Raw genomic sequence first — 115,343 nt, 5'->3', positions numbered from 1 at the left:
GGAATTTTTATTTGTTCTTAAAGAAAGTTGAATTTTGTCATAAATTAATCCTATAAACTCATCCTTATCAGAATTAAAAAACTTTATAAACTCTTTTTTTTCCATAAATGTACCTAATAAATAAATAAAATTGATCTAATTATTCTTATAATAACAAGAGCTAATATTGGTGAAAGATCTATAGGTGTATTAGGTATAAGTCTATCTTGAATTTTCCTTCCTGGTTCTAAAAATGGTGCGCTTATTTTATGAATTAAATCTGTAAAAGCATTTTCATTTATAGGAATCCAAGATAATACTACATCTATAAGAACACATATTTCCACTATATATAAAACATTACTTATAAAACCAATTAAACTTCTCATTTACTTTGCCTCTTTCATTATTTCATAAAACCAAAGACACCCTTATTTTGTAATTCATACTTTAATGAACTATTAACCTCTACATTAGAAGGTATTAAAAGATATACCCCTTTTTCAACTTCTTGAATTTGGCCTCCTACTATGTAACTAGCTCCTCCAATAAAATCTAAAAGTCTTTGGCCAATTTTGTTCTCTAAAGCTGTTGTGTTTATAACCACAATTTTTCTACTTTTTAAGTGATCACAAATTGTAGCTGCCTCTTCAAAGTCAAAAGGCTTAACTATAACAATTTTAGCAACAGAAGCAGTTGGTAATGTAACTACCTTTGAGCCCCTATTATTAGATGGTGAGTTGTACGTAGGAGTTTCCACCTCTTCTATTTCCTCATTTTCAACATCATAGTTTTCATCCATATCATCTATTTCTTCATCAAAAGATAAGAAATCCATTAATTTGTTAAATACTTTTCCTGCCATAAAATATTCCTCCTATTTAAATTTTTAATAGTGTCTTTCTCCAAAAATTCCTTGCCCCACTCTTATCATATTTGAACCCTCTTCCAAAGCCCAAATATAGTCATTACTCATACCCATAGATAACCACTTCATAGAAATATTCTTATAGGACTTAGTTTTTAAGTTCTCAAATATTTCTTTTGTTTTTTTAAAATAAAATTTACAACTTTCCTCATTACCTTTGGGTATTATAACCATTAAACCTTTAATTTTAACGAATTTTGTTTTTTCACAAGCTTCTATTAATTCATCTAAGTCCTCTTCTAGAATACCAAATTTACTTTCTTCTCTTCCAATGTTAATTTGTATCAATGCATCTAGATTACATCTATTCTTTTCACATTGTTTTTCTATCTCTTTTAAAAGAGCAGTACTCTCTAAAGAATGCAGTAAGGATATTTTGTCAATTATATATTTCACCTTATTTTTTTGAAGATGACCAATTAGATGCCAATTTATATCCTTAGGTAAAGCATCATATTTTTCTATTAGTTCTTGAACTTTATTTTCTCCAAAATTTCTCTCACCTAAGTTGTATGCTTCTATTATAGTCTCTATGGGCTTAGTTTTAGATACACAAATCAAAGTTGCATCTTTAGGAATTTCTGATCTTATTTTAAGTAAGTTTTCCTTAACATCCAATTTTGTGCCTCCTAAAAAATATTTTTAAAAAGCCTTTAATAAAATATTCTTCATTTATTTTAAAATTCCTTTATTTATTTAAATAAAAATTGCTATTTAATTACTTCTTTCATCAGCATATTTAAATTTTAACTTTCCTTCATAAGCTGGAACTTCAACCTTATCCCATTCCTCAATATTTAACTGTATTTTTCTAATATCAGTTAAACTTTTAATATGAAAACTTTCTGTAAGTAAATACTCTTTTATAGTGTTTTTGTTGCCAATTACATCTATATAAAAAGGTGCAACAATCTTATTCCCTTTTATCTCTATAAAAGTTCCTGAACAATAGCTATATGTATTTCCTACTATCCTTTGTCCATTAATGGCTATAGCCTCTGCCCCTGCAACCCTAAGATCATTTATAAGAAACCATATGTCTACATCATGGACTAAATTCATAGCAGAATAATATTCGCCAAAATCAGCTTGAGAAGCATCATTTAAAGTTACTTTAATTCCTTCTCCTACCATAGAAGTCATCCCTATGTATTCTTTATTTTTTTTCATTTCCTTAGCAATTTCTTCTCTAATTACCGTGTTATTATTTTTTTCTCTGTCATATTTATTTAATTTCTTATTGTAATTATTTAAATCCTGTCTTAAATTAGATATATCTTTATAGAGTTTATTTCGTTTATTGTAAGCTTCATTATACTGATCTATATTTAAGAAAACTTTATTCTTTTCTCCAAAGTTGATATTCATAGAAATTAATATTCCTATAATAACTGAAGCAATAAAAACAAAGACTGTAGCTTCACTTTTTTTCATAAGAGCACCTCTTTAACCTAATGATCGCGCTTTGATTTATCAAGTAAAATTCTTCTTATTATAGCAAAGTTATTTAAAATTCTACCTCCGAATAATATTACCGCTGCAAGATATATAGGAAGTCCTAACTTATCTCCTAAATAAACTAAAAGTACAGCTATAATTGCATTTCCAAAAAAACCAGATATAAATATGTCACTTCTAAAATTATTAGAAATTCTTGCTCTCAGTCCACCAAACACCGAATCTATACATGCGAAAATAGCAACTGAGATATAAGGTGCAAACTTTATGGGTATATTAACCTTCCAAATAAGTCCAATTAAAATTCCAAGTAATAATCCGACAAATGCAATCATTCTTCTCTACTCCTTCTGCATAGGTTTAGCATATTTGAATTCCATATTTTGACTACTATCTTTTTCTATAGTTATACTATCTTTTAGTTCCCATTTAACATCACAGTTTCTTTCTAACACCTCTGGTATATTCCCTGGAAAGCTTAGTGCAGACTCTAATAACTTCTTATTACCAATAGCTTTTATAACAACTTGCTTGTTAAAAGATATTCTATCATTATTTATCTTAATTGCGTTAGAAGCCGTCCTAATTCCGCTTCTTATATTTAACCTAATATCATTTATGGATATAACTTCTGCATCAACAGCATAAAGTTCATTTACAATTCTTAAAAGATCTAAGTCAGTAATTGGCTGACTTGAATTACCACTTGAAAATAAATTAGACTTAGGGGTTATATAGACTATTATACCCTCTCCTTGTAAATCAACAAGCCCATTCATTTTCTTTAAATCTTCCAACTGTTCTAACATGATTTTACTATATTCATTTCTTCCTGATGCAACTTTCTCATATTCATCAACCTTTTTTTGAAGTTCCTTTAAATTCTTTTCATAATCTTTTTTTTGTTTTTCTAAACTCTCATTTTCCTTTAAAATTTCAGCATTTTGGTTATTTATATCAAGATTTTTACTCTCGTCATAGCTAATTCTTAACTGATAAGTTATTAAAAATCCTAAAATAGCAAATACAAATGCAATGGCTACTTTTGACCAAATTTTCTTCATATATTCCCTCCATCATTTCACATTAACTACTGGATTCCCATCATGTCTAATATCTATATATCCTTTATTATTTTTAATCTTATGTAATCTCATAATATTTAAAGCCTTATTTAACTTATCTTTCAATTTATAATCTGTACCAATTTTTACATTAATATTATTAATCCTAACACTGATTGAAGTTATATTGGAGATATCTATACCTGTAAATTTAAATTCCGAGGTGTTTTTTTCTGATAACCTTAGTATGTCTTTTAATAATTGCTTTTGTCTATGTTCTTGAAAATTTATGGAACTTTGCTTAATATCTTTTTGTGAAAACCCTAAGATTTCAATAAGTTCCATATTTTTAATCTCCTTTTTCTTATCTAGAAGATTACCATTGCTATCTAAAATCCAATATTCCTTATCTACTTTCATGTAAAGTTTTGAATCATTTTCTTCTATATTTATAGTTATTTTATTTGGGAATTTTCTTTTTATATTTACATTTTTAACATACTTATTTTGCTTTATTTCTTCTTCTAATGCTCTAGTATTTAGGAGAAATAGGTTTTGCCCTTTAGCTTTATTGCCTACAGTTTCAACAAAATTCACATCCACATTTTTGGTATCATTTATTTGTACATTTTTTATTAAAAATTGAGGTAGTTTTAAACACATAGTAGCAAGTATACTAATCAAGAAGAAAAATACTAATATTAGATTCTTTCGTCTTTTTCTCTTTCTTCTTTTTCTTAAAACTTCATCCTTATTTTTTATTATTTTTTCAACTTTATTTTTTTTTCTTTGTGTAATTTTTCTATTAAGTTTCTGTGCTTTCATTATCAATCACCATAAAACCTTATATTTATTATTAATACTAAAGTTCATATATATATAATACCACTTAACTTAGCTTATTTCACTAATTAATCATATTAAATTTTAAATTAATTGTTACATTTTTTTCAGTAATCTTGTAAAAAATAAGTAAAGACGTGTAGAAACACGTCTTATATTGTCTATTTACCTTTTTCTTCTATCTGCCTTGTTATATTTAAAAGTATCCCCATGGAAATCATGTTAAACACAAGTGAAGAGCCTCCATAACTTATAAAAGGAAGAGGAACCCCTGTAACAGGCATAGATCCTGAAACAACAGCAATGTTAATTATTGCTTGAACTGCTACAACAGAAGTTATTCCTATGGCTAAAACGGAACCATAAACATCTTTAGCTTTCAAAGAGGCTCTTATTCCTCTCCATATAAGAATCAAGTAAAGCGAAATAATGAAAACGCAGCCTATTAATCCAAGTTCCTCACCAATAACAGCAAATATAAAATCATTGTGAGGTTCGGGAATATAGAAACACTTTTGCCTTGATTTACCTAATCCTACTCCAAAGACTCCACCAGAACCTAGTGCAAGTAAAGATTGTATAAGTTGATATCCTGTGTCCATAGGATCTGCCCAAGGATTTCTAAAACTCATTAATCTTTTCATTCTGTATGGTTCTAATATAGTAGCTGCAACACCACCTGCAACTAAAAAAGATCCTATAAATACAAGGTGAGACATCTTAGCTCCTGATGAAAATAATATAATTACTGTAACAATCATTATTACAGATGCTATACTTAAATTCTTTTCAAGTAGTACCATACCAGCAAAAAAGCCAGAAAAACAAAGGAAAAATACTATTCCACCCCAAAAACTTTTAATCTTTTCTCCTCTTTCTTCTATTAGTTTAGCAAGGGCAACTACTACGGCATACTTTGCAATTTCAGAAGGCTGAATACTTGCAAATCCTAAGTTTATCCATCTTCTAGCTCCTTTTACTGGAGTTGAAAATAACACAACAATAAGTAAAATTGTTGTTACAATAAGTATAAGTGGTGTTAATTTTTTTAACTTATGATAGTCTGTTTTAATTGTAAATATCATAGCAAAAGTTCCAAGAATACTCCACATTAACTGCTTCTTTAAAAAAAACATAGAATCATAATTGTATGTTTTAGAAAAGAAAGAGGAATAAGAACTTGCACTATATACCATTATTACTCCAATAGATACAAGAAGCATTATAGTTATAAACATAATAAAATCAACTTGACCCATTTTTGATTTGGGTTTTTTCATATAATTACCTCCTCAATATTTATAAGGAAAGAGATAAAAATCCAATTAGACACAATATAACAGTTATAATTGAAAATATAACAACTACTTTTGTTTCATGCCATCCACTTAGTTCGAAGTGATGATGCAATGGTGCCATTTTAAACACTCTTTTTTTAGTTAGCTTATATGATGTAACTTGGATAATTACTGATAGAGTTTCTGCAACTGGAATTCCAGCGACTATTACTACTAATATTGGTAGTTTAAGCATCATAGCAACTGCGGCAATAACTCCACCTAAAGCAAGTGATCCTGTATCACCCATAAATATCTTAGCAGGATAAGAATTATTTCTTAAAAATCCTAAAAGTGATCCTGCTACAATAGCACAAAAACTAGTTAGAGCATAGTGATTAAAAGCAAAGGATACTAGACCAAAGAAAGTTATTATAAGCAAACTTACAGAGGTTGCAAGACCATCTAAGCCATCTGTTAAATTAACCGCATTGGTAGTAGCTGCAAAGAAAACCACCATAAAAGGAATATATAGTCCTCCAAGTTCATAGGTCTTATTTATAAAAGGCATATAAATATCTGTACCTATATATTTTGCTCCATAAACTCCTAAGAGCCCTGCAACTAATATAATTAGTCCCATCTTTTGATAAGGCTTTAATCCTTCATTATGCTTATGAATAATCTTTAGCATATCATCTAAAAATCCTATAAAACCAAAAGCAATAAATGCTAGTAGGCATACTATAGCTTCATAATTATAACTTCTTTCAAAAATCAAAAGAGTAATAGCTGTAGCTAATATAAATATTATTCCACCCATGGTAGGAGTCCCTGACTTTTTCTGATGACTTTTAGGACCTTCGTCCCTAATATTTTGACCAAACTTTAGTCTTCTCAAAAGAGGTATTAATATTGGTCCCTGAATTAAAGATATAAAAAAAGCTAATATAACATAATAAATAATCTTACTCATTCTAATCCCTCACTTTAGCTATGTAACTTATCAATGTAGTTTACTATATCCTCAAACTGCATAGACCTAGATGCTTTTACTAGTACTATATCCCCTTTTTCCCTAAGATTGTTATAGTACTTTCCTAGTTCTTCTTTATTAGAAAATTCCAGAGCACCATCTCCAAATCCTTCTATATAGGCTTTAGAAAATTCTCCTATGCATAGTATATCATGTATCCCTTTTTCTTTTGCAAACTTAGCTACATCCCTATGTAACTCATAAGAATCTTCTCCAAGTTCTTTCATAGTTCCTAAAATTGCAACTTTTCTCTTTCCATTTAAAGTTCTTAAATACTCTATAGCGGCCTTCATAGAATCAGGGCTTGCATTATATGAATCATTAATAATTTTTATGTCCTCATTATTAATAATCTGCAATCTCATAGAAGTATTTTTAATGTTTTTAAATCCATTTCTGATTTCATCAAAGTTAAGCCCTAAGACTCTTGCTGTAGCAATAGCTAATTGTGAATTTAAGACACTATGCATTCCTAATGCATTTATTTCAAATACTTCCTCTACATCCTGATTATTCTCACTAATGGAAAATTTTATACCATCTTCCTTAATAATTATATGGTGAGCTTTGTAATTTAATCCATGTTTTGAAGAATTAATACCTATTCTTATTAATTTATAATCATTTTTATCATCTACTGTACTTAAAATATCATTATCATGGTTCAAAATAAGAATATTATCTTTATTAAAGAAATCTGTTATTTCCATCTTAGCCTTAAGTATATTTTCTCTTGTTTTAAGGTTTTCCAAATGTGATACCCCAATGTTAGTAATAATACCAATATGAGGTTTAGCTACAGAAGCTAAATTATGAATTTCCCCAAAATTACTCATTCCCATTTCTAGTACCGCCACTTCATAGGTACTATCCATAGAAAGAATTGTTAAAGGTAATCCAATTTCATTATTAAAATTTCCTTCTGTTTTAAAAACCTTATACTTTCCACTTAAGGCTGCAGCAGTTAGATCCTTAGTGGAGGTCTTTCCTGTAGAACCAGTAATACCTATAACCTTTACATTTAATTTCTTTAAATAATATGCTGCCATGTCCATTAATCCATGCTTCGTATCTTTTACTTTAATTATTCCTGCATTAAAAGACTTAAGTTCATCTTCATTTAATACGACTTCATCTACAATACATAAGGATGCTCCTTTTAACTCAGCTTCCTTTATATACATATTTCCATTAAATCTTTCACCTTTTAATGCTACAAAAATACTCTTTTCTTTAATGGTTCTTGTATCAGTGCTTAAGTTTGAAAACTTTTCTATGTTAGGTGATTTAATAAGCTCACCTTTTGTTGCTTCAAGTATCTCCTTAAGAGTCAATGTTTCCACCTAGAACACCTCCTTTAGTATTTCATCCACTACTTCTCTTTCGTCAAAATGTATTTTGCCTTCTTTTAAGATTTGATAATCCTCGTGGCCTTTACCTGCAATAACTATAACATCCCCAGATTTTGCTTCTAAAATAGCTTTCTTAATAGCTTCTCTTCTATTTTCTACAACTATATAATTTTCACTATCTAAACCCTTTAAAATATCTTCTATTATACTCATAGGTTCTTCAGTTCTTGGATTATCAGAAGTTATTACTGCAATATCACTTAAGTGACATCCAATCTTGCCCATGATTGGTCTCTTAGTCCTATCTCTATCCCCGCCACAGCCAAAAACACTTATTAACTTTCCTCTAGTAAATTCTCTTGCAGTACTCAATATATTTTGGAGTCCATCTGGAGTATGAGCATAGTCTACTATAATATCAAAGTCTAAATTTTTATTTTTAGTAACTATTTCACATCTTCCTGGAACCATTACATTTTCTAAAGAACTTTTTATATCCTCTAGCTTAATTCCTTCTTCTAAGCTTACTATTATGGAACCTAAAGAATTATATATATTGTACCTTCCGGGAAGAGCACAGTATAAATTTTCAGTTGAACCTTCATGGGAAACTTTAAACTCTACTCCTCTTGAGAAAATCTTCTCATCATAAGCTCTATAATCAGATTCCTTATCTATAGCATAAGTTATTATTTTCTTAGTTTCATCTTCTCTTAGTAATTCTACTATTTTTTCTCCATACTCATCATCTATATTAACCACAACTTTTTTACTCATTTCAAAAAGCTTAAATTTTGCTTCAAAATAATTTTCGAAAGTCTTATGAAAATCCAAATGATCTCTTGTTAAGTTTGTAAAGATTCCATATTCAAAATTAACACCGTATACTCTATTTAGACTCAAGGAATGAGAAGATACTTCCATTACACAATACTCCATACCTTCATCTACCATTTCCTTAAAAAGCTTATGTAATTCTAATGACTCTGGTGTTGTATGACTTGAATTTATTTTTTTTCTACCTATATAATTTGCAATAGTTCCAATTAATCCAACTTTATAACCTTCACTTTCCAATATAGATTTTACCATGAAAGTTGAAGTAGTTTTACCATTTGTCCCTGTTATTCCTATTAACTTAAGCTTAGAGCTAGGGTTTCCATAATAATTTGAAGATATTATAGCAAGTGTCTTTCTTCCATCTTGCACCTTAATAACAGTAGTTTCTTCGCACTTAATATTTATATCTTCAGTTATAATAACTGCCCTAGCTCCATTTTTTATAGCTTCTTCTACAAATTTATGTCCATCTACATTTGTTCCTACTATGGCTATAAATAGATCATCTTTTTCTATTTTTCTATGATCATAACAAATTTTATTAATTTCCATATCTACAGTGCCTTGCAATAATTTAAATTCTATATTACCTAGTATACTATTTAATTTCAAAGTACCATCTCCTTAATTTATTTTGCTTAGATTATTTTACTGAAAAATTCGGCAGAACATAAGATGCTCCTGCCGAATTAAAATTTCTTTTAAAATATATCACACTTTAGAGCTTCTTACTAGTCTCCAATAATCTCTAAATTTAAGGTGATGGTTGTACCTTTTTTAACTCTTTGACCTTCTTCAATACTTTGAGTTGCTATCATACCATCCCCTGTAAATCTAACCTTTAAGCCTAAATTTCCTAGGGTATCTTTAGCTTGTTCTACTCCCAAGCCTTTTAAATTAGGAACCACAACAGTATCATCTGGAGAATTTTTATTATCAAGATAAATTATAATCTCAGTTCCTTCCTTTACGCTAGAGCCAGGTTTTGGATTAATATCTTTTATATATTTCCCACTTCCCTCTATTCTAGCTTTTAAGTTTGTATCTTTTAATACCTTTAATCCTTCATCTTTTTCTTTTCCTCTAACTTCAGGTATTACTACATCTTTTAAAAGACTCTTAGCTTTTTCATCAGAGGTAGCATCTACTTTAAAGGATAGATAATTAAAGATATCATTAAATACTTGCTTTGCAACTGGAGCTGCTATTTGTCCTGCATAATAATTAGATGGATCAGGCTCATCAATAGATACAAGCAAACTTACTTGGGGATTATCAGCAGGTGCCATACCAGCAAAAGATGCTATATACTTTTGATTTGCGTACCCTTTTCCACCCTCTGCAATTTTTTGGGCTGTACCAGTTTTTCCGCCTATATGATATCCTTGTATAAAAGCCTTTTTTCCTCCACCTTCTGAAATTACCTTTTCTAAATAACCTCTTAATTCTCTTGCCTTATCTTCATTTATTATTTTCTTTTGTTTTTTATCTTTAAATTCTAAATCAACAACCATATTATTGTCATCATCATAGTGAGTTATTTCTTTCATTACGTGTGGCGTTATAAGATTTCCTCCATTTGCAATAGCATTGAAACCTGTTAAAAACTGAACGCAGGATACTGTATTAGTTTGTCCAAAAGCTATAGTTGCTAAGTCAGTATCTGTAATATTTTTAGCATTTTTAACAATACCAGAGGCTTCACCATTTAAGTCTACCCCTGTTTTTTGTCCAAAGCCGAAAAGTTTTATATATTTAGTTAGGGTTTCCCCACCTAATCTTCTCCCTAATTCCATAAATCCAACGTTACAAGAATTCTCTAAAATCTGAGTAAAATCTTGAGAACCGTGTCCTGTTCTCTTCCAACAGTGAATAGTTCGCTTTCCTATTTTACTACTTCCGCCACATACGAACCTATCATTTTTAGTTACTTTTCCCTCTGAAAGTGCAGCTGTAGCTGTCACTACCTTAAAAATAGATCCTGGTTCAAAGGTATCACTTACAGCCCTATTTCTCCATATCCTTTGATTTTCTTCCAGTGATTTTTCATTGTCATATGGAGTGTTAGGATTATAGTCAGGCTTATTTGCCATAGCTAAAATGTCACCATTATTAGGATTCATAACTAAAATACTTACAGCCTTTGCCTTATTGTCTTTTAAAGCTTGTTCTGCAGCTTTTTCTGCAAAATATTGTATATTCTCATCTATAGTAAGTACAACATTTTTTCCATCAACCGGCTTTATATAATCAGATATAACATAAGGCATATCTTCTCTATTCTTGTCTAACTCAGATATCTTTATACCAGGTATACCAGCAAGATATCTATCGTAAATTTGCTCAACCCCCATAAGTCCTTCTCCATCTGCATTAGTGTTTCCGAGAACATGGGATAGAAAATTGTTATTGGGATAATATCTTTTTGTATCTGGAGATATTATAAATCCGTAATAATCCTTTTCTTTTAAATATTGTTTTACTTTTTCCGTCTCTTCACTTTCCATTCTTCTTTTAATCATGGCAGCACCCTTAGGCTTTCCATTTGGAAGAGGATCTATCATCTTTTTCTTTAAAGCCTTTTCATCTATATCTAGCAATTTTGAAAGATCAGGAAGTAATGCCTCCATATTAACACTCTTTTTTGTAAGATCTGACCTTAATGCATTTAAATCCACATCTACCCTGTATACATTGGCACTAACAGCAAGCTCATGTCCATTTCTATCTAATATTTTACCTCTTTTAGGTGAGATCTTAACTTCACTAGTCCACTGGTCTATAGCCTTCTCTTTTAGATCTACTCCCTTAAAAGTCATGATATATGCAATCCTAATAGTTAGTAATGATATGAGAAAAAAAAGGATCAAAAAGGTAAATAATCCTCTCCTTTTAAGGGTAACTTTGTCCCTGTACTTTTTGTTCACCTAAATCCCCCCATTAAAAAAGGATATTTTTAATCTTTTCAAATATATTATTTATTCCTTTGCTATCTTCTTTTTCATCCTTAAAATTATCTTTGCTAAGATCATAGTAATATGTATCTGTTATACTAGGTTCTACCATTTTAAATTTATTTCTAGCTATACTATCTACTTTTTTAATATCATGGTATTGCATAAGATACACTTTTATATCATCATTCTTATGTTTTATAGTGCTTATTTCTTGTTTCATATTTCTTATCTGTTTTTGATTTGCATATATTACGGAATATCTTACCATAATCACCATACCTATTACAAATATAACCATTACGCTTTTTAAAGCACTTAATTTTATTTTTTTATTTTCTAATCTTTGGTTTTTTAAATTTTCCTTTTTAAATTCTTTAAATTCTTTGTAAGTTTCATCAGTCTTTAAGGGAGTAGTGTTTTTTACATATTCTTCATTATATATCTTTTCTTTTTCGGCTACTAACAATTTATTCACATCCTTTTTAATTTAGAACTTTTTTATATTTTCTCCGCAACCCTTAACTTTGCACTTCTACTTCTTGGATTCTCTAAAACTTCTGCCTCCGTAGGCTCTTGTGGTTTTCTTGTTATTATCTTTACTTTAGGCTCCTTTCCACAGACACAAATTGGAAAAGCACTTGGACATGTACATGGTTTTTCTAGTTCCTTAAACTTATTTTTAACTATTCTATCTTCTAAAGAGTGGAAAGTAATAATTGCAATTCTCCCACCTTTTTTAAGTTTATCCACACTGTCCTCTATAGCCTTATTTAATATATCTAATTCTGAATTAACCTCTATTCTAATTGCCTGAAAAGTCCTTTTTGCTGGATGTGGTCCCTCACGTCTAAACTTTGCAGGAATAGATTTTTTTATGATTTCTACCAATTCAAAAGTACTTTCTATAGGCTTAAGATTCCTTTCGTTAACTATATTGGAGGCTATTCTTTTTGCAAATCTCTCCTCACCATAATCCTTTATAATTCTAAATAATTTTTCTTCCTCATATGAATTTACAACATCATAAGCTGAAAATTCATCACTCCTATTCATTCTCATATCTAGTGGTGCATCTTGCATATAACTAAAACCCCTATCTTTATTATCAAGTTGATAAGAAGATACCCCTAAATCCATCATTATACCATCTATTTCTTCAATTCCTAACTCTTCTAAAACATCTTTTATATTATGAAAATTATTGTGAACATAGGTTACATTTTTGTATGCTTTTAACCTCTCCTTCGCAGCATTTAATGCATCTGTATCTTGGTCTATACCTATTAAATGTCCTTTTTCACTAAGGCACTTTAAAATTTCACTAGAATGTCCAGCTCCACCTAAGGTTCCATCCACATAAATACCATCTTCTTTTATACTTAATCCATTTAAAGTCTCTTCTAATAATACTGATACATGTTTAAATTTCATATATATTCTCCTTTATAAAATACCAAGTTCGTTCATTCTCTCTGCTATTTCATTAAAATCTATATTTTCATCATTGTATTCAATCCATTTCTCAAGACTCCATATCTCAATCCTTGAAGCAACCCCAATACTTACTATGTCTTTTTTTATGCATGAATATTGAATTAAGTTTTGAGGAATAAGAACTCTACCTTGTTTATCCATGTCAACCTCATGAGCACCTGAAAAAAAGAATCTTGAAAATACTCTTGCATCTTTATTGGTAAGTGGTAATGATTTTAATTTTTGTTCAAACTCTTTCCATTCATCTTTAGGATAGACATAAAGACATCCATCCAATCCTTTTGTTATAAAGAAAGAACTCCCTAGGTTCTCTCTAAATTTAGAGGGGATAATAATTCTATTTTTACTATCTAATGCATGATTATACTCACCTATGAACATATTTCCACCTCTGTTAACTATTTCAAACCACAACTAACCACTTTAAACCACAATTAATTAATTCTATATATAAATCAGATTTCCTTCATGATTATAAATAATTATTTAAAAACTTATAGATATTTTTCAATAATTATACCTATTTTATGTTGTTCTTCGACAAAATAACCTAAGTTTTTTATTTAATCATTTAAAAGTCTCTTTTATATGTTTGTTGAAATAATTTTCCTTCTAGAGTATAATCTATAGGTATTAATTAAATAAATATAACTAAGAAAGGGTTGTTAATATATATGAAACTTGGAATCGTAGGTCTACCTAATGTAGGTAAAAGTACACTATTTAACGCCATAACAAAAGCTGGTGCAGAATCTGCTAACTATCCCTTTTGTACCATAGATCCAAATGTAGGCGTAGTTAGTGTTCCCGATGAAAGATTAGATATGCTTTTTAAAATGTATAACTCTAGAAAAAAAGTACATACTGCCATTGAATTTTATGATATTGCAGGTCTTGTTAAAGGAGCTAGTAAAGGAGAAGGTCTTGGCAATAAATTTCTATCTCATATACGCGAAGTTGAAGCTATAGTACATGTTGTTAGATGTTTTGAAGACGAGAACATTGTTCACGTTGAAGGTTCTGTTGATCCTATTCGTGATATTGAGACTATAAATTTAGAACTTATTTTATCAGACCTTGAAATTTTAGAAAGAAGAATAGACAAAACAGAAAAACTTGCTCGTTCTGGAGATAAGGTAGCTAAAGAACAACTTGAAATTTTAAAAACTATAAAGGATACTTTAGAAAATAATAAACCTGTAAGAAGTATAGAATTTAATGATGATGAAATGGAGTTTGTTAAAAGCTTGTTTCTATTAAGTTCAAAACCTGTATTATATGGGGCTAATATTTCAGAAGAAGACCTAGCTGCAGGTAACTTAGAAAATGAAATGGTTAAAAAAGTTAAAGAATATGCAAAAGAAGAAAATTCTGAAGTGATTGTGGTTTGTGCAAAACTTGAAGAAGAGCTTTCTACATTAGAAGACGAAGAAAAGTTTGAAATGTTGAGTGAATATGGTCTTAAAGAATCAGGACTTGATAAATTAATTAAGTCAAGTTACAAACTTTTAGGTCTAATGAGTTTCTTAACTGCTGGAGAACAAGAAGTAAGAGCTTGGACTATAAAAATAGGCACAAAAGCACCTAAAGCTGCTGGTAAAATTCACTCTGATATTGAAAGAGGATTTATAAGAGCTGAAATTGTATCCTATGATAAGTTAGTTGAATGTGGCTCAGAAGCTGCTGCTAAGGATAAAGGTCATTATAGACTTGAAGGAAAAGAGTACATAATGCAAGATGGAGATGTAGTTAACTTTAGGTTTAATGTATAAAAAGATTCAATGTAAAAAAATAGTCCCACTATGGGACTATTTTTTATCTTTTTTTCCATTATACTTTTTAAGTTCTCTTCCAATCTCCTCAATAATATTCCTATTCCTAAAGTTTACCTCATAGAACATGACTTCCATAGCATCAAAGAAATTTTCCATAGTATAAATAGAAAACTTTCCTTCGCCAATAGCATCCTCCACTTCTTTTCTTAATACTATATTATCTTTATTTCTAGAGGGTATTAAGACTCCCTTATTCTCCATAGTATTTATGGCCTTGCAAGTATCATAGAAACCTTCAATCTTATGATTTATACCTCCTACAGGCTGAATGTCTCCAAATTGATTTATAGATCCTGTTACAGCTATATTCTGTCTTATGGGAGTTCTTAAAAGGGAGGATATCATAACTAAGGCTTCGGCTACTGATGCACTGTCTCCTTCTACAAAACCATATACCTGCTCAAAACTTATATTAAAGTCTACAGGAATTTCATTATAGCCACCCATAAGATTATTTAAGAGCCCCTTTAGTATACTTACAGATTTATTATGAACTTTTCCACTCAAATTATTCTCTTTTTGTGAATCAATTATATCTCCATTACCTTTTGAACATGTACAAGTTATTCTCATTGGACGACCAATCTTTAAATCATTGCCTTGTATTACGGAAAGTCCATTTATCTCTCCAATTCTCTCCCCTTCTACATTTAAGATTATTTTACCATTTTTATATTCTTCCTTAATATACTTTTCAATTAAGCTTTCTTTATTATAGATATTCATTATGTCCTCATATACAACACCTCGTTTTCCTTCTTCTACAGCATAAGCAGAGGTTAAAATCATAATATCTTTTAATTTTTCATAATTGAAATCTATCTTATCTCTATCCTCGGCTTCCCTTGAAAAAAGTCGCCCCACCTCTTTTATCGCCTTATTAGTAAGAGGTTTACATTTGTATTTTTTACATATCTGTAGCATGTTTTTAAGTATTGTTTTTTTACTATAATCATCTATTTTAATTATAGAATCGCTCTCTAAGCGAATTTTAAATAAATTTTTAAAATCTTCATCATAATTGTATAGTGCATTAAAATATTTGTAATTACCTATTAAAATAACCTTAACATCAATAGGTATTTCTTCTAAATTTAATTTTTCCACTGCAAGGAATTCAAGCATACCTCTATTTTCTTCAAATTTTAATTTTTTTCCTTTTAACACCTTTTTAAGTTCATTGTAAGCATAAACATCCTCTAGCAAATTCTTAGCTTCTAAAATTAAGTATCCACAGTTAGCCTTTAAAAGACTCCCACCCTTAATACCGTCTATACTTGATTTATAAGAACCTTTTTTATTTTTGTATTCCATATTTCCAAAAATATTTTTATAAGTAGGAAACTTTTCATATACTACTGGAACCTCGGAAGGTTTATTTTCTACTAATAATTTAAACTTATATTTTGCTATATTAGATATAATAATTCCTTCATTCTCATCAATACTTTTAACTGCATTATTTGATAAATTTTCTTCTATGTCATTGCATATTTCAAGTAATAAATTTTGTCCCTCTACATCCTCCATAAATTCATTTTTAATATCTTCCTTATTTTTTTTACTTTTTCCTTGCAAAAATTCTCCTAAAGATCCTTTTATTTCTTCTAAATAATTATCTTCTATACTCTTTAATTCCTTTATTATACTTTTTGTATAATTTTTTATTCCCTTTAAAGACTCCATTATCTTATTTTTTTCTGTTAAGTCTAAAGAATCAAATTCTTCTTCTGTAATGGTATCCTCATTAATTATAGGTATAAAGGAAAAACCTGTATCACCATAAACTATTTTAAACCCTTTTTCAAGTCCTATCTCTATAAGCCCTTGCAGTATAATATCTCTTTTCTCTAAGCTCTTTGATAGTATGTTGTTATTTTCTTCTAACATATAAGAATTATAGAATTCAAATATTAAATCTAAATAAAACTTTTTTATATGTTCTAAATAAGTTCCTACTTTTCTACCATTACCTGCTTTAAAAGTTTTTAATTTTATTTTTTCTGAATCTCCATAACAAACATATGCAAAATCTTTTATCTCTAGATTTTCTTCTTTTTCTTTAATTATATGAATTAATTGCTCTATTTTATCTTCAGAACAGTCATCTACTAAGAATATATTGAAAGATGGTTCTTTAATATTTATAGCCATTTTAAATCTAGAATAAATATCTTTATATTCCATAAACTCTTTTGAATCTATATCATCTACATGTATCCCATCGATATTAAAATCAAAAAATATCTCATCATAACTTAGTCTACTTATCATAAAATTCCTCCTCTCTTCACATAGTATATAAGTATTCAAAAAATACTTTTTCGCTACATAAAAAAAGGATGAATTGAATTCATCCTAAGAAATTTCTATTTCATTCCCTCTATAATTTTTACAGAAGCAGAAGCACCAATTCTTGTGGCTCCAGCTTCTATCATATCTAAAGCTATAACCGTATCTCTAATACCCCCTGAAGCTTTAACTCCCATATGGTCTCCTACTGTGTTTCTCATAAGTTTAATATCTTCTACTGTAGCACCAGACTTAGAAAATCCTGTAGAAGTCTTTACAAAATCTGCACCTGCTTCTTTTGATAATCTACATGCCATAAGCTTTTCTTCTTCTGACAGTAAACAAGTTTCAATAATTACTTTTAGTGAAGCATGATTTTTACAAACCTGAGCTAAAGACTTTATTTCTTCTCTAATATAATCATAATCCTTATCCTTTAACTTACTTATATTAATTACCATATCTAATTCTGTAGCGCCATTATCTATAGCATTTTTTGCCTCAAAAACCTTAACCTCAATAGTTGTAGCTCCTAGTGGAAAACCTATAACAGTGCAAACCTTAACTCCACTTTCTTTAAGTTTTTCAGAACAAAGGGATACAAAAGAAGGGTTTACACATACTGAAGCAAAGTTATATTTAAGCGCTTCAGAACAAAGTTCTTCTACCTCTACTGCACTACAATCTGGTTTTAATAATGTATGATCTATAAATTTACATAAAGATTTCTTATCCATATTTATTAACTCCTCCTAAAACAAAGTCATATTATCTTTTGCTTATTTTATAAATATATTATAATAATATAGAAAGTAAGTGTAAACCCTTGTTATATAGTATAAGTTAATATATAATAATTTTAGTCCCTTTATTATGAATTTTATGTAAATGATAAAGACTATAAAGTAAAGGAGTTTTTGATATGGGATTTAAAGATAATTTTAGACAAAAGTCAGCAGAAGTGTTTTTTGAAAAAAATAGAGATAGAATAACTCAAGTTCAAGGGAAGGTTCTTTCTATAAAAGTTGAAGAAAAATCCTTTTTATGGATTTTACATAAACTTACAGCTACTATTTTGATTAAACCTGAAGGCAGTAAAAATATTGTTCAATGCGTATATAATAAAAAACGTTGGTTTAAGAAAGTAGAGTTTATGAGTATTCTTCAAGGACATTCTGTTCTAATTCAAGGTCTTAAAGGTAAAAAAGGCAAAGAAAATAGAGAACTTATTGAAATTCTTAATATTAGAAATAACAATACTAAAAAGTTCTTAGTGCCTATGGAAGGTGCAGAAAATATAAAAGTTCAAAGAGTAAATCCTAGGAGAAAATTTAAATAAGGCTATATGATAACACTCATATAGCCTTTTTTTCTATAATTTTTTTCTATCCTTTAAATAAAGGAATACACTATTTATAAAGAAGATTACCCCTGAGAAGAATAACACTATAGTCCATTCAGCAAAATTTAATGGAACTGTATGAAATATACCTTGGAAAAATGGAATATAAAGTATAACTAAAAGCATTAATATAGAAATCCCTACTGCCCCTACTAGATATATATTTGAGAATATATTTATATCAAATATAGAGTGCCTCTCAGAACGACATTCAAAAACATGAAGTAATTGTGATAATATTAAAGTACTTAGTGCTAATGTTCTGCACATTTTAACGTCCATATTGTAATACCTTCCTGCTATAAATGCAAGTACTGTACAAATCCCAATTAAGGACCCCCTAATCAAAATTTTTTCTTTTAATCCTCTTGAAAATATACTTTCATTTTTATGTCTAGGCATATTCATCATAATATCATCATCTGCTGGATCAACTCCTAGAGCTATAGCAGGTAATCCATCTGTAGCTAAATTTACAAATAATATTTGAATTGGTAATAATGGTGTTGGAAGATAAAATATAGAGGCTAAAAACATAGTTAAAACTTCCCCTAAATTACAAGATAATAAATACCTAATAAATTTTCTTATATTATCATAAATAATTCTCCCCTCTTCAACTGCTGCTACTATGGTCGCAAAATTGTCATCTAATAAAATCATAGAAGAAGCTTCTTTAGTTACATCTGTACCTGATATACCCATAGATATACCTATATCTGCTTCTTTAACTGCTGGTGCATCGTTAACCCCATCTCCAGTCATTGATACTATATGATCTTTACTCTTAAATGCCCTTACTATCTTTAACTTATGTTTAGGACTTACTCTAGCGAATATTCTATATTTATCAACATTATTTTTAAGCTCTTTTTCACTAAGCTTATCTAATTCTTCACCTGTTATAACTTCCTCTTCAGATGTACAAATATCTAATTCTTTCCCTATTGCATAAGCAGTATTTTTATGATCCCCAGTTATCATTACTACTTTTATACCAGCCATTTTGCTTTTTAAAACTGCATCCTTTGCTTCCTTTCTTGGAGGATCTATAATTCCTGCAACTCCTAGAAATATCATCTCTTCTTCTATGGAGCTACTTCTACTTAAGCTTGTGTCTTTATATGCTGCTGCTATACATCTTAAAGCTCTTTTAGACATCTCTTCTATTTTATTTAAAACATCTTCTTTGTATTTTCCCTGAAATAATACCTTTTCTCCATTTATTAATATATACCTACATCTTTTTATTACCCTCTCTGGTGCACCTTTTATATAAGCAACTTCCTTATTACCTTCATTAAATAAAACAGACATCATTTTTCTACTGGAATCAAAGGGATTTTCATAAGTCCTCTCGCCATTTTCTATATAAGATTGTATCTCTTTGCTATCCTTAAAAAATGCCTTTATTAAAGCGGTTTCTGTAGGGTCTCCAAAAAGTGATTTTTCAAGGCTCTTTTCTTTAAAGTCATAATTGCAATCATTACAATATGTAAAAGCCTTTTTAACTAAATTTAACTCTGGCTTTTTATAAAAATCTTCAGTAAAAGTTTTATTATTATAATAAACTTCTTTTACAGTCATATTGTTTTGCGTTAAGGTCCCTGTTTTATCACTACAAATTACTGTGGTACATCCTAGTGTCTCTACAGCAGGAAGTTTTCTAACTAAAGCGTTTCTCTTTAGCATTCTTGAAACTCCCATGGCAAGAGATATGGTTACAATAGCTGCAAGCCCCTCTGGAATAGCCGCAACAGCAAGGCTAACACCAAGTAAGAACATTTCCCCTATATCTTGTCCCCTAATAATCCCAAGTACTGTGACTACAATACAGATTATAGCACACATAAAGACTAAGACTTTTCCTAAAGAGTCCAACTTCTCTTTAAGTGGAGATGGCTCTGCTTCTATGTTATGTAACATATCTGCAATCTTACCCATTTCTGTATCCATACCTGTTAACATTACTTTGGCCTTGGCATGGCCTCTTAATATAGTAGTTCCCATAAAAACTTCATTGTTATTTTTACTAGTACTTTTCTCAACTCCTACAGATTCTCCAGTAAGTAGGGATTCATCTACAAGACAGTTAGAAGAACTAATTATTATACTATCTCCTGATACTCTATCCCCAGTTTCTAAAATTAATAAATCACCTGGCACTAATGTTTCTGCACTAACAACCTTAATGTTTCCATTTCTTATAACCTTTGCTGTAGGTGCTGCAAGGGCTTTTAAAGCCTCAAGAGATTTTTCTGTCTTATACTCCTGTATAAATCCTAAAACAGCATTCATAACTACAATTATGAGTATGGTTATGGCATCAGCCCTATCCCCCATAATTCCTGATATAATTGTAGCTACAATTAAAACCCATATTATAAAATCATTGAATTGAGATAAAAATATTTTTACTGCTGAAACCCTCTGCTTATTTTCAATTATGTTTGGTCCATACTTTTCTAACCTTTTCTTAGCTTCTGCTTCTGTTAAACCTGAGTATTCACTTTTATTATATAAATTTTCCTTTAACAAAAGAAGCTTCCCCCTTTCACTTTGCTTTTTTAGTCCTATAAATATATATGTGTTTTATATGGTTCTTATGAAATAAAATAAATATTACATTAAAATTTTAAAACAAAGCTTTACATAAAAGCGTTTAACTATTAAAATATATTTGTCAAGTAGTAATTTTATGATTTACATAGAGGTTTTATAAAGCCATTACAAAATTAATTTTAAAAGGAGTTTTAATATGAAAGATTTTATTTATATATCAGGACATAAAAACCCAGATAGCGACTCTATTTGCGCTGCTATTGGATATTCAGAATTTAAAAATAAAACTGGTAGCATTCCAGCAATCCCAATTAGATTAGGAAATGTAAGCAGGGAAACTCAATTTATATTAGATTATTTTAATGTAGAAGCACCAAAACTAGTAGAAACTGTTAAGCCTCAAATATCTGATTTAGATATAGATAAAGTTCCTACTATAAAATCAGGTACTTCCTTAAAAAAAGCCTGGGATATAATGCAAAAAGAAGAGACAATGACACTTCCTGTTGTAGATGATAATGAAAATCTTATTGGTATAGTATCATCTTCCAATTTAACCTCAACATATATGAAACTTTGGGATAATTCTATACTATGTAAGAGCAATACTCCTATTGAAAATATATTAGATACCCTAGACGCAAAAGCTCTTTACATCAATAAAGAAGCTAAGCTAAAAGGTAAGATTTTAATAGGTGCTATGCTTCCTGAAAGTATAAAAAACTTTGTATCTGAGGGAGACATTGTAATTTGTGGAAACAGAGAAGATGCTCAAGAAGCTATCGCAGAATCTAAAGCATCATTAATAATAGTTACAGGAGACTATGAAGTTAGTGTTAGTGTTATAGAAAAATGCAAGAAAAACGGTTCTTCAATTATAGTAACTCCATATGATTCATTTACAGCTTCTAGAATAATAACTCAAAGCATACCTGTAGAATATGTTATGGGTAAGGAAAACCTTGTATACTTTAAAGAAAATGATTTTATAGAAGATGTAAAAAAAGAAATGCAAGAAACTAGATATAGAACTTATCCTATTTTAGATGATCAGGGTAAAGTTATAGGGCTTATTTCTAGATATCACCTATTATCTAAAAATAAGAAAAAGATTATCTTAGTTGATCATAATGAATTATCTCAATCTGTAGATGGATTAAAAGATGCTGAACTTTTAGAAATATTAGACCATCATAGAATAGGTGGTATTCAAACAGGTCTACCTATTTATTTTAGAAATGAGATTATCGGAAGTACCTCTTCTATAGTTGCTTTAAGATTCTTTGAAAGTGGAATAACACCATCAAGAGAAGTGGCAGGGTTATTAAGTGGTGCACTTATATCAGATACCTTACTTTTAAAATCCCCTACAACAACTGACAGGGATAGAGAAATTTTAGACAAGTTGTGTAAAATTGCGGGCATAGATGCAGAAAAATTTGCAAAGGAAATGTTTAAAGCTGGTACTTCTTTAGAAGGAAGAACACCAGATCAAATATTTAACCAAGATTTTAAGACTTTCCATATTAATTCTTTCAAGGTAGGAGTATCTCAAATAACTACTATGGATTTAGATGGTTTTAGAGCTAAAAAACCTGAATTAATAAACTTAATGGAGGAAAAACTTAAGTCAGAATCCTATGATATATTAGTTTTATTAGCTACAGATATTATTGAAGGTGGTTCAGAAGTTATCCCAGTTGGAAAATATAATACTCTAGTAGGAAAAGCATTTAATGTAGAGTTTAATAATGATTCATGTTATATTCCTAATATAGTATCAAGAAAAAAACAAGTAATACCACCACTTACTGAAGTTCTAAATAATTCATCTAAATAAAATAGTAAGAAAAAAATAAAAACCTTGCATTTGCAAGGTTTTTATCTTCCTCTTAAATTATTAACCATTCCCCACATCTCATCAGAAGTTTTTAAAGCATTAGAACTCATTTGAAATGCCCTTTGTGATAGTATAAGTTCTGTAATTTCATCTTCCATCTTTACATTGGATTGTTCTGTATATCCTTGATGTATTGAAAAGTCATTAGCATTTAACATGGTAGAACCTTCATTTCTAATATATATACTATCTCCTCTAGATATAAGAGCGTCTTCTCCTATAAACTTTTTAATCTGTAGGTTTCCAACTTCCAGGAAATTATTTCCGTTTTTTATACTTACAGTACCTTTTTCATTTATGTATAAGTCTTCGTTTTTAAAATCAAAATTTAAATCACTTAACTTAACACTTCTACCATCCCTAACCACATCTACATAATTCCCATTTTTATCCACAAGGTCTCCATTAATATCAAGATTGAAACTTCCATTTCTTGTATAACCCTTTGAACCATCCATTAAGGTTATTTGAAAATAACCTTCTCCATCTAGAGCTACATCTGTCTTTCTATTAGTTTCACGAAGTGCCCCTTGATTATTATCCCTTATCCATTTATTTGTCCTAACCCCTACACTATGTTGAAGCTTCCCCTCTGCTCTATTAGTTAATGGGTATCCTCTTCTATCTAAAGAATCGTTTAATAAATCTGAAAAAGAGGTATTAACCTTTTTGTATCCCTCAGTAGTAGCATTAACAAGATTATTAGATATACTATCTAATTTTTCTTGTTGCGCAATCATTCCACTTTTACTTGTCCACATAAGTCTTATCATAAAATCTCTCCTATCTTAGGTTATCTTAAAGCTCCAAGTTCATTTACAGCTTTACCTAAGGTCTCATCTAGAACTTGCATTACCTTTTGATTACTCTCAAAACTTCTCATGTTAGCCATCATTTCTACTGCTTCTGATACTACATTTACATTAGATTTCTCAATATACTTATTCCTTATAGCATAATTTTGAGCATTCTGAGCCCCATTTCCTTCATATAAGTTGTCTCCTACCTTTTTAAGACCATTATAATTTGGGAAATCTACTACATTTAATTTAAATCTTTCTGTTCCATTGATTCTTATATTCCCAGCAGGGGTGCAAGAAACTTTTCCATCTCCTACTTGTATAGGCCCTAGGTTCCCTGTATATAAATCTATGCCTTGAACCAAGTCTCCACTAGAATTAACAAGATATCCTTGCAGATTTGTATTAAAATGACCATCCCTTGTATAATACTGTCTTCCATTTCTATTTACAGTGAAAAATCCTCTTCCTTCAATTGCGAAGTCTGTATCTTTATCAGTACTTTGTAGTGGTCCTTGAGAAAAAAAAGTATTAACAGTATCTATACCACTACCTTTACTAAGCTCACCAATGTTATTTTTCACATTTTTACTTCCTAAGGTCTTATCATAATTGTATAGCATTACATCTCCAAAGTTTCTAACAGATAGATTATCACTTTTAAAACCTACTGTGTTGGCATTTACAATATTATTCGTTATAATTCCTTGCCTAGTCTCTCCAACTACAAGACCAGATGCTGCAGTATATATCCCTCTTAACATATTATTTTTTCACCTCATCTATCTTTACTTTAATATTATCTTCATACTTCATTCCTAACTTTAAAGCTCTTTTTTCTATTTCTGCATCACTTATAGAATAATTATAAGAACTTTTCCAAAGTAATATAGAGGAAATTACAATACCTACTCCTAGTCCAAGTAAAAATTTCTTGTCTTTTAATAATCTAAAAAGGGGCTTTAACTTGTATATAAATCTCTTATTAATAATACCTCCCCCTTTCCCATATTAAAGTTTTCACAAATGTAATCAACAGATTTTCCCTCTTTTAAGAGTTGTCTTATTTTCTCATTTCGTATATTAACTTTGCTCTCCACATCTACACTGTCTTTAAAGTCTTGCTTCTTTGTACTATTTTGTATTTCTTTATTTTCTATTGCATCACTTTTTGTCTCTTTATTTATTTCTTTATTTTTAATATTTGTTTTATTTATATTATAACACATATTCAACTCTTGTTGATCACCATAATTACTTTTTTTAATAAAATTATCTTTAAAGTTATTTGGAAAAGTATTTTGAAAATTATTAGAGATTTCTTCCTTCATAACTTCCTCATCCCCGTATAATCTATCCTCTTTTAAACTTTTTATCTCTTCCTCTAATTTCACAATATCCATTTGAATTTCTGTTAAGGTCTCTCCAACTTCCCTTCTTAATTCTCCTATTTCAGTGTTTAAAGGGGTCATATTCTGCTTTTCTTCTTGAAGTACATTCTTAAATGGGTTATTTTCTTTTTTTAGTCCTAACACACTATAAATAATTAACAACATACCGATAGTAAATAATAACATAAATATCATATATAGTCACCTAGTTATATTTTAATTTTTGCATAGCTTTTCTTAAGTGAATTATAGCTCTGCCATGCAATTGGCATACACGCGATTCAGATACGGACAGGACTTTACCTATTTCTTTTAATGTGAATCCTTCATAATAATATAGAGATAATATAGTTTTATCCTTTTCATTTAAGAAATCTAAAGCCTTAGCTAACATTTCTACCTGCTCTTTTTCCTCTAAAATATCTTCAGGACATGGACTATTTTTATCCTCTATAACTCCCATTAAAGATAACTCATCATCTCCACCACATATAATTTCCTCTAGGGAAGTTACTGAAATATAATTTATATAATTTTCTATTTCTATGACATTTTCTATGCTTATCCCCATTTCATCTGCTATTTCCTGTATGTTAGGTTCTTTTAAAAATTCCCTTTGTAACTTTTCCACTGACTCATTATACCTATTCAGTTTATCCATAGCACTTTTTGAAATGGGACTATTTTTTCTAAGTTCATCTATTATAGCTCCCTTTATCCTTATTGAAGCATAAGTTGAAAACTTCATCCCTTTTTTAGAATCAAACTTATTAATAGCATCCATAAGTCCCAGCATTCCATAGCCAACTAAATCATCAAATTCTACATATTTAGTTTTACCAACTAATATCCTAGAAGCTATATACTTAACTAAAGGTATATATTCAGTTACTATTCTTTCTTTATCTAAACTTGTTGCAAAAGAATTCATTACGTCCCCTCCTTAACTAAAAATATTAAGAGAATAAATTGAAAAGCTTTTTGAAGAAACCATGCATTCCCGCTTCTTCCTTTTCTATTTCCATTGATTTCATAAGCTTTTTACTAATTGATTTTATGCAAAGTGAAAAATTCGAATTTGGATAGTTAATATATACAGGTATCTGTCCTCTCACTGACTCTACTAATTTTCTATCTTCATATATGTACCCTAATAATTTAGTATCCATACCTAAAAAATTTTTAACTGCTGAACTAAATCTTTCATAGGTTAAGGTTCCTTCTCTTTTATCAAAAACCTTATTTATAATTATATGTGCTGAATTTTTAATTTCAAAATGTCTTATAACTTTTACTAAACTATAGGCGTCAGTTAAGGAAGTAGGTTCTGGTGTTGTAACCACAATAAATTCATCACTACAGGCGATAAAACTTAATATGTTTTTATTAACCCCAGCCCCTGTATCTATTAAAACGAAATCATAATCTTTAAGGTCATACATCTTTTTTAAAAAAGTTTCTCTTTCTTTTTCTTCTAAGGTATCAATTTTATCTAAGGCAGTACCCCCAGATATTAAATGAATCCCACAAGGACCTTCTAAAACTACTTCATTAATATCCATACCTCTCTCTACTATATCAAACACATTATATCTGGGGTTTTGACCAATTAAAAGGTGATCATTACTCATTCCCATATCCGCATCAAATATAAGTACTTTATTCCCCATATTACTTAATGCAATGGCTAAATTTACCACTATATTACTTTTTCCAACTCCTCCTTTTCCAGAAGCAATTGTTATTATCTTCCCATTTTTTATATGAGGGATTTCTTTTGATTCTTTTATATTACCTTGTTCTCCTTTTATTAATTCTCTAAGCCTTTGTGCTTGATCTATCATAAGATATCCTCTCCCAAAATCATAGATATCAATTTAGTTTTATCCAAAGTCTTTATGTCTTCTGGAACATTTTGTCCAACTGTCACATAAGATAATGGTACCTTACTCTTAACTAAGGTATCCAGAATTGCTCCATAAGTATTAGTTTCATCTAACTTTGTAAGAATTAAATTAGTAAACTTAAGAACACTATAGCCTTCTACTATACTTTCAATATCTCTCCACTTAGTAGTGGCGCTCAATACCAAACTAATATTGGAAGTTCCTGTTTTTTCTACAAAAGCCCTAAGCTCTTGTATTTGCATTAAGTTTTTACTACTTCTCCCCGTAGTATCAATTAGAATAAGATCACAATCAATCATACTTTCTATAGCTTCTTCCATTTGTTTTAAATTAAAAACAACTCTAAAGGGTAAATTCATAATTTCAGCATAAGTTTTAAGTTGTTCCACAGCTCCTATTCTATAAGTATCAATAGTTATTAAGCCCACCTTTTTTTTATGATTTAAAACATATTTTCCTGCAAGTTTTGCAATAGTAGTGGTCTTACCAACTCCCGTAGGTCCTACAAAAACCTTTATACCCTTATCTAATTCCTGATCCACACTAACTTTATTAGAAAGTATTGTTCCAATAATAGACTTATCTATATTTTCCCCTATTTCATAACTTCTTAAATCTCGTAATATTTCTTCTTCTAAACCTTTTGAAATATCTAACATCTCTAGATAATCTTTATAGGCTTTAAGAGGATCATTATCTTTTACTTTATTTACATTTTCATAAATATCACGAATCATATTTTTCATAGATACTACTTCTTCATTTAAATTTTTGCCATCATATTTATGACTATCAGATCTTGTTTTTATCTGAGCATTGTTTACCATGGGTTTTAGAGGAAAATCTTTTTTAGGAACTTTAATTTCTTCGCTTTCAGAAGCTGCTGTAACTTCTATTAACTTAGGTGAAAAAAAACCTAAAAACCCTTTTTCCCTTACTTTTCTTTGAGATATTATTATGGCGTCAGTTCCTAAATCAAGTTTTATTTTTGCCATAGCCTCATTCATATTTTTTACTAAATATTTTTTTATTATCATTTTATATCTCCACTACCCCCTCAGTTCTTATCTGAACATCATTTGGAATTTCATTTAATGATAATACTATAATATGTGGAAATACCATTTCTATAAGTTTTCTAAAAGCCTGTCTAATACCTGGAGAAACCAATATTATTGGTTGATTTTCATTGAAATATACATTTTCTATGGTAGAATTTATACTTTCAAAAATAGCCCTATTAGTATCAGGATCCAGCGCTGGAAAACTTCCTTGTATAGATTTTTGAATGTTATTCTGAATTAAGTTTTCTAGTTCAGGTGCTAGCGTCACAACAGTTAAAGCTCTATTCTCATTTATAAGAGGATTGCAAATACTTCTACCCAAAGAAAACCTAACATACTCTGTAAGTATTTCTACATCCTTAGTATTTCGTGAATGATCTGCTAAAGATTCAAAAATAGTAACTGTATCTTTTATAGATACCCTTTCTTTAAGAAGATTTTGCATAACTTTTTGCACTTCACCTATGGTCATTAAATCAGGAACTAGCTCATCTACTACGGCACTATATCTTTCTTTTAAGTTATCTATTATCATCTTAGTCTCTTGTCTTCCTAAAAGCTCATAACTATGATCTTTTATAACCTCAGATAGGTGAGTTACTAAAACCGTTGTAGGGTCAACTACTGTAAATCCTTTTATTTCAGCTATTTCCCTATCATCTTTATTTATCCAAAGTGCTGGAAGTCCAAAAGTAGGTTCAACAGTTTTAATTCCATCTATATCAATATCCTCATTAGTAGGATTCATACAAAGCAACATATTAGGTATAAGTTCTCCTCTTACAACCTCTGTAGCTCTTATTTTTATTACATACTCATTATTTCTTATTTGAAGATTATCTCTAATTCTTATGGGCTGTACTATAATACCCATATCAATTGCACATTGCCTTCTAACAGATGCAATTCTTTGAAGCAAATCCCCTCCTGAAACCTCATCTGCAAGTGGAATTAGTCCATATCCTATTTCAATTTCCATAGGCTCTACATTGATTAGGTTCATAACATTTTCAGGCTCTGTTTTTTCAATTTCCATTATTTCATTTTCTTCAATTTGTATCTGTCTCATTTCCTTATCTTTCTCATCCTTAAATAAGAAATAAGCACTAACTGCTGCCACAATAGCAAGTACTATAAATATAAAACTTGGCATACCTGGAATCATTGCTAAAAGTACAAGAACAAAAGATAAAATTCCTATTACCTTTGGAAAAGTAGTAAGCTGTGAACCTAAAGCTGTACCAAAGTTATCACTGTTCCCTGATCTAGTAGTTATAACACCTGAGGCTGTGGAAATAAGTAATGCTGGAATCTGACTTACAAGTCCGTCTCCAATAGTTAATTTTATATATTTATCTACAGCCTCTCCAGCTGATAAATTCTTCATAAAAACCCCAATTAAGATACCGCCAAGTACATTTATTAAGGTTACTAAGATACCTACTATGGCATCACCCTTTACAAATTTAGATGCACCATCCATGGCCCCATAAAAGTCAGCCTCTTTTTGCAAATCTAATCTTCTTTTTTTTGCTTGATCTTCATTTATTAAACCAGCATTTAAATCAGCATCAATACTCATTTGTTTTCCTGGCATAGCATCTAATGTAAATCTAGCTGCAACCTCTGAAACTCTTCCCGCTCCATTAGTAATAACTACTAATTGAATAATTACAATTATTATAAATATAATTATTCCTACAATAAAGTTACCTTTAACAACAAAGTTCCCAAAAGTCTCAATTATATTTCCTGCAAATCCATCTCCTAATATTAGTTTAGTTGAAGATACATTAAGTCCTAATCTAAATAAGGTTGTAATTAAGAGCAAGGATGGAAATATAGAAAACTGAAGAACATTTGTAGTAAATAAAGTCATTAATAATATAATTACTGAAATAGATATATTAATAGCTAATAAAAAGTCTAATAAGGCAGTTGGTACAGGTATAATAATCATTAATACTATACATACAACGCCAAAGGCAACTAAAATATCTAAATTATTTTTAATTCCTAATTTCCTATTATTCTCCATTTAATCACCTTTACTTCTTTAATTTGTAAATAAGTGCTAATATCTCAGCTACTGCTTGATATAATTCCTCCGGAATTTCGCCTTCTAAATCTACAGTTTCATAAATAGTTCTAGCTAAAGGCTTATTTTCAACAATTGGAACCTCATTTTCTTTAGCTACTTCTTTTATCTTTAAGGCTACATTATCAGCTCCTTTAGCCACAACCTTAGGTGCTGATATATTTCCCTCCTCATACTTTAAAGCAACGGAAATATGTGTAGGGTTTGTAATAACTACCGTAGCATCTGGAACGCTTTGCATCATTCTGCTCATAGCCATTTCTCTTTGTTTTTGTCTTATCTTTCCTTTAATCTGAGGATCTCCCTCCATTTGTTTAAATTCCTCTTTAACTTCTTGCTTAGACATTTTGATATCCTTTTTATGCTGTCTGTATTGGAAAAAATAATCCAGTGCGCCAATTACACACATGGCTAAAGTAGTTTTATAAAATAACTTTCCAACTAATTTATTTAAGTGTAAAGCTACAAATCTTAGTTCTAAGGAAGATATATTTATTATAGTATCTAATTCATTTACAAAGAATTTATATCCTATATATAAAAGTATATTTATAACAGCTATATTTTTTATAAGTTCTACTAGAGTTCTTATAGAAAAAAACCTTTTAAAACCATTTATAGGATTTAATTTACTTAACTTAGGTTTTATAGTTTCCCCTGTAAATATAAATCCCGACTGAACTATATTAGATAGTATACCAACTAACATTATTGGTACCGCTACTGGCATTACCATAAACATTAATTGCTTTATAGAAATCACCATAAGCATTTTAAGAGAATTGAAAGTTAGCTCAGTATTTAAATAATTATTTAAAAAAATATGTACTGTATTTTTCATTTCAGTAAATATAAACTCTCCCAAGGCCATTAATATAAAAGTTATACATACTAAAGATAGAGTCATACTTAAATCTTTACTTTTAGGAACCTGCCCTTTTTTCTTAGCATCACTTTTTCTCTTTGGAGTAGGATCCTCAGTTTTTTCTCCCCCACTGTCAGCAAATACAAAGAAAATCGGCCCTACAGTAAGAATTCCTGATAGAACTTTGGGTATAGTTTCAAATCCCCACATAAACATCTTTACCATAAGTGGAAGAGTAAAAATTATACCTGCAATTCCAACTACAATCTTAATAGGCATCCCCAAAATCATTACGTTTAACTGTGGAACAGCTCTTGAAGCTAGTCCTAAAATAATATTTATTACTAAAATCACTAAAGTTATAGGTAAAGATATACGAATACCTAAAGTGAAAAAGTAACTAAATGCTTTTAAAATTTGCCCAAAAGTTTCACTAAACACTAAAGATTGTCCTACATTAATACTTTTAAAACTCACTACTAAAGATTTAATAAGAATATGATGACCATCTATCATTAAATAAAACAGTACTGCAGTCATATAAACCAATTTTTGAATTAAAGTTACATTTTCATTAGTCATGGGATCAAACAAACTACTCATTGCAAAACCAATGTGGACATCTAAATACTGTCCTGCCATTTTTATAAAATTAAAGCATAGATTTGTTACATATCCCATTAAAAGACCTATTAAAATTTCATTAGCACCATAATAAAATATTGAAAAAGTATTATTGAACTGTGGATAAGGTATATCTTTTATCATAGGTAAAATTAAGTATGCTAATAGTGCTGAAAATAAAACTTTCGCATATTTAGGTGTTCCAGCTGGAAACATTATTGGTAATATAGCAAAAAAAGCTGTAATTCTAAGTAGTATCATAATAAAGAGCAAAATAACATCTAAGTTTAACAAAGTATGGCCCCCTATTTAGTGATATTTGCTATAATTTCAAATATTCTTTTTGTAAGATCCATAGACTTATGCAACATCCACCCACTACATAAAAGTCCTACTAAGGCTGAAATAAGCATTTTAGGTACAAAAGTTAAAGTTTGTTCCTGTATTTGAGTGGTAGCCTGCAAAATTGCAATTATAAGCCCTACTACTGTAGCAGCTACCAATATAGGAGCTGAAATTAGTATGCCTGTAGTAAGGGCATCTTTTAATACTGAAATTATCATATTCTCAGACATTTAAACACCTCATCTAAAGCTTAATATAAGAGCTCTTACAAGTAGATTCCATCCATCTACCATTACAAATAAAAGTAACTTAAAGGGTAAAGATATCATTACAGGCGGGACCATGAACATTCCCATAGACATCAATATACTACCTGTTACTATATCTATAATTAAGAATGGTATAAATATCAAGAACCCTATTTCAAAGGCAGTCTTAAGTTCACTTATAATAAAAGCTGGTATTATAGCATAAATAGGAACCTCACTATAATCATAAACTTTCTCCCCTTTTTCCTCTATAGCTTCTCCCTTGGTATTAACCTTTACTTTTACCTTATCTTCAAGGTTTCCAACCTCTAAAAACAATTTTAGATCCTTTACTTTAGTTTGCTTTAACATAAACTCTCTTAAGGGGGTTGTCCCTTTGGTCCAAGCTTCTTCATTAGTAAGTTTGTTATTAAGATAAGGTTTTATAGCCTCATCATTTATTTTGTTATATGTAGGTGCCATTATAAAAAAAGTTAAAAATAGTGCAAGTCCAACTAAAACCTCTCTTGGAATAGACTGTTGAGCTCCTATAGCATTTTTAAATAATGAAAACACTACAATTATTCTTATAAAGCAGGTTGTCATAATTACAATAGAAGGTAAAAGTGTAAGTACGGTCATTAATATAAGTATTTTAATATTATCTACATATTCCTTAGGTGAGTCTGCCTTGTCTACTGAAAGATTTATCTTAGGAATCGGCATAGTAGTATTTGGTTCTGCCATTACCATTTTCGTCCCCATTGCAAAGAAGCACAGTACAAGAATACCTAAGAGTAAATATTTATTTTTCTTTTTCATTCCACTCTTCCTTTTTAAGCAAAATTTTTCCTGTTATGTTATTAAAATATTTTTTTTGAATTTCAGCTCTTTCACTTAATAAATTTTCTATCTCTTCTCTGTCCAATTCTTTTAAGATTTCATTTCCTTTAATACTACTGGACATTAAATAATACTTGTCCATCACCTTCGCTATAAGTAAAAAAACTTCCTTAGAAATCTGAACTCTTTCAATTATAGTTATAATTTTCCCCTTATTTAATGAATTTACTTTGCTTCCCCCTAATTTTACTATTAAATAAATAAGTAGTAAAGTTATAGGTAGAACCATAAAAATCTGAACTACCATTTTAATTGTACTATAATTCATCACATTCACCTACTGAATTAGGAGTTCACTAAAATAAATTTTCTCTACTATGCCTTCACTTAAGTAAGGGTTTATTTTATTTATTATTTCCTTTTTTATAGATTCTGTTCCCATACCATCAAAATTTTCTTTTGTTTTGCTTCTCACAACGGATAAAATACAATCAGATACTATGTCTTTTTTAGCTTCTAATTCCTTTGCTAGTTTATCATTTTTTCTATATCCTAGAGAAACCTTTAATTTTACATATCTTTTTTCTTCTTTATCTCCTAAGTTTATAGTAGATTCAGGAAGAGGATACACTACTTGATCTTTTATATCCACAGTTTTATTAACTTCACTTTTGCTAACTTGAGCTCCTTTATCCTTATACAAAAATAAATAAACACTCAAAGCTATAACGGACACTACTAGTAAGGAAAGTAGAGCTACAGTTATGATTTGTAATTTATTAATTTCTTTACCTTCTTTGTTTTTTTCTTTAACTTTTTGAGCCATATTTTACTTACCCTCTTTCTTTGTATTAGTTACAATAAGAACGTTAACTCTTCTGTTTTTAGCCCTGTTGGAATCTGAATTATTTGGTACTATGGGATGATATTCTCCAAGGCCCATAGGTCTAATTCTCTTAGGATCTACTTTTTTATTATTAATAAAAAACCTAGTTACATTATTAGCTCTATCTGATGATAGATCTATATTATCCTTATATTTATAATTACTAATAGGCACATTATCTGTATGACCTTCTATTATAATTTCATTAGGTATTTTTTCAATATATTTTGTTATAAAATCTAAAACTGGTATACTATCAGGTTTTAAATCTGCCTTTCCTGTTTCAAATAGAATTTTATCTTTTATTTCAAAAATATACCCTCTAGAGTCAACTTTTATTTTAAGATACTTATCTAGTTTTTCGTCTTTAACTTGTTTTTGTAACTTTTCATATGTAGCCTTTACATTTTCGCTGGCATCAATATTTTTCCCATTACTTTCATTCTGTGAACCAACTACTGGCACTTCCCCATTATTCATATTAAAATCTAAAATTTGGTTTGAATTCTTCCCATTAAATACTCCTTGTAGTGCACTAGAAATTTGTTGAAATTTTTGTGCATCAACACTTGAATAGGAATATAGTAAAACGAAGAAGGTTAAAAGCAAAGTTATGGTATCGGAATAGGTTCCAAGCCAGCTATTTGTATCGATATCATCTTCCTTAGCCTTTTTTCTAGACATTCTCTATCACCTCGTTAGCCTGTGATGTTGACTTATATTCTAACTTTTCTTTTGGAGATAAATAAGAAGTTAATTTTTCTTCAACTATTCTTGGGTTTACTCCTGATTGTATAGCAAGTATCCCCTCAAGCATCATTTCCTTATTAACAGCTTCTAAGCCAGATTTATAACTTAAGTTAGATGCTAAAGGTATTAAAAACATATTTGCCATAACAGAGCCATAAAAAGTAGTTATTAAGGCTATAGCCATACCACTAGCAAGTCCTGCTTGGTCTGATAGATTAGCAAGCATTTGAACAAGTCCTATTAAGGTACCTATCATACCAAATGCAGGTGCATAAGCAGCCCATGCTTTTAACACTGAAGCTGAATCTCCATGTCTTCTTTCCATTTCTCCAATTTCAAGTTCCATTATACTTTGAATAACTTCAGGTTCTATACCATCCACAACCATTTGTAATCCTTTTTTCATAAAATCGTCTTCTACGTTATTGATCTCATTTTCTAAGGAAAGTAATCCCTCTCTCCTTGCTTTTCTTGATAGGGTTGTAAAGGTTTCTATTATTTCGATTCCAGATTTAGTCTTATTTTTAAAGCTTTGAGCTGATACCTTGAACATACTTTTTATCTGCTCCATAGGGTAATTTATAAGTAGTGCAGAAAATGATCCTCCCACTGTAATCGCTATACTTCCTGGATCCCAAAATATACCTAAACCACTTTGCCCCATACTCATACCCCAAATTACAAGTCCTATACCAAGAACAAATCCAACTGAGGTTGTAATATCATTTTTCTTCATGACAATTCCTCCTGTATAAAGGTGATGTTCATCCCTCTACTCCAAATTTCCTGTGTAAATATTTTTCTTAAAATTAATTATTTTTCTCTGTATTTCATTAACACTTTCTTTTACTAGATATTTTCTATCATTAATTAAGGTAATTACTGTTTCAGGTATTTCTTCTATTTTCTCTATCTTATCTTGATTCAAATAAAACTTACTTCCATTTAGACCATGTAATTCAATCACTAAAATCACCTCTTTATAGGCTATAGAGTATACTAAGAGTATACTCTATAGCCTATCTAATTACCTTTTTAGGTTTATAATATCTTGAAGAATTTCATCTCCAGTTGAGATCATTTTTGAACTTGCTTGGAATGCTCTATTTGCAACAATCATATCAGTAAATTGTTCTGCTAAGTCTACATTGGACATTTCAAGCATACCCTGAGCACAATCTCCAAAGCCCTCTTCATTACTTATAGTAGCACCTACTCCACTTCTAACTACAGCCTCTCCTGAGTTAGCTGAATTAGAATATAGGTTTTTGCCCATTCTCTCAAGACCTTCTGGATTTTTAAAAGCGGCCATGGCAACTTGTCCAAGAACTCCAACCTTACCATCTTCTAAAACAGCCTTTAAAAGACCACTTTTTTCTATCATAAAAGTTCTTACTCTTTTTTCACCCTCAGCTGAAATATCTGTAGCCCAAGAATATTTAGCTATTTCTTCATTACTAGGTGTACCATTAAAATCTGGTTTAGTTACTGTAAGTGTACAGTCTTCTGTGGTTATTCCATTAGCTTTAAGATCGATTGTAGTCTTATCAGTATAAAGTCCATCTTTATCTAAGTTAAAATTTTCACCATTTATATAGATATTCCAACCCCACTTCTCCGCAGGAGCAGCAGGAGCTTTAGCAGTAGGATGTAATTCATATTTTAACTCTACCTTTAAATCATTTTTTCCATTATATTTTTCAGTACTTAAAGTAATTTTAGGAATGGAGTATGTAACCGTGCCATCCGCTGCTTTTGTTTGTTTTATTTTACTTTTATCCCCGCTACCTGTATATGTCATATAATCACCCTTAACTACAGATGCATTCATATGAATACTATCTGTTATCTTAAGTGGAACTAAGGTGTTTCCTGCTTTTAACCCAAATTCACTATTAGCATCTACAAAGGAACATGTTCCATTTTTATTGTAATCTATACTTAAAGTGTCTTTGTTATATCCACCTTGTTCATTTACTGCATAACCTAAAACCCTATATCCATCGGAAGTCAATAGGTTTCCTGCATAATCTAAAGCTAAAGCTCCATCTCTTGTGTAATTTATTGACATACCATTAGAATTTCTTACAGTATAATCTCTAGGGTCTAAGGAAACTCCTTGATTATTACTAGCTGGAAGTGGACCTGTACCTACTATAAAATATCCTGTTCCATCTACGGCTACATCTAGGTTTCTTCCTGTAGGTTGCATCATACCTTGAGTAACTATAGAATCTATACCTGATACCCTAACTCCTAATCCTACTTGTCCTGGATTAACACCACCTTGGTTTCTTGATGGTGATGATGCACTTATGGTATTTTGGCTTAGCATATCTTGAAATCTAACTCTTGAGCTTTTAAATGCTGTTGTTGATGAATTGGCTATATTATTACCTAGTACGTCTAATTTTACTTGGTTTACTTTCATTCCTGAAATTCCAGAATACATGGATCTTAACATAATAATTCCTCCTTAATTTATGTAACTAAGAATTTTTAACTACAAGTATATCTCTTGAGCTAACATCTTTTTCTCCTCTTTCCGAAGCCTTTAATATTAAATCCCAAGAGACATTAGAAAGTGGACTTTCTTTAGGAAGAGCAATTTTAACACCATTTATTTCATCACCCTTTTTATATTCTTTCCATTGTCCATCATCAGTACTATATTCATAGTTATTATTCTCTTTATTATATTTTAATTTTAATAAGGCACTATTTTCTCCTTTGTAAATTCCATTTACTACAGGTGCATCTTTAGAGAAGCCTTCTTTTAAATTCATCTCTTCTTTTATATATTTTCCTTCAATATCTAAGGTTAGGTTTATATTTGCACCGTCTCTATAAACAGCTTTAACCTTACCTTCATATAGTCCATCTTCTTGCATAACTTCTACACCTTTTCCAATAAGTGAAGAACTTAAAAGGAAATTTAAATTGTAGTTAAGATTTAAAGATTCATCTGGTACATTAAGTACCTCACTTAAATCTTTAAGTTCAAACTGCTTAGGTACTATTTTATTACCTTCACGCACATTAACTTCCAGTAATACATTATCACCTTTTTTTACAACATTTTGTACAACTCCACCATATTGGTTTCCATAAATATCGTAACTATTAAAAGCTACAGTTTTACCTACTAGAGCATATGCACTAGAGGCTGACATAGTAGAGTTTAAATTGGTAACTTGCTCCATAGCTGAAAATTGAGCTAATTGAGAGACAAATTGAGTATTGTCCTTTACATCAAAGGGATTTTGATATTTAAGCTCAGCTGCTAGAATTTTTAAAAAAGCATTTTTATCTAATTCACTTTTATTTTTTACAATTTTTGTTCCTCTGTCTGTAGCTCCATTCTTTTTTTTGCTTTCTTCTAAGGTAGGAGCTTTTCCAAAGGAAATATTGTTTTGAACATTTAAGTCTGGCATAATTCCCCTCCTATCTAGGCTAACTTGTTTAACACCTCATTTAAAGGTGATGTTTCTTCTTCCTCTATTGCATCTATAGCTTCAATACTTCTTTTTCCGTTTTGTTTATTTTTATTATTGAAGCTTTCTCTTTCATTTTCTTGTAAATTTTCATGTCCTTTTCCCATATAGTTATCACTATATATGTTTACAGAGACTTCTTGAACTTTAGTAGAATCATTTTGAAGTTTATTTGTAATTTCCACTATGTTATTTTGAAGTAACTTATAAGTATCTTTGTTATTAGACAAGATTTCTGCCTTCATAACTCCAGAATCTAAACTTACCTTAAGGACTATTTCTCCCAGTTCCCTTGGTACAACTTTTAATGTAAGTTCCTTCATACTCTCAGTATTCATAAATTTTACCCATTTTATCACATCTTGCTGAAGAGCTTCTTTTCTAACTATAGGAATATTTGTATCAGTAGATTCTACTGCATTGTTCTTAAGTCCTTCAAATTTCATTACATTTAAGTTTACCTTATTAGAAAATTTGTCATTTTCCTTATCCTCACTTAAACTTTTTAATAGTTCCTCATCTTTATTAAAAGAACTAGAATTATCTGCTGAACTTTTCAAATTACTAAAATACTCTTTATTATCCTCTGAACTTGAGCTTATACCCTTATTTAAAAATTCATTAGGTTTAATTATACTTTCTTCAGATTTATTATCTTTTTCATTAAGTATAGCTTGATTTAACTTAACTTCTTTATTACCTAATTTTTGTAGGAAATCACTATTAGCTGAATTTTCCACATAACCTTCACTACCTAAATTCTTATTAAGTAAATAAATAGAATCTTTTTTTTCATTATTATTATTTAATCCAAAAACTTGCTCACCGTAAATTTCTTCCAACATATCATTAATTTTTTTCAATACATCATTAAAGTCTTCTGATGGTACTATATTTTTTATTGAAAGTTTGCTATCTTCAGAATTAAATTCTTTTGAAATTAATTCATTTAAATATATAAATATATCTTTAGAATTTGATTTAAGGTTATTAGCTGATATATTATCCATTTCATTTTTAGATAAGTCTATTACATTACTATCTATAAGAGGCTTATCTGTTTCTGGAGTATTTATAATATTAAGTACACTATATAAATACTGAAGTAAATCTCCATTTGGATCCATTAAATCCTCATCCCTTAAACCTTTTTCATCCTTTAAAGATTTAAAGTACTTTTTTAATTTTTCTTTAAAATCTACTTCTGGCATATCTTTATTTAAGGGTTGTACTTTATCTTTATTATAATTAACCTGTTGATTTTCACTGTTTATACTCTCTTGCTTCTTATTAAAAGCTTTATTTAAAATTAAATTGAAATCTTTATTATTTTTTTGTCCTATATTTTCACTCTTATTAGTAATTTTTTTTGTATCTTGGGATAATGAATTAACTCCTAAAGTGCTTACATTTACTCCGCTCATTTTCTCAACTCCCTGCTTGCCCTAATAAATCCATAAAGAGCAAATTCATCATTTAACCTCTGCTCTACCATATTTGTTTCTTTTAAAAATTCTGCATAATAATTTTCTTTTAAAGTCTCAACAGTTTTTCTTTTAACCTGTTTTTCCATAAGATCTTTTCGTTTTTCATATAACATCTCATCTTTTTCATGCAATTCAATGTTGGCACTATTAATAGATGAGTCTAAGCATTTTAAATAAGATACTTTTAATTTTCTATCTATAATACTCTCATCAGAGTTAAATATATTATATTTCTTATAATTTTCCTTAAGATTTATTATTTTGTTTTCAACTTGCTTTTTTTCTTCTGATGCTTTTTTAAATGCTACCTTACTCAGTTCTTCTTCTTTTTCTCTTATATCTAAAAGCTTTTGAAGTTTAAAATTGAATTTATTACTCAATTAAAGACCTCCTATATAAATTTATATATCATATAAGTGTTCATTACCTTTAAAAAGTCCTACCAGCTGTTCTATACTTTCATTCATAGTACTCTTATCTTTTATTCCTTGTTTTAAATACTTTATTATATATGGATGATATTGCATAGCTATGTCTAACTTTTTATTACTTCCTTCAGCATAAGCACCTATATTTATTAAGTCTTCTGAATCTTTATATGTAGCTAACAAATCCCTTGCAAAAGAAGATGCTTTTTTATGGTCTTCACTTGCAATCTCACTCATTAATCTACTTACTGAATTTAATATATCAATTGCTGGATAATGGTTTTTCCCTGCTAGTTTTCTAGATAATACAATATGTCCATCTAGTATACCTCTAACAGCATCTGCTATAGGCTCATTAAAGTCATCTCCATCTACTAGCACTGTATAAAAAGCTGTAATAGATCCTTTATCTGAAGTTCCTGCTCTTTCCATTAATCTAGGTAACATTGCAAAAACTGAAGGAGTATATCCTTTTGTAGCTGGTGGTTCCCCTATGGCAAGTCCAACTTCTCTTTGAGCCATGGCAAACCTAGTTACTGAGTCCATCATTAATATAACTTTTTTACCTTGGTCTCTAAAATACTCTGCTATAGCTGTAGCTGTAAATGCACCTTTAAGTCTTACTAGGGCAGGTTTATCTGAAGTTGCACAAATTATTACAGACTTCTTTAGGCCCTCTTCTCCTAGATCCTTTTCCAAAAAGTCCTTAACTTCTCTTCCTCTTTCTCCTATAAGCGCAATTACATTAATATCTGCCTTAGCTTCCCTTGCTATCATGCCAAGCGTAGTACTTTTACCTACTCCACTTCCTGCAAATATTCCTATCCTCTGTCCTTCCCCACAGGTTAGAAAACCATCTATTGCTTTTACTCCTGTAGGAAGAATATCTTTTATTCTTCTCCTTTTTAAAGGATCTGGTGGTGAAGAATCCATGGCATAGGATTCCCCACCAATTATTTCTTCCATTTTATTTTCCTCATTCAACGGATTACCTAATCCATCTAAAACTTTTCCTAAAAGAGAATATGAACACTTTACATTTAAGGGTTTACCTGTAGGTACCACAATACATCCTGGTGATATACCCACAAGTTCACCTAAAGGCATTAAAATTACATCTTCATTTTTAAAACCTACAACTTCACAATCTATTTTATTAGACATTTCATTATATATAATGCAAACTTCTCCAACAAAAGCTCTAATTCCAGTAACTTCTATAGTAAGTCCAATTACATTTTTAACTCTACCTTCATAATATACTAGGTTAGTATTTGATACTTTTTCTTTTATTTTATCAAAGTTAATTTCCATAATTAACCTTTCACCTATCCTCTACTAAATATCTCATTTTTAATTTTATCCATAGCATATTGAAGATTTAAAACAATTTTCCCATTATCCTTTTCTATAATAACCTCTCCAAGTTCCATGCTCTCATCTGGAAGTAAAAATACATTTTCCTTTAACCCAAGTGTTGTCTTCCATAACTCTAAATTCTTTTCCAGCTCTTCCATATAATTTGGGTGTATTTTTATTAAAATTGTGTGAGATTTTTTTATTTTAACTAACTCTTCTTTAATCATACTGGTTATTGAGCTTTCATTTTCCACTTCTTTTTTTAGGTAATTATAAGCAATTTCATAAATTATACTTAGTAATTCTTTTTCCTTTTCTTTAAAATACCCTGCATATTGCTCTTTTGCACTATATAAAAGTTTTTCTGCACTATTTATAATCTCTTCTTTTTTTTCTCTTCCTTCTCTTAAGGATTTTTCCATGCCTTCTGCATATCCTTTATTAAAGCCTTCATCATATCCAAAATCATGGGCTTCCTTTTGAATAGAAAGAGCTCTGTTTTTTGCTTCTTCTAATAAAGCTTCTGCTTTAATTCTAGCATCCTTTATTATAATTTGAGAAAGTTTCTCAATACTTTGTTCTACATGTGGTTTTTCAATTTCTACTATTTTTATAGCCTTAGGAGATGCATATTCAGTTTCTATTACCTCATCACCCTCTACATTTATGTAGGGGTTTTTTATAACATTAAACGATGATTGCATCTTCTCCACCTCTTGCCATTATTATTTCTCCTGATTCATCCAGTCTTCTTATAATTGATACAATCTTTTGTTGAGCTTTCTCTACGTCTAAAAGTCTTACTGGTCCTAAGAATTCCATATCTTCTTTTAAAGTAGCTGCAGCCCTATTAGATTGATTTCTATATATAACTTCCTGAACGTCTTCAGAGCATCCTTTAAGTGCCAGTGCAAGTTCTTTATTATCCACTTCCCTAAGAATTCTTTGAATAGATACATCATCAAGAGTAATAATATCTTCAAATACAAACATAGATTCCTTAATTTTTTCAGCAAGTTCTGCATCTTCTCTTTCAAGTCCCTCTGTAATATTCTTTTCAGTTGTTCTATCAACTTGATTTAATATATCAACTAAGGACTTAATTCCACCTATGCTAGTTGATTCTGTTCTTATAACAGAAGATAATTTACTATCTAAAACTTTTTCAATTTCCTTTACCATAACTGGTGATGTATTGTTCATAGTTGCTACTCTAAAAGCTACTTCTGCTTGTAACTCTTCTGACAATGCAGACATAATCTGTGCTGATTTATCTGGCTGAAGATAACATAAAATTAAAGCTATAGTCTGAGGATGCTCATTGGATATAACATTTAACAGTTGATGAGCATCTGCCTTTCTTGCAATGGAGAAAGGTCTAAACTGCTGAGTAGCTTCAGTAACTTTTTCTAATATTTCCTCCGCCCTTTGATTACCAAGAGCCTTACCTAAAAGTGTTCTTGCATATTCTAGTCCACCTTCTAAAATAAAGTCCTTTGCCTTATTCATCTCTATAAATTCACTTAGTATTTCCTGTCTTTCTTCTTGCTTTACAGAAGTTATATTTGCTATTTCAAAGGTTATTTTTTGTATTTCCCTTTCTGGTAATCTTTTTATAATACTAGCCGCTGCCTCAGGACCTAAGGTTATAAATAAAATTGCTGCCTTTTGCACACCACTTAAGCCTTCTTTTCTAGGCATGAATTATCACCTCTCATCCTCTGCTATCCATGATTTAATAATTTCTGCAACCTGATCTGGTTTGCTTTGAGCATATTTCTTAACTTCTTTCTCCACATGGGATTTTTCATCTTCTTTTTCAAAGACTATTGGTTCAAAGGAAACAGGTTCCTTAGGAGAAATAAGATCCTCATCTGTAAATTCTTCCATATAATCTTCTTCATCCTTTTTCCTTAGTTTTCTATAAACTAGTAGAGTTGAAATTAAGAGCATTATAGCTCCTACAGCTATACCTATTCTTCTCTCTAATTGTTTCTTCTCATTGTCTAACTCAGATAACTTTAATTCCTGGTTAGCAGTGTCCATTATATCTGTTGTACCATTTTTAAAGTTAAACCCTTGAACACTTATAGTATCTCCTCTTGTTGCATCAAAGCCTATAGCAGAGGCAACAGTAGATCTTATCTTTTCTTTACTCCCATCGTCTAATCTTCCAGCGGTTTCATCAACTGTAACAGATACAGACACCTTACTTAACTTTCCTGGTGCTTGTATTTCTTTCTTTACTACTTCAGGCACATTATAGTTTTTTGTATTTTCCTTGTGCTGTGAAGTATTGTTACTATTTACATTATCTGTGCCCCTGTTAGACATGTTATTGTCTATAGGACTACTAGATACGTTATTATCATTGTTTTTATCCGTTGTTTCTATGTTATGCTCACTTACTACTACACCTTTTTTGTAATCTTTACTTTGCGTTTCTATGGCATCAAAACTTAAATCTGTATTTACAGCCACATTTACTCCATTACCATAAACCGGCCTTAATACATTTAAAATGCTCTCTTTTAAAGCCTGCTCTTTTGCAATTTTCATGTCTTGTTGCTTATTTGTAGATATGCTCTCTTCTCCATCCTTCTCAAAAAGATTAGATGTGGCAAGTTTTATGCCATTAACTGCAATATGTACATTTTCCCTTGGTAAATTTTCCACAGCACCTGTAAGCAAAGATACTATGGTCTTTGTCTGATCATCCTTTAGTTGTTTTGATCCTGGTTTTAACTTTATAGATACCGCTGCTGATGCTTTATTTGGATTTTCTTTTATAGCAAAGGTATCCTTTTCAGGTAGCTTTAATATAACCTTACAATCCTTAACTTCTTCAAAAGATTTAATCATTCTTTCAACTTCACCCTGAAGGGCTTTTTGATACTTAATTTGATTTTCAAAATCAGTAGACACCATACTATCATTGCTAAATATTTCGAATCCCTTACTTCCTCCTGCAAAATCCACTTTAGATAATATATCCATTTTAAGAGGGGCTACTTTTTCTTGTGGAACTAATATAGTGTTTCCGTCTATCTTATAATCTACTTTTTGCTCTTTTAAAATTTCCACTACACTTCCTGAATCCTTAGGGTCTAATTCTGAAAATAATACAGAATATTTGGGCTTAGATGCACTTACTCCTACATAAATTAATATAACTATTATTCCTATAACCAAGGAAGAAATAGCAATTTTCTTTCCCTTGCTTAGTGCTTTCCATTTCTCTAAAAGCCCTTTAAAAACATCTTGTAGCTTTCCCATTGCTCGCACTCCTAACTATTTAAAACTATAGTTGCATTCTATTTAATTCTGTATATGCATCTACTAATTTATTTCTTATTTCAATGGCATATTGTAGAGAAATTTTAGCCTCTGATGCTCCAATCATTACTTGATGTATACTTATATCTTCCCCATCAATAAATTTCTTATTATTGATTTCATTTTGCACTTGGAAATTGTTTACTTCATCTAGTTTCTCTTTTAATACATTGGAAAAGCCTTGATCTTCATTAATTGTTTTATTTGACTGTTCAAAGTTTAAAGCTTTTATAGTATTAACAGGTATAAATTCGTTTATCTTCATAAGTATCCTCCTATTTTCCTATTTCTAAACTTTTCATAAGCATTCCCTTTTCAGTGTTTATCACTGTAACATTAGCCTCATATGCTCTTGATGAGGCTATTAAATCAGCCATCTCATTTAGTACATTTACATTAGGCATCATTACATATCCATTTGCATCTGCATCAGGATTAGAAGGCTCGTACACTCTCCTTAAAGGTGAACTATCTTCTCTAATTCCTACAGCTTTAATTCCTATAGGAGTTTTTTTGCTTAATCCTGTTTCTTTATCAATCTCTCTTTTAAAATTTTCTTGAAATAAGGCAACCTTTCTAACATAGGGTTTTCCATCTTGTCCCCTTGTAGTTCTAAAGTTAACTACGTTTGATGAAATTGTATCCATCCTAAGTCTCTCAGCTGAGAGACCACTTGCACTAATTCTTAGACTATTAAAAGCATTCACTCTTACTTGCCTCCCTTAATTACACTAGTTTTCATAGAGAATTCATTATTAATTTGAGTTACAAGAGTATTGTATAGTATTGCATTTGATGCAATATTTATCATTTCTATTTCTGGATCAACATTATTTCCATCATTTCTCATGGTTCCACTGGTATCCTTTACTATTTTAAATCCATTTCCATCTTTAAAGTCCCCTATGTGTTTATCTACAGTTTTTTTCATGTTAATATTATCTTTTCCTAATTCTTCATTTAAAACTACGTCAAATCGTTTATATCCTTTAGTATTAATATTAGCAAAATTATCGGATAGGACCTCTTTTCTTTTAATAGCTATATCCATATTGGCTTTTAATTTATTATAGATATTTGAACTAGAACTATAATTATTAAAAATATTGCTTTCTATTTTCATATATTCCACCCCCCATAAAAAAACAATTTGTATTTTATCTATATGTTACCGGAATTATTGTTATATTGTAATTTATAATAATTTATTCAAACTATTTTGAATAAATTACTTAAATTTTAGTTTAAATTCATATAGTATTATAACTTTTATTTATACCTATAACTTATTATACATAATATTAAAACAAAAATAAACCTTTTACAAGGTTTATTTTTATTTTTTAATATAAATTTTGATTACAATAAAAATTTTTACTAAATGTTACAGATGCAACTACAACGCCTATTATTTTACATTTTCTAGTATTCTTAGTATATCCATAGGAAATCTATTAGTTTGAACCATGATAGCTTGTCCAGCCTCTATTAATATATTATACTTAGCAACCTCTGACATCTCAAGTCCTATATGAGAGTCTCTAAGCTCACTTTCAGCTCCTTGAATTGTTTCATAAATTTCACTTACATTGTTATATGAATCTTCAAGTCTAGTTTCAATAGCTCCATATTTAGATCTGATAGAGTTCAATGAATTTATAGATTTATCTAATACTTCTAAAGATTCATCAATCTTATTAAGATCAATATGGCTTGTGCTTTTATCCGTAATATCATCTATTAAACCTAGGGTTTTAGGGCTTAAGTTGTATAGCGGTATTTCAACTTTATCTTCTACATTATTTCCACCTAAATTCGTTAAGGTATCCATAACTTGTCCAACCTTAGTAACGTCTGGATCTCCGCCACCTTTCTCCTGACCTCTTAAAACCTTTAATCCATTAAACTCTGTATTTTTACTTATATAATCAATATTTTCTAAATTTTGATTTATCTCACCTAGTATATGTTTTTTATCTTCCTCAGTCTTAGCACTACCCGCACTAATAACCAAAGTTCTAATTCTAAGTAGGCTTTCAGATATGTTTGCCATACCTCCTTCTGCAGTTTGAAGCATACTAACATTATCTTGAATATTTCTCATGGCACTACTATAACCACCTAATTGAAGTCTAAAACTTTCACTTTGACCATAAGCTACAGCCTCTTGCCTAAAAGAATCTAATCTATTACCACTATTTATTTTATTCATTGCCTTACTTTGAGAATTTAAATTTTTAACATAATTTCTATATACATTTAGGGAAGGTAAATTTTGTCCTAATCTCACCTTATCACCTCCGTATTTATTTATACTTTTTTATTTAAAAATGCAAAGCTTTTATTTCCATACTTATTATAATTATTATTAACCGTTTTAGAGGTTTTTAATTCCCCTAGTTTTTCCTTTGCATATTGCAACTTTTCTTTTATTAGAGAAACACATCTATTTTCTAAATCAATAAGCTCCTTCTTATTGAAAATTTCTATAAATTCTTCCCTAGCATAATCTAAAGATTTTATATCTTCTATAAGCTCTTCTCTTTCTTCCACTAAATCTGTAGCCTTTTCTAAGTTATCTTCTTGTAAAAATTTTATTATTTTCTTTGTAACCTCTATATACTTATCACAGTGAATTTTAAGTAAATCCACACCTTTAATCTTCTCCATATTATTGTGCACCTGTTCCTAGTTGACTCATAAGCCAGCTAGATTGAGAGTTCATTTTATTCATCATTTTTTCTAATTGAGCAAACTGCATATAATATTTATTTTCTCTTCTGCCTAGATCTTTTTCAAGATTAAATATAACCTTATCCTTTTCTTTCATTTGCTCTGAAATATAGTTTTTAAACTCATTAAAACTTCCATACTCATCTTTAATACCAGCTTTTTCTATTAATATACCTTTTTTATCACTACCATATCCTAGGGTTCTTGTATAATCTAAAAATACATCTTTAACTCTTTGAAATATTCCATTTTCACTGTATCTTTTTTCTCTCTTGTCTTTATCTACAGCAGAATATGGTGTATCACTAATCTTCGTAAATAATTTCAAAACTCCTTCAGAATCATCTCTTAAGGCTTGTTTAAATTTACTTTCATTTATTTCAATTTTTCCGCCCTTTAAGTAGTCGCTAGAAGTAGAAATTCCTAATTTATCTCCGAATCTAACATTGATACCTTCAACATTTTGGAAAAAAGCCTTTCTTAAATTATTTAGCATATTTTGAAGATCAGAATCTCCTCTTAATAGTCCTAATTTAGCTTTTTCATCCCATTTCTTTATTTCATCATCTTTTAACTCTTTTCTTTGTTCTTCACTTAAAGGTTTAAAACTATAATCTTTTTTCTCCCCAACTTTACCGGAAATTTTATCGATTAATTTATTGTATTCATCTACAAAGCCCTTAATTTTATCATAAGCCTTGTCCACATTTTTACCTAAAGTAAATTCAGTAGTTCCATTTTTTACAAAATTGTATGTTATACCATCTGCTGTAAAGGTATTTGTGCTTGATGTTTTGGGAATTGAAGCTGTGCTTCCTGGTATGCTTATGGAAAAATTAGCATCTTTACCAGATTCCATAGTTCCAAATGCAACACCAAAAATACCAGCATCTGTTACTTCAATACCTGTATCCTTACCCGTAGCCTTTGTTTCAAAAGTTATTTTTTTAGTAAGCTCAGAGTATTTTGCAACTACTTCTCCCTTTGTTTCTTGTTTTATTTTATTAAAAATATCAGATAAGGAAGAGTCTTTTGTTAATGCTATATCTTTCGTTACTTCTACTGCTCCATTTTTATATTTTATTTTTAGGGTTTTGTCCTCACCTAATTTAAAGTTTTTATAATCTTCTAATTCAAATTTGTCACTTTCAATTTTAGCTGGAGTTGCAATATTGTCTACTTTAACCTCATATCTTCCTTCTTGTACATTTACTCCAGTATTTACACTTACAGAGCTTCCTGTTTTATCTGCTACTTCATATAGGTTATATCCACTTAAATTAGTTACATTTTTTTCTGAGCCTAATACATCTAGAAAATCATAATTTAGTTTATTTACATCCTTAATTATATCTCTGTAAATGTCTTGCTTCCATTGCATAGATTGTCTTTCTGATTTAAGTTTGTCTACCTTCATATTATAAGGTTTCATCATTTGCTTAATCATATTATCTGTGTCAAGTCCAGTAGCAAGTCCAGTAAGTCTCATATAATTATTTGCCATTATTATTTTCCTCCTTTACTAAGTTTATAAGCTTCATACCAAGTGTTTTTTACATCCTCTATTAAAGGTATTGTTTGGTCTAAAACTTCTAAATCTTTTTTAATATTAGCTTTTATTAAATTTTGTACTATAAACTCGTATATACCATACAAGTCTTGCGCCCATTTTCCTCCTGAATTAGTGTCTAAAGTCGCCATTAACTCATAAAATATATTTTGAGTTTTAATAATATTAGTATGACATTTTTGAAAGTCCTTTTCTGATATTCCTTCTCGTGCTAATTTAGAAAATTTAACTGCTCCATCCAAAAGCATTAATAAAAGCTGCTCTTTAGAAGCATAATTTACACTATTATTTTTATAAACATTATAGGCATTTGCATAGGTCATTTCGCTTTCCTCCCATTTATAAAATAGGTTAAAGTTTTTTATCAATTAACAAACCTTTATGGGGTTCAGAACTTAAATCCTCAATACACTGTTCCCCATTTATTACTATTTTTTTCTTAGCCTTAAATTCCTTAAACTCTTCTTTTTTAAATTTCCTATGATTATCATCCTCTTCGGATATAATATTTTTTTCTTTTCTATTTATTTTACGTTCTATTGTCTGGTTTTTTATATCCTGTCTAATTTCCATGTCAACCTTATTAAGCTTAAACTCCATAAGACCTACCCCTTTTAAGCTTTTTCATCAACCATAAGCCCAACCATTTCACACATGGCAGCAACCATATCTAGTATCTTCTTAGGTGGTATTTCTTTTATTGTATCACCAGTTTTAGAGTCTACAATTTTTATCATTGTAATGTATTTAAACTTATCATGGGTTTTATATTCAAGCTTATAATCTTGTTGTTCTAATACTTTATCTAGTATATCTCCAGCTTCTTTTATATCCTTATCTGAATATTTTTCGCTATATTGTTTTTTATCATCTAAAGAAACCTGTTTTTTCCCCTCTTCATCATAATTCTTATTGTCCATAGGTATTTGTGGATTTTCCATTATATATCCACTGTTTATTCTACCTATCTCCATAATATTACCCCCTATTTTTCTTTTGATATAGGTAAATTCTTCAAAACTTCTAAATCTTTTAAGTCAGTTGCATTTGTATTTTCACATTTAACTTCATCAATTAATTCACTTCTCAATATAGATAGATCTTTTGGGGCATTAATACCTAACTTTATGGCTCCACCCTCTGATGCAAGAACAGTAATTTCTATGTTTTCACCTATTACTAAGGATTCACCTACTTTTCTTTTAATAACTAACATTATTTTTCCTCCTGAATTATAGGTGTTTTAATAGAATAGTTTTCATTATTTAAAATTATCTGTTCTCCTAATTTACTGTTTATATTTATTATTAAAGGTGCCCTTAAGTTAATAGTGGTTTTAATCATATCAGAATTTATTGTAAGTATATTTTGAACTAAAACTTCATTGCTGTTTTTTATTTCTAACTCTTCTATGGTTTTATCAGATAGTTCAAAAGTATAATCTTTTTTTATGCTAAAAGGAGAAGCCACTATAAAACCTATATCTTTATCTTCTATGGAATGAACCACATTAAAAAATTCATTTCCTTTTAAAGGAAATACAATAAATTTTGTTAACTGTTCAAAACTTAATATACCTCTTTTAAAATTAATTACTTCATTTTCCTTATATTCAATATCACCATGATATTTTGTTTTTAAAATCATAATTTATTCTCCTTAAAGTCTATCTTAGGTAATCCATAAGTGATGGTTGAAGAACTTTCGCACTAGTTTGAAGGGAAGCTACATAAACTGTTTGAGCTATTGCAAATTCCATGGTTTTTTCAGTTATATCTATATCCTCTGTTTCAGATAAAATTGCTTTTAAGCTTAAAGTTTGATCTACATTTTTTTCTTTTGCAGAATCTGTTCTGTTTTGCTTTGCTCCTACCTCTGATCTTATTTTAAGTATATTTTCCATGGCATCTTTTATATCTTGAAGATCTGTACCAAGTAGTGCTTCCTTAGCAGTTTTTTCATCGGGTTTTGAATCCAAGTGATCAGTTATATTTTTAAGTACAACCATCAAATCTCCATCTGTTCCATCTTTCTTTTTGAATTTCATAATCTCTGTAGCTGTTACATTGTAATCTAATATAACTCCTTGAGAAATTTCTGTTTTTAGTTTTTCTCTTATCATAGCATACTCTTCTTTATCAGCAGTTGGATCTAAAGTTCCTCCGCCTCTTTTAGAATAGTTAAGAACTTTATTTCCGTCTACTTCCGTAGTTTCTAAAGGTTTACTAGTTACCCTTGTTCCTCCAAAGACATACTTACCGTCAAAGTTTGCATTTAATATTTGAGATAATTCACTAACCTTTTGATTTATTTCATCCTTAACTGCTCCTCTTTCTGTTTCTCCATAAGCAGCATTTCCTGCAGAAATTACAAGTTGATGAATTCTATCCAGTACTCCTGAAGCTTGTTTTAGTGAAGTATCTGTAACATCTAGCCAGTTTATAGTATCTGTTATATTCTTCTTATATTGCTCATTTATAGCTTGTTCTGTATGGAGTTGCATTGATCTAGCTACTCTAAAAGGATCATCAGATGGACGCTTAAATTCTTTCCCTGAAGTTCTCTGTTCCTGAAGTTTACTTAAGTTTCTTAAGTTTACGTTCATATCTCTTAAAAAATTGTTTGAAAGCATTTTATTTGTAATTCTCATATTATTTTCCTCCTAGCTTATCTAACTAGACCATTAACAACTACATCTAGTAATTGATCTATAATAGATATCATTCTTGCATTAGCCTGATATGCATGTTGAAATTGAATTAAATTAGCCATCTCTTCATCCATAGAAACCCCAGATACTGAATCTTTATTCTCTGTAAAGTTATTTAAAAGTTCTTTTTGATTAATTACTATTCTTTGTGCCTCTATACCGTGAACACCTAGTTCATCTACAGTATCTTTAAAATGTGCATCAATCTTTTTACCTAATGGATTACTTTTTATAGTATAAAGCTTTAAATCATCACTCCATACTAGTTTACCAACAAAATCACTTCTCTCTTTTGCATTATTAATATTTTGAATATCTAATAAGGTATATTGAAGGCCTGCAATGGCAAGAGCTCTGCTTCCATCCCCTTCACCCTTAGTATCATCGATCTTTGTATTTATTTTCATTACATCTTTTAATAACTCTCTATTCATAGCAATGTTTCCTGCATTAATCTCAAGCTCTGCATCTGAAAAATTATAAGAAGCATCTAACTTATTATCATCACCATAAGTAGCCTTATCCTTATTAACAAAAAAAGGTTTACTGTCATTATCTTTGAGCTTTGGCTCAGTTCCTTGATCTTCTGAGATAGTTCCATTATGAAGTGTGTTTACGGCTAATGCTAAGGCTTTAGCCATCTTATTTAGGTTTTCAATATATCCATCCACATCTTTTTGAACAGACATAAATCCCTTTAGTTCACCCTCATTTGGAATAAACAATCCTAATTTTTCACTTACTTGAGCTAATTTTTCCTCAGTTATTTCTGTAGTGTCACTTGGTATTATAGTACTTAAATCTATAGGACTTCCCTCTGAATAAGCACTACCAGTTTGGTCAGCCCAAAGGACACCACATTGTTCTATATGTTTTTTAACTTGTACTGCTTGTTCTTTTGTTTTTATACCTGTTATTGTAATTGTCTTTCCAACATCATTAGTGTTCCCTAACTTATAATAACTTACATCTAAATTTAAAGTGCCATCCGCTTGTTTTTTTTCTTCAATGTTATTTATATAAGAAAATCTGCTTACTCTGTAGTTAGGTTCCTTTCGTACTAATAACTTTTCCCCCTTGTTTGGAAGTCCATCTATATCTACTGGTCTAATATCATTAGCATTAAAGTCTCTTTTATCAATTTGTATGTTTAAGGCTTTACTAAGCTCATCTATTAAAAGATCTCTTCTATCCATTAAGTCATTAGGTTCCATACCAGAAATTTTAACACTCATTATCTGCTGATTTAAAGCATCTAACTGATCTAGTGTGCCATTAACATCAAAAACCTTTTGTTGAACTTCACCCCTAACATTTTCTTGTAAGTTTTTTAATTGTGTATATGTATGGTTTAGCTCCTTAGCTAGTGCATCAGATTGTTGAGCTAACATAGTTCTTGCATTAGAGCTTTCTGCGTGAAGCCCTACACCATACCATCCTTCAAAAAACTTACCTGTCATAACTGATAGTCCGTATTCTGTAGGTTCATTAAAAATACTTTCAACCTGTTTTAAGTATTTTTCTCTAGACTCATATCTTCCTAAAACACTTGTCTCTTTTCTAACTTGAAAATCTAAAAATTCATCTCTTACTCTCTCTATAATTTTAACTGCAGATCCTGTACCTAGCTGTCCAGGTCCAATAGTTGAATTCATACTTGGCATTCCAAAAGGTTTTGTGGTTTCGATTAAAGCACGTTGCCTTGAGTATCCTTTTGTATTGGCATTAGCTATATTATGTGATGTAACGCCTATAGACTTTTGCTGAGTAAACATCCCTCTTTTTGATATGTTAAAAATTGAAAATAAATCTGACATCTAATCACCTCTTCACTTTTCCTGTAGCTCCATATGTTTTAGGAGTTCCTCCAGCAGGATTCATAATATTTAATAACTGATTTGTAAATCCTAAACTTTGTTTTATTAGCATATCATTAGTCTCTTTTTGAATTTGTAATTCTTCTAGTAGTCTTTTTGTATCTCTATAAAGTAAATATAACTCTTCATCTTCATACTTTCCTACAATTTCCGAAAGAGGGCCTTCCCCTGTAATTTCCCTTCTTTGGAGTTCAGATTTAGCTATTTCCTTACCCTTATTAGAGATTTTATAAACTATATTTTCAAGTTCATATACTTTATTACTTATAATGAATTTATATTGAGCATCTAAAAGTTCTAAAAGATCTTTAAATAGTTTCTTTTCTTTTTTAAGGATTTCTTTTAGTTGTTCTTTCATATTGTATACAACCTTTCTTTAGATTTCTTTCCCCTTTATATTATCTAAAATTTTTTGTGCTACTAATTTAGAGTCTTTGTTATAAGTACCCTTTTCTATCTGTGTTTTAATCTCCATAATTCTTTTTTGTCTATCTACATCTTTTTTATCCATATCTTCACATACATTTAGTTTTTTGCTAAACTCTGATAACTCTATTCTATCTTTATCCATACTTTTTTTCTTAGGTGTAACTTGTTGTTCTTTTCTATCGTATAAATTAATAAGTTTATTCATAGAAACATTATTAATCTTCATGCTTTTCACTCCTTATTCCGATTTTTTGAATCCCCTTATATTCCACTTTTTTTATTCTAATGTAATTATCGATTCAAACAGAGAAAAGTTTATATTATAAATTTACTTTAAAATAAAAATAAGGCACATATTTTAGAGTTGCCTTATTTTTATAATTATATTAATTATTTTCCTAAACTTTTTACCCTATCTTCCCCACTAATTATACTAGTTATTCTCACGCCAAAGTTTTCATCTACAACAACAACTTCACCATAAGCTATTTTCTTTCCATTTACAAGTATCTCTACTGGTTCTTCAGCTAATTTATCTAATTCTATTAAAGAACCAACCCCTAGTTCTAATATATCCTTAATATTCTTTTTTGATCTTCCAAGAACTACTGAAATATTAAGAGGTACATCTAAAATTAAGTCTATATTTCTAGGTGTAGTATTAGCAATACCATTACCTAAGGAAGAAAAAGTTGCTTGTTTTACATTTACTGGAGCTTGTTTTTCTATTTCCTTTTCTCCCATAGCCTCATAAGAATTATTGTAATTGACTTCCTCATTATATCCTAAATTATCAGGAATTTCGTTGTATGTATTTTCTTCAGTATAAGATTTTTTGGTTTCTTCTTTAGCATGGTTCTCTTGGAGCTCTTCTCCTCCAGTCATAATGCCTATAATAACCTTAGCAGTTGCTATAGGTAGTATTTGCATTATACTACTATCAACCAAGTCACCTATAGTTAATCTAAATGCTACTCTTACAATGTCCTCATCATCGTCTATATTTACTGACAAGGAATCGCCACTATCTTCCCAAACTTTAGACATTGGTGGAGATATATTAACCTCTCTTGCAAACATAGTTGCCATAGAGGTAGCAGCTGAACCTATCATTTGATTCATAGCCTCTGATACTGCGCTTACTTCTATCTCAGATAGTTCCATTACATTATCAACTTCACCATTTCCACCCATCATTAGGTTTGCAATAACAGCAGCATCAGTAACTTTCATTACAAGTAAGTTAGAACCTGCAATACCACTGGTGTATTTTACATCTAATGCTATATTAGGAACTTCAAATCCTTCTTTTAACTTTCTTAAAGTTGTAACCTTAACATCTGGTGTAGTTATATTAACTGCTTGAGAAATTATAGTGGATAGTGCTGTTGAAGCAGAACCCATAGATATATTACCAACTTCCCCTAAAATATCTTTTTCTATATCTCCTAGTATCTCCTTGCTATTATCTTGTGAAGGTAAATCCTTACCATCATCTCCCTTTAAAAGAGAGTCAATCTCATCTTGTGATAGAAATCCATTATTCATAGCTTTCCACATCCTTATCTATAATATCGAGAATTTGTATTCCTCTATTCTTACCTATTACCCCTGGTTTGGCATAGTAATATGGTTTCTCACCTATGCAAACTTTAACTGGATCAATGGCCTTATTACTTAGGCTTATTACATCTCCTATAGATAACCTTAAAAAGTCTTCTACAGAAATAATAGTATCACCTAAAATAGAAACCATATCTACTCCTACTATATTTAATCTTTTTCTAATCTTCATATTACTTTCATTATCTTTTTCTTCAACATTACCCCTAAACCAATATTGAACTTCCAACTTATCTAGAACCTTCTCTATACTAAGGTAAGGAATACAGATGTTTAAAAACGTACTGTTCTTGCCCATTTCAACTGTAAATGTAATTAAGGCAACTGGTTCTGATGGTGCTAATGTCTGATTTAAAGCTGGATTTGTTTCTAGCCCCTCAATTTCTGGCTCAACCTCAAGCACATCTTCCCAAGCAAGCTTTAAATTATAAATAAGACCTTCATTTATTCTTCTCATTATATTCTTATCAATGTCTGTAAATTCCCTGGTTTTATTTTTTCTATACCCTCCACCACCTAAAAGTACATCAGTTATTTGATATACAAAGTCTGGATTAGTCTCGAAAAGTAAAGTTCCATTTAAAGGTGGCATTTTAAAAATAGTTAGCATAGTAGGGTTAGGAATTGAGTGAATAAATTCCTCATAGGTTATCTGTTGAATAGTCTCTATTTTAACCTTAACGTTGTTTCTAACCTGCCCTGTTAAATAAGTTGAAATTATTCTTCCATAGTTATCATGTATAAGTTCTAAGGTTCTTAAATGCTCCTTAGAAAATTTTTGAGGGCTTCTAAAATCATACACTTTAACCTTTTGCTTTTCTTCATCTACCTCTAATTGTTCTGGTTCTAATTCTCCAGAAGATAGGGCAGACAAAAGGGCGTCTATTTCACTCTGAGACAAAACTTCAGCCATATCATTCCCTCATTTCTTATTTTAAAAATTCCTTATTAATAGTTTGGTATTAATTTATATATATCTATTAAAGTTACTATTCTATCTTTAAAATTAATAACACCTTTTACATATGGTTTTTCCTTCATTTCTTCTTCTTTTTCTATAATATCTTCAGTTATCTCAAGAACTTCCTGTACTTCATCTACAGATATTCCTACATCCTCATCTTCTAAATTTAAAATAATTATGCTCTTTTCCTCTTTTTCACCTTCTAAATTATCTAAGTTCAAAAGAAGATTTATATCTAAAAGAGAAATTACATTTCCTCTTAAATTAATAAGACCCTTAATGTATGATGGAGCCTTGGGAACCTTAGTAATTTCCATCATATCAGTTATACTTTTAACTTTTTCAGTTTCTACTGCGAATTGTTCTTTTGAGAGTTTAAAAATTACAACTTGCATTTAATCCCCTCCTAGCCAACCACTTTTTTAATTGCTTCTAAAACCCTGTCTGCTTGGAATGGCTTTACTATAAAATCCTTTGCACCTGCTTTGATTGCATCCATAACCATAGTTTGCTGTCCCATAGCACTACACATTATTACTTTAGCTGCAGGGTCCATCTCACGAATAGCCTTAACAGCTTCTATACCATCCATATCAGGCATAGTAATGTCCATAGTAACTACATCAGGTTTTTCTGCCTTATAAAGCTCTACTGCTTTTAAGCCATTGTTAGCCTCTCCAACCACATCAAATCCATTCTTTTCTAATATATCCTTAATCATCATTCTCATAAAAGCAGCATCATCAACTATTAATACTTTTGTAGCCATATTTCCTTACCTCCAATTAACTTATTCCTAAAGAATTTAAAATTTTCTCAAGCGAACCTGGTACTGGTACATAATAAAAATGTCCACTTAAATCAGTTTCATCTTGAACAAAAGAAGTTTCTATATCCAGCACACTATCATCATACTGTCCTGATTCAATGAATGTTGTTGATAAAATTGCACCTAGCATATCATAGCTTACTGCTGGTACAGATGGCATTATACTTAGATTAGTAAATCTACTTATAGCATTCATATAGGAACTTGAAATTATATTTCCTATTTCACACAATACTGAGATTCCCATTTCTCCTATTTCTTCTTCGTATATTCCTGTCAAATCTTTAATTATATTTAAGGCTGCCTCTTTATCAAATACAAAAAGAATGTTACCTGGTGTATCTCCTAATACCCTAACCAGTATTCCAATAACAATCTCTTCTGCTCCTATTTTACTATAAATTTCTTCAAAAGGCACTATGTTTATATTGGGAACTGTCATATCAACTTTTTTATTTAAAAGTTGTGATAATGCTGTGGCAGAATTTCCAACCCCTATATTCCCAACTTCCCTTAAAGCATCTAATTGCATAGGTGTTAGCTTATTATAACTCATAAATTAAACCTCCTAAATTAGAGCTCCTACATCTAAAATGAGAGTTACAAGTCCATCACCTAAAATAGTAGCTCCTATATATTCATTTAATCCTTGAAGTGTTTTTCCAAAAGGTTTTATTACTATTTCTTGTTGACCTAATAGATCATCTACTAAAAGCCCTACGGTCTTTTCTCCCACATTTACTATGACTATATATTTTTTTTCTCCTTCGATATCTGCTAAATCTAATTTTTTGTTTACTCTAACCAAAGGAATTACATTATTATTGTAAATTATAACTTCTTTATTTCTAGTTCTTTTAATTAAATCCTCTTTAAAATTAATAACTCTATCTATATACCCTAAGGAGATAGCCATAGTTTCATTTCCTACTTTTACAAGTAATGCTTGTATTATTTGTAGTGTTAGTGGAAGTCTTATGATAAAGCTAGTTCCCTTTCCAATCTCTGATACTACATCTACTGTTCCTCCTAAGGCTGTAATTTTTGTCTTTACAACATCCATTCCAACCCCTCTACCAGAAATATCTGTAACTTGCTTGTTTGTACTGAAGCCTTGGTGAAAAATTAAATTCTTAATATCGCTCTCACTCATGCCTTCTGTATTTATACCTTTTTCTTCGGCTTTTTCACGTACCCTATCTACATCTATTCCACCACCATCATCTTCTACCTTTATGATAGCTTTTGTACCTTCTGGATATGCAGATAGTCTTATTTTCCCAACAGGCTCTTTCCCATTAGCTATTCTAGTATCTCTATCCTCAACCCCATGATCTGCGGCATTTCTTAAAAGGTGGATTAAAGGTTCTCCAATTTCATCTATAACGGTTCTATCAAGTTCAGTTTCTTGTCCTTGAATAATAAGTTCCATCTCTTTTCCAAGTTCTACTGAAAGATCTCTTATCATTCTTGGGAATCTATTAAATACCACTTCTAATGGTAACATTCTTATTTTCATAACTAAATCTTGAAGATCTGAGGTTGTTCTTCCTATTTGTTCTAAAGTTTCATTTAGGTCATTTAATTTGTGAGTACTAGCTAATTGTTCAAGTCTTGTTCTATGAATAACTAATTCTGACACCATAGTTAAGAATTTATCTAGTCTTTCAAGGTCAACTCTAACTGACTGGTGTGCCTTTTTATGTTGTACTTCAGTTTCTCCAGATTTTTTACTAGATGTTTTATTTTCTTTAAGAACTTCTTTTTTCTCTTTACTTTCAATAGGCTTTTCTTGTATTTCTTCTTTTACTTTCCCATGCTCTACTTTATTTTGCAACAAAATAGGATTAACCTCAACCCTATCAACTTCTGAAATTCCATTTAAAATTGCTGAAACTTCCTCATCATCCTTAAGGGTTAACAATACAAGTTTTATTTCAAACTCAAAATTTTCACTTTCTATATCATCTGTAGTTGGAATAGATTTGATAATTTCTCCACAGTCTTCTAGGGATTTAAAAATCAAAAAAGCTCTAGCAGATTTTAATATTGTGCTTTCACTTAAATTAATTTTAATAGCATATGCATTAAAATTTTTATCCTTAGCCTGTTTTATAACATTTATATCGTATTCATTTAAATCAATTTCTTCTACATGGATTGCTTTTAGCTCTTCTTGTTTTTCCTCTACTACTTCTTCAACCTTAGTAGTACTATTATTATCTTTAAAATTTCCATCTGCTATACCTTCTAGTTTATTAATTAGATCACTTACATCAATAGTCTCCTCTATACCTTCTGCAATATTATCTACCATTAATTCCAAAGTATCTAAACACTTAAAAAGTACAGTTACAACTTCTGCTGTTACTTTTAATTGCCCTTCTCTAAACTTTGATAGCACATCTTCCATCTTATGGGTAAGTTCTGCCATCTCTGAAAATCCCATAGTAGCCGCCATGCCTTTAATGGTATGTGCCACCCTAAAAATTTCATTAAGTTTATTTCCATCCTCTGGGTTTTGCTCTAGTTCTAGAAGAGATTCATTTAAAACTTGAAGGTTGTCCATAGACTCTTCTAAAAACATAGATAGATATTGTGATGTATCCATAAGGCGTCCCTCCTATAATTTTCTATATATAAAGGTTGAAGCTTTCTCAAATCCAAACTCCCTATAATTATATATACTTTCTGTTGCCCCAACAAAAAGTAGTCCTCCTTTTTTTAAGGAGTCACTAAATTTCCTATATATATTGTCCTTAACATCTTGATTAAAGTATATAACAACATTTCTACATATTATAACATCAAGATCCTTGCTATAAGAATCTAATATTAAGTCATGTTTTTTAAAATTAACCATTTTTTTTATATCACTACATATAGAGAATTCTTCCCCTCTATTTTCAAAGTATTTTTTAAGTAGATTTGGATCTATATTCTTAACCTCATCTTTGCTATAAACACCCTTAGCAGCCTTCGTTAAAATTGTATTATCTATATCAGTTGCTAATATTTTATGATTAAACTTATAGGGCATCTCTTTTAAAATCATAGCTGTAGAATAGGGTTCTGCTCCTATTGAACATGCTGCACTCCATAAATTTAAAGCCCTATTTTCTTTTTGTAAGTATTTTTTTAATAATATCTCAAACTCCTTAAAAATATCAGGATTTCTAAAAAACTCAGTAACATTAATAGTTATAAAGTCCAAAAACTTTTGCTTTTGAGCAGGATCTGATTTTAACATTTTAACATAATCATCTACAGATTTAGCACCTACTCTTGACATTAAGCTATTAATTCTTCTGTGTAGCTGATTTGATTTATAGGCGGATAAGTCAATTTTAAGTTCCTTCTTAACCCACTGTTCGAAATCCATTAAATCCATGCTTATACACCTCTCTTCAATACAATATTACTTATTCTATCTGCTATATAAGAAAGTGGCAGTACTTCATCTACCTTCCCCGTCTCAAAAGCAGCCTTAGGCATTCCATAAATAGTACAAGTATTTTCATCCTGAGATATAGTAATTCCACCAGCGTCCTTTATAACGCTAGTTCCTTCAGCTCCGTCTCTACCCATACCAGTTAAAACTACACTCAATAGGTTTTCTTTATATACTGCTGATGCAGATATAAATAATTTATCAACGGCTGGTCTCACACCCCATATACTAGGCTCTAGGTTCAAATGAATTCTTTTATCAACACCTATTTCCATATGATATCCACCTTTTGCTATATATACAGTGTTCTTTTCTATTGCCATGTTATCTTCAACTTCTACAACTTTTAACTTTGAATTTAAGTTTAGTCTTTCTGAAAAAGCTTTTGTAAATCCACTAGGCATATGCTGAACTACAAAAACTGGAACATTTAATTCCGGAAGTCTAGTTATGACTTCATAAAGTGCCTTAGGGCCACCAGTAGATGCACCTATTGCTACAGCATTAATTTTTTGATCTATTTTTTTGCCTCTCATATTGATCTTAGATTGAGGGGACTTATTAACACTTGCATTTGCATTTACATTAACAGAATATTCCCTTTTATTGCTTATACAGCTACACTGAGTATAATCTACCTTTTTACCAAATTTTAAATATGCTATTCTTATTTTTTCAACTACATCTTCTTTTACTTTATTTATATCTAGAGAAATAGCACCGGAAGGTTTAGCAATAAAATCAAAAGCACCTGATTCTAAACATTCCATAGTAAGTTCTGTACCTCTCTTAGAAAGGCTGCTAAGCATAATCACTGGAATATCACAATTGTTAGATTTTAATCTCTTTAAAGCATCTATTCCATTTAATATTGGCATCTCCACGTCTAAAGTAATTACATCAGGTTTTTTATCTAATTTTTTAAAAAGATCTTCTCCATTTTTAGCCGTATCAACAACTTCCATATCTTTTTCTTCATTTATCATATCAGATACTATTTTTCTCATTAAAGCTGAGTCATCAACTACTAATACTTTTATCTCCTTCAATGACTATCACTCCATAACATTTATATTTCTTTTACGTCTAATCCTACAGTTTTAATTTTAAATTTCCCTGTAGATGTATCTAGGGTTACAGTTCTCCCTTTATTTCCTCCAGTATCTTCACCAATTATAGGAATACCTAGGTCTTTTAATGCCTTTTTTACAGCTATGCAGTTTCTATTTCCAATGTCCATAATCATCTTTTTATCTGAAAAATTAAACATAGATGCTCCTCCTGCTATTTTAGCTTTTAGATTTCTTTTTACTGCACCTTTTTTTAAAATCCGTTCTACTAAAATAGGTATGGCAAGGTTAGCAAACTTCATTTCATTAGTAACATTAGAAAATTGGGTACTGTCTGGAAGCATTATATGAGCTAATCCACCTAGCTTTTTACCTCCGTCGTATATAGCTATACCAATACATGAACCTAATCCCACTGTAATTAAAAGGTCAGGGTTTTCTCCTACATTTAAATCTGCTATACCAACTCTAATTTCTTTGGTTGTCATAATTAACACCTAGGACTCTAATAATTCTTTTTCTTTATCTGTTAAAATAGAGGCTAAATTTAAAAATATTATAATTTTATCCTCTAGCTTTATAAGACCTTTAACATATCGCTTTGATATTCCTGCAACTATTTCTGGAGGGTTTTCTATATGATCTATATTTACATCTCTAACTTCTAAAACTAAATCTACTAACATACCAATTTTATTTTCTCCTGTTTTTGCAACTATAACCTTGGAATCATTTTTTATACCAGTAAAAGGAATATTAAACTTATAGCACAAATTAACTACGGGTAGTATGTTTCCCTCATAATTTCTAACTCCATCTATAAAGTTAGGTGCTTCTGGTATTTTTGTTGTCTCTTCATAACCAAGTATTCTTTCCACTTCCATAATATCTGTAGCATAATATTCTTCATCGATTTTAAATATTAAAACCTTAATTTCCTTAATACCCACTCTTTTTCCTCCTTTATATTAAATAAAGTTTAATTATAATCTCAATGTATCTACTATAAGTTCGCCTTTGCCATCTAAATAAGCATGTACATCTTTGCATGGACGTTCAATATTGCGTTCTAAATTTCCAATGATAAACTTTGTATTTTGATATGCTACATCAGCCCAAATCTCTCCACCATTATCCACTTGTAGTCTTGTTGACACACCAGCATCGCTACCTACAAATTTACATCTAATTTCATTTTTAGCCTTAATAATTCCTCCCCTTGCTACAGAGTTTACACCCTTGAAATATACTCCACCATTAGAGGTTATCTGGCTAATATATTCTCCTTTTCCTACTATATAAACATCACCTGAGGCCTTTATATTACTATTTTGCGCATACCTAAATTCTATATCCATAGGTTTTATTCTTTCCTCTTGTAAACATTTAATCTCTTCTTCAAGAATTGCCTCCATATTCATTATATACTCATAATTCTCTATGGATAGTGGCCCTAAACCTAGTAAATTCTCTTTAAAAGTTGTAAGAAATTTCTTGTAAGTTCCCTTTTGTACATATGCCCTTTCAATACTTAATAATAAACTGGGGATGTTTTTAAATTTATTTTCTATTAGTATTTTAATTACTTCACCATCCCTAGCCTTTCTTCCCAAAAGATTACTTTTTGTAATTTTTTCTGTAGTGAGCCTAACTTCCTTTAATAATTTAAAGAGAATATCTAAGTCATTTTTTAACTTTATATTAATATTGTCTTCACCACCACAAGCAACCTTTGAATAAAGTATATTCCCCCCAATAGTTATATCTCCTGTAGATATAATTTCAGCACCAGATACATTTTTATAAACCTGAATTCCAGCACCACCTTCTACTTTCATACCTTCCATAACTGAACCATATATAAGCACTGTTCCATCAAACTTTATACTTCCTGTACTTAGGTCTACGTTATTTTTAACTTCATATACTTCACTAACCTCAAAAATATTGTTTTTGTACTTTGGTATTCCATCTACTAGGGCTATTATTTTATTGTCTTCCAAAGTGCATCCATTACTACATTTAACTTTTACGGAACTTTTCTTTTTAGCTTTTATTATTTTACCAAGTACATTAACTCCATTTATGCCTTCTTCACCTAAGATTATCTCTCCTAAAGTTTCCCCAGCTTTTATAGACTTAATATCTCCAATGGATTTATAGTCTATATTTCCATTGACATCTTTTTTAAATCTCTTATCCATACTAAAGTTTAATTTTAGCTTATCATCTTTTCCATCAATAGAATCTTTACCCTTTGCAACAATTATATTTTTAGCTCTATCTTCTTTTATAGCATCTTTAATATTTTTTATTACTATTCCACATATTATTCCTTTAGAAATTAACTCCTTTTCTATTTCTGACATAGAAAATTTAGGAGGAAACTTCTCCTCAATAATTTCAGCATAAATAAAATATATATTTCCTTCTTGCTCTTTGCATTTTATACCGTATACTAGCTCAGGCTCATAGGATATGTCCATATATGCTTCCATTTTATTTATAGATATATTTATGTCTAGATTTCTGGTTGCCATATTTTCCGGAAGAATAACTTCTATCTCACTATTTTCAAAAACCTCTTTTTTAGTTTTTATTTCCTCACCATCAACAATTAGTTTAATGCTTTTATCTTTAGTTATTATGGCAGGTCTACCACCATCTTGGGGGCTTGTAATATTTATTTTTCCATCTTTTACGTATACTTTTCCATCTATACCCATTACTTCTTTGTTATTTGACCTTTCCATGACTTCAACTCCCTAAAGATCTTTTAAATAAAACTAAAAATTATAAAGTAGGATTGTGTTTTAAACACAATCCTATTAGTTTTTCTTCATTATATTATCGTATAATATTTTAATTACTTTATTTAAAATTTTATTTAAAAGAATTATTTTTTATATCTTTAATATCTTTTTCTATAATTTTATCAAATGCTTTTCTTATTTTTACTATATTTTCATCCTTAGAATTAAAGATAAAGTTTTCTACTTCTTTTATGGGAAGCACTTTAGGTGAAGTTCCTGATATAAAAAGCCCACTTAAATCTTTTATTTCCTTCTCTGATACATACCTTTCTTCAAAGGAAATTCCTAGTTCTTTTATCACTTCAATAATTTTCAAACGAGTTATCCCAGGAAGAACTGCGTCTAGTGGAGCTGTAATCACCTTATTATTCTTTATAACAAATATATTTGATTTGCTTCCCTCAGTGATATTCCCTTCATTATTAATTAAAATGGCTTCATATGCCTTTGTTTTTTTTATTTCTTTATCTATATTTTCTCTAAAATTATAATCAACTACTTTTGCATTAGGGTTGTTTCTCTCTCCATAATATAAAATAGTTTTTACCCCTTCTTCATATTCAAAATCCTCGGGATAATAATGAGGTATAAAATATAGCACATATTTTAAAGATTCTGAGTTTATAACAAGTTTAATATTTCCAAATCTCACAGTACTTTTACTACAAAGATCTCTAATACTCCTAAAAACCTCCTCACTAGTTATAGGTGGCTTTATATTAACTAATTCGCAAGAGTTATATAACCTCTCCATATGTTCTTTAAAAAATAGAGGATATCCATCTATAATTCTTATAACTTCATAGACTAATTTTCCTTTATCTAGTACCTCTTTTAATTTTTCCTCTGTATTTTCAAGCTCTCCATTTATATTATAAAATTCTCCTAGGTATAAAGACAATTATATCCCTCCACATATTTTATTTCCAATTTAAAATTTCTATGCTTTCATGTTTTTTTCTATAATTTATTAGATATGGATTTCCAACAAGATTAAAAAGCGGAAGATCTGACAATGAATCAGAAAACATGTATGAATTTTTAAAATCTACCTCTATATTATTTTCCTTTAAATATGCCATAAGCCTTTTTATCTTTTCTTCTCCCTTGCAGTTTTCACCTTCCATTCTATTTTCATAAATTCCTTCTTTAGCTCTTATAGTACTGCCAATTATCTTATCTACTTCCTTAATGTTATATAGGGAATTTAAATAGAATTCTGGAGAAGCTGAAATCAAGATGATTTTACAGCCTTCCTTTTTTAACTTTTTTATCATATTTATAGAATCTGAGTATATTATTTTTGATAAAACTTCATTGTAAAATTCTTTTACCGTTGCTTCCATATCTTCTTCTTTTATTCCTCTTATAAACCTTATAAATATTTCCTTTGTTCTCTTTTCATCATTTATCTTCAGTATATAAGTTAATCCTGAAAATATAGCCCTTGGTATATATACTATAAACTTAGGGTTTTTTTTAATCATAAATTTATAAAATTGTACTAAAGTTTCCTTACTGGTTAAAGTAAAATCCACATCAAAAATCGCAAGTCTTTCCAAATAATTTTCCTCCACTAATATTATACTATATAAAAAGCCGTTGCATATGTGCAACGGCTAATATTTCTTACTCTTCTTCTTCGTCTTCTGCGGCAACTAAATTTTCATAGTAGTCTCTAACATCTTCAAACTCTTCTTCTGAAGGAACTACTAATTCACCGTTTTCTTCATCTCCAACTACTTCGAATATATAGTAAGTTTCATCTTCAGGATTTACTAATACTGCATATTCTTTTTCTTTATAATCAAAACCATCTACAATTTCACATGTGATGACATTTCCTTCTTCGTCTTCAAGTTCAACTGTTAATGTATGAATTTCATCTTCACAACCACAACCGCAGCCACATCCACAGCCTTCGTGATCATGAGTATGTTCTGTTCCTTCATTGCAACCACATTGATTTAAATCATCATGGCAATTACACTTATTTTCTTTATCCATCATATTCAATTACCTCCTAATTTGGTTTATGGTATAATAATAACCTTTATTGAAGAATATTGAAAGGGTTTTTTATAAAATTTTTCCCTTTTGAAAAATATTTTTTTATTTATTCTAAATTCTAAAAGATTATTCTCTATAATATTTGCCAATAAAACAATTTTTTATTCTTAAGATTTAATCGTATAGATAAATTTTAAACCAAAAAGACATGGAAATAATTCCATGTCTTTTTTAAATCTATGAGATATTATTGGTCTTTTGCAAGTCTCTTATAGTTTTCTAATCTTTCCATAGCATCTTTTTCAGTCTTTTCAAATAGCTCTTGAGCTATTTCTGGTTTAATCTTTTCAAGAGATGCATATCTTACTTCACCTTTTAAGAAATCAATGAATGATTCTTTTGGTTCTTTAGAGTCTAGAGAGAATGGATTCTTTCCTTCATCTTTTAATGTTGGATTGTATCTATATAATGACCAATATCCACAATCTACAGCTTTCTTCTCTTCTAATTGAGTAGTTCCCATACCGCTCTTAATACCATGATTTATACATGGAGCATAAGCTATGATTAATGATGGTCCTGGATAATTTTCTGCCTCTGAAATTGCCTTAATAGTTTGGTTTTTATCTGCACCCATAGCTATTTGAGCAACATAAACATATCCATAACTCATTGCCATCATACCAAGGTCTTTTTTCTTAGTTCTCTTACCACCAGCAGCAAATTTAGCTATAGCTGCAGTTGGAGTAGCTTTTGAAGATTGACCTCCAGTATTTGAGTAAACTTCTGTATCAAATACAAAAATGTTTACATCTTCACCAGATGCTAATACGTGGTCAACTCCACCAAATCCAATGTCATATGCCCAACCGTCTCCACCAAAGATCCATTGAGATTTTTTAACTATAAATTCCTTCTTCTCTAAGATCTCAGCAGCAATTGGGTTTGCTTTTTCTGCTTCTAACATTGGAATTAATTTATCTCTTAATTCTTTAGTCTTTTCACCATTATATCTATTATCTAAGAATTCTTTTAATGTATTCTTTAATTCATCGCTTAAATTGCTCTCTTGAGCTTCCTCTGCAAGGTCAAATACTCTTTCTCTCATTTGACTAGTACCAAGGAACATACCAAAACCAAACTCAGCATTATCCTCAAATAATGAGTTAGCCCATGCAGGACCATGACCTTTTTGATTTACTGTATATGGAGTTGAAGGTGCACTTCCTCCCCAAATTGATGAACATCCTGTAGCATTAGAAATCATCATTCTGTCACCGTATAATTGAGTTATTAGTTTTGCATATGGAGTTTCTCCACATCCAGCACAAGCACCTGAGAACTCAATTAGTGGAGTTTCAAATTGGCTTCCTTTTACAGTGTTTTTATTCATTGGGTTTTTCTTAGTTGGAACCTTAACTGCATAATCAAATGCTGATTGTTTTTCTAGTTGTGGTTCAATAGGCTTCATAATTAAAGCTTTTTGTGGTGCTGGACAGACTTCAGCACAGTTTCCACATCCAGTACAATCAAGTTGGCTAACAACTATTGAGAACTTGTAATCTTTCATTGCAGGTCCACCAGTAGCTGGTTTGCTTTCTAATGTTTTTGGTCCATTATTTACTTCTTCTTCAGTCATTAAAATTGGTCTAATTACAGCGTGTGGACAAACGTAAGCACATTGGTTACATTGTATACACTTATCAACTTGCCATTCTGGAACGTTTACTGCTATTCCTCTCTTTTCATATGCAGCTGTTCCTGCTGGGAATGTTCCATCTACGCCTTCCATAAATGCACTTACAGGAAGTTTATCTCCCTCTTGTCTATTCATAACATCTACTATGTCAGTTATAAATGCTGGTCTTTCATCTTTTGATTCACATCCACATGAAGAACAATCTTCAGCATCTTTCCAGCTTTCTGGTACTTTAACTTCAACTAAAGCATTTATACCTTCATCTATAGCATCATGATTCATTTTAACTATAGCTTCACCTTTTTTACCGTAAGAAGTTACAACAGCATCTTTTAGATACTTAATAGCTTCGTCTAGTGGAATAATATTAGCTAATTTGAAGAATGCAGCTTGCATTATCATATTAATTCTTCCACCTAATCCAATTTCTTGAGCTATTTTAACAGCATTGATTGTGTAGAATTTAATATTGTGTTCTGCAATATATTTCTTCATTGAAGCTGGTAAATGTTGGTTTACCTCTTCCTCATTCCAAATACAGTTAAGTAGGAATGTTCCTCCATCTTTAATTCCATCTAAAACATCATATTTATTTACATAAGATTGGTTATGACAAGCAACAAAGTCTGCCTTATTTATTAAATAAGTTGATCTTATTTTGTCTTTACCAAATCTTAAGTGAGATACTGTAATACCCCCTGATTTTTTAGAGTCATATGAGAAATATCCTTGAGCATACATGTCTGTATGGTCTCCAATAATCTTGATAGCTGATTTATTAGCTCCAACAGTACCATCTGATCCAAGTCCCCAGAACTTACAAGCTCTAGTTCCTTCAGTTGCTACGTCTAACTCTTGTCCAATTGGTAGTGATGTATAAGTTACATCATCATTAATTCCAATTGTAAAGTTGCTCTTTGGCTCATTAGCTTTTAAATTTTCAAATACTGCAACTATTTGAGCTGGAGTAGTATCTTTTGATCCTAATCCGTATCTTCCACCAACTATTAATGGTTTTTGCTCACATCCATAGAATGATTGAGTTACATCTAAGAATAGTGGCTCTGCTATTGAACCTGGTTCCTTAGTCCTATCAAGTACTGCTATTCTATTAACAGTCTTTGGTATGTATTTATGGAAGTGTTCAATAGAAAATGGTCTATATAAATGTACGCAAAGTAAACCTACTTTTTCACCCTTAGCATTTAAATAATCAATTGCTTCTTCAGCAGCTTCACAAACAGATCCCATTGCAATTATCATTCTATCAGCATCTTGTGCTCCATAATAGTTAAATAAATGATAATCTGTTCCTATCATTTCATTTACTTTTCCCATAAAATGTTCTACAACTTCTGGTAATTGCATGTAGAATTTATTTGATGCTTCTCTTCCTTGGAAGTATATATCTGGGTTTTGAGCTGTACCTCTTGTTACAGGACTTTCTGGATTTAATGCATTTTTTCTAAATGCCTTAACATCCTCTTCTATTTCTTTTGCAAGTTCACCAAGTTGTTCGTAATCCCATGCTTCAATTTTTTGAAGTTCATGAGATGTTCTAAATCCATCAAAGAAATGTAAGAATGGTACTTTTCCTTTTATTGTAGAAAGGTGTGCAACTGCAGCTAAATCCATAGCTTGTTGTACGCTATTTGATGCAAGTAGTGCAAAACCTGTTTGTCTTGTTGCCATTACATCTTGATGATCTCCAAATATTGAAAGTGCATGTGTAGCTAAAGCTCTAGCACTTACATGGAATACTCCTGGTAATAATTCACCAGCTATTTTATACATATTTGGAACCATTAATAGCAATCCTTGAGATGCAGTAAATGTTGTAGTTAATGCCCCAGCTTGAAGAGATCCGTGAACTGCTCCTGCAGCACCAGCCTCTGATTGCATTTCCATAACCTTTACTTTTTGTCCAAATAAGTTTTTCTTTCCTTGTGATGACCATTCATCAGCTTTTTCTCCCATAGGAGAAGAAGGAGTGATTGGGTAAATAGCAGCTACATCTGTAAAGGCATAAGCTACATGAGCAGCAGCAGTATTACCATCCATAGTTTTCATTTTTCTATTCATCGCAAACCCTTCTTTCTGATATATTTTTATAAAATTTTCCTTTTGCTATAATAAAATTATATTATAGTGTGCCAAAAAAATATCTTTATAATTTTATAAGGTTTAGAGTTTTCAAAACCTTCTACCATTATTAAATATAACACTTTACCCTATAGAATGTAAATAGCTAATAAGAGATTTGTATGAAAATTGGTTCATTCTCATAAAAAACAAAGATTGAGAATTCTAAACCCAACCTTTGTTTATAAAATAATTATTCTATTTTTATATTTCCTAATTCTTTATTAATCTATTCTTCTAAAACTTTTGATAATCTCTCTAAAAGTAGATTTTTATTTATTTCATTTATCTCTCCAAACTCTTCTATTTCCCTTAATATAGCATCTTTTATAGAATAATCTCTTATTTCCTCTTCATTTATAAAATAAGTTTCCCCGAGACTTGCTATTCTAACCTTATACCCTTCATTTTTCATAAGCTCATAGAAGCTCTCCTGCTCTTCCTTTTCTCCATGAACCAAAATAATCTCCTTTGGTTTTTTACTCATATTATTTATAAAACTATGAAGGCCTGCCCTATCAGCATGTCCAGATAATCCTGGAAGATTGTATATATGTGCATTAATTGCAATATCTTCTCCAAAAATCTTTACTTTTGGTTTCCCACTTAGAATTGAACGTCCTAAGGTTCCTTCTGCCTGAAATCCAACAAATACAATAGAACACTCTTCCCTCCATAGATTATGCTTTAAGTGATGTCTTATCCTTCCAGCTTCGCACATTCCACTGGCTGAAATTATAACTGCTCCCCTTTGAATTTTATTTACACCCATAGAATCTCCTGGTGTTTGAATAAATTTAAGCCCTTCAAATTTAAAAGGATCATCTCCATTTAAAATCTGTTCTTGTACCTTTGAATTAAATTGATCATAATTTTTTTCAAATATCTTTGTAGCACTATATGCAAGAGGACTATCTACATATACATTTATATTGTTTAATATATTATTTTCTACATAGTTATTTAAAATATATAAAACTTCTTGAGTTCTACCTACTGCAAAGGAAGGTATAATTACATTCCCACCTCTATTAAAAGTTTCTTTAATTATTTTTGCAAGTTCAGTATATTCTCTTTCTATAGGTTCATGAAACCTATTCCCATAGGTAGTCTCCATAATTACGTAATCAGCACATTCTATAGTAGATGGATTTTTTATAAGAGGTAAATTCTTATTTCCCAAATCTCCGGAATATACTATTTTAATTTCTTCTCTGCCTTCTTCTTTTACAAAAATCTCCACAATAGCAGACCCTAGCAAATGCCCTGCATCCTGAAACCTAACCTTTAATCCAGGGAAGACTTCTATAATTTCTTCATATTCATATGATGTAAATAAATAAGTTGAAAGTTCTGCTATTTTAGAAGTATATAAAGGCTCCTTTGCTGGTAGTCCCTGCCTTCTTCTCTTTCTGTTTTTCCACTCTACTTCCATCTCTTGTATATATCCACTGTCTGGAAGCATAACAGAACATAGTTCACTAGTAGCTTTTGTACAAATTACCATACCCTTGAATCCTTGTTTATAAAGTAATGGAATTCTTCCACTATGGTCTATATGGGCATGAGATAAAATCACGCAGTCTATTTCCTTTGGATTAAAATTAAATTTCTCGTTTTCTTGTTCATTCTCGTCTTTGCCTTGAAGAAGTCCACAATCTAGAAGTACTTTTCGACCGTTTATAATAAGCATATGACATGATCCCGTAACCCTTTTTGCTGCACCAAAAAATTTTATTTTCAAATAAATCCCCCCAATAAGTTATTCTATATCTTTAGGGAATACTTTTTATTAGTTCTACTATATTTTCTACAGCTTTAACTCCTTCACTATCTTCCATACTTTCTATAAATTTTTCCCTGTTATTTTCAAGCTCTTTAAGTTTCTTAATTAATATCTCTTTATTTAATTCTTCTTCTTTTATAACTAGGCTATATCCACTCTTTTCAAAGGAATTTGCATTTAAAATTTGATCTCCCCTGCTAGCTTTTTGTGATAGTGGAATTAAAATATGTGGTTTTTTAAGTGCCAACAATTCAAAAATAGTATTAGCCCCTGCTCTTGATATGAAATAGTCCGAAATTTTCATTAAATGCTTTAAATCTTCACTTACATATTCAAATTGTCTATATCCTTCAAGATTTTCTAAGCTTTTATCTAAATTTCCTTTTCCGCAAATATGAATAATATTATACTGTTTTAAAAGTTCAGAAAGTGAAGCTCTCACTGTATTATTGATAATTACAGAACCTAGACTTCCACCTATAATAAATAAAATAGGCTTTTTATGTTCAAAATTGCATATTCTATAACCTTTATCTTTATCCCCTTTAAACAATTCTTCCCTTATAGGAAGTCCTGTTAAAACTCCCTTAGTACCTTTAATATATTTCAGTGTTTCTGGAAAGGTAACACAAATTTTATTGCAAAAAGGAGTAGATAATTTATTTGCAAGCCCTGGAGTCATATCACATTCATGAGCAATTACAGGAATATTATTTAACTTTGCTGCAATAACCACAGGAACAGATACAAATCCTCCCTTTGAAAAGACCACATTGGGCTTTTCTTTCTTTATAATTTTCCTAGCTTCACTTATTCCCTTTATAACCTTAAATGGATCTGAAAAATTTTTTAAATCAAAATATCGTCTAAGTTTCCCACTTTCTATAGGAAAATAAGGAATTCCTGCATCCTTCATAATTTTTCTTTCAATGCCTTCTTTACTTCCTATATATATTATTTCAAAGCCTTCCTCTTTTAGTTTAGGTATTAATGCTAAATTAGGTGTTACATGTCCTGCTGAACCTCCACCTGTCATTATAATTTTATATTTTGCCATATATAACCACCCTACCTTCTACTTAAAAGCAATATATTATTACTATCTCATTATATCATTATATATGAAAATTTATAATAAGTTCTTTATAATCTAACTTTTAGAGCTCACTTTATAATTTCCTCTATATGGATTATGAGGCACAAGATTTCTAACTTACCTTGAAGAACCTAAAATAAAAAACTCCTATGTGGTTAAAATAAGACTACAACGAAGCAAAGGAGGTGAAAAAACATGGCTAACAACAACTATAATTCAAATAAAACTTTAGTTCCAGAATCAAGAGGTAAACTAAACCAATTCAAAATGGAAACAGCAAAAGAATTAGGAGTTCAATTAAAAGATGGATACAATGGAGATTTAACTTCTAGAGAAGCTGGTTCTATAGGTGGGGAAATGGTTAAGAAAATGGTTCAACAATATGAAAACAATTTAAAATAGTTTTTTATAGATAAATATAATATTTAGACTTAGAAAACTATTAAAAGTAATGTTCAACCTTGTTAAAAATCAGAAAACACAAAAGTTAAAAATATTAGTTATGGTAAAAGGGAGGAATTTAAAATGGCAAAGAATCTAATACCAGAAGCAAGAGAAGGATTAAATCAATTCAAAATGGAAACAGCAAGAGAATTAGGTGTAAACTTCACTGACTATAACGGACACTTAACTTCTAGGGAATGTGGTTCTGTTGGGGGAGAAATGGTTAAAAAAATGGTAGAGCAATTCGAAAGAAATCTATAATCCTAGAAGATATATGATTTTTAAGAATATAAGCTACTAATAATAAAAATATTATTCTAAACAGTCTTAAATTATACTGATTAGAATTTTAAAAATAGGATGTATAGCTTTGATTAGCTATGCATCCTATTTATCTTTTATTCTAAAATCTTTTATTATAGGTTGAACAGTTTTTTTTCCTAAATATTCATTAATATCTAGTGAAAACACAAAATCCATATAAATATTCGTACAAGCTTCACCCTTTAAAATTAAATTTAAAGTATCATCACCATAAATATCTTTTATAGTTTCAATAAATTCATCAACTTTTATAAACATAACTGCACTTAAAATTGATTCCTCTATTTTTAACTTAAGTCTTAAAACATTTTTGTTTTTACCCATAATAGTTATTCCTAAAACTTCAATATCCTTAGCTCCAAATAAAGGTCTTGAATTCCCTTTTCCATAAGGCTCTAGTAATTCTAAGTACCTCATGAATTTAGGAGTATTAAAATTTTTAGGTAAGGTATGGTCTAACTTTATTTTGGGCATTATATCCTCTTCACTTAAAGTACAATTTAAGTTTAATGCTTGCCTAAGTTTGTCTATATTCTCCTCTTTAATAGATAAGCCTGCAGCCATAGGGTGCCCTCCAAACTTATATATAAGCTCTTCACACTTTAGTAGTTCCTCAAATATATTATATCCTTCTATGGATCGTGCTGAACCTTTTGGCATTTCCCTACCTTCAGTTAAAACTATAGTGGGTAAATTAAAATGTTCTTTTACCCTTCCAGCAACTATCCCTGCAATACTCTCATGGACTTCTTTTCTATAAATCACAAGGACCCTTTCTAATTTTTCATGATTAAAGCTTAAATCCTTTATTATAGCTTCTACATTTTCATTAGTCATTTCTTGTCTTTTTTTATTTAACTCATATAAGGTATTAGCTAGTTCCTTAGCTCTAGCTTCTTCCTCTGTAAGAAAAAGTTCTATAGAAAGAGAGGCAGTTTCTAGTCTTCCTGTAGCATTTATACAAGGTCCTATTTGAAATCCTATATGATAAGACTTAACTTCTTTATTGTGTAATCCCAAAACTTCTAAAAGTGATTTTAATCCTAAACTCTTAGTATTATTTATAAGTTTCAATCCTTCTTTTACTATAATTCTATTTTCTCCTACAAGGTCTACTACATCACAAACTGTAGCTATAGCAGCATATTGTAGAAGTTCATAGGTTTCATTATTATTTATATTAAATATTCTATAAAGTGCTTGAATAAATTTATATGCTATAGCAGCTCCACATAAAGATTTAACTGGATATTCACAATCTTGTCTATTAGGATTTATAATAGCATTAGCCTTAGGAAGAATATATTCTCTTTCCTCATTTTCCAAAGTATTAAAGGGTGGCTGGTGATGATCTGTTACCACAACTTCCATGCCGAGTTTCATTGCATATTCTACCTCTTCTAAAGCTGAAATACCATTATCACAGGTTAAAATAACTTCTATACCTTCTTCTTTAAGTTTCTTAATTCTAGCTATGCTCATGCCATAGCCTTCTTCTTCTCTATCTGGTACATGATATTTAACCTTAGCACCACATCTTTTTAGTCCCTTATATAGTATTACTGTACTGCTTACACCGTCCACATCATAATCACCATAAACTGCTATATACTTCTTGTTTTCTATAGCTTCCCTAATAATAAATATACCTTCCTCCATATCTTTCATTAGATATGGTTCATATAAATCCTCTAAGCCACCTTTAAAAAACTCAACAATATCCCTTTCTTCTTTTATTCCTCTATTAACTAAAATCTTTACAAATAGAGGATCAATACCTGTTCTTTTAGATAAGGCATCTAAACTTCCTTTTATTCTTTTTATTGTCCATAAACTTTGCACATAATCACCTACTCCAATTAATTATAGTTATTAGTACATAATTAGTCAATTTTATATTTAGAATTATTTCAGTTATATGATATAATAAACAGAGTGCCATGGGAGTATTAGAGTGGATATCTATGGAATAAACTAAAATTAGTTAAATGAATTGGAGTGGTTTAATGGAAAACTTATTGTTTGGAATTTCTGGACTTCCTATAGGACCAGAAAAAAGCAAATTTACATATAAAACTGGTATAAGCTACTTAAAATCTATTGGATTAGATGCTATGGAATTACCTTTTGTACGTTCTACAAATATAACAGATAAAAATAAAGATGAGGTTCTTAAATCAAAAGAAGAAAACAATTTTTATCTTTCAGCTCATGGTTCATATTTTATTAATTTAAATGCAGATGAGGATGAAAAAATTGATCAGTCTATAGAAAGAATAATTAAAGGTGCTGAAGCCTTAAAAAAAGTTAAGGGAAGAAGTCTAATTTTCCACGCTGGATATTACTTAAAAGATTCTAAAGAAGAAACTTTTAATACTATAAAAGAAAACTTAAAAAGACTTCCTGATTTAGGTGTAACCTATAGACTAGAGACCACCGGAAAAGGAACACAGTTTGGCTCTTTAGAAGAACTTGTTGAAATTTGCAAGGAAGTTAAAACTTGTGGACTTTGTATAGATTTCTCACATCTTCATGCTAGATACAATGGTTCTTTAAAAACCTATGAAGATTTTGCGCGTATTCTCCAGTATGTAGGAGATAATTTAGGTGAAGAGGCCTTATCTGATCTTCATATGCATGCCTCTGGTATAAACTATGGGGAAAAAGGTGAGAAAAATCATCTACCTTTTTTAGAAAGTGATTTTATGTATAAAGAGTTTATAAAAGCTCTAAAGAACTTTAATGTAAAAGGCTGTCTAATATGCGAAAGTCCAATTCTTGAAAAAGATGCTCTACTTTTAAAAGAGCACTATATGTCTTTATAGTTTTATGGAGGTTTTAAATGAAAATAGGATATGCCTGCATTCCACTTTGTGTTGATGCTAAAACTACTAGAACTTTTTTACTAAAAAATTTCAGCGAAGAAAAATTTTTAGAGACTACTAAAGAGAACTTAGAAGATCTTGAAAAAATCTTGATTTATAACATAAAGAATAATATAAAATTATTTAGAATAAGCTCTGATATAATTCCTTTTGGTAGCCATGAAGTAAATAGTATACCTTGGGAAAATATATTTGAAGATAAATTAAAGTCCCTTGGAAATATAATAAAAGAAAATAACTTAAGAGTATCTATGCACCCTGGACAATATACTGTATTAAATTCAAACTCTGAAGAAGTAGTAAAAAAAGCTATTCTTGACTTAGAATATCATGCAAAATTTTTAGATTCTTTAGGTGTTGATTATTCAAATAAAATAATTCTTCATCTTGGTGGTACTTATGGAAACAAAAGTGAAGCTATAAATAGATTTATAGCTAACTTTAATACCCTATCATCTTCTATAAAAAGAAGATTAGTTATTGAAAATGATGAAAGGAATTATACTATAGATGATATTTTATATGTATGTTCTAAAATAAAAATTCCTGCAATTTTCGATAACTTACATCATTTTTGCAATAATACTGGTAAATATTCTATAGAAGAAATTTTAAAACTAGTGAGTTATACTTGGAAAGAAGAAGATGGCACAATGAAAGTCCATTATTCTAATCAAGATCCTTATAAGAAACTTGGGGCTCACTCAAAATTTTTATATACAAAAGATTTTATAGAATATTATAACTTAGTTAAAAGTTTAAATCTTGATATAGATATAATGTTAGAAGTTAAAAACAAAGATATTTCAGCTATAAAAGCTATAAATATTTTAAATAGCTTAACTGGTAATGAAAAAAAAGTGACAATTTATAATGAATGGAGTAAATACAAATATAATATCATGGAAAGAAACTACAAATACTATAAGCAATGTTCTAAATTAATTAAGGAACATGGAAATTTACTAGACTTTTATACTTTATTAGATGATTACCTAATTAAACCTATAGATAAAAACAACTTTTTAAATACCCTAATGCATGTAAATGGATATTTTAAAAATATAGTTAATACTAGAGAGAAAAGTCAATTAACTAAATACCTTAAAGAAGCTGAAGAAAAGTTACCTGAGGAATTTTTACTAGATAACCCTGTTCTATGTAGAATAAAAAGCTTCATATTAAAACTAAGTGAAAAATATGAAGTCCAGTACATACAATCTTCTTACTATTTTTATCATTAGATTAGAATCCTATGTACAGTAATTTAAATATGAATTCTATAATAAACATTAAAACCCCCTAATAATTTATATGAAAATTATTAGGGGGTTTTATAAAAATAACTCATAAAAGCTTTCTAAAATTCAATTTAATTTAAGCTAATATTTGAATTGTAGCATTCTTGAATACTTTGTTTATGGTAGATAAAATCATTTCCTCATTAATTTCACTTAAATTCCTTAGCTCAGAGTATAGAGGAGAATTATATGAGTTGTTTAAAATATATTCCTTATCTAAATCTTGTTCATCCCTATTTCCATACATAAGTTCATATAGGGCTAAATTCATACTTTGAACAATTGACTTCTCAAGAGCTATACTTCTTTTTAATTCTAAGGATTTTATTAACTGGTCTATCTTTTCCTCTGTAAAAAATCCCCTTTTCTCTTTAACTTCCTCAATTTTATTTTTTATAATAGAGATTGCTTGCATAGTTTTATTCTTAGATGTACCAAGATATATCTTATATACTTTTATTCCTTTTTCATTTTTAATAGTGCTTCCTACCTCATAGGCAAGTCCTTTTTTTGTTCTAATTTCATCGTATAATATACCACTGGTTCCCTCACCAAAAGCTACATTAAACACCCTAAGAACTTTTACTTCCTCCTCTGTTAATTCATGAATAGGAAATAAAATTTGTATTTTTGAACCTTCTAATCCTTCTATATTCTTTACAAATATACCTTCCTTATTATCTTCATAAATATTTTCACCCCTAATATAGGGATTTTCATCTGTTAATACCTTATCCCAACTTCCAAATATACTCTTTACTATATTAAATACTCTTTCAAATTCTAAGGAAGATACTACAGAAATAACACAATTATTAGCCCTATAATATTTATCATAAAAATTCTTTATACTATGAAGTGTCATATTTCTTAAATTTTTCTCATTTCCTATTATCAGTTCTTTTATTCTTCTCTGATTAAAAGCATTATATAATAATTCATCTTCACAAAACTGATGTACATCTTCTTTCCATTCTTTAAGTTCCTCTATAATTACTTCTATTTCTTCTTTAAATCCCTCTTCAGGAAAACTTGGATTTAATACTATATCTGAGTAAAGTTTAAACCCTTCCTCAAAATCTTGAGATAGTAGAGTTCCATAGTAAATAACATAGGGGAAATTAGTCATGGCATTATTAAATCCAAAAACCCTATCTAAAGTTTTATTTATTTCTTCTTCAGTAAAATTTTCTGTTCCTTTAAAAACCATATGTTCAACTGCATGGCTTAATCCATATTCCTCTTCTTTTAGTTCTAAATTAGCCCCTGCTTCAAAGGCTATAGAAAAAGAAGTCAAATTATTTTCTACATGCTTATAAATAAATGTAAGTCCATTTTTAAAAACAACTTTTTTCATAAAACCACCTTATTAAAAAATATTTTTGTAAAAATTATATATACTTTCTATGGTATTCTCTAAATTATTAATATAAAGCTCAAGACTATAATCATATTTTTTAGAAGTATGCGTATACATAGGATCATAATATTTTATCATAAGTTCCTCTACAACTTCTCCAAATTGCCCTTCTTCTACTAAGCACTTATACCTACTTATATTTTCTTTAGATATATACTTCTCTAACCTTACTAAGCATTTTAAGATTTCCTCTTTTGAGTTTTCTGTTTTTAAGTATTCTTCTAAAATTATATTTTTTCTAAACTCCATAGGTGCATCTAAAAATATATGAGTTCCACATTTCATTTTATCATGAATATAATCAGGTATAAATACATTTCCTATTCTTTTACTTTCGGCCTCTACCAAAATATATGCACTTTTTATTTTTTTTAAATTATGATAAACATTAGATTCAAATTGTTTTTGAGTACTTGCTTTTCCTAAACCAACGCTTCCTAAAATTGATCCCCTATGATTTGCACACCCCTCAAGATCCAAAACATCACAGCCTAATTCTTCTAATCTTTTAAGAATCTTAGTCTTTCCAACCCCTGTATTCCCATGTAATACAATATAATTTAGATTTTTATTTAATCTTGGCAAATCTTCTATAATATACTTTCTATATTCCTTATATCCACCCTTAATCTTATATACTTTTAGTCCTAGGGCTCCTATCATAGAAGATATAACTCCACTTCGCATGCCACCTCTTGCACAATAAAACACTAGTCTCTTATGACTCTTATATAGTTCTAATATTTCATCAAAGATTTCAGGTAGTTTTGATGAAGCAATCTTCACCCCTTCTTTCTTTGCCTTTTCTACATCCTCCTTATACAAAGTTCCTATTAATATTCTTTCTTCATCATTAAAAATTGGTATATTTATAGCACCATTTATTTTATTTTCTTCAAATTCTTTAGGACTTCTAACATCTATTAATATATCTTCATCTCGCACATCTTTATATTCTATTAATTGAAGCATCTTATAACCCCCGGATAAATTTTAACTATTGATATCTATAATTATTATTCTCTATACGATAGCTATTTATAATACCACAAAAAAATAAAAATTGCAAAGTTAATAAAAACTCTGCAATTTTATATAGTAAATATTTTAATGCTATGATTTATTATTTTCATCTAATTGCTTTAGTTCTGCTATTTCCTTTTTACATGGTAACATTGCTGAACTTATCCTTATAATATATCTTATACTTTGTTCATCTATAGGACTTTCAAAACCATCTTCTTGTAGAAGTTCATAAACTAGTTTTACTGCCTCTGTCTCTTTTTTCTCATTGGATTCGTTAAAGTATTCTATCTCTATAAATCTTACAGCCTCTCCTACGGTTCTTAAAATCCTTTTTATATTTTGCCTACCTCTCTCATCACTTTGTAGTGTATTTAAAATTGCATAAGTAAGTCCAAAATAATCTTCATAAAGTTCCATTCCCCTGTCCTTTAATAAATATAATAAATAGCCAATTCCAATAACTAGAAAAATAATTAGCATATATTGAAGCAAGATTTCTTTCACAATATCACTCCCAAATTACTGCTTATATAATCTTTATATGCAACTATATATAATCTAGCTACTATATTTTATTTTTTATGTATCTTACTAATATATATCAGAAAATTCTATGTTTATAATTTCTACATTCCTTTCCCTTATAATATTAGGTTCTGACCTTACTTCCACCCTATCTATAATAGGTATAGTAACTATAAAGTTACTCCCAACTCCAACTTCACTCTCTACCTCTATGTATCCCTTATGAGCTTCTACAATATGCTTTACCAAGGATAATCCAACTCCACTGCTATGTATTTTATTGAAAGAACTACTACCCTGATTATATTTTTCAAATATATTATTAAGCAATTTTTCCTCTATGCCACTCCCTGTGTCCCTTACGTAGATTTTAAAGTTCTCTTCATCATGCTTTAAAGTAACATAAATATGTCCACCACTTTCAGTATGTTTTATTGCATTTGATAACAAATTTAATAATACCCTCTCCATATTATCAGCATCTATATACGCATATAGTTCTTCAATATTTGTATCAAAAATCAAATTTATATCCTTAAGTTCTGCATAATTTACAACGGATAAGGTTATATCTTCAAACACTTTAACCACATCATGTTTTTTAAAATTCATAGTTAAAAATCCTGCATCAATTTTATTTAGGTCTATTAGATTATTTATAAGTTTCACCAATCTATAAGAGTTTTGCTTCATAGTACTTAGATATTTTTTTAATATTTTATTATACTGTGATGCTCCATTTTCATATGTTTTCTCTAATAATTGTATAGAAGCTAATATTATATTTAAGGGTGTTTTCAGCTCATGAGAAATATTTACAAGAAATTCACTTTTATATTTATTAAATCTCAAGCTCTCCTCCACTTCCTTGTTTTTTTCTAAAAGCTTAACTCTACAGGTGCAATCTTCAACAATATTCAAAACATACATCTGGTTCCCTATGTAAAGCTCCTTTGTCTTTACTATTACGTAGCTCTCCTTATCTTTTACTTTATATATATCCTCTTCTAAATCAATTTTTTTTCTACACTCACAAAATATATCCCACATATTAAGGTTTAACCTAAATTCCCTAAAGTTTTTTCCTAAAGTTTTAAAAAACATTTCGTTACCATACACAATTATATTATCATTTATAGTTATAAAAATAGGAATTTGCAAAAAATCTAGTGTTTTATTTATATCTTCATTAAAAATATTATTTCTTAATCTAGTAGTCCCTCCATTTACTAAGTTAAATTCCATAACTATTACCCCTTTCATGGTTAAATACCACTTATATAAAAAAATTAAATTAAGTATAATAATGATAATTTCTTATTATACTTATAAACAATTAATATGTATAATAATGATAACTTTCCTTTATATTATAAAATATGTTAAGTTAGGATAATTATCAATTCATAACCTTTATAAATTAATTTTACCACAAATGAGAACTAAGTCAATAAAGTTAAGAAATACTTAACTGTTCATTTTAATATTTTAATATTTTAGGAGTGAGATTATGAAGATCCAATTTATTAATGTTGATAAAAGATTACAATCAGTCATAAAAATGAGTAATTTAAAACAAATACAAGTGTCTAGAGAAGCTAATATTTCTAAAAATGCTCTAAGTAATTATGTTAATGGTTATAGAATCCCTGATACCTTAAGTTTATATAAACTATCAGTGATCTTAGGGGTTTCCATGGAGTGGATATTAACTGGAGAGGGTTTAGTATCTTATGATATTTATTTAAAACTTCTTAATATGAGTACCGAAGTTTTAATGGATTTAAATATTGATTTTTCAAAGGTATATTATAAGAAAGATTAATGGATATCCCCAGGATATCCATTAATCTTTACTCCATACAAAGATTAAACTTGATTATATCATCTAATTTAGAATATATTTCATAAAGAACTTCGCAAATTTGGAAATTGCTTAAAACTTTTAATTTATAAAATTCATCTAAATCATACTCATTACTATTTTTTTCTTCTCTATTCTCATATACAGTTATTATAAATTTACTATTTTTCATTTTTACACTGTATGAGTTGTTTGAATAGTTCGAAAAATCTACTGAGCATTCATCCATGTTAAATGTGTGCTCACTTTCTTCGTGTACAGAATTTAATTTTTCTTCGAATAATTTTAAATTTTTATAGAGTAAATCTTTATTATCTCTTATTAATACTGGATCAACATTTCTCTCAAATTTTATCATTACAATTCCCCTTTTCTTTTTATTATACTACTTTTTTATTTTAAAGTTAAGTATATCTTTAAAATACATAAATAAACAAATATATTGTTATATAAAATTAACTTCAAGTAACACATAACCTGAAGTTAATTTTTTTCTTATAGCTTATTCAATATCAGCGGGCTCCATATTAAATTCTACTTTATATTGGAATAGGTTCACATTCTCTACTTGAGTTACTGCATATTTTAAATTTTTATCAAATTCTCTAGATACAATAATCCCCAAAACTTTTTTATCAGATGCTAATTTATTTTTAACCCATCCCATATATTTTAGTGTTTGTCCCAAAGTTGCTTCATTAGCCTTATTCATTCTAAGGTGAAACACAACAAAATGTTCTTCTTCATCTGTAGCTAGTACATCTATAACCCCTACATCTGTATTTAAACCTATGCCTGTAGTTCCATCCTCACATTCATATATTTTTAATGCTTTCCCACCTATATTTATTGTATCTAAATTTTCTACTATAAATTCTCTTAAGTAGCTTTCTAAAGTTATTAGTGATTCTTTTCCTTTAAATTTCTTTTTATTCATATGAATATTTCAACTCCTTAAAATAATAAATTAAAGGATTTATATAAATTATGTAATTATCCTTATACTCTTATATCTACATATATTCTAACATACTTTTTTAATAAATTCCTATATTAATATTAAAAAAATAATTAATATTAAAAAAGACATCAAAATCAATTTTGATGTCTTTTTTATATGGTGCAGATGATGGGACTTGAACCCATACGGAGATACCTCCACTACCCCCTCAAGATAGCGCGTCTGCCGATTTCGCCACATCTGCATAAGGTAGCTAAAAATTATTTTACATACATATAATAGCTTACCTTTTACCTTAATGTCAATATAATTATTTTTTTCCTTCTTCTAAAGAACTATATATTTTTTTATACATTTCATAATTCACTTTTATTTTTTTAACATACTCATCAGTTTCTTTAAAGGGTATAGTATCTAAAGTTTTACCATCTTTAGATAGTGAAGGATCTTTAAGCCATTTATTAACATTTCCTCTTCCGCCATTATAAGCTGCTAAAACTAGAACCCTATTACTGTTAAACTCTTTGCTAAGGTTATCTAAATACCAACAACCCATTTTTATGTTAGTTTGAGGATCAAAAAGCTCATCTCCCTGAAAATTCTTAAAGCCCATCTTTTCCCATATCCATTTTCCTGTATCTGGAGTTATTTGCATAAGCCCTCTTGCATCTTGATTAGATACAGCCTCCACATGAAAATCACTTTCTGCCTTTATTACTGCTAAAACAAGATAAGGATCTAAGTTATATTTTTTAGAGTTTTCTAATATGGTTTCTAAATATGTAGTTGGATACATCTTCTTTTGAATTTGTTTTTTATTTATGTATAATGCACCAATTATAATTGCTATAATTAAGAAAATAATTAAGGCTAACTTTTTTCTCATAAATCCCCCATACCTTTCTCTTATTTATATTTTTCTTGTATATCATTTAACACTTCTTCTAATTGTAAAAAGCTATCTTTAACGTCACCGCTGTTATCTATAATATACTGCACTTTCTTTTTTTTCTTTTTTAATGGTAGTTGCGCATTTATGCGTCTTAAGGTATCTTCATAGCTTAGATTATCTCTCTTCATAACTCTACTTACTTGAGTTTTAATGTCAACATATACTAATATATTTACATCCATTTTTTTATGCAGATTATTCTCAATTAATGTAGGTGCATCTAATATACATACTTCCACACCATTCTCTTCATAACTTTTTAATCTTATGAAAATCTCTTTCTTTATATATGGCATCACTATGTGTTCTAATTTTTTTCTCTTTCCCTTAAATTTAAATACATAATTCCCTAATTCTCTTCTTTTTAAATTTCCTTTTTCATCTAAAAATTCTTCTCCAAAAGAATTCTTAATTTCATTTTTTAAATTAGGATATATATTATATATTTCTCTACTTATTTTATCTGCATCAATAACAGTAACACCTTTTTTTAAAAGGTAGGAGGAAATGGTACTTTTACCACTTCCAATTCCACCTGTAAGTCCTATTTTAATCATAATTTCACCTTAAAGCTTATTTAGCCTCATACCAATTAGAACCTATATTTATATCAACTTCTAAAGGTACATTAAGCTCTATAGCACCTTCCATGCTTTCTTTTACTATGTTCGTAACTTCATCTAATTCATCTTTATGAACATTTAATATAAGTTCATCATGAACCTGAAGTATAAGTTTTGATTTTAATCCCCTATCTTTTAATTCATTATAAACCTTAACCATGGCAAGTTTTATTATATCTGCTGCACTGCCTTGTATTGGAGTATTCATTGCAAGCCTCTCTCCCAAGGCAACTATCATTTTTTTAGAAGCCCCAATTTCCGGGATAAACCTTCCTCTATTTAAAATAGTTTTAACCATTAAATTTTCTTTAGCTTCTAGTATAGTTCTATCTAAGTATTCTTTTACCTTTGGATATCTTTCAAAATAGGTATCTATATATTGTTTTGCCTCTTTTCTCCCTACATTAATATCTTTTGCAAGACTAAAATCACCTATGCCATAGACTATACCAAAGTTAACAGCTTTTGCATTACTTCTCATAAGTGGTGTGACTTCCTCAAGTGGAACCTTAAACACCTCAGAAGCTGTTTTGCTATGAATATCACTATGATTTTTAAAAGCCTCTATTAATTTCTTATCCCCTGATATATGAGCTAAAACTCGAAGCTCTATCTGAGAATAATCTGCTGATAGTATAAGAGACTCTTCCTCATAAGGCACAAAAATTTTTCTTATTTCTCTTCCCATAGCATATTTTATAGGTATATTTTGAAGGTTAGGTTCTGTGCTTGATAGTCTACCTGTTGTAGTAACAGTTTGGTTGAAACTTGAATGTATTTTATTATCCTTATCAATTACATTTCTAAGCCCTTCTATATATGTTGAATATAATTTTGAAAGTTGTCTATGATAAATTACCTTTTCTATTATATCATGCTTATCTTTTAAAGCCTCTAAAACCTCTGCATCTGTAGAATATCCTGTCTTAGTCTTTTTTATAACAGGCAAGTCTAGTTTTTCAAATAAAATTTTTCCTAGTTGTTTTGGGGATTTTACATTGAATTCTTCACCTGAAAGATTATATATTTCTTCTTCTATTTTATTTATTTCTGATATAAATTTTTCTCCTAGATCATTAAGTATATCTATATCAATTCTAAAACCTTCATACTCCATAGAAGATATAACAAAAGTTAGTGGTATTTCTACTTTATATAATAGTTCTTCCATATTTAATTTTTTTACTTCCTCTTTAAAATATTTATAGATATCTTTTAAATATAAAAGTTTTAACTCCTCTAGGTTTTCTTCAAAATTCACATGAAGGATACTTTCTTCTAAAGATTTTAACTCATATCCCTTTTTTCCTGGGTCTATTAAATATGCAGCTATTTCTGTATCAAATTCTACAATTCTACCTTCTAGATTTATCTTTTTCATATAAGTATATAAGTTTTTAACACCATGAGTTATTATGTTATTTTCTTCACTAAATATACCTTCTAATAAATATTTTGCTTTATTTTCATCTTCTTGTTTTAAGGCTTTGTAATTTATTTTTATTATATTCTTATCAACTAAAAGATTTATAGTAGAAAGTTCCATATTGGACAATACATTTTCATTTTCTAAGGTATAAGTAAGATACATCTCTCCCTTTATGTTTACGTTCTCTAAATCCTTTAATTTATCTACTTGCAATATAGTATATTCTTTTAAATTCTTCCCCTCAACTTTTTCTTCCTTAAGATCTTGGGGTTCTTCTTCTAAAATCACTTCTCTATTCTCAAATTCCGGTAACTTCTTTAAAAAAGATTTAAACTGAAGTCTTAAAAATAACTCTTCTATACCCTTAAGATCTAATTCTTCCTTGGATTTTATTAAACTCATATCTATATCTATAGGCACATGAGTAACTATAGTTGAAAGTTTCTTACTTAAAATAGCTTGTTCTCTATATGTTACTAAATTCTCTTTAAGTTTTGCTCCACTTAAATTATCAATGTTTTCTAATAAATTCTCTATGGATTTATATTCTTTTATAAGCTTAAATGCAGTTTTTTCTCCAATTCCAGGAACACCTTTTATATTGTCAGACTTATCTCCCATAAGACCTTTAACATCTATAAACTCTTTTGGAGTAACTTCCATTTCCTTTATTATTCTCTCTCTATTGTAAACTTCTACTTCACTTATTCCTTTTTTATTTAGCACTATATTTACATTGTCTGTAGCAAGTTGAAGTGCATCTTTGTCCCCGGTTACAACATAAACTTCCATACCTTGCTCTTCTGCAAAGACAGACAGAGTACCTATTAAGTCATCTGCTTCATACCCTTCAATCTCAAAAATACTTATGGCATACATTTTTAAAAATTCCCTTAAATGTGGAATTTGTTCCCTTAGTTCTGAAGGCATTTTTTTTCTTCCTGCCTTATACTCTTCATATTCTTTATGTCTAAAAGTTGGAGCTTTTTTATCAAAGGTTGCTACTATATAGTCCGGTTTAAACTCACTTTTTATTTTAAGTAACATACTTATAAACCCATATATAGCATTTGTATGTAGTCCTTCTGAATTAGTAAGGTCCGGCATAGCAAAAAAGGCTCTATACATTAAACTATTTCCATCTAATATAACTAATCTTTCTCTGTTCAACTCTCTACTTCCTTTCTTTAGGCATATATAAATTATTATATATTATTCCCCTTAATCCATCAAATATAAAAAAAAGCTGTCTTTGTAAAATTTAAAGACAGCAATTTTTTTAGAAAATACTAAGATCTAATTCCCTAGATAATTCTTCTAAAACTCTTATCCCACCTATACTATTACCTTTTTTATCTAAAGCTGGTCCAACTACGCCTATGCCCATTCTTCTAGGTACTGCTGCCAAAATTCCCCCACCAACTCCACTTTTTGCGGGTATTCCAATATGTACTGCAAAATTACCTGATTCATCATACATTCCACAAGTAACCATTATGGTTTTAATTATCCTAGCAACTTCTCTAGATACTACTCTTTCATTATTCCAGGGCATGACACCAGCATTTGCTAAAGTAGCTGCAATTCTAGATATATCTCTACAAGTAACTTGAATTGAGCATTGCTTAAAATATACATCTAATATTTCCTCTACTTCTCCCTCCATGGATCCAGTACTTTTCATATAATAAGCTAAGGCCCTATTTCTATCACCTGTTGCCTTTTCAGATTTATATACTTCTTCATTTATATCTATTTGGTCATTTCCAGTTATTTTTTTGGTAAACTTTAATATTCTTTCAAACTTTTCTTCTGCAGAACTACCTGCGATTAAGGATACAACCTCAATTGCACCAGCATTTATCATAGGATTTAAAGGTCTATTATGATTATGTACCTCAAGATTTGTAATTGAATTAAATCCTGTTTCTGTAGGTTCCATACCAACTTTTGAAAAAACATAATCTTTGCCGTTATCACATATAGCAAGCATTAGGGTAACTACTTTTGAAATACTTTGTATTGTAAATTTTGTTTCAAAATCTCCAGCAAAGTATTCTTCTCCATCTAAGGTAGTAACACATATGCCTAGAGCATCTCCATTGGCATTTGTAAGCTCTGGAATATATGAAGCTACTTTCCCCTCTTTAGTCCATTTTCTATTATTATCTATAATAGTATCTAGTATTCTTTGCATATTATCCCCACCCTCTTATGTTAAACTCTTCTTTCTCTTCTTCATTATAATATCTAAAATTATAAGTGTAAACACATTGATGCAAAATAGACCTCTTCAAATTAATATATGAAGAGGTCTATTACTTAAGAAATTTAAATATTTACTTATAAAATACATTTAAGTTTAGAATATGCATTTATATTCTATATTTAAAATACTATTCAAGTTTTTCTCCATTAAAGTTTTCATACAATGGAGGAAGTTTTTTATTACCCTTTTTATCCTTAGAACTATTAGGTTTATTTGCTTCTACATGTTTACTACTAATTCTATTTTTTTCATAGTCACCTTTGCTCATAATCCTACACTCCTTTAATATTCTTCTGCTCTTATTACACCTTTAGATTTATGTTTTTCAATTTGATGATCTTCTATAGTTACAGGCTTATCGCTTCTTGTTTTAGATTTTTTTGCTTTTCTATTTTCTCTCTTATTATATGTCATATTAATTTACCTACCTTCTATAATTTTAATCTACATTCTTATATCTTCTGGGTTAGGTTCATTAAATACTGCTCTAGCACTTTCTTTTCTTCCGTGTTTTATATTCTTCTTTTTAAACTTACCATCTTGTGTTTTATTTTGTTTAGTATCTCTCATTTTATTATCCATGTTTAAACTCCCCTTTCGAATATAGCTTATGCTTTTTAGTGTGTTTTATTCTACAGTAACTTTTAGTAATAATGTTATAGATTAATTCATAATTTTAAATATAGCATTTATTTTTAGAATCTGTTAAGCTGATATGAAAAAAGAGCTTAATATTTCGTAGAATTACTCGTTCTTTAAAAACTATATAAATTTGATTATTTTATTGTATGGCAAACAAACCTGCAATAATGCGGATTTTTGCAGGTTAATCAAAGATATTAATAAAGATTAAGCAGCTACAAACCAAGAAAATTTATTTAAATTATCGCTTTGGAATCCTGCCACTTCAGCAGGAGTTAGCTTATTTAGTGAACCATGAGGTCTAATAAAATTATAGTGAAAGATAAATAAAGATATTAAATTATTTGCTTTCTCAAAAGAATTAAAACCTTTTTTAGCTTTATACCATGCTTTAAATGTTTTATTAAAAGACTCTATTAAGTTATTAGTTATGTCGCTAGACATAGGGGCAACAGGCACATGTTTACTCTCATTTAATAGCTTCGCTGCAGCTTGATTATATGAAGGTAGCCTATCGGTTATAAAGTTTGTGGGAGTTCCAAATTGTTTAGCTTGATTTATTAGTGTAAATGCAGAATCCTCACTACGTGATTTTGTTAGATGAAATGCTAAAACAAATCGTGTTTCAGAGTCAATAGCTAACCATAAATAATAACGTTCACCATTAATGAAAACTACCGTTTCATCGGCATGCCAATCGTCAGATTGTAAATTTAAATTAGTTTTAAATTTATCAGCCTTGGCTTTAAAGTAAGGAGCAAACTTATTAGTCCAATTAGCTATAGTAACATGTGAGACTTTTATGTTGGATGAAACTAATAGAAATTGTGAAATTGCTCTTGTTGATGAGTTATTTAAAAAATACAAAGTTAAAGCAGTTAAAATGGTATGTAGTGAGAATCTCATTCCCTTAATAGAAAGAGATCCTGAGACAGCTTCGCTAGAAGCTATATCTATATTGAGGTTATGATGTTGAACAATTACATGGTTACATTTTTTATCACCACATTTATATCTATTATAGTGTTTATATTTATGGTGCAGATAAGTTGCTTTACCACACTTAGGGCATCTTGGATAGTTACATTTCGACTTAGTAGTGACGGAGTCGGGTGCAAACTGACGTTTACATTTTTTACATTGATATTTTTGATTAGCCTGCTTATCCAATCCGAATTTATATAGTTTATCAGAATGGCAACGAGGGCATTTTACATTTGTTTTGTTCATTGTTCTTCTCTCCTTTTCATGGGGGATATTTGGTTGTAAGCAAACTTATTATATTTCTTATGGTTGAGAAGAGCAATGTTCATATAACTTAACAGATCGTATTTTTATAAAAGGAGTGAAACTATGAAAAAATTTAAATATATAATTCCTATTTTATTGGTATTTTCTCTGCTTTTAACTGGTTGTTACATAAAGATACCTAATTCAATACTTGAAAAAAAGAAACCTTCCATATCTCACTATACTGATGAGATGCTTAGTTCTTTTAAAAAAGAAGACCCAATAGAAGTTAATGTTTTATACCTAAATTTTTATAAAGGTCAAAGGTTAAACGAAGGTGAAGTACTTACTTTAAGGAAATTTTTTAAATACTTAAAAAAAGATAACTTTACAGAAAAACCCAAAGACTTACCAGAAGCACCTGAATATAAATTATTTATAACCTTTAATCATGAGAAATATGTATTAGATGTTTACAACAATAACTACCTTTCTCTTTATCCTTGGGATGGAGATTATGAAAAAGACTACATAACTATGAAAGATACGTATACCTCTTATAATATTTTTAATCTCTGTGAATATGTAATATCTAATAATAAAAAATAAAATTTTTATTTTAAAACTAAAGAGTCTGTTAAATTAATACTTTTTTAAATGAATATGAACAACCTTTTTAAATTCAAAGGAGCTGCTACATTAGTGCAACAGCTCCTTTAAGTTTTTATTTTTTTGTAAGTTCCTCTTTTATCTCCCAAACCCTCTTATTTAATAGGGGATGAAGTGCATAGGGTGCTATTTCACATAATGGTTCTATAACAAACATTCTCTCATGCATTCTTGGATGAGGTACTACAGCTTCTTCTATAGAGCTTATTTTATCTCCATATAAAAGCAAATCTAAATCTAAGGTTCTAGGACCCCATTTTATTATTCTCTCTCTCTTTAATTCTTTCTCTACAGAAAGTAAAAACTCTATAAGTTCTATTATAGAAAGAGTAGTTTCTACTTCTAATGCACCATTTAGAAAATCATCTTGTTCTATATATCCTACAGGCTTTGTAGAGTAAAACTTAGATGTTTTTTTAATCCTTGTATGATTTGATTCTCCTATAAGTTTTATAGCCCTCTTAAGATTTTCCTCTTTATCTCCCATGTTAGATCCCATGGCAATGTAAGCTTTTGATCTTCTTCTTTTTATTGATACTGCTGCATATTTAAGAGGTTTTCCTATAGGAGCCCAAGGTTTTTTTACTTCAAGTTTTATCTTCATTATTTCTGGATATTTATTTAAAATAAAGTCTACAGTATATTGTGCTGCTTTTTCAATTAAATCAAAGGTTTCTCTTTTAAATTCCCTTTCCACATCTTCACAAAGTATACCATAGTGAACTGTTTCCTTAAGGTCATCTTCCTTAGCAGCTTTTTGAAAATCTAAACCAACTTCTAAAGAAATTAGGAATTTTTGTCCTAGTACTTTTTCTTCTTTAAAATATCCATGGTTTGCAAAGACTTCAAGATCTTTTATTGTAATTTTATCCATGCTTTATCTCCTATCTTCCTAAAATTGCATCGGTCATTTTAGCTGCCCTATAATTTTCACGTACATCATGAACTCTTATAAAATCGCAGCCTTTCATAACACCTACTACCGTAGTTGCAATTGTTCCTTCTAATCTTTCTGAAACTTCAAGATCTAAGGTTTTTCCAATCATTGATTTTCTTGAAGTTCCTAGTAATACTGGATAAGAAAATTCCTTTTTTAATATATCCAAGTTATTCATAAACAATAAGTTATGCTCTAAAGTCTTAGCAAAGCCAATACCTGGATCTAAAATTATATTTTCTTCACTTACCCCTGCTTTTAAAGCTAAATCCACAGAGTACTTAAGATCTAGTATTACATCCTTTAAAAAGTCTTTATAATCCATATTTTCTCTATTATGCATTAAACAGCAAGGCACATTGTAATAAGCTGCGACTTCTTTTATTTTAGGATCTCTTTTAAATCCCCATACGTCATTTATAAGGTTAGCACCGGCTTCTAAGGCAAATTCTGCAACTCTACCTTTATAAGTATCTATAGATATAGGAATATCTAGTTCCTGCCTAATAGCCTTTATTATAGGAATTACTCGTTTTATCTCTTCATCTTCCCCTACAGGTGTATGATTTGGTCTGGTAGATTCACCACCTATATCTATAATTGTGGCCCCTTCTACTATCATCTCTTTTGCATGAATTACAGCTCTTTCAATATTGTTAAACTCTCCACCATCTGAGAAAGAATCTGGTGTTACATTTAAAATACCCATTATATAGGTTTCTTTTCCTATGTTAAAGGTTTTATTTCCTATTTTCATTTCCTTAGCCATAAACATTCACCTTCTATTTGCTTAATGTTAAATATTTGTATTAACATTAAATATTTATATCAATGTTAAAAATGATCTTATTTAAAGGTTAAATTTTTTTATTTTATAAGATTTAATATATGATTTTGCATATCTATATCTTTTTCTAGACTTCCTCTTATAAACATACTAACTGTTTTACTTCCAGGCTTTTTAATACCTCTCATGCTCATGCATAAATGCTCAGCCTCTATAATTACCATAACACCTTTACATTCTAAGTTTTCTAATAGTGCATTTCCTATTTGCTCAGTTAACCTTTCCTGAAGCTGAGGCCTTTTTGCAAAAACCTCTACTGTTCTAGCAAGTTTACTAAGACCTACTACTTTTCCATTTGGTATATAGGCTATGTGCGCATTACCAAAGAAAGGAAGGAAATGATGTTCACACATAGAATAAAAATGAATATCTTTTTCTATGACTAAATTGTCATTATCCACATTAAAGGTTTTGCTTAGATGAATTTTAGGATCCTCATTTAATCCACTAAATATTTCTTCATACATTCTCCCTATTCTATCTGGAGTTTCTTTTAACCCTTCTCGATTTACATCCTCACCTACAGCTTCTATTATAGTTTTTACTGCTTCTTTGATTTTCTCTTTATCTGCCATAAAATCACTCCTTTAAAGTTCTAAGGATTTCATATAAAGTTCCCTTATTTCGTTGACTTTTGAATTATTTATAATAAAACGTCCTTCTATGGATTTAACCTTCATAACTCCTAGAATGCTGTTGGTTAAAAAAACTCCATCAGAAGAAAATAAATCTTCTAAGGTATAAACCCCTTCTTCCAAGGTATACATCTCTTTTAAATTGTGAATTAAATAATTTCTAATAACTCCTGGTAATATACCACATTGCATGGCAGGGGTGCATATTTTTTTATCTTTAATGAAAAATAAATTTGTAGTTGCTCCCTCTGCTAATTTATTCTCTGTATTCAAAAAAATAACTTCATCATAACCTTCTTCTTTTGATTTTTTCTTTTCTATAATATTATCATAATAGTTTAAACTCTTTATATAAGTTGTATGTGAATATGGATTCCTCCTAATATCACCAATTTTTAAAGAAAAGCCTTCCTCATAATGCTCCTCCTTATATGAAACCTCTCTATTACACACTACTATATTATCCTTAGAAACAACAACTTTTAATGCACAATTTTCAAAGTTTCCCGCTTTTATTAAGGATATTATATAATCTTCTTCAACTTTTTTATCTATAAAAAGTTTTTTAAGTGAATTGTTCAGCCTCTCTAAATGTTCTTTTAATAAGATAGGCTTATTTCCATTTAAAAGTATAGTTTCAAAGGCTCCACCACCGAAAAAGAAACCCTCATCTAAATTTATCTTTGGATTTTCTAAAACTTCTTCATTAATAATATACATAACTTCACTCCTAACTTAAAGCTTTCATTATTGCCTTAGCTTTATGAAGAGTTTCCTCAAATTCAAATTCTTTTTCTGATTCATAGGTGATTCCACCACCTACTCCAAAATAAGCAACATTATCCTTATATAATATAGTTCTAATTATAATATTAAAATCACAGTTTCCATCAAAACCAATATATCCTATAGCCCCTGTATATATATTTCTCTTTAAACCTTCTAATTCCTCTATAATTTCCATAGATCGTATTTTAGGTGCACCTGTAATAGACCCTCCTGGGAAAGTAGCCTTTATACAGTCTATACAATCTTTATCTTCTTTAAGCCTTCCTTTTATAGTTGATACTAAATGAAATACTGTACTATACTCTTCAATTTCAAATAGTTCAGCAACCTTTACACTATGCTCAGTGCAAACCTTACTTAAGTCATTTCTCTCAAGGTCTACAATCATAAGTAATTCAGACCTATCCTTTTCACTATTTTTTAGTTCCTCTTTATTATTTTCATCTTCTTCTCTAGTTTTTCCCCTAGGTCTTGTCCCTTTTATAGGTCTAGTCTGAACTATTTTATCTTCTATCTTTATAAAACGCTCTGGAGATGAACTTAGTATTTTAAAATCCCCATAGTTTAAGTAAGCTGCAAAGGGTGCTGGACTTAAAAATCTTAGTTTCTTATATATATTATAGGGTTCTTCTTTAACTTCCTTTAAAAACCTTTGTGTAAAATTAGTAATATAAATATGCCCTTCTTCTATATATTTTCTAACCTTCTCTACAGTTTCCTCATATTCTTCTCTAGTAAAATTAGATGTGAATTCCTCAATCCTATAATTATGATTTATTTCTATATGTTCTTCCTTATGATTTTCTTTAAGCTCGTATTCTTGTATTCTTTCTAATACTTTTCTAACACTTTCCTCTTCTTCCTCTAATATACCTAATGAAGATATATACTTCTTATGCTTAATGTGATCAAAAATTATTAAGTTATCATAAAAATTAAAGATATAAAGAGGAATATCCACCTCTTCTTTTGCTGTATCTGAAAACTTTTCAAGTGTTCTTCCAAAATCATAAGATAAATAACCAATCCCCCCTGATATAAAAGGAATTTCTGTATTATTTTTAAATTTATATTTATCTGTTATTGTCTTTAAAACTTTAAATATATTCTCTTTAGTTTCCCTATCATTTATATAAACCTTATGTTTTTCTAATCTAACCCTCTTAAAAGGATTTAATCCTATAAAGGAAAACTCACCTAAATTATCCTCTACCATAGAACTATCCAAAAAGGCACTATCAATTTCATCTTTAAATATTTCGTATATCTTCTCTGAACTAAGATTAGTATTTAACTCTTTTAATAACACTATTCCTAAGCCCCCTACTTTTTATATTGTATATTATATATGAAATTTCAATAAATCAAACTTCTAAATTTCACTTTGATTATTATTCCAATAATCACAACTTTCATCAATAAAGTTTTTAATCATACTATGGCCATACTCTGTTAAAACAGCTTCTGGATGAAATTGAAGCCCTTCCAAAAAATACTCCTTATGCCTAATCCCCATAATAACACCATCTTCTGATATAGCTGTTATGATAAAACTCCTTTGAATACTAGACTTTTCCACTATGAGAGAGTGATATCTTGTAACTTTCAAAGGTGACTTCAACCCCTTAAATACACCTTTACCTATATGTTCTATGGAAGATACTTTACCATGCATTGGAGCTTTTCCTTTTATTATTTTTCCGCCAAAACTATAAGCTATACTTTGATGTCCTAAACATATGCCAAGTATGGGTATCTTCCCCTTAAATTCCTCTATGACTTTTAAACAAATTCCAGTATCCCGTGGATCCTTAGGTCCTGGTGAAATTATTATCCCCTTAAGATCTAAAGCTCTTATATCTTCAATTTCTATTTCATCATTTCTATATATTATGACCTCTTGACCTAATTCTTTAAAATACATAAAAAGATTATGAACAAAAGAGTCATAGTTGTCAATTAATAAATACATGTAATCACCCTTATATATTTTGAGAAAAATTTTTACTAATTAATAATTTTAATTTATATATGATATAATAAATTATGTCACATTATGTTTTAAAATACAACCTATATACAGATACAAATATCTTACCAATAGAGATAAAATAGTTTAATATAGGCTAGTTGAAAAGAGGTGTTTTAAATGATTAAAGCGGACTTACACATGCATACCATTGCCTCAGATGGTACATTAGAAGTAGAAGAGTTAATGATAAAAGCTAAAGAAAGAGATTTAGATATAATAAGTATTACAGATCATGATACTGTAGACTCTGTAAAGAAGGCTATCTACCTTCAATCCAAATATAACTTAAAAGTAATTCCTGGTATAGAACTTACCACAAAATTTAATGGAGAAAGTATACATCTTTTAGGGTACTTTAAAGATGATTCTTTTATGGATAAGGATTTTTTAAATCTATTACAAGAAATAAAAGAAAGTAGATATGAAAGAGGAAGAAAGATTTTAGAAGGACTTAAAATATACTTTAATATCAATATAGATTTTAATAATCTTATAAAGCAATCTAAGGGAACCTTAGCAAGACCACATATAGCAAAAGCAATACAAAATGCTGGATATGACAATGATTTTTCACATATATTTGACGTGTATTTAGGAAAAGAAAGCCCAGCCTATGTGCCAAACGATACTATTACTTTAGAGGAAGGTCTAAAAATCTTAAAAAAACATAATGCCCTTAGAATACTTGCTCATCCAGTGCTTATAAATAAAAGTCCTTTAGATAAATTTTTAGATTTAGACTTAGATGGATTAGAAGCTAATTATCCTCTAAATAAGAAAAATGATTTTAATAGATATATAAGTATCTGTGAAGATAAGAACTGGGTTTATACAGCTGGTTCTGACTATCATGGCATAGATGGAGATAAAAGACACGGATATTTAGGCAACTGTACCCTAAGTGGTGATCCTTTAAATGATTTTCTAATAGCCTTAAATAACGATTAATATTTGTTAAATAAAAAGTAAAACCTTCTTAAAATTTTAAGAAGGTTTTATTTTTATTAATAATTGTATTAAGCTTCTTCTAAGAACACTTTGTAAGCTCTGTAAGTTTCAAATATATCAGCTTTGCTTGCAATTTCATATGGAGCATGCATGCTGTGTAATGCTACTCCTGAGTCTATAACTTCCATTCCATATTGTGCAAGGATGTAAGCTATAGTTCCTCCACCACCTTGGTCAACCTTTCCAAGTTCAGCTGTTTGCCATGAAACGTTATGTTTATCTAATATATTTCTTAAATGAGCTAAGTATTCAGCGTTAGCATCGTTACATCCACCTTTTCCTCTAGCCCCAGTATATTTATTAAATACTATACCTTTACCAAAGAAAGCAGTGTTTTTCTTTTCATAAACTGATGCAAATGTTGGATCATATGCAGCGCTAACATCTGAAGATAACATTTTTGAGTTTGAAAGTGATCTTCTTAATTTAAAATCACTGTAATCCTCTTTTAAATTTATAACTTCAGCTAAAGCATTTTCGAAGAATTTAGATTGCATTCCTGTAGCACCTATGCTTCCAACTTCTTCTTTATCTACAAGTAAAGTTACGCAAGTCTTATCTGAACTTTCAACTTCTAGCATAGCTTCAAATGAAGTATATGAGCATACTCTGTCGTCATGTCCATAAGCCATAACCATTGAATTATCAAGACCATAATGTCTAGCTCTTCCAGCTGGAACTACTTCTAATTCTGCTGATATAAAGTCTTCTTCAGTTACTCCATATTTTTCATTTAATAATCTTAACACATTTAACTTAACTCTTTCTTTAGCATCTTTGTCTTCTACTGGCATAGAACCTATACAAACATTTAATTCTTCACCTTCTATACCTTTAGCTAAAGTTTTTTGCATTTGATCTGCAGATAAGTGAATTAATAAATCTGAAATACCTATTACTGGCTCATTATCATCTTCACCTATTACAACCTTAACTACTGTACCATCTTTTTTAACAAATACTCCGTGAATTGCAAGTGGTAATGTAACCCATTGGTATTTTTTAATTCCACCATAATAGTGAGTTTTTAAGAATGCTAAATCAGAATCTTCATATAGTGGATTTTGTTTTAAGTCTAATCTTGGAGAGTCTATGTGTGCTCCTAAGATCCTTAAACCTGTTTCAATAGGATCTGAACCGATTAAGAATAAAACTAAACTTTTGCCCATGCAATTAGCATATACCTTATCCCCAGCATTTAACTTAGTTCCCTCTTTTACTAAGGTTTCAAGGTTTTTATAACCTTTTTTTTCAGCTAAAGCTATAAACTCATCAACACATTCTCTTTCAGTTTTACATAAAGACATAAAGTCTATATATCTTGATGATAACGCTTGAACATCTTCTAAATCTTTCTTGTTATACTTGTCCCAAGCTAGGTCAAATTTTTTCTCTAAATTTTTAAGTTCCATTTTTTCAGCCATTTCTTAGCCCCCCTTAATTTTTAACTCTAAAACTATTTTACTAGATATTTCACAAAAGTTCAAACATATTATTCAGAAAATAAAAGATTTTTGTTAAAATACTATCGATTATGAATTTTAAAAATCATTTCGACATTTACATTTAATTACAATGACCATTTTTCAACACTTTAAGACTAATGTATAAATATGTAAATTAGTTTTTTTATTTTATTTTGACTAATAATGTTATACTTTGACGAGAAAGATAAGATTTTATCTACTGAAAGATTTTAACAAATGCTATTTTTTTTGGTAGAATATATTTATAAGATTATTGCCTATAATTAATATATATTAAAATATATTATATAGAGCAAAATATAAAACTATTCCATAATTTAATTTAAATTTATTTTATTTTATTTATTTTAAGAGAGGGGTCATTAAAAATGAATAATGGTATGTTTTTCTTAAAGGTAAAAATCAAAGTCTTCAAGAAAATACTAGATTTTTTACTTGCCTTTATACCAACTAATAATTTAGGAGTATTAAAGTTGAGTGAAAAATTGGACAAGTATATTTCAAGATACCAGAAATTAAAAATGACTAAAAATTACAAACACACAAAGCTAGCTGCATAATAAGTATAGACTAAAATTAAAGTGTCCATAGAAAAATCTATGGACACTTATTTACATATAAAAATATTCTTTTTTAAAATACAACTTAAAAGCATTTATTCATATGTACTACCCAAAATGCCGTTCCCTTATATGTTCAATACCCGCCGTCTTAGCAGGTGGGTTCTTCTCATCTTTCTTCTTGTCTTCTCCATAATGCTAAAACAATACTGTTAAAGTGGAGCTTGACATCCAAAAGAATATTGAAAATCCCGTATATCTTCTGTCGGTTGAACATTATAAGTTATTCGTACATCTCAGGCTTTGTAATTATTATATCATATTTTTCCTATGTTTCAATACTTAATTTTTGGTAATGCCTTATTTATATTATTTCTGTTATATAATCTTCTAAGTCAAAATCTTTATCCTTTTCATAAAAAGCAACTATAAAAGTGTTATAATTATTTTCCTCCACATCTATGTCAAAACTTATTAATTGATACTCAAGGTCTAATTCTTCTGATATATCTATTACTATATCCTCAACATTATCTACTGCTGTGTCACTTAAATATGGTAATACAAAGTCTTCATAAAATTCCTCATCTGATGCTAATTCCTCAGCTTCTTCCTCTGCATAAGCTTCAGCTCCTTCAATCTCTAAGGAATCAAAATAATAGTCAAACTTTAAAACAAAGATATCCTTTTCAGATATTTTAATCTCCTTTATGTTATCTAAGTCATTATCTTTTAGATAGTCAATTATATTACAGTTCATTATTTTCCTCCCAATTTAAATATAATTACCGTATAAAACCTAAACTAATAAATTTAATTTGCTTTTGGAGTGTACCTAATTAAATAGACATATAGACTATAAGTAATTAGAAATTATAGATAAATTAAAGGGAGTAACTTTACTCCCTTTAATTTATATTATACTATTTTTGTTACAAATTTAAACTGTTTTTTATTAAAAATTATAATAATTCAATATATTTTTCTACAAATTCATCCGCTTCCCTAAACTCCTTAGTATCTGGAACAAACTTAAATCTAAAGCCTGGTTCCACCACTTTAAATTTAAGGCCTTTTAATCTTTCTGTAATCATCCCTACCCCTTCACCACTCCAACCATAAGAGCCAAAAGCCGCAGCAGCTTTACCTCTATTAGTAATTGGACATATAGATGAAAGTAAATCCCAGGCTGGTCTTACTGCATCTTGATTTATAGTAGGAGATCCTACAATAATTCCTGAAGCTTTTTCAACTAGAGTAATTAATTCTTCACTAGTTTTAGAGGTTATTTCATGAACCTCTGCCTTTATACCTTTTTTATTTATGTTCTCGCATAAATATTTAGCCATTTCCTCTGTATTTCCATAAGCAGAAATATAGAAAATTTGGACATTTTTTTCTTCAATTTCTTCCACCTTAGCCCACTGTCTATAAAACTTCATGTATTTTTCTACATCATCTACATGAACTGGACCGTGGCTTGGAGCTACCATATCAAAATCTAAACCCTCTATTTTATCAAATGCAAGATTTACAAATTTCTTAAAAGGTCCCATTATTACATCAAAATAATATTTCATTTCCTCAAAATAATCCCCTGAGCATGCATCTGTTATACAGCCCTTAGGACAATAGTGACACCCCATTACATCACAAGTAAATAGTATTTCTTTTTCTTTTACATAAGTAAACATTGTATCAGGCCAATGCAAATTAGGAGCTGAAATAAAGTTTAGTGTATGATTGCCTAAAACTAAATCTTCCTCTGCGTATTTAAACTTAAAATCTTTATTTACTATTTCTTTCAAATAATTTATAGCAGCTTTAGATCCAACAACTTCTGCCTCAGGATATATGTTTAAAAGTTTTTTTAAAGATCCACTATGGTCTAACTCAGTGTGCTGTACTATAATGTAATCTACTTTCCTATCTCCTATAACCCCTTTTATATTATCAATAAACTCTTCGAAAAAGCCATCCTTTACTGTATCTATAATAGCTATTTTTTCATCTTCAATTAAATAAGAATTGTAAGTGGTCCCCTTTTTAGTCTCCATTATTATATCAAAGACTCTTAAATTAGGGTCTTCTACACCCACCCAATAAATATTCTTTTTTAGCTCCTTACAAGTCATAATATACCTCCTTAATACAATTGCTATTAACTTAAAATTCAATTAAAATTACATACCCTATACATAATTCTAACATAGCAGAAAATCATTTTCAACTGATAAAAACAGTGTTTACATTTATCCTATTACCATACTCTATTTATATCCATTTTATTTAAAACAATGTATTATATGAAATAATCCTAGTACAAAAATTTCTAAGCTTGGACTGGAGTAACTCTAATCCTAAAAGCAATAACTTTATTTATTATATACAAATTATATCAACATAACTCTCTCTTGACACACTATATATTTAAGTATAATATGTTACTTAATATACTATATCCATTACTTACATATAGGCTTTAATATAGGTTTAAGATAATTTTTTCAATATCTCAATAATTTAAACCTAGCATAATATATAATATGTAACCTATCTAAACGTAAAATATCTAAAATATACCTAAAAAATTAATTTATAATACTATAATACAATGAGGTGATCAAATGGTTGTATTGACTAAAGATGTACTTGATTTTATGAATACAAATAATTTTAAATTTATAGTTATAGATTCTAAATTTACTTGTATTGGATGAGGCTCAGGAATAAGCAAAAGTATTTGCATAGAAGTTTTCGAAAATTATAAAAGCACAAAAAAGTTTAATCAATTTACCTTTAAAGATATTATTATATTAATAAAAAATAATATTAAACTTAAAGAAGAGGTAACCATATTTAAAAACTCTAGAAGCAATTTAAATATACCTTTAGGAATAAAAGGCATAAAATATTAGCACTCCTATTCTTCCTCTTCTTCATAAATAAATCTTGTTCTATCTGTATATACTATACCGTCTAAATGATCAATTTCATGACAAAAACACCTTGCTAATAATCCTTGCGCCTTTATATTAACTTTTTCTCCTTTAAGATTAGTTCCAAATACACATATGGATTTAGGTCTTGTAACTTCCCCAACATATCCTGGGTAACTTAAACATCCCTCAAAGCTTGTTTCCTTGCCACTTTCAGAAGTAATTTTAGGGTTTATTAGTATTACTGCCTCCATACCATTTCTAAGATCCACTAAAATTATTCGCTTTAAAATACCTATTTGAGGAGCTGCAAGACCTACACCATCACTTGAATATAATGTATCTTTTAAATCCTCTACTATTTCTAAAATTTCCTCATTAATTTCCTTAACCTTTTCACATTTCTTGTGTAATAAATCATTTTTAAAATTTAGTATGTTTTTTACTGTCATTATCTTATCTTATATAAAGAAAACTTTATATATCCTCCTCTCACTCCGCTAAATATAAATGTCGTTGTATTCAGTTTTTATATATATTTCATATAATTTTAATGCCTCTTCTTCACTAATTTGTTTTTCTTCTAATTTTCTATATAACATATATAGCTTTACATTTAAATCTCTATCCTTAGTTTTTTTCATCTTTTTGTAAATAATATCTATAAGTGCCTCCCCATCCATTTCTTTTTTGTTTATGGTATTCATGCTTCCTCTGTCTAAAATCCCTAAAATTTCATCTACTTTATCTCTTACAGTCCTATCTTGAGATAAAATTTTTATTTCGTTTAATATGGTTTTTACCTTTGATAATGTTTCCACATGAAGTAAAACTCTTTCACTTTCATAGTTCATCTAAATCACCACCAAATTCATCTTACATATACTACATCATATTATGATAATAGCATAATATGTTACCCATTTCAAATAGAAAAGCTGAGGTATTATTTCCCCAGCTTTTGAATTATGCTTCTTTTTGAAGCATTGATTTAACTTTCATAAGTCTTGTTAATGCTCCTCTTTCATTTTCATCAAGCTTCATCTTTATATACTTGATAGTTTCTTGTAATTGAGGTATAGTCATATACTCTAATGCATTTACTCTTCTTCTAGTCTTTTCTATTTCATCAGCCATAAGTTGGCATGATTTTTCAACTTGTGCTAGTTCTAATAACTTAGGAAGTATATTATATAACTTTTCTAAGGAACCATCTAGCTCTGAAGATGTATTTGCAAAACCATATGGGTAAATACTGCCACCATCACCCTCTAGTTTTCTTTTAAACTCCATTTCAGGAACATTAACACTCATTATATTCTTTTTATTAATATCTACAGAGATACTCTCTTTAGGATACATAATAGCTTCTTCTAAAAACTCTGATGACATTAAGGCTCTTGCCATAACGAAATCTTTAAAAGCCCCAGAAAGTTCTTCCTCAACGCTCTTTCTAAGTTCGTTATTATGCTTTACAAGGTCTATAAATCTTCTCATAAGCTCATCTTGCTTATCCTTTAAAAGTTTATGGCCTCTTGTAGCTGTAACTAGCCTCTTTTTTAACTTAGTGAGCTCCATTCTGGTGGGATTTACATTAAGTTTTGCCACCTTTACTCACCCTCTCTTTTAGGTAGGTATTTTTCTAAATACTCATCTCTAATTCTCTTAAGTTCTGACTTCGGTAAAATACTTAAAAGTTTCCAACCTAAATTTAATGTTTCCTCTATTGATCTATTCGTATCAAAGCCCTGTGCTACATATTCATTTTCAAAGGCTTCTGCAAATTTAGCAAACATTTTGTCTGTATCTGAAAGAGCAGACTCTCCTAAGATAACTGCAAGTTCCTTTGCCTCTTTTCCTTGTGCATAAGCAGAGAAAAGCTGGTTCATAGTATCTGCATGATCTTCTCTTGTCTTACCTTTTCCAATACCCTTGTCTTTTAATCTTGATAGGGATGGTAAAACATCTATTGGAGGCATTATACCCTTTTTATACAATTCTCTTGATAAAATTATCTGTCCCTCTGTTATATATCCAGTTAAGTCTGGAATTGGGTGTGTTTTATCATCCTCTGGCATTGTAAGAATAGGTATTTGTGTAATAGACCCTTCTACACCTTTTAATCTTCCAGCTCTCTCATATAAAGTTGAAAGGTCAGTGTATAGGTATCCTGGATATCCTCTTCTACCTGGAACTTCTTTTCTAGCTGCTGAAACTTCACGTAGAGCTTCACAGTAGTTTGTTATATCTGTCATTATAACAAGTACGTGCATTCCCTTTTCATAAGCTAAGTATTCAGCTGTAGTTAAAGCCATTCTTGGAGTAGCTATTCTCTCTATAGCAGGGTCTGAAGCTAAGTTCATAAATAGAACTGATCTATCAATAGCCCCTGTCTTTGTAAATTCCTCAACAAAGTATTCTGCTTCCTCGAAAGTTATACCAATAGCTGCAAAAACAACTGCGAACTTAGAATCAGAATTTAAAACCTTTGCCTGTCTTGCAATCTGAGCAGCTAATTGAGAGTGTGGAAGTCCTGCACCTGAGAATACTGGTAACTTTTGTCCTCTAACTAGAGTGTTTAGTCCATCTATTGGAGATATTCCTGTTTGAATAAACTCCGATGGAAAGTCTCTAGCAAATGGATTTATAGCCTCTCCGTTAATGTCTCTTTTAAATTCAGGGATAATTTTAGGTCCACCATCCTTTGGCTTTCCTATTCCATCAAATACTCTTCCTAACATATCTTCAGATACGCCAAGCTCTAATGGTTTCCCTTGGAATCTAACCTTAGTTCCTTTTAAGTTTATTCCTGAAGAACCTTCGAATAACTGAACCATTGCCTTATCGCCATTGATTTCAAGTACTCTACCGTTTCTCTTTTCTCCAGTATGCATTTCTATTTCAACAAGCTCGTCAAATTTAACATTTTCAACGCCATCAACAAGCATTAAGGGACCTACAACTTCCCTTACTGTTCTATACTCTTTAAGCATTAACTACACCTCCTTCTGCAATTAGGTTTTCTATAGTTTCTTCTAATTCAGTGTAGATATTGTCGATTTTATCTTTTTCATCTTCACTTATATATTTAGCTCTTGCTATTTTCTCTCTAATTTCAAGTTTAAGTATTTTATCTAGATAAACACCTGCATTTAGTGCTTTCTTTCCAAAGCCATAGAAAGCAAGAACTAATCTTAACATTTTATATTGCTTTTCTAAGGAAGCATAAGTATCTACTTCATGGAAAGCATTTTGTTGTAAGTAGTCTTCTCTTATAGATTTAGCTGCTTCAAGCTTTAATCTATCTTCCTCAGATAGGGCATCTATACCAACAAGTCTTACAATTTCTTGTAATTTATCTTCTTCTTGAAGTAATGCCATAGCTTCAGTTGTAAATTTAGTCCACTCAGGTGAACCATTTTCATTTATCCACTGTCCTATTTTCTCTAAGTATAGAGAGTAAGATGTCATCCAGTTAATAGATGGGAAGTGTCTTCTATAAGCTAATTGAGAATCTAGTCCCCAGAAAACTTTAACTATTCTAAGTGTAGACTGAGTTACTGGCTCTGAAATATCTCCTCCTGGAGGTGATACGGCACCAATTGCTGTAACTGCTCCTTCTCTTCCATCATTACCTAAGCATACAACCTTGCCTGCTCTCTCATAGTAGTCTGCAAGTCTTGACCCTAGGTATGCTGGATATCCTTCATCTCCTGGCATCTCTTCAAGTCTACCAGACATTTCTCTTAAAGCCTCTGCCCATCTTGAAGTTGAGTCTGCCATAATAGATACAGAATAACCCATATCTCTAAAGTACTCTGCTATGGTTATACCAGTATAAATTGAAGCTTCTCTCGCTGCAACTGGCATATTTGAAGTATTTGCTATAAGAACTGTTCTCTTCATTAAGCTTTCGCCAGTTCTTGGGTCTTTTAGTTCTGGGAATTCATTTAAAACGTCTGTCATCTCGTTTCCACGTTCTCCACAACCAACATAGACAACTATTTCAGCATCTCCCCATTTAGCAATTTGGTGTTGAACAACTGTTTTTCCAGCTCCGAATGGTCCTGGAACTGCAGCCGCTCCTCCCTTAGTTACTGGGAAGAAAGTATCTATAACTCTTTGTCCTGTAACCATTGGCTCTACTGGGTTCAGTTTTTGTGCAAAAGGTCTTCCACGTCTAACAGGCCATTTTTGCATTAGAGTTAATTCACTTTCACCCTTTTCTGTAGAAATTATAGCTACTACTTCTTCTACTGTAAATTCTCCTGATTTTATCTCTTTTACAGTTCCCTCTATTCCATAAGGAACCATGATTTTATGAATTACAACCGCTGTTTCTTGAACTGTACCTATAATATCACCTTGTGATACTTTATCTCCAACAGCTACAGTGGGTTGAAACTCCCATTTTTTCTCTCTATTTAATGAATGTACTGATACACCTTTAGTTAAGAAAGATGATCCAGCAGCCTTCATAAATTCATCAAGTGGTCTTTGTATTCCATCAAACATACCCTCTATAAGACCTGGTCCAAGTTCAACACTTAGAGGTTCTCCTGTAGTAACAACTGGGTCTCCAGGCCCTATTCCTGCAGTTTCTTCATAAACCTGAATAGAAGCACGATCATCTCTCATTTCGATGATTTCACCTATAAGACCTTTTTCTCCAACTTTAACAACGTCATATACGTTAGCTTCATCCATATCCATTGCAACAACTAATGGCCCTGAAACTTTAATAATCTTTCCGATCTTCAAGTTCTCCTACCTACCTTTCTATAATATATTTACGCCTACAGCCTTTTCCACATTATCACTAATTCTTTGTAATCCAATATTTAGTGATCCTTGGTTACTTGGTATTAAAATAACGGCAGGAAGCATTTGTCTATTATATCTCTCTATTGTTTCTTCTATATTAACCGCAACTTGCTCTGTTACAAAAATAACAGCATATTTGTCCATTGCTAATCTATCTATAGTTTTTTGAGCTTCTACTGGCTCAATTACTGGGAAAGTATCTATTCCAATTGCTTTAAAGGCTAGTATTGAATCCTTATCTCCTACAACCCCTATTTTATACATATATATCACGCAACCTTTCTCTGATTACGCTACTTTGGACATTGTTTAATTTTGCCACCATTATAATTCTTATTATTTTGATTTCAGTTTCCTTAGCCAAAATATAACTAAATAATGGTTCTGCTCCAAAGTGAACATATTTTGCATTTTTTATAAGACTCATTAAGTAATCTTCAAATAACTTTTCAAATAGAGTAAGTTTGCCATTTGATAAGAATTCCTCTAAACCTTCTTTTACAACATTTTTATACTTTGTAGAAGATAATTTTGAAATTATATTTTCAAAAGAATCATTATAAAGGTTAATTAAGGTATCAACCTTTAAATCTCCACCTTCTAAAAGTACAATCTTTAAAAAGTTTAAAGGTTTATCTTGCATTTTAACTCTTATAAGAGTTCTTATATTTGTCAAGTCTATACTAGATTTAATATAATCTAATACAAACTCCTCCTTTAAAATACTAGCCCTCTCTAGCATATCGCTATACATATATTTATCAAATATTATATCAATAATTTGTGGATCCTTTGACTCCTTAAATTCCTCCTCAGAACTTTTTATAGCTTCTGCAAATTTTTCAGGTAGGGATCTTAAATCAAAAGAATTTATGGCATCTTTAAGCACATTTACTTCTACTATACCCATAGGAGTCAAGATTCCAGAGAAATCTTGCTCTAGAGCTTTTCCTTTTAAAAGTACCTTCATATTATGATAATCATATCTAATACTTAAGATATCTGTTAAGGAATCATAAGGTGTAATTTCTCTAATTAGAGAATACACTCTTTTAAGTTCTTTTTGTAGAAGTATTTCATAGTCCTCTGCTCTTTTTACATCACTCATTAAAGCTGAATACTCTGTTTCATTTAAAACTTTAAGAGCCTCATCTGCAGAGGAACTATCTATCATTCTTTCAATTTTTACTTTATTAAGGAGTCTCTTCTCTAGAACTCTAATTCTAGATACAGCCTGTGTAAAATCCATTCTATCCATAGGGCTATCCTCCTTAAGGCTAATTGAATAATATACTTGCAACCTGATATTCTAAGTCTTCTCTTAAAGAAAGAACTAAGGCCTCAAAAGTATAGTTTAATTCAATACCATTATTAATTATAATAAACCCTGAAGGAATATCTCTTTCTTCTTTTGAAAGTTTAAGATTTAAACTTTCAACAACCTCAGAATTTATCCATTTTTTTAAATCCTTAGAAACTAGAAGTTCCTCTCCACCTTGCAATTCTAAAGAAGATATACTACTCTTTAGGAAATTCGTAAATTCTTCCTCATTCATTGTAGAGAGTTTAGCTATGGTGTCTTTAAAAACTCTATCTATTACTTCTTGCTTCGCTTTTAACTTTTCATTTCTAGCTTTTAGTTCTGCACCAGAAATTATTCTATCCTTTTTACTCTTAGCTTCTAATACTGCCTTTTGTAGCAAATCTTCCTTTACATTTTGGGCAGTTTTAATCTTAGAATTTAAAAGTTCTTCAGCTTCTTTCTTAGCTTTACTTAGCATAGTTTCAGCTTCTCTTTTAGAATCTTCTATAATCTTAGAAGTTAAGTTTTCTATATTAGACATATCTTCACATCCTTAATATAAAGTATTTTTAACACTTTAATTAAAATGTTTTAAATACTAATAATAGAGAAATAACAAATCCTAAAAGAGCATAAGTTTCAACCATAACTGAAAGAACTATACCTTTTGTTGTATGTTCTGGGTTTTTAGCAAGTATTGCTATACCAGCTGATGCTGTTCTAGCCTGTGCTATAGCTGATTTCCACCCTGCAAAAGCAACTGGAAGACATGCTATGAAGAAATATAATCCTTGACCCAATGTCATATCACCTGTTAACTTCAAGAAAACCATAAGTCCTATAACAAAACCGTATAATCCTTGTGTACCTGGTAATAATTGAAGAACTAAGGCTTTACCGAACTTTTCTGGTTCTTCAGTTAATAATCCTGCAGCTGCTTCACCAACCATACCAACTCCTCTAGCCGATCCGATACCAGACATGATAACTGCAACTGCAATACCTAAGATTGCAAATATAAGTCCCCCACTTTGAATTAAAAAATCCATGAATCCTTTCATATTCTATTCCTCCTACTTGTTTTTAATATTTATAAATTTATTTGTAGATTTAAAAGGTTTAAAGGCTTTACCTCCACCTTCATAAAATTTACCAAAATATTCAACATACTGTAGTCTTGCAGTATGAACATAAGCACCTAAGGCACTTAAAAGTAAATTGAATATATGTCCAAAAACAAAAATTAAAGGAGCAAATATCCATTTAGCTATTCCATTGCCAAGCATTCCACTCATAATGTTAAATGCTGATCCAATAAAACCACCTGAAAGTCCTAAAGCCATAAGTCTTGAATAGGAAACTAAATCTCCAACATATCCTGATACACCGTATAAGGAATAAAGTCCTGCACCTAACTTAGCTCCAACACTTTTATTTTCTCTACCATGAGTCAATACAATAGTTGCCATTCCAATTATCATTACATATTTTCCTATGGTAACAACTAATGCTGATAATCCTAAAGCTCCTCCACCTAATAAAAGGAACGCTCCTATTAAAGTAGCATACCAAGCCCCTACATCAAATAATGCACCTAGATAATCTTTTTCTCTTATTAGCATATAAGCTTTTATTCCTAATCCTGCAAAAATTTGAACTACTCCTAAACTCATAGACGCAATTAATATTACTATTACATCTTTATTTGTATCTACTAATTTAGGTAGATCTATTATTCCACCAAAGAAACTTCCATACACAGCCCCCGCTATAATAGTAGGGATACTTAAATATAAGAAGAATCTCGCAAAACTTTTTTGCTTTTCATCAAGATTAAAAAATTTAAGAGCAAAAGCAGTTGCTATTAAAATTAAAAGTCCATATCCTATATCAGCTAACATCATTCCAAAGAAAACCAAATAGAATGGTGTTAATAGTGGTGTAGGATCTATTTCATTATATTTTGGTAAGCTGTACATTTCTGTTATGGATTCAAAAGCAGATACTATTTTATTATTTTTAAGTAATACTGGTACCTCGCTATCATCCTTTTCAGCTTCCTCATAGGTTAAATAGTAATCTTCTCCTACAACACTTTTTATAGTAGATTCCAAATTCGAAACTTCTTCTGTTGGAACCCACCCCTCTAGAACTATAATATTTTTGCTCTTTAAGAAGTTTTCTGTGGCTGTAGCTTTATCGTGTAAATTAGAATAATACTCATATACAATTTCTATTTCTTCTAACTTCTCACCAAATTCTTTTATAGCTCCCTTTATATCTGTTTCTTCATTTAATAGCTTTTGTTTTTCTTCTTCTAAAGATTTAATTACATCTGAAGGCATCTCTTCATAAGTAAGATGGATATTGTTAAATCCAAAAGACTTAAGAACCTCTAATGCTTCTTTTTCTTCATCTTTATGAAGAATTATTAATAAATTTAAATCTGTCTTTACTTCACTTATAATCTCCACATAAGAATGAAGAATCTTTGAATTGAATTCCTCTAGAAAGGCATCCTTTGAAAACTTAGGAATGCTTCCTATAAAACATAAAGAAGTTTTCATCCCTTTAAGATGACTTAATTTAGCATCTATATTAATCCAAGGATTAAGAACTTCTATTTCAGAATTTAATTTTGTGTATTCATTTTTGATTTCATTTAATCTCTTTTCCTTTTCCTTTAGAGATACATAATAATCTTCCCAATTTGAATTAGTCCCTATTTGTAAAAGCTCATCATAAGAAATAGTACTTTTCCCTTTTTTAAGTGCTTCTACAGTACCTTGTTTTTCTATAAACTTTTGAATTAGTTCTATAGAAAATTTAATTTTTACTATTTTATCTTCTATTTCTGATAGCTTAACTTTTTCAGAATCCTTATTGAAAAACTGAAACTCTTCTGCTTCTCTTTCTTGAAGATTTATAAATTGAACCTTTTCAAATTTGTGAAGTGTATCCAGCAAAACATCCTTTTTTCTCTCAAAGGAAAGTAAAGAGAATTTACTCATTTTAACTATTGCCATGAGACTTCACTATCCTCTCATAGATTAAATTTATTGCCTTACTGGTCTTGCTACTATCCATATTTAAAATTTCTTCCCTCTCGCTTATCCCTTTTTCCAAAATAGGTTCAGCAATTTTTCTTCCCTCTTCCTCTGCCTTTTTAATTAGGGCTTCTGCTTCCTCTTTGCTTGCTTTAATTATATCTTCATATTTTAAAGCGGCTTCTTTTTCAGCTGTTTTAATAAGGTTTTTAGCTTCTTCTTTAGCTTTTGCAATGATTTCTGCACCCTTTTCCTCAGCTTCTTTTATTTTTTGTATTGCTTCTACTGCCAAGTTATCACCACCTTTTAAAATAGTAAAAACAAATTATTGTATTATTAATAATACTTAATATAGTATTAAATACAACTTGTAATTATTATACTAACTTTTTAACCTCCTTTCAAGTGCTTTAACATTAAATTAATAATATTCCCTAAAATAATTTATAATGTGATAATTTTCTTATAACTTAAAGATACTTTTCGTAACTTTTAAGTTATAGAATTATAACTTGTTATAAATTTAACCTTATCTTTATTTTCGTAAAAAATTACATATACTTCAGTGTTTTTTGTAATGTTTTTTTCTAAATAAGTTTTTATGTCTAAATTAAACTTTTGTATATGTACTTTGGAAAAATTAATTTTAGGGTCTTCTTTTTTTAATGTATCCTTAATCTGGTTTATTTCTTCTTTTACAAGCTCTGATCTTAAAAACTCTGGAATCCAATTTCTTTTATTATAAAGTAAGTACTCATACTTTATAATCTCTATTAAATTATTGTTTTCATCTCCTAGTATTTCACTATTAAAATCTAAAAATACCTTATAATAATCTGTAGAATTAATATTTCTTCTAAAATACCCCTTAGCTTTAAAAAATTTTGATAGTTCTAAGAAGAAATCAAAAGGAGACGTAAATTTATCTATAAAATAATTCACTATAGTGTGGAACTTACCGGAATTATAGTATTTATCAACCACTTCTTCAACTCTCTTTAGTAACACTAACTCTTCATAAGTAATATCATTAGTTTTTAATATTTCATAGGGTGGATATGGTGAATATACCATGCCCCATTTTTCAGCCTCTTCTAGCATTGGAGACCCTTTTAATAACTTTAAAAATCCTAATTGAATTTCTTCTGGTTCTAGAGAATATACATGATTAAAGGAATTAATAAATGAATTTAAATCTTCACCTGGTAACCCTGCTATTAGGTCTAAATGTTGTTTAATATTTTTAAGTTTTTTGACTTCTAAAACCTTCTCCTCTATAGATGAGAAATTTACCATTCTATTGATATTTTTTAAAGTAATATTGTTAGTGCTCTGAACCCCAACTTCAAATTGAAAAAGTCCATAAGGTGCCTTTGATAATAGTTCTATTTCATCTTCTCTTAGTATATCTGCAGATATTTCAAAGTGAAAAGAAGTGTTTTTTGCATTAGTTATTAAGTAATCCCAAATTTCCATAGCAAATTTATGATTAGCATTAAAAGTTCTATCTACAAACTTTACTAATTTTACTTCCTTATCTATAAAAAATTGAAGTTCCTTTTTAATTCTTTCTATATCTAAAAACCTTAAATTTCTATCTGTAGATGAAAGACAGTATTTACACCTAAAAGGACATCCTCTAGAGCCTTCATAGTACACTATCTTATCCTTAAGATTTTCCTGTTCTTCATATGGAAATACTATTTTATTCATATCCATATTAGGACGAATGCCATTAAAATATACAGTTTCTTCCTTCTTATAATATAACCCCTTAATACTATTAATATCTTTTATACCTAACTTATATTCCATAAATTCTCTGTAAGTTTCCTCTCCTTCTCCTTTGATTATATAATCCCCTTTAGCCTCCATTAAAAACTCTTCACTGGAGAAACTTACTTCAGGCCCCCCATATAATATTTCTATATTATTATTAACTTTTTTTATAAGATTACTTAAAATTTTCACCATTTCAACATTCCAAATATAAGTAGAAAAACATATTATATCTGGCTCTTCTTCCATTATATCTTGTAATACCTGTTCTATTCTGTTGTTAATTGTAAATTCTCTTAACTTACAATTATAGTCCATGTGTTTTGTGTATGCTTTCAAATATCTTAAAGCTAAATTAGAGTGTATGTACTGTGAATTTAGTGCAACTAGTAATACTTTCATCCTTATCGTCCTTTCTTCCTACATTTAATATAGTATATTTCTTCATCTTTTTTAAATGTAACTATAGTAAAATATTCTTGTATTAATCTTAACATAGATTCCATAGAATTATCTGTAGTTATTTTAAAATTTTTAATCTGTATTGTTTTACTCTTATTTTTTTCTTCTTGTAAATCAACTCTTATATTTCCTCTAAAAGTTTTCCCATATCCTTTATCAATATCCCATATATGAAGATATCCGC

General features: G+C 29.7%; 122 protein-coding genes, 1 tRNA gene and 1 other RNA gene (2 of these 124 cut by a window edge). 11 read left to right on the top strand and 113 right to left on the bottom strand.

Features of this window, described 5'->3' with window-relative positions; genetic code table 11:
* From FNZ64_RS10955 to mraZ, 16 genes are all read right to left on the bottom strand, one after another.
* Window positions 1-105, bottom strand: partial view of a YlmH family RNA-binding protein gene (locus FNZ64_RS10955; protein WP_142414847.1) — the 5' end (the start) only. Its footprint begins 669 nt before the window's first position; the window shows 105 of its 774 coding nt (coding positions 1-105); its start codon is at window positions 103-105; the stop codon falls past the left edge of the window.
* A gap of 8 nt (window positions 106-113) precedes the next feature.
* Complete coding sequence (locus tag FNZ64_RS10950; RefSeq protein WP_142414846.1) at window positions 114-368, bottom strand: YggT family protein; 255 nt, start codon at window positions 366-368, stop codon at window positions 114-116.
* 17 nt (window positions 369-385) lie between these two features.
* Window positions 386-844, bottom strand: a complete 459-nt coding sequence (locus tag FNZ64_RS10945) for a cell division protein SepF (RefSeq protein ID WP_142414845.1) — start codon at window positions 842-844, stop codon at window positions 386-388.
* Between the two features lie 24 nt (window positions 845-868).
* Window positions 869-1,525, bottom strand: a complete 657-nt coding sequence (locus FNZ64_RS10940; RefSeq protein ID WP_142414844.1) for a YggS family pyridoxal phosphate-dependent enzyme — start codon at window positions 1,523-1,525, stop codon at window positions 869-871.
* Window positions 1,526-1,621: 96 nt separating this feature from the next.
* On the bottom strand, window positions 1,622-2,341 hold the full coding sequence (locus FNZ64_RS10935; protein WP_142414843.1) for a DUF881 domain-containing protein: 720 nt from the start codon (window positions 2,339-2,341) through the stop codon (window positions 1,622-1,624).
* A 17-nt stretch (window positions 2,342-2,358) separates the two neighbouring features.
* A complete protein-coding gene (locus FNZ64_RS10930; RefSeq protein WP_142414842.1) occupies window positions 2,359-2,700 on the bottom strand; it encodes a small basic family protein in 342 nt (113 codons plus the stop codon).
* A 6-nt stretch (window positions 2,701-2,706) separates the two neighbouring features.
* A complete protein-coding gene (locus FNZ64_RS10925; protein ID WP_142414841.1) occupies window positions 2,707-3,429 on the bottom strand; it encodes a DUF881 domain-containing protein in 723 nt (240 codons plus the stop codon).
* A gap of 12 nt (window positions 3,430-3,441) precedes the next feature.
* A complete protein-coding gene (locus FNZ64_RS10920; protein WP_142414840.1) occupies window positions 3,442-4,254 on the bottom strand; it encodes a cell division protein FtsQ/DivIB in 813 nt (270 codons plus the stop codon).
* Window positions 4,255-4,433: 179 nt separating this feature from the next.
* Window positions 4,434-5,552, bottom strand: coding sequence for a stage V sporulation protein E (gene spoVE, locus FNZ64_RS10915; RefSeq protein WP_142414839.1), 1,119 nt, complete (start codon window positions 5,550-5,552; stop codon window positions 4,434-4,436).
* A gap of 19 nt (window positions 5,553-5,571) precedes the next feature.
* The gene (gene mraY, locus FNZ64_RS10910) at window positions 5,572-6,525 is read right to left on the bottom strand and encodes a phospho-N-acetylmuramoyl-pentapeptide-transferase (protein WP_142414838.1); all 954 of its coding nucleotides are present in this window, start codon (window positions 6,523-6,525) and stop codon (window positions 5,572-5,574) included.
* A gap of 14 nt (window positions 6,526-6,539) precedes the next feature.
* Entirely contained in the window at window positions 6,540-7,928 is a 1,389-nt protein-coding gene (locus FNZ64_RS10905; protein WP_142414837.1) for a UDP-N-acetylmuramoyl-tripeptide--D-alanyl-D-alanine ligase, read from the bottom strand.
* Window positions 7,929-9,389 (bottom strand): UDP-N-acetylmuramoyl-L-alanyl-D-glutamate--2,6-diaminopimelate ligase, encoded by a 1,461-nt coding sequence (locus tag FNZ64_RS10900; RefSeq protein ID WP_142414836.1) that lies wholly within the window; start codon window positions 9,387-9,389, stop codon window positions 7,929-7,931.
* A 119-nt stretch (window positions 9,390-9,508) separates the two neighbouring features.
* Entirely contained in the window at window positions 9,509-11,704 is a 2,196-nt protein-coding gene (locus tag FNZ64_RS10895; RefSeq protein WP_142414835.1) for a stage V sporulation protein D, read from the bottom strand.
* 13 nt (window positions 11,705-11,717) lie between these two features.
* On the bottom strand, window positions 11,718-12,200 hold the full coding sequence (locus FNZ64_RS10890; protein ID WP_142414834.1) for a hypothetical protein: 483 nt from the start codon (window positions 12,198-12,200) through the stop codon (window positions 11,718-11,720).
* A 32-nt stretch (window positions 12,201-12,232) separates the two neighbouring features.
* Window positions 12,233-13,165 carry a 16S rRNA (cytosine(1402)-N(4))-methyltransferase RsmH gene (gene rsmH / locus FNZ64_RS10885; RefSeq protein ID WP_142414833.1) on the bottom strand — a complete coding sequence of 311 codons (933 nt, stop codon included), beginning with the start codon at window positions 13,163-13,165 and terminating at the stop codon, window positions 12,233-12,235.
* A 12-nt stretch (window positions 13,166-13,177) separates the two neighbouring features.
* Entirely contained in the window at window positions 13,178-13,609 is a 432-nt protein-coding gene (gene mraZ / locus FNZ64_RS10880; RefSeq protein WP_142414832.1) for a division/cell wall cluster transcriptional repressor MraZ, read from the bottom strand.
* A gap of 293 nt (window positions 13,610-13,902) precedes the next feature.
* On the opposite strand from mraZ, the gene ychF reads away from it, so the two are divergent.
* Complete coding sequence (gene ychF, locus FNZ64_RS10875) at window positions 13,903-15,000, top strand: redox-regulated ATPase YchF (protein ID WP_142414831.1); 1,098 nt, start codon at window positions 13,903-13,905, stop codon at window positions 14,998-15,000.
* Window positions 15,001-15,036: 36 nt separating this feature from the next.
* Here the strand turns inward: ychF and FNZ64_RS10870 are convergent, their stop codons facing one another.
* A complete protein-coding gene (locus tag FNZ64_RS10870) occupies window positions 15,037-17,337 on the bottom strand; it encodes an AAA family ATPase (protein ID WP_142414830.1) in 2,301 nt (766 codons plus the stop codon).
* Window positions 17,338-17,432: 95 nt separating this feature from the next.
* Entirely contained in the window at window positions 17,433-18,092 is a 660-nt protein-coding gene (gene deoC / locus FNZ64_RS10865) for a deoxyribose-phosphate aldolase (protein ID WP_142414829.1), read from the bottom strand.
* A 185-nt stretch (window positions 18,093-18,277) separates the two neighbouring features.
* Here deoC and FNZ64_RS10860 point away from each other — a divergent pair, with 185 nt between their 5' ends.
* Window positions 18,278-18,694, top strand: coding sequence for a hypothetical protein (locus tag FNZ64_RS10860; RefSeq protein WP_142414828.1), 417 nt, complete (start codon window positions 18,278-18,280; stop codon window positions 18,692-18,694).
* 33 nt (window positions 18,695-18,727) lie between these two features.
* Here FNZ64_RS10860 and FNZ64_RS10855 read toward each other — a convergent pair whose 3' ends face one another.
* Entirely contained in the window at window positions 18,728-21,295 is a 2,568-nt protein-coding gene (locus tag FNZ64_RS10855; RefSeq protein ID WP_142414827.1) for a calcium-translocating P-type ATPase, PMCA-type, read from the bottom strand.
* A 220-nt stretch (window positions 21,296-21,515) separates the two neighbouring features.
* Between FNZ64_RS10855 and FNZ64_RS10850 the strand changes: the two genes are divergently transcribed.
* Complete coding sequence (locus FNZ64_RS10850; RefSeq protein WP_142414826.1) at window positions 21,516-23,159, top strand: putative manganese-dependent inorganic diphosphatase; 1,644 nt, start codon at window positions 21,516-21,518, stop codon at window positions 23,157-23,159.
* A gap of 41 nt (window positions 23,160-23,200) precedes the next feature.
* On the opposite strand, the gene FNZ64_RS10845 is transcribed toward FNZ64_RS10850, so the two are convergent.
* The 55 genes from FNZ64_RS10845 to FNZ64_RS10570 form a co-directional block, all read right to left on the bottom strand.
* Entirely contained in the window at window positions 23,201-23,992 is a 792-nt protein-coding gene (locus tag FNZ64_RS10845; RefSeq protein WP_142414825.1) for a flagellar hook-basal body complex protein, read from the bottom strand.
* Between the two features lie 20 nt (window positions 23,993-24,012).
* Window positions 24,013-24,783, bottom strand: coding sequence for a flagellar hook-basal body complex protein (locus FNZ64_RS10840; protein ID WP_142414824.1), 771 nt, complete (start codon window positions 24,781-24,783; stop codon window positions 24,013-24,015).
* 198 nt (window positions 24,784-24,981) lie between these two features.
* Window positions 24,982-25,596, bottom strand: a complete 615-nt coding sequence (locus tag FNZ64_RS10830) for a DUF6115 domain-containing protein (protein ID WP_142414823.1) — start codon at window positions 25,594-25,596, stop codon at window positions 24,982-24,984.
* Between the two features lie 19 nt (window positions 25,597-25,615).
* Complete coding sequence (locus tag FNZ64_RS10825) at window positions 25,616-26,341, bottom strand: FliA/WhiG family RNA polymerase sigma factor (RefSeq protein ID WP_142414822.1); 726 nt, start codon at window positions 26,339-26,341, stop codon at window positions 25,616-25,618.
* Window positions 26,342-26,366: 25 nt separating this feature from the next.
* A complete protein-coding gene (locus tag FNZ64_RS10820) occupies window positions 26,367-27,254 on the bottom strand; it encodes a MinD/ParA family protein (protein ID WP_142414821.1) in 888 nt (295 codons plus the stop codon).
* Window positions 27,251-28,354, bottom strand: a complete 1,104-nt coding sequence (gene flhF / locus FNZ64_RS10815) for a flagellar biosynthesis GTPase FlhF (protein ID WP_142414820.1) — start codon at window positions 28,352-28,354, stop codon at window positions 27,251-27,253. Before flhF ends, FNZ64_RS10820 begins: the two co-directional genes overlap by 4 nt.
* Before the next feature lies 1 nt (window position 28,355).
* Window positions 28,356-30,419, bottom strand: coding sequence for a flagellar biosynthesis protein FlhA (gene flhA / locus FNZ64_RS10810; RefSeq protein WP_142414819.1), 2,064 nt, complete (start codon window positions 30,417-30,419; stop codon window positions 28,356-28,358).
* A 10-nt stretch (window positions 30,420-30,429) separates the two neighbouring features.
* Window positions 30,430-32,262: a fused FliR family export protein/FlhB family type III secretion system protein gene (locus tag FNZ64_RS10805; RefSeq protein WP_142414818.1), complete on the bottom strand. Its 1,833-nt coding sequence runs from the start codon at window positions 32,260-32,262 to the stop codon at window positions 30,430-30,432.
* A gap of 11 nt (window positions 32,263-32,273) precedes the next feature.
* The gene (fliQ, locus tag FNZ64_RS10800) at window positions 32,274-32,543 is read right to left on the bottom strand and encodes a flagellar biosynthesis protein FliQ (RefSeq protein ID WP_142414817.1); all 270 of its coding nucleotides are present in this window, start codon (window positions 32,541-32,543) and stop codon (window positions 32,274-32,276) included.
* A gap of 9 nt (window positions 32,544-32,552) precedes the next feature.
* Entirely contained in the window at window positions 32,553-33,383 is an 831-nt protein-coding gene (fliP, locus tag FNZ64_RS10795) for a flagellar type III secretion system pore protein FliP (RefSeq protein WP_142414816.1), read from the bottom strand.
* A complete protein-coding gene (locus FNZ64_RS10790; protein ID WP_142414815.1) occupies window positions 33,367-33,732 on the bottom strand; it encodes a flagellar biosynthetic protein FliO in 366 nt (121 codons plus the stop codon). The genes fliP and FNZ64_RS10790 overlap by 17 nt, the downstream gene beginning before the upstream one ends.
* Window positions 33,733-33,741: 9 nt before the next feature.
* Window positions 33,742-34,230 (bottom strand): flagellar basal body-associated FliL family protein, encoded by a 489-nt coding sequence (locus FNZ64_RS10785; protein WP_142414814.1) that lies wholly within the window; start codon window positions 34,228-34,230, stop codon window positions 33,742-33,744.
* A 3-nt stretch (window positions 34,231-34,233) separates the two neighbouring features.
* Window positions 34,234-34,974, bottom strand: coding sequence for an OmpA family protein (locus FNZ64_RS10780; protein WP_142414813.1), 741 nt, complete (start codon window positions 34,972-34,974; stop codon window positions 34,234-34,236).
* Complete coding sequence (locus tag FNZ64_RS10775; RefSeq protein WP_142414812.1) at window positions 34,967-35,776, bottom strand: motility protein A; 810 nt, start codon at window positions 35,774-35,776, stop codon at window positions 34,967-34,969. The genes FNZ64_RS10780 and FNZ64_RS10775 overlap by 8 nt, the downstream gene beginning before the upstream one ends.
* Before the next feature lie 36 nt (window positions 35,777-35,812).
* Complete coding sequence (locus FNZ64_RS10770; RefSeq protein ID WP_142414811.1) at window positions 35,813-36,007, bottom strand: flagellar FlbD family protein; 195 nt, start codon at window positions 36,005-36,007, stop codon at window positions 35,813-35,815.
* A 60-nt stretch (window positions 36,008-36,067) separates the two neighbouring features.
* On the bottom strand, window positions 36,068-37,504 hold the full coding sequence (locus FNZ64_RS10765) for a flagellar hook protein FlgE (RefSeq protein ID WP_142414810.1): 1,437 nt from the start codon (window positions 37,502-37,504) through the stop codon (window positions 36,068-36,070).
* A gap of 25 nt (window positions 37,505-37,529) precedes the next feature.
* A complete protein-coding gene (locus FNZ64_RS10760; RefSeq protein WP_142414809.1) occupies window positions 37,530-38,474 on the bottom strand; it encodes a flagellar hook assembly protein FlgD in 945 nt (314 codons plus the stop codon).
* 14 nt (window positions 38,475-38,488) lie between these two features.
* Window positions 38,489-39,958 carry a flagellar hook-length control protein FliK gene (locus tag FNZ64_RS10755; RefSeq protein WP_142414808.1) on the bottom strand — a complete coding sequence of 490 codons (1,470 nt, stop codon included), beginning with the start codon at window positions 39,956-39,958 and terminating at the stop codon, window positions 38,489-38,491.
* Entirely contained in the window at window positions 39,955-40,401 is a 447-nt protein-coding gene (gene fliJ / locus FNZ64_RS10750; RefSeq protein ID WP_142414807.1) for a flagellar export protein FliJ, read from the bottom strand. The genes FNZ64_RS10755 and fliJ overlap by 4 nt, the downstream gene beginning before the upstream one ends.
* A 21-nt stretch (window positions 40,402-40,422) precedes the next feature.
* Window positions 40,423-41,763: a flagellar protein export ATPase FliI gene (gene fliI / locus FNZ64_RS10745; RefSeq protein ID WP_142414806.1), complete on the bottom strand. Its 1,341-nt coding sequence runs from the start codon at window positions 41,761-41,763 to the stop codon at window positions 40,423-40,425.
* A gap of 14 nt (window positions 41,764-41,777) precedes the next feature.
* A complete protein-coding gene (locus FNZ64_RS10740) occupies window positions 41,778-42,512 on the bottom strand; it encodes a FliH/SctL family protein (protein ID WP_142414805.1) in 735 nt (244 codons plus the stop codon).
* On the bottom strand, window positions 42,496-43,509 hold the full coding sequence (gene fliG / locus FNZ64_RS10735; RefSeq protein ID WP_142414804.1) for a flagellar motor switch protein FliG: 1,014 nt from the start codon (window positions 43,507-43,509) through the stop codon (window positions 42,496-42,498). Before fliG ends, FNZ64_RS10740 begins: the two co-directional genes overlap by 17 nt.
* A gap of 6 nt (window positions 43,510-43,515) precedes the next feature.
* Window positions 43,516-45,084 (bottom strand): flagellar basal-body MS-ring/collar protein FliF, encoded by a 1,569-nt coding sequence (fliF, locus tag FNZ64_RS10730; RefSeq protein WP_142414803.1) that lies wholly within the window; start codon window positions 45,082-45,084, stop codon window positions 43,516-43,518.
* 25 nt (window positions 45,085-45,109) lie between these two features.
* Window positions 45,110-45,409, bottom strand: a complete 300-nt coding sequence (gene fliE, locus FNZ64_RS10725) for a flagellar hook-basal body complex protein FliE (RefSeq protein WP_142414802.1) — start codon at window positions 45,407-45,409, stop codon at window positions 45,110-45,112.
* 10 nt (window positions 45,410-45,419) lie between these two features.
* Window positions 45,420-45,851, bottom strand: coding sequence for a flagellar basal body rod protein FlgC (flgC, locus tag FNZ64_RS10720; RefSeq protein WP_142414801.1), 432 nt, complete (start codon window positions 45,849-45,851; stop codon window positions 45,420-45,422).
* A 2-nt stretch (window positions 45,852-45,853) separates the two neighbouring features.
* Window positions 45,854-46,267 carry a flagellar basal body rod protein FlgB gene (gene flgB, locus FNZ64_RS10715; protein WP_142414800.1) on the bottom strand — a complete coding sequence of 138 codons (414 nt, stop codon included), beginning with the start codon at window positions 46,265-46,267 and terminating at the stop codon, window positions 45,854-45,856.
* 285 nt (window positions 46,268-46,552) lie between these two features.
* A complete protein-coding gene (locus FNZ64_RS10710) occupies window positions 46,553-47,434 on the bottom strand; it encodes a flagellin N-terminal helical domain-containing protein (RefSeq protein ID WP_142414799.1) in 882 nt (293 codons plus the stop codon).
* A 20-nt stretch (window positions 47,435-47,454) separates the two neighbouring features.
* The gene (fliT, locus tag FNZ64_RS10705) at window positions 47,455-47,814 is read right to left on the bottom strand and encodes a flagellar protein FliT (protein WP_142414798.1); all 360 of its coding nucleotides are present in this window, start codon (window positions 47,812-47,814) and stop codon (window positions 47,455-47,457) included.
* 1 nt (window position 47,815) lies between these two features.
* Window positions 47,816-49,381, bottom strand: coding sequence for a flagellar filament capping protein FliD (fliD, locus tag FNZ64_RS10700; protein WP_142414797.1), 1,566 nt, complete (start codon window positions 49,379-49,381; stop codon window positions 47,816-47,818).
* 2 nt (window positions 49,382-49,383) lie between these two features.
* Complete coding sequence (gene fliS / locus FNZ64_RS10695) at window positions 49,384-49,770, bottom strand: flagellar export chaperone FliS (protein WP_142414796.1); 387 nt, start codon at window positions 49,768-49,770, stop codon at window positions 49,384-49,386.
* A 28-nt stretch (window positions 49,771-49,798) separates the two neighbouring features.
* On the bottom strand, window positions 49,799-50,047 hold the full coding sequence (locus FNZ64_RS10690; RefSeq protein WP_142414795.1) for a hypothetical protein: 249 nt from the start codon (window positions 50,045-50,047) through the stop codon (window positions 49,799-49,801).
* A gap of 14 nt (window positions 50,048-50,061) precedes the next feature.
* Window positions 50,062-50,421, bottom strand: a complete 360-nt coding sequence (locus FNZ64_RS10685) for a flagellar protein FlaG (protein WP_142414794.1) — start codon at window positions 50,419-50,421, stop codon at window positions 50,062-50,064.
* 11 nt (window positions 50,422-50,432) lie between these two features.
* Entirely contained in the window at window positions 50,433-50,663 is a 231-nt protein-coding gene (gene csrA, locus FNZ64_RS10680) for a carbon storage regulator CsrA (RefSeq protein ID WP_142414793.1), read from the bottom strand.
* Window positions 50,663-51,094 (bottom strand): flagellar assembly protein FliW, encoded by a 432-nt coding sequence (gene fliW / locus FNZ64_RS10675; RefSeq protein WP_142414792.1) that lies wholly within the window; start codon window positions 51,092-51,094, stop codon window positions 50,663-50,665. The genes csrA and fliW overlap by 1 nt, the downstream gene beginning before the upstream one ends.
* A 19-nt stretch (window positions 51,095-51,113) precedes the next feature.
* Window positions 51,114-52,097 carry a flagellar hook-associated protein FlgL gene (flgL, locus tag FNZ64_RS10670; protein WP_142414791.1) on the bottom strand — a complete coding sequence of 328 codons (984 nt, stop codon included), beginning with the start codon at window positions 52,095-52,097 and terminating at the stop codon, window positions 51,114-51,116.
* A gap of 17 nt (window positions 52,098-52,114) precedes the next feature.
* A complete protein-coding gene (flgK, locus tag FNZ64_RS10665; RefSeq protein WP_142414790.1) occupies window positions 52,115-53,974 on the bottom strand; it encodes a flagellar hook-associated protein FlgK in 1,860 nt (619 codons plus the stop codon).
* Window positions 53,975-53,978: 4 nt separating this feature from the next.
* Complete coding sequence (locus FNZ64_RS10660; RefSeq protein ID WP_142414789.1) at window positions 53,979-54,392, bottom strand: flagellar protein FlgN; 414 nt, start codon at window positions 54,390-54,392, stop codon at window positions 53,979-53,981.
* A gap of 18 nt (window positions 54,393-54,410) precedes the next feature.
* On the bottom strand, window positions 54,411-54,689 hold the full coding sequence (gene flgM / locus FNZ64_RS10655; RefSeq protein WP_142414788.1) for a flagellar biosynthesis anti-sigma factor FlgM: 279 nt from the start codon (window positions 54,687-54,689) through the stop codon (window positions 54,411-54,413).
* A 164-nt stretch (window positions 54,690-54,853) separates the two neighbouring features.
* Complete coding sequence (gene fliY / locus FNZ64_RS10650) at window positions 54,854-56,011, bottom strand: flagellar motor switch phosphatase FliY (RefSeq protein ID WP_142414787.1); 1,158 nt, start codon at window positions 56,009-56,011, stop codon at window positions 54,854-54,856.
* The gene (gene fliM, locus FNZ64_RS10645; protein ID WP_142414786.1) at window positions 56,004-56,999 is read right to left on the bottom strand and encodes a flagellar motor switch protein FliM; all 996 of its coding nucleotides are present in this window, start codon (window positions 56,997-56,999) and stop codon (window positions 56,004-56,006) included. The genes fliY and fliM overlap by 8 nt, the downstream gene beginning before the upstream one ends.
* A 35-nt stretch (window positions 57,000-57,034) precedes the next feature.
* On the bottom strand, window positions 57,035-57,445 hold the full coding sequence (locus tag FNZ64_RS10640; RefSeq protein WP_142414785.1) for a chemotaxis protein CheW: 411 nt from the start codon (window positions 57,443-57,445) through the stop codon (window positions 57,035-57,037).
* Window positions 57,446-57,456: 11 nt separating this feature from the next.
* Window positions 57,457-57,819, bottom strand: a complete 363-nt coding sequence (locus tag FNZ64_RS10635; protein ID WP_142414784.1) for a response regulator — start codon at window positions 57,817-57,819, stop codon at window positions 57,457-57,459.
* Between the two features lie 16 nt (window positions 57,820-57,835).
* On the bottom strand, window positions 57,836-58,435 hold the full coding sequence (locus tag FNZ64_RS10630) for a chemotaxis protein CheC (protein WP_142414783.1): 600 nt from the start codon (window positions 58,433-58,435) through the stop codon (window positions 57,836-57,838).
* Between the two features lie 12 nt (window positions 58,436-58,447).
* Window positions 58,448-60,490 (bottom strand): chemotaxis protein CheA, encoded by a 2,043-nt coding sequence (locus FNZ64_RS10625; protein WP_142414782.1) that lies wholly within the window; start codon window positions 60,488-60,490, stop codon window positions 58,448-58,450.
* A 12-nt stretch (window positions 60,491-60,502) separates the two neighbouring features.
* On the bottom strand, window positions 60,503-61,270 hold the full coding sequence (locus FNZ64_RS10620) for a CheR family methyltransferase (RefSeq protein WP_142414781.1): 768 nt from the start codon (window positions 61,268-61,270) through the stop codon (window positions 60,503-60,505).
* A gap of 2 nt (window positions 61,271-61,272) precedes the next feature.
* Entirely contained in the window at window positions 61,273-62,379 is a 1,107-nt protein-coding gene (locus FNZ64_RS10615) for a protein-glutamate methylesterase/protein-glutamine glutaminase (RefSeq protein WP_142414780.1), read from the bottom strand.
* 20 nt (window positions 62,380-62,399) lie between these two features.
* The gene (locus FNZ64_RS10610) at window positions 62,400-62,888 is read right to left on the bottom strand and encodes a chemotaxis protein CheD (RefSeq protein ID WP_142414779.1); all 489 of its coding nucleotides are present in this window, start codon (window positions 62,886-62,888) and stop codon (window positions 62,400-62,402) included.
* A gap of 9 nt (window positions 62,889-62,897) precedes the next feature.
* Complete coding sequence (locus FNZ64_RS10605) at window positions 62,898-63,350, bottom strand: chemotaxis protein CheW (RefSeq protein WP_142414778.1); 453 nt, start codon at window positions 63,348-63,350, stop codon at window positions 62,898-62,900.
* A gap of 33 nt (window positions 63,351-63,383) precedes the next feature.
* Window positions 63,384-65,153, bottom strand: a complete 1,770-nt coding sequence (locus FNZ64_RS10600) for a FapA family protein (RefSeq protein ID WP_142414777.1) — start codon at window positions 65,151-65,153, stop codon at window positions 63,384-63,386.
* Between the two features lie 130 nt (window positions 65,154-65,283).
* Window positions 65,284-66,114 (bottom strand): aminotransferase class IV, encoded by an 831-nt coding sequence (locus tag FNZ64_RS10595; RefSeq protein ID WP_243129252.1) that lies wholly within the window; start codon window positions 66,112-66,114, stop codon window positions 65,284-65,286.
* A gap of 19 nt (window positions 66,115-66,133) precedes the next feature.
* On the bottom strand, window positions 66,134-66,775 hold the full coding sequence (locus tag FNZ64_RS10590) for an HAD-IB family hydrolase (protein ID WP_142414776.1): 642 nt from the start codon (window positions 66,773-66,775) through the stop codon (window positions 66,134-66,136).
* Window positions 66,776-66,842: 67 nt separating this feature from the next.
* Window positions 66,843-67,223 carry a DUF1292 domain-containing protein gene (locus FNZ64_RS10585; RefSeq protein WP_423244947.1) on the bottom strand — a complete coding sequence of 127 codons (381 nt, stop codon included), beginning with the start codon at window positions 67,221-67,223 and terminating at the stop codon, window positions 66,843-66,845.
* 247 nt (window positions 67,224-67,470) lie between these two features.
* A complete protein-coding gene (gene nifJ, locus FNZ64_RS10580; RefSeq protein ID WP_142414775.1) occupies window positions 67,471-71,004 on the bottom strand; it encodes a pyruvate:ferredoxin (flavodoxin) oxidoreductase in 3,534 nt (1,177 codons plus the stop codon).
* Between the two features lie 289 nt (window positions 71,005-71,293).
* Window positions 71,294-72,808 (bottom strand): MBL fold metallo-hydrolase RNA specificity domain-containing protein, encoded by a 1,515-nt coding sequence (locus tag FNZ64_RS10575; protein ID WP_142414774.1) that lies wholly within the window; start codon window positions 72,806-72,808, stop codon window positions 71,294-71,296.
* A 31-nt stretch (window positions 72,809-72,839) separates the two neighbouring features.
* Window positions 72,840-73,907 (bottom strand): undecaprenyldiphospho-muramoylpentapeptide beta-N-acetylglucosaminyltransferase, encoded by a 1,068-nt coding sequence (locus FNZ64_RS10570; RefSeq protein ID WP_142414773.1) that lies wholly within the window; start codon window positions 73,905-73,907, stop codon window positions 72,840-72,842.
* Between the two features lie 234 nt (window positions 73,908-74,141).
* On the opposite strand from FNZ64_RS10570, the gene FNZ64_RS10565 reads away from it, so the two are divergent.
* The gene (locus tag FNZ64_RS10565; RefSeq protein WP_142414772.1) at window positions 74,142-74,348 is read left to right on the top strand and encodes an alpha/beta-type small acid-soluble spore protein; all 207 of its coding nucleotides are present in this window, start codon (window positions 74,142-74,144) and stop codon (window positions 74,346-74,348) included.
* Between the two features lie 123 nt (window positions 74,349-74,471).
* On the top strand, window positions 74,472-74,651 hold the full coding sequence (locus tag FNZ64_RS10560; RefSeq protein ID WP_142414771.1) for an alpha/beta-type small acid-soluble spore protein: 180 nt from the start codon (window positions 74,472-74,474) through the stop codon (window positions 74,649-74,651).
* 126 nt (window positions 74,652-74,777) lie between these two features.
* Here FNZ64_RS10560 and recJ read toward each other — a convergent pair whose 3' ends face one another.
* On the bottom strand, window positions 74,778-76,556 hold the full coding sequence (gene recJ, locus FNZ64_RS10555) for a single-stranded-DNA-specific exonuclease RecJ (RefSeq protein ID WP_142414770.1): 1,779 nt from the start codon (window positions 76,554-76,556) through the stop codon (window positions 74,778-74,780).
* 164 nt (window positions 76,557-76,720) lie between these two features.
* Here recJ and FNZ64_RS10550 point away from each other — a divergent pair, with 164 nt between their 5' ends.
* Both FNZ64_RS10550 and uvsE read left to right on the top strand, forming a co-directional pair.
* Window positions 76,721-77,539, top strand: coding sequence for a TIM barrel protein (locus FNZ64_RS10550; protein WP_142414769.1), 819 nt, complete (start codon window positions 76,721-76,723; stop codon window positions 77,537-77,539).
* Window positions 77,540-77,556: 17 nt separating this feature from the next.
* Complete coding sequence (gene uvsE, locus FNZ64_RS10545; protein WP_142414768.1) at window positions 77,557-78,843, top strand: UV DNA damage repair endonuclease UvsE; 1,287 nt, start codon at window positions 77,557-77,559, stop codon at window positions 78,841-78,843.
* A 133-nt stretch (window positions 78,844-78,976) separates the two neighbouring features.
* On the opposite strand, the gene FNZ64_RS10540 is transcribed toward uvsE, so the two are convergent.
* The 4 genes from FNZ64_RS10540 to FNZ64_RS10525 all read right to left on the bottom strand — a co-directional run bounded on the left by FNZ64_RS10540 (window position 78,977) and on the right by FNZ64_RS10525 (window position 83,116).
* Complete coding sequence (locus FNZ64_RS10540; protein WP_142414767.1) at window positions 78,977-80,257, bottom strand: M16 family metallopeptidase; 1,281 nt, start codon at window positions 80,255-80,257, stop codon at window positions 78,977-78,979.
* Between the two features lie 12 nt (window positions 80,258-80,269).
* Window positions 80,270-81,292, bottom strand: a complete 1,023-nt coding sequence (gene mnmH, locus FNZ64_RS10535) for a tRNA 2-selenouridine(34) synthase MnmH (RefSeq protein ID WP_142414766.1) — start codon at window positions 81,290-81,292, stop codon at window positions 80,270-80,272.
* A gap of 141 nt (window positions 81,293-81,433) precedes the next feature.
* On the bottom strand, window positions 81,434-81,850 hold the full coding sequence (locus tag FNZ64_RS10530) for a hypothetical protein (RefSeq protein ID WP_142414765.1): 417 nt from the start codon (window positions 81,848-81,850) through the stop codon (window positions 81,434-81,436).
* An 87-nt stretch (window positions 81,851-81,937) separates the two neighbouring features.
* Window positions 81,938-83,116, bottom strand: a complete 1,179-nt coding sequence (locus FNZ64_RS10525) for a sensor histidine kinase (protein ID WP_185903750.1) — start codon at window positions 83,114-83,116, stop codon at window positions 81,938-81,940.
* 265 nt (window positions 83,117-83,381) lie between these two features.
* On the opposite strand from FNZ64_RS10525, the gene FNZ64_RS10520 reads away from it, so the two are divergent.
* Window positions 83,382-83,696, top strand: a complete 315-nt coding sequence (locus FNZ64_RS10520) for a helix-turn-helix domain-containing protein (protein WP_142414763.1) — start codon at window positions 83,382-83,384, stop codon at window positions 83,694-83,696.
* Between the two features lie 28 nt (window positions 83,697-83,724).
* Here the strand turns inward: FNZ64_RS10520 and FNZ64_RS10515 are convergent, their stop codons facing one another.
* The 11 genes from FNZ64_RS10515 to FNZ64_RS10480 all read right to left on the bottom strand — a co-directional run bounded on the left by FNZ64_RS10515 (window position 83,725) and on the right by FNZ64_RS10480 (window position 91,841).
* Window positions 83,725-84,093 (bottom strand): hypothetical protein, encoded by a 369-nt coding sequence (locus FNZ64_RS10515; protein ID WP_142414762.1) that lies wholly within the window; start codon window positions 84,091-84,093, stop codon window positions 83,725-83,727.
* Window positions 84,094-84,237: 144 nt separating this feature from the next.
* Window positions 84,238-84,672: an endonuclease NucS domain-containing protein gene (locus tag FNZ64_RS10510; RefSeq protein WP_142414761.1), complete on the bottom strand. Its 435-nt coding sequence runs from the start codon at window positions 84,670-84,672 to the stop codon at window positions 84,238-84,240.
* 181 nt (window positions 84,673-84,853) lie between these two features.
* Window positions 84,854-84,940, bottom strand: a tRNA-Leu gene (locus tag FNZ64_RS10505).
* 66 nt (window positions 84,941-85,006) lie between these two features.
* Window positions 85,007-85,582, bottom strand: a complete 576-nt coding sequence (locus FNZ64_RS10500) for a lytic transglycosylase domain-containing protein (RefSeq protein WP_142414760.1) — start codon at window positions 85,580-85,582, stop codon at window positions 85,007-85,009.
* A 20-nt stretch (window positions 85,583-85,602) separates the two neighbouring features.
* A complete protein-coding gene (coaE, locus tag FNZ64_RS10495; RefSeq protein ID WP_142414759.1) occupies window positions 85,603-86,205 on the bottom strand; it encodes a dephospho-CoA kinase in 603 nt (200 codons plus the stop codon).
* A 16-nt stretch (window positions 86,206-86,221) separates the two neighbouring features.
* A complete protein-coding gene (gene polA / locus FNZ64_RS10490; RefSeq protein WP_142414758.1) occupies window positions 86,222-88,870 on the bottom strand; it encodes a DNA polymerase I in 2,649 nt (882 codons plus the stop codon).
* A 109-nt stretch (window positions 88,871-88,979) separates the two neighbouring features.
* Window positions 88,980-89,897 carry a glutaminase A gene (gene glsA, locus FNZ64_RS10485; protein WP_142414757.1) on the bottom strand — a complete coding sequence of 306 codons (918 nt, stop codon included), beginning with the start codon at window positions 89,895-89,897 and terminating at the stop codon, window positions 88,980-88,982.
* Window positions 89,898-90,096: 199 nt separating this feature from the next.
* Window positions 90,097-90,237, bottom strand: a complete 141-nt coding sequence (locus FNZ64_RS14715) for a hypothetical protein (RefSeq protein WP_185903749.1) — start codon at window positions 90,235-90,237, stop codon at window positions 90,097-90,099.
* A 14-nt stretch (window positions 90,238-90,251) separates the two neighbouring features.
* Window positions 90,252-90,383, bottom strand: a complete 132-nt coding sequence (locus FNZ64_RS15035) for a hypothetical protein (RefSeq protein ID WP_279233274.1) — start codon at window positions 90,381-90,383, stop codon at window positions 90,252-90,254.
* A 30-nt stretch (window positions 90,384-90,413) separates the two neighbouring features.
* On the bottom strand, window positions 90,414-90,551 hold the full coding sequence (locus FNZ64_RS14710; RefSeq protein WP_185903748.1) for a CPC_1213 family protein: 138 nt from the start codon (window positions 90,549-90,551) through the stop codon (window positions 90,414-90,416).
* A gap of 267 nt (window positions 90,552-90,818) precedes the next feature.
* On the bottom strand, window positions 90,819-91,841 hold the full coding sequence (locus FNZ64_RS10480) for an IS6 family transposase (RefSeq protein WP_142414756.1): 1,023 nt from the start codon (window positions 91,839-91,841) through the stop codon (window positions 90,819-90,821).
* Window positions 91,842-91,964: 123 nt separating this feature from the next.
* Between FNZ64_RS10480 and FNZ64_RS10475 the strand changes: the two genes are divergently transcribed.
* Complete coding sequence (locus tag FNZ64_RS10475; protein WP_142414755.1) at window positions 91,965-92,450, top strand: DUF4883 family protein; 486 nt, start codon at window positions 91,965-91,967, stop codon at window positions 92,448-92,450.
* 115 nt (window positions 92,451-92,565) lie between these two features.
* On the opposite strand, the gene folK is transcribed toward FNZ64_RS10475, so the two are convergent.
* The 6 genes from folK to FNZ64_RS10445 form a co-directional block, all read right to left on the bottom strand.
* A complete protein-coding gene (gene folK, locus FNZ64_RS10470; RefSeq protein ID WP_142414754.1) occupies window positions 92,566-93,384 on the bottom strand; it encodes a 2-amino-4-hydroxy-6-hydroxymethyldihydropteridine diphosphokinase in 819 nt (272 codons plus the stop codon).
* A 10-nt stretch (window positions 93,385-93,394) separates the two neighbouring features.
* Window positions 93,395-94,204 carry a dihydropteroate synthase gene (gene folP / locus FNZ64_RS10465; protein ID WP_142414898.1) on the bottom strand — a complete coding sequence of 270 codons (810 nt, stop codon included), beginning with the start codon at window positions 94,202-94,204 and terminating at the stop codon, window positions 93,395-93,397.
* A 110-nt stretch (window positions 94,205-94,314) separates the two neighbouring features.
* Window positions 94,315-94,869: a GTP cyclohydrolase I FolE gene (folE, locus tag FNZ64_RS10460; RefSeq protein WP_142414753.1), complete on the bottom strand. Its 555-nt coding sequence runs from the start codon at window positions 94,867-94,869 to the stop codon at window positions 94,315-94,317.
* Between the two features lie 12 nt (window positions 94,870-94,881).
* On the bottom strand, window positions 94,882-95,649 hold the full coding sequence (locus FNZ64_RS10455) for an aminotransferase class IV (protein ID WP_142414752.1): 768 nt from the start codon (window positions 95,647-95,649) through the stop codon (window positions 94,882-94,884).
* 10 nt (window positions 95,650-95,659) lie between these two features.
* On the bottom strand, window positions 95,660-97,027 hold the full coding sequence (gene pabB, locus FNZ64_RS10450) for an aminodeoxychorismate synthase component I (protein WP_142414751.1): 1,368 nt from the start codon (window positions 97,025-97,027) through the stop codon (window positions 95,660-95,662).
* Window positions 97,028-97,090: 63 nt separating this feature from the next.
* Window positions 97,091-97,690 carry an anthranilate synthase component II gene (locus FNZ64_RS10445; protein ID WP_142414750.1) on the bottom strand — a complete coding sequence of 200 codons (600 nt, stop codon included), beginning with the start codon at window positions 97,688-97,690 and terminating at the stop codon, window positions 97,091-97,093.
* 177 nt (window positions 97,691-97,867) lie between these two features.
* Here FNZ64_RS10445 and FNZ64_RS10440 point away from each other — a divergent pair, with 177 nt between their 5' ends.
* Window positions 97,868-98,698, top strand: a complete 831-nt coding sequence (locus tag FNZ64_RS10440) for a PHP domain-containing protein (RefSeq protein ID WP_142414749.1) — start codon at window positions 97,868-97,870, stop codon at window positions 98,696-98,698.
* A 68-nt stretch (window positions 98,699-98,766) separates the two neighbouring features.
* Here the strand turns inward: FNZ64_RS10440 and FNZ64_RS10435 are convergent, their stop codons facing one another.
* Window positions 98,767-100,182 carry an aminopeptidase gene (locus FNZ64_RS10435; RefSeq protein WP_185903747.1) on the bottom strand — a complete coding sequence of 472 codons (1,416 nt, stop codon included), beginning with the start codon at window positions 100,180-100,182 and terminating at the stop codon, window positions 98,767-98,769.
* A gap of 431 nt (window positions 100,183-100,613) precedes the next feature.
* Between FNZ64_RS10435 and FNZ64_RS10430 the strand changes: the two genes are divergently transcribed.
* A complete protein-coding gene (locus tag FNZ64_RS10430) occupies window positions 100,614-100,805 on the top strand; it encodes a hypothetical protein (RefSeq protein ID WP_142414748.1) in 192 nt (63 codons plus the stop codon).
* 105 nt (window positions 100,806-100,910) lie between these two features.
* Here the strand turns inward: FNZ64_RS10430 and ssrS are convergent.
* The 16 genes from ssrS to FNZ64_RS10350 all read right to left on the bottom strand — a co-directional run.
* Window positions 100,911-101,111: non-coding RNA, 6S RNA (gene ssrS, locus FNZ64_RS10425), on the bottom strand.
* A 58-nt stretch (window positions 101,112-101,169) separates the two neighbouring features.
* Window positions 101,170-101,565, bottom strand: coding sequence for a hypothetical protein (locus FNZ64_RS10420; RefSeq protein ID WP_142414747.1), 396 nt, complete (start codon window positions 101,563-101,565; stop codon window positions 101,170-101,172).
* A 202-nt stretch (window positions 101,566-101,767) separates the two neighbouring features.
* Window positions 101,768-102,940, bottom strand: coding sequence for an FprA family A-type flavoprotein (locus tag FNZ64_RS10415; protein WP_142414746.1), 1,173 nt, complete (start codon window positions 102,938-102,940; stop codon window positions 101,768-101,770).
* A 788-nt stretch (window positions 102,941-103,728) separates the two neighbouring features.
* Window positions 103,729-104,196, bottom strand: coding sequence for a peptide deformylase (gene def, locus FNZ64_RS10410; protein ID WP_142414745.1), 468 nt, complete (start codon window positions 104,194-104,196; stop codon window positions 103,729-103,731).
* A gap of 48 nt (window positions 104,197-104,244) precedes the next feature.
* Window positions 104,245-104,598, bottom strand: a complete 354-nt coding sequence (locus tag FNZ64_RS10405; protein WP_142414744.1) for a hypothetical protein — start codon at window positions 104,596-104,598, stop codon at window positions 104,245-104,247.
* A gap of 112 nt (window positions 104,599-104,710) precedes the next feature.
* Window positions 104,711-105,352, bottom strand: a complete 642-nt coding sequence (locus tag FNZ64_RS10400) for a V-type ATP synthase subunit D (RefSeq protein ID WP_142414743.1) — start codon at window positions 105,350-105,352, stop codon at window positions 104,711-104,713.
* A gap of 2 nt (window positions 105,353-105,354) precedes the next feature.
* Window positions 105,355-106,737, bottom strand: coding sequence for a V-type ATP synthase subunit B (locus tag FNZ64_RS10395; protein WP_142414742.1), 1,383 nt, complete (start codon window positions 106,735-106,737; stop codon window positions 105,355-105,357).
* Window positions 106,730-108,505, bottom strand: coding sequence for a V-type ATP synthase subunit A (locus FNZ64_RS10390; RefSeq protein ID WP_142414741.1), 1,776 nt, complete (start codon window positions 108,503-108,505; stop codon window positions 106,730-106,732). The genes FNZ64_RS10395 and FNZ64_RS10390 overlap by 8 nt, the downstream gene beginning before the upstream one ends.
* An 18-nt stretch (window positions 108,506-108,523) precedes the next feature.
* Window positions 108,524-108,838, bottom strand: a complete 315-nt coding sequence (locus tag FNZ64_RS10385; protein WP_185903753.1) for a V-type ATP synthase subunit F — start codon at window positions 108,836-108,838, stop codon at window positions 108,524-108,526.
* Window positions 108,825-109,826, bottom strand: coding sequence for a V-type ATP synthase subunit C (locus FNZ64_RS10380; RefSeq protein ID WP_142414739.1), 1,002 nt, complete (start codon window positions 109,824-109,826; stop codon window positions 108,825-108,827). Before FNZ64_RS10380 ends, FNZ64_RS10385 begins: the two co-directional genes overlap by 14 nt.
* 19 nt (window positions 109,827-109,845) lie before the next feature.
* Window positions 109,846-110,412, bottom strand: coding sequence for a V-type ATP synthase subunit E (locus FNZ64_RS10375; protein ID WP_142414738.1), 567 nt, complete (start codon window positions 110,410-110,412; stop codon window positions 109,846-109,848).
* Window positions 110,413-110,452: 40 nt separating this feature from the next.
* On the bottom strand, window positions 110,453-110,932 hold the full coding sequence (locus tag FNZ64_RS10370) for a V-type ATP synthase subunit K (RefSeq protein ID WP_142414737.1): 480 nt from the start codon (window positions 110,930-110,932) through the stop codon (window positions 110,453-110,455).
* Between the two features lie 12 nt (window positions 110,933-110,944).
* The gene (locus FNZ64_RS10365; RefSeq protein ID WP_243129251.1) at window positions 110,945-112,897 is read right to left on the bottom strand and encodes a V-type ATP synthase subunit I; all 1,953 of its coding nucleotides are present in this window, start codon (window positions 112,895-112,897) and stop codon (window positions 110,945-110,947) included.
* Window positions 112,884-113,210, bottom strand: coding sequence for an ATPase (locus tag FNZ64_RS10360; RefSeq protein ID WP_142414736.1), 327 nt, complete (start codon window positions 113,208-113,210; stop codon window positions 112,884-112,886). Before FNZ64_RS10360 ends, FNZ64_RS10365 begins: the two co-directional genes overlap by 14 nt.
* A 200-nt stretch (window positions 113,211-113,410) precedes the next feature.
* Window positions 113,411-115,099, bottom strand: a complete 1,689-nt coding sequence (locus FNZ64_RS10355) for a B12-binding domain-containing radical SAM protein (RefSeq protein WP_142414735.1) — start codon at window positions 115,097-115,099, stop codon at window positions 113,411-113,413.
* 2 nt (window positions 115,100-115,101) lie between these two features.
* Window positions 115,102-115,343 carry the end of a hypothetical protein gene (locus tag FNZ64_RS10350; protein WP_142414734.1) on the bottom strand. The gene runs 265 nt beyond the window's last position, so 242 of the gene's 507 nt are visible here — the last part of the coding sequence; the start codon falls outside the window, past its right edge; the stop codon is at window positions 115,102-115,104.

The sequence above is a fragment of the Hathewaya massiliensis genome (assembly GCF_902143515.1).
GTDB lineage: Bacteria > Bacillota > Clostridia > Clostridiales > Clostridiaceae > Hathewaya > Hathewaya massiliensis.
This window is presented reverse-complemented; position numbering and strand designations above follow the sequence as displayed.

Bases quoted from the DNA above. Each gene is read 5' to 3' on its own strand.
- FNZ64_RS10950 (WP_142414846.1), bottom strand. From the start codon at position 368: ATGAGAAGTTTAATTGGTTTTATAAGTAATGTTTTATATATAGTGGAA.
- FNZ64_RS10945 (WP_142414845.1), bottom strand. From the start codon at position 844: ATGGCAGGAAAAGTATTTAACAAATTAATGGATTTCTTATCTTTTGAT.
- FNZ64_RS10935 (WP_142414843.1), bottom strand. From the start codon at position 2,341: ATGAAAAAAAGTGAAGCTACAGTCTTTGTTTTTATTGCTTCAGTTATT.
- FNZ64_RS10930 (WP_142414842.1), bottom strand. From the start codon at position 2,700: ATGATTGCATTTGTCGGATTATTACTTGGAATTTTAATTGGACTTATT.
- FNZ64_RS10925 (WP_142414841.1), bottom strand. From the start codon at position 3,429: ATGAAGAAAATTTGGTCAAAAGTAGCCATTGCATTTGTATTTGCTATT.
- FNZ64_RS10920 (WP_142414840.1), bottom strand. From the start codon at position 4,254: ATGAAAGCACAGAAACTTAATAGAAAAATTACACAAAGAAAAAAAAAT.
- spoVE (WP_142414839.1), bottom strand. From the start codon at position 5,552: ATGAAAAAACCCAAATCAAAAATGGGTCAAGTTGATTTTATTATGTTT.
- mraY (WP_142414838.1), bottom strand. From the start codon at position 6,525: ATGAGTAAGATTATTTATTATGTTATATTAGCTTTTTTTATATCTTTA.
- rsmH (WP_142414833.1), bottom strand. From the start codon at position 13,165: ATGAAATTTAAACATGTATCAGTATTATTAGAAGAGACTTTAAATGGA.
- mraZ (WP_142414832.1), bottom strand. From the start codon at position 13,609: ATGTTCATAGGTGAGTATAATCATGCATTAGATAGTAAAAATAGAATT.
- ychF (WP_142414831.1), top strand. From the start codon at position 13,903: ATGAAACTTGGAATCGTAGGTCTACCTAATGTAGGTAAAAGTACACTA.
- FNZ64_RS10870 (WP_142414830.1), bottom strand. From the start codon at position 17,337: ATGATAAGTAGACTAAGTTATGATGAGATATTTTTTGATTTTAATATC.
- deoC (WP_142414829.1), bottom strand. From the start codon at position 18,092: ATGGATAAGAAATCTTTATGTAAATTTATAGATCATACATTATTAAAA.
- FNZ64_RS10860 (WP_142414828.1), top strand. From the start codon at position 18,278: ATGGGATTTAAAGATAATTTTAGACAAAAGTCAGCAGAAGTGTTTTTT.
- FNZ64_RS10850 (WP_142414826.1), top strand. From the start codon at position 21,516: ATGAAAGATTTTATTTATATATCAGGACATAAAAACCCAGATAGCGAC.
- FNZ64_RS10845 (WP_142414825.1), bottom strand. From the start codon at position 23,992: ATGATAAGACTTATGTGGACAAGTAAAAGTGGAATGATTGCGCAACAA.
- FNZ64_RS10840 (WP_142414824.1), bottom strand. From the start codon at position 24,783: ATGTTAAGAGGGATATATACTGCAGCATCTGGTCTTGTAGTTGGAGAG.
- FNZ64_RS10830 (WP_142414823.1), bottom strand. From the start codon at position 25,596: ATGTTATTATTTACTATCGGTATGTTGTTAATTATTTATAGTGTGTTA.
- FNZ64_RS10825 (WP_142414822.1), bottom strand. From the start codon at position 26,341: ATGAATTCTTTTGCAACAAGTTTAGATAAAGAAAGAATAGTAACTGAA.
- FNZ64_RS10820 (WP_142414821.1), bottom strand. From the start codon at position 27,254: ATGATAGATCAAGCACAAAGGCTTAGAGAATTAATAAAAGGAGAACAA.
- flhF (WP_142414820.1), bottom strand. From the start codon at position 28,354: ATGATAATAAAAAAATATTTAGTAAAAAATATGAATGAGGCTATGGCA.
- flhA (WP_142414819.1), bottom strand. From the start codon at position 30,419: ATGGAGAATAATAGGAAATTAGGAATTAAAAATAATTTAGATATTTTA.
- fliQ (WP_142414817.1), bottom strand. From the start codon at position 32,543: ATGTCTGAGAATATGATAATTTCAGTATTAAAAGATGCCCTTACTACA.
- fliP (WP_142414816.1), bottom strand. From the start codon at position 33,383: ATGAAAAAGAAAAATAAATATTTACTCTTAGGTATTCTTGTACTGTGC.
- FNZ64_RS10790 (WP_142414815.1), bottom strand. From the start codon at position 33,732: ATGAATTATAGTACAATTAAAATGGTAGTTCAGATTTTTATGGTTCTA.
- FNZ64_RS10785 (WP_142414814.1), bottom strand. From the start codon at position 34,230: ATGGCTCAAAAAGTTAAAGAAAAAAACAAAGAAGGTAAAGAAATTAAT.
- FNZ64_RS10780 (WP_142414813.1), bottom strand. From the start codon at position 34,974: ATGTCTAGAAAAAAGGCTAAGGAAGATGATATCGATACAAATAGCTGG.
- FNZ64_RS10775 (WP_142414812.1), bottom strand. From the start codon at position 35,776: ATGAAGAAAAATGATATTACAACCTCAGTTGGATTTGTTCTTGGTATA.
- FNZ64_RS10765 (WP_142414810.1), bottom strand. From the start codon at position 37,504: ATGTTAAGATCCATGTATTCTGGAATTTCAGGAATGAAAGTAAACCAA.
- FNZ64_RS10760 (WP_142414809.1), bottom strand. From the start codon at position 38,474: ATGCCAGACTTAAATGTTCAAAACAATATTTCCTTTGGAAAAGCTCCT.
- FNZ64_RS10755 (WP_142414808.1), bottom strand. From the start codon at position 39,958: ATGAGCGGAGTAAATGTAAGCACTTTAGGAGTTAATTCATTATCCCAA.
- fliI (WP_142414806.1), bottom strand. From the start codon at position 41,763: ATGGAAATTAACTTTGATAAAATAAAAGAAAAAGTATCAAATACTAAC.
- FNZ64_RS10740 (WP_142414805.1), bottom strand. From the start codon at position 42,512: ATGCAATCATCGTTTAATGTTATAAAAAACCCCTACATAAATGTAGAG.
- fliG (WP_142414804.1), bottom strand. From the start codon at position 43,509: ATGCCTAGAAAAGAAGGCTTAAGTGGTGTGCAAAAGGCAGCAATTTTA.
- fliF (WP_142414803.1), bottom strand. From the start codon at position 45,084: ATGGGAAAGCTACAAGATGTTTTTAAAGGGCTTTTAGAGAAATGGAAA.
- fliE (WP_142414802.1), bottom strand. From the start codon at position 45,409: ATGAAGATAAACGAATTTATACCTGTTAATACTATAAAAGCTTTAAAC.
- flgB (WP_142414800.1), bottom strand. From the start codon at position 46,267: ATGAAAATAGAAAGCAATATTTTTAATAATTATAGTTCTAGTTCAAAT.
- fliT (WP_142414798.1), bottom strand. From the start codon at position 47,814: ATGGAGAAGATTAAAGGTGTGGATTTACTTAAAATTCACTGTGATAAG.
- fliD (WP_142414797.1), bottom strand. From the start codon at position 49,381: ATGGCAAATAATTATATGAGACTTACTGGACTTGCTACTGGACTTGAC.
- fliS (WP_142414796.1), bottom strand. From the start codon at position 49,770: ATGACCTATGCAAATGCCTATAATGTTTATAAAAATAATAGTGTAAAT.
- FNZ64_RS10690 (WP_142414795.1), bottom strand. From the start codon at position 50,047: ATGGAGTTTAAGCTTAATAAGGTTGACATGGAAATTAGACAGGATATA.
- FNZ64_RS10685 (WP_142414794.1), bottom strand. From the start codon at position 50,421: ATGGAGATAGGTAGAATAAACAGTGGATATATAATGGAAAATCCACAA.
- csrA (WP_142414793.1), bottom strand. From the start codon at position 50,663: ATGTTAGTTATTAAAAGAAAAGTAGGTGAATCCTTAGTAATAGGTGAA.
- fliW (WP_142414792.1), bottom strand. From the start codon at position 51,094: ATGATTTTAAAAACAAAATATCATGGTGATATTGAATATAAGGAAAAT.
- flgL (WP_142414791.1), bottom strand. From the start codon at position 52,097: ATGAGAATTACAAATAAAATGCTTTCAAACAATTTTTTAAGAGATATG.
- flgK (WP_142414790.1), bottom strand. From the start codon at position 53,974: ATGTCAGATTTATTTTCAATTTTTAACATATCAAAAAGAGGGATGTTT.
- FNZ64_RS10660 (WP_142414789.1), bottom strand. From the start codon at position 54,392: ATGAAAGAACAACTAAAAGAAATCCTTAAAAAAGAAAAGAAACTATTT.
- flgM (WP_142414788.1), bottom strand. From the start codon at position 54,689: ATGAAGATTAATAATGTTTCTATGAATAAACTTATTAATTTATACGAT.
- fliY (WP_142414787.1), bottom strand. From the start codon at position 56,011: ATGAATAATGGATTTCTATCACAAGATGAGATTGACTCTCTTTTAAAG.
- fliM (WP_142414786.1), bottom strand. From the start codon at position 56,999: ATGGCTGAAGTTTTGTCTCAGAGTGAAATAGACGCCCTTTTGTCTGCC.
- FNZ64_RS10640 (WP_142414785.1), bottom strand. From the start codon at position 57,445: ATGCAAGTTGTAATTTTTAAACTCTCAAAAGAACAATTCGCAGTAGAA.
- FNZ64_RS10635 (WP_142414784.1), bottom strand. From the start codon at position 57,819: ATGGCTACAAAAGTATTAATAGTTGATGATGCTGCTTTTATGAGAATG.
- FNZ64_RS10630 (WP_142414783.1), bottom strand. From the start codon at position 58,435: ATGAGTTATAATAAGCTAACACCTATGCAATTAGATGCTTTAAGGGAA.
- FNZ64_RS10625 (WP_142414782.1), bottom strand. From the start codon at position 60,490: ATGGATACATCACAATATCTATCTATGTTTTTAGAAGAGTCTATGGAC.
- FNZ64_RS10620 (WP_142414781.1), bottom strand. From the start codon at position 61,270: ATGGATTTAATGGATTTCGAACAGTGGGTTAAGAAGGAACTTAAAATT.
- FNZ64_RS10610 (WP_142414779.1), bottom strand. From the start codon at position 62,888: ATGACAACCAAAGAAATTAGAGTTGGTATAGCAGATTTAAATGTAGGA.
- FNZ64_RS10600 (WP_142414777.1), bottom strand. From the start codon at position 65,153: ATGGAAAGGTCAAATAACAAAGAAGTAATGGGTATAGATGGAAAAGTA.
- FNZ64_RS10585 (WP_423244947.1), bottom strand. From the start codon at position 67,223: ATGATGGATAAAGAAAATAAGTGTAATTGCCATGATGATTTAAATCAA.
- nifJ (WP_142414775.1), bottom strand. From the start codon at position 71,004: ATGAATAGAAAAATGAAAACTATGGATGGTAATACTGCTGCTGCTCAT.
- FNZ64_RS10570 (WP_142414773.1), bottom strand. From the start codon at position 73,907: ATGGCAAAATATAAAATTATAATGACAGGTGGAGGTTCAGCAGGACAT.
- FNZ64_RS10565 (WP_142414772.1), top strand. From the start codon at position 74,142: ATGGCTAACAACAACTATAATTCAAATAAAACTTTAGTTCCAGAATCA.
- FNZ64_RS10560 (WP_142414771.1), top strand. From the start codon at position 74,472: ATGGCAAAGAATCTAATACCAGAAGCAAGAGAAGGATTAAATCAATTC.
- FNZ64_RS10550 (WP_142414769.1), top strand. From the start codon at position 76,721: ATGGAAAACTTATTGTTTGGAATTTCTGGACTTCCTATAGGACCAGAA.
- uvsE (WP_142414768.1), top strand. From the start codon at position 77,557: ATGAAAATAGGATATGCCTGCATTCCACTTTGTGTTGATGCTAAAACT.
- FNZ64_RS10540 (WP_142414767.1), bottom strand. From the start codon at position 80,257: ATGAAAAAAGTTGTTTTTAAAAATGGACTTACATTTATTTATAAGCAT.
- mnmH (WP_142414766.1), bottom strand. From the start codon at position 81,292: ATGCTTCAATTAATAGAATATAAAGATGTGCGAGATGAAGATATATTA.
- FNZ64_RS10525 (WP_185903750.1), bottom strand. From the start codon at position 83,116: ATGGAATTTAACTTAGTAAATGGAGGGACTACTAGATTAAGAAATAAT.
- FNZ64_RS10520 (WP_142414763.1), top strand. From the start codon at position 83,382: ATGAAGATCCAATTTATTAATGTTGATAAAAGATTACAATCAGTCATA.
- FNZ64_RS10515 (WP_142414762.1), bottom strand. From the start codon at position 84,093: ATGATAAAATTTGAGAGAAATGTTGATCCAGTATTAATAAGAGATAAT.
- FNZ64_RS10510 (WP_142414761.1), bottom strand. From the start codon at position 84,672: ATGAATAAAAAGAAATTTAAAGGAAAAGAATCACTAATAACTTTAGAA.
- FNZ64_RS10500 (WP_142414760.1), bottom strand. From the start codon at position 85,582: ATGAGAAAAAAGTTAGCCTTAATTATTTTCTTAATTATAGCAATTATA.
- coaE (WP_142414759.1), bottom strand. From the start codon at position 86,205: ATGATTAAAATAGGACTTACAGGTGGAATTGGAAGTGGTAAAAGTACC.
- glsA (WP_142414757.1), bottom strand. From the start codon at position 89,897: ATGCAAAGAATACTAGATACTATTATAGATAATAATAGAAAATGGACT.
- FNZ64_RS14715 (WP_185903749.1), bottom strand. From the start codon at position 90,237: ATGAGCAAAGGTGACTATGAAAAAAATAGAATTAGTAGTAAACATGTA.
- FNZ64_RS15035 (WP_279233274.1), bottom strand. From the start codon at position 90,383: ATGACATATAATAAGAGAGAAAATAGAAAAGCAAAAAAATCTAAAACA.
- FNZ64_RS14710 (WP_185903748.1), bottom strand. From the start codon at position 90,551: ATGGATAATAAAATGAGAGATACTAAACAAAATAAAACACAAGATGGT.
- FNZ64_RS10480 (WP_142414756.1), bottom strand. From the start codon at position 91,841: ATGAACAAAACAAATGTAAAATGCCCTCGTTGCCATTCTGATAAACTA.
- FNZ64_RS10475 (WP_142414755.1), top strand. From the start codon at position 91,965: ATGAAAAAATTTAAATATATAATTCCTATTTTATTGGTATTTTCTCTG.
- folK (WP_142414754.1), bottom strand. From the start codon at position 93,384: ATGGATAAAATTACAATAAAAGATCTTGAAGTCTTTGCAAACCATGGA.
- folP (WP_142414898.1), bottom strand. From the start codon at position 94,204: ATGAAAATAGGAAATAAAACCTTTAACATAGGAAAAGAAACCTATATA.
- folE (WP_142414753.1), bottom strand. From the start codon at position 94,869: ATGGCAGATAAAGAGAAAATCAAAGAAGCAGTAAAAACTATAATAGAA.
- FNZ64_RS10455 (WP_142414752.1), bottom strand. From the start codon at position 95,649: ATGTATATTATTAATGAAGAAGTTTTAGAAAATCCAAAGATAAATTTA.
- FNZ64_RS10445 (WP_142414750.1), bottom strand. From the start codon at position 97,690: ATGTATTTATTAATTGACAACTATGACTCTTTTGTTCATAATCTTTTT.
- FNZ64_RS10440 (WP_142414749.1), top strand. From the start codon at position 97,868: ATGATTAAAGCGGACTTACACATGCATACCATTGCCTCAGATGGTACA.
- FNZ64_RS10435 (WP_185903747.1), bottom strand. From the start codon at position 100,182: ATGGCTGAAAAAATGGAACTTAAAAATTTAGAGAAAAAATTTGACCTA.
- FNZ64_RS10430 (WP_142414748.1), top strand. From the start codon at position 100,614: ATGAATAATGGTATGTTTTTCTTAAAGGTAAAAATCAAAGTCTTCAAG.
- FNZ64_RS10420 (WP_142414747.1), bottom strand. From the start codon at position 101,565: ATGAACTGTAATATAATTGACTATCTAAAAGATAATGACTTAGATAAC.
- FNZ64_RS10415 (WP_142414746.1), bottom strand. From the start codon at position 102,940: ATGACTTGTAAGGAGCTAAAAAAGAATATTTATTGGGTGGGTGTAGAA.
- def (WP_142414745.1), bottom strand. From the start codon at position 104,196: ATGACAGTAAAAAACATACTAAATTTTAAAAATGATTTATTACACAAG.
- FNZ64_RS10405 (WP_142414744.1), bottom strand. From the start codon at position 104,598: ATGAACTATGAAAGTGAAAGAGTTTTACTTCATGTGGAAACATTATCA.
- FNZ64_RS10395 (WP_142414742.1), bottom strand. From the start codon at position 106,737: ATGCTTAAAGAGTATAGAACAGTAAGGGAAGTTGTAGGTCCCTTAATG.
- FNZ64_RS10380 (WP_142414739.1), bottom strand. From the start codon at position 109,826: ATGGATAGAATGGATTTTACACAGGCTGTATCTAGAATTAGAGTTCTA.
- FNZ64_RS10375 (WP_142414738.1), bottom strand. From the start codon at position 110,412: ATGTCTAATATAGAAAACTTAACTTCTAAGATTATAGAAGATTCTAAA.
- FNZ64_RS10370 (WP_142414737.1), bottom strand. From the start codon at position 110,932: ATGAAAGGATTCATGGATTTTTTAATTCAAAGTGGGGGACTTATATTT.
- FNZ64_RS10365 (WP_243129251.1), bottom strand. From the start codon at position 112,897: ATGGCAATAGTTAAAATGAGTAAATTCTCTTTACTTTCCTTTGAGAGA.
- FNZ64_RS10355 (WP_142414735.1), bottom strand. From the start codon at position 115,099: ATGAAAGTATTACTAGTTGCACTAAATTCACAGTACATACACTCTAAT.